This is a genomic window from Pseudomonas sp. CFBP13508 (genome assembly GCF_005233515.1).
Lineage (GTDB): Bacteria > Pseudomonadota > Gammaproteobacteria > Pseudomonadales > Pseudomonadaceae > Aquipseudomonas > Aquipseudomonas mercuritolerans.
Genome location: NZ_QFZZ01000006.1, coordinates 172,515 through 281,266, shown reverse-complemented (window position 1 = coordinate 281,266; position 108,752 = coordinate 172,515). Strand labels below are relative to the sequence as shown.

116 protein-coding genes, 2 tRNA genes and 2 pseudogenes (2 of these 120 cut by a window edge) are annotated in these 108,752 nt (G+C 59.4%); 48 read left to right on the top strand and 72 right to left on the bottom strand.

Features of this window, described 5'->3' with window-relative positions:
- A protein-coding gene (locus PspCFBP13508_RS18610) for a PLP-dependent cysteine synthase family protein (RefSeq protein WP_130912012.1) crosses the window boundary here: on the bottom strand, positions 1–116 show its 5' end (the start). It extends 979 nt beyond the left edge of the window; the window shows 116 of its 1,095 coding nt (coding positions 1–116); its start codon is at positions 114–116; its stop codon lies off the left edge, out of view.
- Between the two features lie 250 nt (positions 117–366).
- On the opposite strand from PspCFBP13508_RS18610, the gene nhaA reads away from it, so the two are divergent.
- The 5 genes and pseudogenes from nhaA (at position 367) to PspCFBP13508_RS18585 (ending at position 2,823) form a co-directional block, all read left to right on the top strand.
- Positions 367–1,551, top strand: coding sequence for a Na+/H+ antiporter NhaA (gene nhaA, locus PspCFBP13508_RS18605; RefSeq protein ID WP_122505756.1), 1,185 nt, complete (start codon positions 367–369; stop codon positions 1,549–1,551).
- 248 nt (positions 1,552–1,799) lie between these two features.
- Positions 1,800–2,045 (top strand): annotated as a pseudogene (locus PspCFBP13508_RS18600) (colicin E3/pyocin S6 family cytotoxin); the annotation flags it as partial.
- A 7-nt stretch (positions 2,046–2,052) separates the two neighbouring features.
- A complete protein-coding gene (locus PspCFBP13508_RS18595; RefSeq protein WP_095180548.1) occupies positions 2,053–2,304 on the top strand; it encodes a colicin E3-like toxin immunity protein in 252 nt (83 codons plus the stop codon).
- Positions 2,305–2,550, top strand: coding sequence for a colicin E3-like toxin immunity protein (locus PspCFBP13508_RS18590; protein ID WP_095180547.1), 246 nt, complete (start codon positions 2,305–2,307; stop codon positions 2,548–2,550).
- 75 nt (positions 2,551–2,625) lie between these two features.
- Complete coding sequence (locus tag PspCFBP13508_RS18585; RefSeq protein WP_343287072.1) at positions 2,626–2,823, top strand: pyocin S6 family toxin immunity protein; 198 nt, start codon at positions 2,626–2,628, stop codon at positions 2,821–2,823.
- A gap of 73 nt (positions 2,824–2,896) precedes the next feature.
- Here the strand turns inward: PspCFBP13508_RS18585 and PspCFBP13508_RS18580 are convergent, their stop codons facing one another.
- The 6 genes from PspCFBP13508_RS18580 to dinG all read right to left on the bottom strand — a co-directional run bounded on the left by PspCFBP13508_RS18580 (position 2,897) and on the right by dinG (position 11,489).
- Positions 2,897–3,361: a glycine zipper 2TM domain-containing protein gene (locus tag PspCFBP13508_RS18580; protein WP_016771369.1), complete on the bottom strand. Its 465-nt coding sequence runs from the start codon at positions 3,359–3,361 to the stop codon at positions 2,897–2,899.
- A gap of 180 nt (positions 3,362–3,541) precedes the next feature.
- Positions 3,542–4,189, bottom strand: coding sequence for a pyridoxamine 5'-phosphate oxidase (gene pdxH / locus PspCFBP13508_RS18575; protein WP_137215362.1), 648 nt, complete (start codon positions 4,187–4,189; stop codon positions 3,542–3,544).
- A 24-nt stretch (positions 4,190–4,213) separates the two neighbouring features.
- Positions 4,214–5,311, bottom strand: coding sequence for an OmpA family protein (locus PspCFBP13508_RS18570; RefSeq protein ID WP_130912008.1), 1,098 nt, complete (start codon positions 5,309–5,311; stop codon positions 4,214–4,216).
- 113 nt (positions 5,312–5,424) lie between these two features.
- Entirely contained in the window at positions 5,425–6,570 is a 1,146-nt protein-coding gene (locus PspCFBP13508_RS18565; RefSeq protein ID WP_137215361.1) for a serine hydrolase domain-containing protein, read from the bottom strand.
- A gap of 210 nt (positions 6,571–6,780) precedes the next feature.
- Positions 6,781–9,249 (bottom strand): beta-galactosidase, encoded by a 2,469-nt coding sequence (locus tag PspCFBP13508_RS18560; protein WP_137215360.1) that lies wholly within the window; start codon positions 9,247–9,249, stop codon positions 6,781–6,783.
- A 95-nt stretch (positions 9,250–9,344) separates the two neighbouring features.
- Positions 9,345–11,489, bottom strand: coding sequence for an ATP-dependent DNA helicase DinG (dinG, locus tag PspCFBP13508_RS18555; protein ID WP_024011911.1), 2,145 nt, complete (start codon positions 11,487–11,489; stop codon positions 9,345–9,347).
- Between the two features lie 99 nt (positions 11,490–11,588).
- Between dinG and PspCFBP13508_RS18550 the strand changes: the two genes are divergently transcribed.
- The gene (locus PspCFBP13508_RS18550) at positions 11,589–12,053 is read left to right on the top strand and encodes a DUF2269 family protein (protein WP_137215359.1); all 465 of its coding nucleotides are present in this window, start codon (positions 11,589–11,591) and stop codon (positions 12,051–12,053) included.
- A 209-nt stretch (positions 12,054–12,262) separates the two neighbouring features.
- Here PspCFBP13508_RS18550 and PspCFBP13508_RS18545 read toward each other — a convergent pair whose 3' ends face one another.
- The 4 genes from PspCFBP13508_RS18545 to PspCFBP13508_RS18530 all read right to left on the bottom strand — a co-directional run bounded on the left by PspCFBP13508_RS18545 (position 12,263) and on the right by PspCFBP13508_RS18530 (position 14,964).
- Positions 12,263–13,021 carry a collagen-like protein gene (locus PspCFBP13508_RS18545; RefSeq protein ID WP_137215358.1) on the bottom strand — a complete coding sequence of 253 codons (759 nt, stop codon included), beginning with the start codon at positions 13,019–13,021 and terminating at the stop codon, positions 12,263–12,265.
- A complete protein-coding gene (locus PspCFBP13508_RS18540) occupies positions 13,014–13,295 on the bottom strand; it encodes a DUF1145 domain-containing protein (protein WP_137215357.1) in 282 nt (93 codons plus the stop codon). The genes PspCFBP13508_RS18545 and PspCFBP13508_RS18540 overlap by 8 nt, the downstream gene beginning before the upstream one ends.
- 160 nt (positions 13,296–13,455) lie before the next feature.
- The gene (locus PspCFBP13508_RS18535; protein WP_137215356.1) at positions 13,456–14,178 is read right to left on the bottom strand and encodes an OmpA family protein; all 723 of its coding nucleotides are present in this window, start codon (positions 14,176–14,178) and stop codon (positions 13,456–13,458) included.
- Positions 14,179–14,268: 90 nt separating this feature from the next.
- Positions 14,269–14,964, bottom strand: coding sequence for an OmpA family protein (locus tag PspCFBP13508_RS18530; RefSeq protein WP_024011908.1), 696 nt, complete (start codon positions 14,962–14,964; stop codon positions 14,269–14,271).
- Between the two features lie 199 nt (positions 14,965–15,163).
- On the opposite strand from PspCFBP13508_RS18530, the gene PspCFBP13508_RS18525 reads away from it, so the two are divergent.
- The 4 genes from PspCFBP13508_RS18525 to PspCFBP13508_RS18510 all read left to right on the top strand — a co-directional run bounded on the left by PspCFBP13508_RS18525 (position 15,164) and on the right by PspCFBP13508_RS18510 (position 16,958).
- Entirely contained in the window at positions 15,164–15,661 is a 498-nt protein-coding gene (locus PspCFBP13508_RS18525) for a DUF6231 family protein (RefSeq protein ID WP_137215355.1), read from the top strand.
- 4 nt (positions 15,662–15,665) lie between these two features.
- Positions 15,666–16,142, top strand: coding sequence for a YchJ family protein (locus PspCFBP13508_RS18520; protein ID WP_130911272.1), 477 nt, complete (start codon positions 15,666–15,668; stop codon positions 16,140–16,142).
- Positions 16,143–16,263: 121 nt separating this feature from the next.
- Complete coding sequence (locus PspCFBP13508_RS18515) at positions 16,264–16,749, top strand: LEA type 2 family protein (RefSeq protein WP_137215354.1); 486 nt, start codon at positions 16,264–16,266, stop codon at positions 16,747–16,749.
- Between the two features lie 5 nt (positions 16,750–16,754).
- Positions 16,755–16,958, top strand: coding sequence for an SEC-C metal-binding domain-containing protein (locus PspCFBP13508_RS18510; RefSeq protein ID WP_003198420.1), 204 nt, complete (start codon positions 16,755–16,757; stop codon positions 16,956–16,958).
- Between the two features lie 255 nt (positions 16,959–17,213).
- On the opposite strand, the gene PspCFBP13508_RS18505 is transcribed toward PspCFBP13508_RS18510, so the two are convergent.
- Positions 17,214–17,771, bottom strand: coding sequence for a cysteine hydrolase family protein (locus tag PspCFBP13508_RS18505; protein WP_137215353.1), 558 nt, complete (start codon positions 17,769–17,771; stop codon positions 17,214–17,216).
- Positions 17,772–17,972: 201 nt separating this feature from the next.
- Between PspCFBP13508_RS18505 and PspCFBP13508_RS18500 the strand changes: the two genes are divergently transcribed.
- From PspCFBP13508_RS18500 to pdeM, 10 genes are all read left to right on the top strand, one after another.
- Positions 17,973–20,423: a penicillin acylase family protein gene (locus PspCFBP13508_RS18500; protein ID WP_137215352.1), complete on the top strand. Its 2,451-nt coding sequence runs from the start codon at positions 17,973–17,975 to the stop codon at positions 20,421–20,423.
- 267 nt (positions 20,424–20,690) lie between these two features.
- The gene (locus tag PspCFBP13508_RS18495) at positions 20,691–21,725 is read left to right on the top strand and encodes a ligase-associated DNA damage response exonuclease (protein WP_137215351.1); all 1,035 of its coding nucleotides are present in this window, start codon (positions 20,691–20,693) and stop codon (positions 21,723–21,725) included.
- A complete protein-coding gene (locus PspCFBP13508_RS18490) occupies positions 21,722–23,410 on the top strand; it encodes an ATP-dependent DNA ligase (protein ID WP_137215350.1) in 1,689 nt (562 codons plus the stop codon). Before PspCFBP13508_RS18495 ends, PspCFBP13508_RS18490 begins: the two co-directional genes overlap by 4 nt.
- Positions 23,411–23,781: 371 nt before the next feature.
- Entirely contained in the window at positions 23,782–24,564 is a 783-nt protein-coding gene (locus PspCFBP13508_RS18485; RefSeq protein ID WP_137215349.1) for a transporter substrate-binding domain-containing protein, read from the top strand.
- Positions 24,565–24,620: 56 nt separating this feature from the next.
- Positions 24,621–25,349, top strand: a complete 729-nt coding sequence (locus PspCFBP13508_RS18480; RefSeq protein ID WP_016771383.1) for an ABC transporter permease — start codon at positions 24,621–24,623, stop codon at positions 25,347–25,349.
- A complete protein-coding gene (locus PspCFBP13508_RS18475) occupies positions 25,346–26,056 on the top strand; it encodes an ABC transporter permease (protein WP_130912856.1) in 711 nt (236 codons plus the stop codon). The genes PspCFBP13508_RS18480 and PspCFBP13508_RS18475 overlap by 4 nt, the downstream gene beginning before the upstream one ends.
- A 27-nt stretch (positions 26,057–26,083) precedes the next feature.
- Positions 26,084–27,202 (top strand): succinylglutamate desuccinylase/aspartoacylase family protein, encoded by a 1,119-nt coding sequence (locus PspCFBP13508_RS18470; protein WP_130912855.1) that lies wholly within the window; start codon positions 26,084–26,086, stop codon positions 27,200–27,202.
- A 12-nt stretch (positions 27,203–27,214) separates the two neighbouring features.
- Positions 27,215–27,979, top strand: a complete 765-nt coding sequence (locus tag PspCFBP13508_RS18465) for an ATP-binding cassette domain-containing protein (protein ID WP_137215348.1) — start codon at positions 27,215–27,217, stop codon at positions 27,977–27,979.
- A 182-nt stretch (positions 27,980–28,161) separates the two neighbouring features.
- The gene (locus PspCFBP13508_RS18460; RefSeq protein WP_137215347.1) at positions 28,162–30,651 is read left to right on the top strand and encodes a ligase-associated DNA damage response DEXH box helicase; all 2,490 of its coding nucleotides are present in this window, start codon (positions 28,162–28,164) and stop codon (positions 30,649–30,651) included.
- Positions 30,642–31,301: a ligase-associated DNA damage response endonuclease PdeM gene (gene pdeM / locus PspCFBP13508_RS18455; protein ID WP_038860576.1), complete on the top strand. Its 660-nt coding sequence runs from the start codon at positions 30,642–30,644 to the stop codon at positions 31,299–31,301. The genes PspCFBP13508_RS18460 and pdeM overlap by 10 nt, the downstream gene beginning before the upstream one ends.
- A gap of 44 nt (positions 31,302–31,345) precedes the next feature.
- Here the strand turns inward: pdeM and PspCFBP13508_RS18450 are convergent, their stop codons facing one another.
- Together PspCFBP13508_RS18450 and dcd are read right to left on the bottom strand one after the other, a co-directional pair.
- Positions 31,346–31,555: a hypothetical protein gene (locus PspCFBP13508_RS18450; protein WP_016771389.1), complete on the bottom strand. Its 210-nt coding sequence runs from the start codon at positions 31,553–31,555 to the stop codon at positions 31,346–31,348.
- A gap of 107 nt (positions 31,556–31,662) precedes the next feature.
- Positions 31,663–32,229 carry a dCTP deaminase gene (gene dcd, locus PspCFBP13508_RS18445; protein WP_007940589.1) on the bottom strand — a complete coding sequence of 189 codons (567 nt, stop codon included), beginning with the start codon at positions 32,227–32,229 and terminating at the stop codon, positions 31,663–31,665.
- A gap of 355 nt (positions 32,230–32,584) precedes the next feature.
- Here dcd and PspCFBP13508_RS18440 point away from each other — a divergent pair, with 355 nt between their 5' ends.
- A complete protein-coding gene (locus PspCFBP13508_RS18440) occupies positions 32,585–32,794 on the top strand; it encodes a cold-shock protein (protein WP_002554837.1) in 210 nt (69 codons plus the stop codon).
- Between the two features lie 118 nt (positions 32,795–32,912).
- Here the strand turns inward: PspCFBP13508_RS18440 and PspCFBP13508_RS18435 are convergent, their stop codons facing one another.
- Positions 32,913–33,920 (bottom strand): DUF481 domain-containing protein, encoded by a 1,008-nt coding sequence (locus PspCFBP13508_RS18435; RefSeq protein ID WP_016771390.1) that lies wholly within the window; start codon positions 33,918–33,920, stop codon positions 32,913–32,915.
- Positions 33,921–34,085: 165 nt separating this feature from the next.
- Here PspCFBP13508_RS18435 and PspCFBP13508_RS18430 point away from each other — a divergent pair, with 165 nt between their 5' ends.
- The 4 genes from PspCFBP13508_RS18430 (at position 34,086) to PspCFBP13508_RS18415 (ending at position 38,858) form a co-directional block, all read left to right on the top strand.
- Positions 34,086–34,439: an MGMT family protein gene (locus PspCFBP13508_RS18430; RefSeq protein WP_071174585.1), complete on the top strand. Its 354-nt coding sequence runs from the start codon at positions 34,086–34,088 to the stop codon at positions 34,437–34,439.
- Positions 34,440–34,482: 43 nt separating this feature from the next.
- Positions 34,483–36,042 (top strand): AmpG family muropeptide MFS transporter, encoded by a 1,560-nt coding sequence (locus PspCFBP13508_RS18425; protein ID WP_137215346.1) that lies wholly within the window; start codon positions 34,483–34,485, stop codon positions 36,040–36,042.
- A gap of 129 nt (positions 36,043–36,171) precedes the next feature.
- Positions 36,172–37,887: a proline--tRNA ligase gene (locus PspCFBP13508_RS18420; protein WP_137215345.1), complete on the top strand. Its 1,716-nt coding sequence runs from the start codon at positions 36,172–36,174 to the stop codon at positions 37,885–37,887.
- A 17-nt stretch (positions 37,888–37,904) separates the two neighbouring features.
- A complete protein-coding gene (locus PspCFBP13508_RS18415) occupies positions 37,905–38,858 on the top strand; it encodes a hypothetical protein (protein WP_137215344.1) in 954 nt (317 codons plus the stop codon).
- Positions 38,859–38,957: 99 nt separating this feature from the next.
- Here PspCFBP13508_RS18415 and dinB read toward each other — a convergent pair whose 3' ends face one another.
- Positions 38,958–40,019, bottom strand: coding sequence for a DNA polymerase IV (gene dinB, locus PspCFBP13508_RS18410; RefSeq protein WP_137215343.1), 1,062 nt, complete (start codon positions 40,017–40,019; stop codon positions 38,958–38,960).
- A 279-nt stretch (positions 40,020–40,298) separates the two neighbouring features.
- Between dinB and PspCFBP13508_RS18405 the strand changes: the two genes are divergently transcribed.
- The 5 genes from PspCFBP13508_RS18405 (at position 40,299) to PspCFBP13508_RS18380 (ending at position 45,932) form a co-directional block, all read left to right on the top strand.
- Positions 40,299–40,375, top strand: a tRNA-Met gene (locus tag PspCFBP13508_RS18405).
- Positions 40,376–40,592: 217 nt separating this feature from the next.
- Positions 40,593–40,669, top strand: a tRNA-Met gene (locus PspCFBP13508_RS18400).
- A gap of 279 nt (positions 40,670–40,948) precedes the next feature.
- The gene (gene mprF, locus PspCFBP13508_RS18395; RefSeq protein WP_137215342.1) at positions 40,949–43,588 is read left to right on the top strand and encodes a bifunctional lysylphosphatidylglycerol flippase/synthetase MprF; all 2,640 of its coding nucleotides are present in this window, start codon (positions 40,949–40,951) and stop codon (positions 43,586–43,588) included.
- A complete protein-coding gene (locus PspCFBP13508_RS18390) occupies positions 43,588–44,883 on the top strand; it encodes an AcvB/VirJ family lysyl-phosphatidylglycerol hydrolase (protein ID WP_137215341.1) in 1,296 nt (431 codons plus the stop codon). Before mprF ends, PspCFBP13508_RS18390 begins: the two co-directional genes overlap by 1 nt.
- Before the next feature lie 722 nt (positions 44,884–45,605).
- Entirely contained in the window at positions 45,606–45,932 is a 327-nt protein-coding gene (locus PspCFBP13508_RS18380) for a DUF3077 domain-containing protein (protein ID WP_137215339.1), read from the top strand.
- A gap of 195 nt (positions 45,933–46,127) precedes the next feature.
- Here PspCFBP13508_RS18380 and PspCFBP13508_RS18370 read toward each other — a convergent pair whose 3' ends face one another.
- The gene (locus tag PspCFBP13508_RS18370; protein ID WP_137215337.1) at positions 46,128–48,029 is read right to left on the bottom strand and encodes a potassium transporter Kup; all 1,902 of its coding nucleotides are present in this window, start codon (positions 48,027–48,029) and stop codon (positions 46,128–46,130) included.
- Positions 48,030–48,318: 289 nt separating this feature from the next.
- On the opposite strand from PspCFBP13508_RS18370, the gene rimO reads away from it, so the two are divergent.
- The 6 genes from rimO to tsaA all read left to right on the top strand — a co-directional run bounded on the left by rimO (position 48,319) and on the right by tsaA (position 53,590).
- Positions 48,319–49,656 carry a 30S ribosomal protein S12 methylthiotransferase RimO gene (gene rimO, locus PspCFBP13508_RS18365; protein ID WP_137215336.1) on the top strand — a complete coding sequence of 446 codons (1,338 nt, stop codon included), beginning with the start codon at positions 48,319–48,321 and terminating at the stop codon, positions 49,654–49,656.
- Positions 49,657–49,874: 218 nt separating this feature from the next.
- Positions 49,875–50,348, top strand: coding sequence for a GNAT family N-acetyltransferase (locus tag PspCFBP13508_RS18355; protein WP_073475936.1), 474 nt, complete (start codon positions 49,875–49,877; stop codon positions 50,346–50,348).
- 191 nt (positions 50,349–50,539) lie between these two features.
- Positions 50,540–51,250 carry an rRNA pseudouridine synthase gene (locus PspCFBP13508_RS18345; RefSeq protein ID WP_056783317.1) on the top strand — a complete coding sequence of 237 codons (711 nt, stop codon included), beginning with the start codon at positions 50,540–50,542 and terminating at the stop codon, positions 51,248–51,250.
- Between the two features lie 70 nt (positions 51,251–51,320).
- Positions 51,321–51,788 (top strand): DUF1456 family protein, encoded by a 468-nt coding sequence (locus tag PspCFBP13508_RS18340; protein WP_137215334.1) that lies wholly within the window; start codon positions 51,321–51,323, stop codon positions 51,786–51,788.
- A 166-nt stretch (positions 51,789–51,954) separates the two neighbouring features.
- The gene (locus PspCFBP13508_RS18335; RefSeq protein WP_076566197.1) at positions 51,955–52,725 is read left to right on the top strand and encodes an SDR family oxidoreductase; all 771 of its coding nucleotides are present in this window, start codon (positions 51,955–51,957) and stop codon (positions 52,723–52,725) included.
- A gap of 166 nt (positions 52,726–52,891) precedes the next feature.
- Positions 52,892–53,590, top strand: coding sequence for a tRNA (N6-threonylcarbamoyladenosine(37)-N6)-methyltransferase TrmO (gene tsaA / locus PspCFBP13508_RS18330; protein ID WP_137215333.1), 699 nt, complete (start codon positions 52,892–52,894; stop codon positions 53,588–53,590).
- Between the two features lie 172 nt (positions 53,591–53,762).
- On the opposite strand, the gene fpr is transcribed toward tsaA, so the two are convergent.
- The gene (gene fpr, locus PspCFBP13508_RS18325) at positions 53,763–54,542 is read right to left on the bottom strand and encodes a ferredoxin-NADP reductase (protein WP_007908723.1); all 780 of its coding nucleotides are present in this window, start codon (positions 54,540–54,542) and stop codon (positions 53,763–53,765) included.
- Between the two features lie 132 nt (positions 54,543–54,674).
- Here fpr and PspCFBP13508_RS18320 point away from each other — a divergent pair, with 132 nt between their 5' ends.
- Positions 54,675–55,601: a LysR family transcriptional regulator gene (locus PspCFBP13508_RS18320; RefSeq protein ID WP_137215332.1), complete on the top strand. Its 927-nt coding sequence runs from the start codon at positions 54,675–54,677 to the stop codon at positions 55,599–55,601.
- Here the strand turns inward: PspCFBP13508_RS18320 and PspCFBP13508_RS18315 are convergent.
- The 3 genes from PspCFBP13508_RS18315 to PspCFBP13508_RS18305 form a co-directional block, all read right to left on the bottom strand.
- Positions 55,598–55,960, bottom strand: coding sequence for a diacylglycerol kinase (locus tag PspCFBP13508_RS18315; protein WP_042607041.1), 363 nt, complete (start codon positions 55,958–55,960; stop codon positions 55,598–55,600). The two genes, PspCFBP13508_RS18320 and PspCFBP13508_RS18315, sit on opposite strands and share 4 nt — an antisense overlap.
- Positions 55,961–56,033: 73 nt before the next feature.
- Entirely contained in the window at positions 56,034–56,684 is a 651-nt protein-coding gene (gene erdR / locus PspCFBP13508_RS18310; RefSeq protein WP_016771412.1) for a response regulator transcription factor ErdR, read from the bottom strand.
- 223 nt (positions 56,685–56,907) lie between these two features.
- The gene (locus PspCFBP13508_RS18305; protein WP_137215331.1) at positions 56,908–57,654 is read right to left on the bottom strand and encodes a tRNA-uridine aminocarboxypropyltransferase; all 747 of its coding nucleotides are present in this window, start codon (positions 57,652–57,654) and stop codon (positions 56,908–56,910) included.
- Between the two features lie 189 nt (positions 57,655–57,843).
- Here PspCFBP13508_RS18305 and PspCFBP13508_RS18300 point away from each other — a divergent pair, with 189 nt between their 5' ends.
- Entirely contained in the window at positions 57,844–58,269 is a 426-nt protein-coding gene (locus PspCFBP13508_RS18300) for a PA3611 family quorum-sensing-regulated virulence factor (protein ID WP_007908738.1), read from the top strand.
- On the opposite strand, the gene PspCFBP13508_RS18295 is transcribed toward PspCFBP13508_RS18300, so the two are convergent.
- A complete protein-coding gene (locus PspCFBP13508_RS18295; protein ID WP_016770569.1) occupies positions 58,270–58,467 on the bottom strand; it encodes a hypothetical protein in 198 nt (65 codons plus the stop codon).
- Positions 58,468–58,808: 341 nt separating this feature from the next.
- Here PspCFBP13508_RS18295 and PspCFBP13508_RS18290 point away from each other — a divergent pair, with 341 nt between their 5' ends.
- Complete coding sequence (locus tag PspCFBP13508_RS18290; protein WP_130911061.1) at positions 58,809–59,924, top strand: TIGR00730 family Rossman fold protein; 1,116 nt, start codon at positions 58,809–58,811, stop codon at positions 59,922–59,924.
- 58 nt (positions 59,925–59,982) lie between these two features.
- Here the strand turns inward: PspCFBP13508_RS18290 and recX are convergent, their stop codons facing one another.
- From recX to PspCFBP13508_RS18185, 21 genes are all read right to left on the bottom strand, one after another.
- Complete coding sequence (gene recX / locus PspCFBP13508_RS18285) at positions 59,983–60,450, bottom strand: recombination regulator RecX (RefSeq protein WP_130911062.1); 468 nt, start codon at positions 60,448–60,450, stop codon at positions 59,983–59,985.
- Between the two features lie 9 nt (positions 60,451–60,459).
- A complete protein-coding gene (gene recA / locus PspCFBP13508_RS18280) occupies positions 60,460–61,518 on the bottom strand; it encodes a recombinase RecA (protein ID WP_137215330.1) in 1,059 nt (352 codons plus the stop codon).
- An 83-nt stretch (positions 61,519–61,601) separates the two neighbouring features.
- Complete coding sequence (locus PspCFBP13508_RS18275) at positions 61,602–62,102, bottom strand: CinA family protein (RefSeq protein ID WP_137215329.1); 501 nt, start codon at positions 62,100–62,102, stop codon at positions 61,602–61,604.
- A gap of 67 nt (positions 62,103–62,169) precedes the next feature.
- Entirely contained in the window at positions 62,170–62,688 is a 519-nt protein-coding gene (locus PspCFBP13508_RS18270) for a lysis system i-spanin subunit Rz (protein ID WP_137215328.1), read from the bottom strand.
- Positions 62,667–63,233, bottom strand: a complete 567-nt coding sequence (locus PspCFBP13508_RS18265; protein WP_137215327.1) for a glycoside hydrolase family 19 protein — start codon at positions 63,231–63,233, stop codon at positions 62,667–62,669. Before PspCFBP13508_RS18265 ends, PspCFBP13508_RS18270 begins: the two co-directional genes overlap by 22 nt.
- 137 nt (positions 63,234–63,370) lie before the next feature.
- Positions 63,371–64,531 carry a tail fiber protein gene (locus tag PspCFBP13508_RS18260; protein WP_137215326.1) on the bottom strand — a complete coding sequence of 387 codons (1,161 nt, stop codon included), beginning with the start codon at positions 64,529–64,531 and terminating at the stop codon, positions 63,371–63,373.
- A gap of 11 nt (positions 64,532–64,542) precedes the next feature.
- Positions 64,543–65,142, bottom strand: a complete 600-nt coding sequence (locus tag PspCFBP13508_RS18255; protein ID WP_137215325.1) for a putative phage tail protein — start codon at positions 65,140–65,142, stop codon at positions 64,543–64,545.
- Entirely contained in the window at positions 65,130–66,173 is a 1,044-nt protein-coding gene (locus PspCFBP13508_RS18250; protein WP_130887808.1) for a baseplate J/gp47 family protein, read from the bottom strand. Before PspCFBP13508_RS18250 ends, PspCFBP13508_RS18255 begins: the two co-directional genes overlap by 13 nt.
- A complete protein-coding gene (locus tag PspCFBP13508_RS18245) occupies positions 66,163–66,561 on the bottom strand; it encodes a phage GP46 family protein (RefSeq protein ID WP_016771422.1) in 399 nt (132 codons plus the stop codon). The genes PspCFBP13508_RS18250 and PspCFBP13508_RS18245 overlap by 11 nt, the downstream gene beginning before the upstream one ends.
- Complete coding sequence (locus tag PspCFBP13508_RS18240; protein WP_137215324.1) at positions 66,561–67,070, bottom strand: phage baseplate assembly protein; 510 nt, start codon at positions 67,068–67,070, stop codon at positions 66,561–66,563. Before PspCFBP13508_RS18240 ends, PspCFBP13508_RS18245 begins: the two co-directional genes overlap by 1 nt.
- Before the next feature lie 142 nt (positions 67,071–67,212).
- Positions 67,213–68,256, bottom strand: a complete 1,044-nt coding sequence (locus tag PspCFBP13508_RS18235) for a phage baseplate assembly protein (RefSeq protein WP_137215323.1) — start codon at positions 68,254–68,256, stop codon at positions 67,213–67,215.
- A gap of 4 nt (positions 68,257–68,260) precedes the next feature.
- A complete protein-coding gene (locus PspCFBP13508_RS18230) occupies positions 68,261–69,496 on the bottom strand; it encodes a DNA circularization N-terminal domain-containing protein (protein ID WP_137215322.1) in 1,236 nt (411 codons plus the stop codon).
- The gene (locus PspCFBP13508_RS18225) at positions 69,493–71,034 is read right to left on the bottom strand and encodes a phage tail protein (RefSeq protein ID WP_137215321.1); all 1,542 of its coding nucleotides are present in this window, start codon (positions 71,032–71,034) and stop codon (positions 69,493–69,495) included. The genes PspCFBP13508_RS18230 and PspCFBP13508_RS18225 overlap by 4 nt, the downstream gene beginning before the upstream one ends.
- Positions 71,035–71,164: 130 nt before the next feature.
- Positions 71,165–71,461, bottom strand: coding sequence for a phage tail assembly protein (locus tag PspCFBP13508_RS18220; protein WP_007908778.1), 297 nt, complete (start codon positions 71,459–71,461; stop codon positions 71,165–71,167).
- Positions 71,458–71,805 (bottom strand): phage tail tube protein, encoded by a 348-nt coding sequence (locus tag PspCFBP13508_RS18215; protein WP_007908779.1) that lies wholly within the window; start codon positions 71,803–71,805, stop codon positions 71,458–71,460. Before PspCFBP13508_RS18215 ends, PspCFBP13508_RS18220 begins: the two co-directional genes overlap by 4 nt.
- Positions 71,806–71,872: 67 nt before the next feature.
- On the bottom strand, positions 71,873–73,369 hold the full coding sequence (locus PspCFBP13508_RS18210; protein WP_130909728.1) for a phage tail sheath subtilisin-like domain-containing protein: 1,497 nt from the start codon (positions 73,367–73,369) through the stop codon (positions 71,873–71,875).
- Positions 73,369–73,551 carry a DUF2635 domain-containing protein gene (locus PspCFBP13508_RS18205; RefSeq protein WP_130909727.1) on the bottom strand — a complete coding sequence of 61 codons (183 nt, stop codon included), beginning with the start codon at positions 73,549–73,551 and terminating at the stop codon, positions 73,369–73,371. The genes PspCFBP13508_RS18210 and PspCFBP13508_RS18205 overlap by 1 nt, the downstream gene beginning before the upstream one ends.
- On the bottom strand, positions 73,548–74,132 hold the full coding sequence (locus PspCFBP13508_RS18200) for a hypothetical protein (protein ID WP_137215320.1): 585 nt from the start codon (positions 74,130–74,132) through the stop codon (positions 73,548–73,550). The genes PspCFBP13508_RS18205 and PspCFBP13508_RS18200 overlap by 4 nt, the downstream gene beginning before the upstream one ends.
- A gap of 152 nt (positions 74,133–74,284) precedes the next feature.
- Positions 74,285–74,623: a phage holin family protein gene (locus PspCFBP13508_RS18195; protein WP_130910393.1), complete on the bottom strand. Its 339-nt coding sequence runs from the start codon at positions 74,621–74,623 to the stop codon at positions 74,285–74,287.
- 137 nt (positions 74,624–74,760) lie between these two features.
- A complete protein-coding gene (locus PspCFBP13508_RS18190) occupies positions 74,761–75,183 on the bottom strand; it encodes a tail fiber assembly protein (RefSeq protein ID WP_161984085.1) in 423 nt (140 codons plus the stop codon).
- A 550-nt stretch (positions 75,184–75,733) separates the two neighbouring features.
- Entirely contained in the window at positions 75,734–76,477 is a 744-nt protein-coding gene (locus tag PspCFBP13508_RS18185; RefSeq protein WP_137215319.1) for an XRE family transcriptional regulator, read from the bottom strand.
- Positions 76,478–77,185: 708 nt separating this feature from the next.
- Between PspCFBP13508_RS18185 and PspCFBP13508_RS18180 the strand changes: the two genes are divergently transcribed.
- The 7 genes and pseudogenes from PspCFBP13508_RS18180 to PspCFBP13508_RS18150 all read left to right on the top strand — a co-directional run.
- Complete coding sequence (locus PspCFBP13508_RS18180; protein ID WP_130910390.1) at positions 77,186–77,509, top strand: hypothetical protein; 324 nt, start codon at positions 77,186–77,188, stop codon at positions 77,507–77,509.
- Between the two features lie 268 nt (positions 77,510–77,777).
- Positions 77,778–79,109 (top strand): hypothetical protein, encoded by a 1,332-nt coding sequence (locus PspCFBP13508_RS18175; RefSeq protein ID WP_137215318.1) that lies wholly within the window; start codon positions 77,778–77,780, stop codon positions 79,107–79,109.
- A 363-nt stretch (positions 79,110–79,472) separates the two neighbouring features.
- A complete protein-coding gene (locus PspCFBP13508_RS18170) occupies positions 79,473–80,171 on the top strand; it encodes a hypothetical protein (RefSeq protein ID WP_130910388.1) in 699 nt (232 codons plus the stop codon).
- Positions 80,172–80,585: 414 nt separating this feature from the next.
- A complete protein-coding gene (locus PspCFBP13508_RS18165) occupies positions 80,586–80,804 on the top strand; it encodes a hypothetical protein (RefSeq protein WP_095180636.1) in 219 nt (72 codons plus the stop codon).
- Positions 80,805–81,405: 601 nt separating this feature from the next.
- A complete protein-coding gene (locus tag PspCFBP13508_RS18160; protein ID WP_137215317.1) occupies positions 81,406–81,732 on the top strand; it encodes a hypothetical protein in 327 nt (108 codons plus the stop codon).
- Positions 81,729–81,977: a hypothetical protein gene (locus PspCFBP13508_RS18155; RefSeq protein WP_137215316.1), complete on the top strand. Its 249-nt coding sequence runs from the start codon at positions 81,729–81,731 to the stop codon at positions 81,975–81,977. Before PspCFBP13508_RS18160 ends, PspCFBP13508_RS18155 begins: the two co-directional genes overlap by 4 nt.
- A pseudogene (locus tag PspCFBP13508_RS18150) lies at positions 81,974–82,178 on the top strand (hypothetical protein); the annotation flags it as partial. The gene PspCFBP13508_RS18155 and the pseudogene PspCFBP13508_RS18150, both read left to right, overlap by 4 nt.
- 81 nt (positions 82,179–82,259) lie before the next feature.
- Here the strand turns inward: PspCFBP13508_RS18150 and PspCFBP13508_RS18145 are convergent.
- The gene (locus tag PspCFBP13508_RS18145) at positions 82,260–83,222 is read right to left on the bottom strand and encodes a helix-turn-helix domain-containing protein (RefSeq protein ID WP_130910384.1); all 963 of its coding nucleotides are present in this window, start codon (positions 83,220–83,222) and stop codon (positions 82,260–82,262) included.
- Positions 83,223–83,535: 313 nt separating this feature from the next.
- On the opposite strand from PspCFBP13508_RS18145, the gene PspCFBP13508_RS18140 reads away from it, so the two are divergent.
- Both PspCFBP13508_RS18140 and PspCFBP13508_RS18135 read left to right on the top strand, forming a co-directional pair.
- The gene (locus PspCFBP13508_RS18140; protein WP_130910383.1) at positions 83,536–83,994 is read left to right on the top strand and encodes a hypothetical protein; all 459 of its coding nucleotides are present in this window, start codon (positions 83,536–83,538) and stop codon (positions 83,992–83,994) included.
- 143 nt (positions 83,995–84,137) lie between these two features.
- Positions 84,138–85,766: a methyl-accepting chemotaxis protein gene (locus tag PspCFBP13508_RS18135; protein WP_137215315.1), complete on the top strand. Its 1,629-nt coding sequence runs from the start codon at positions 84,138–84,140 to the stop codon at positions 85,764–85,766.
- Between the two features lie 136 nt (positions 85,767–85,902).
- On the opposite strand, the gene PspCFBP13508_RS18130 is transcribed toward PspCFBP13508_RS18135, so the two are convergent.
- The 28 genes from PspCFBP13508_RS18130 to PspCFBP13508_RS17995 all read right to left on the bottom strand — a co-directional run.
- Entirely contained in the window at positions 85,903–86,697 is a 795-nt protein-coding gene (locus tag PspCFBP13508_RS18130; protein ID WP_137215314.1) for a DNA adenine methylase, read from the bottom strand.
- A 152-nt stretch (positions 86,698–86,849) separates the two neighbouring features.
- Positions 86,850–87,392 carry a lysis system i-spanin subunit Rz gene (locus PspCFBP13508_RS18125; RefSeq protein ID WP_137215313.1) on the bottom strand — a complete coding sequence of 181 codons (543 nt, stop codon included), beginning with the start codon at positions 87,390–87,392 and terminating at the stop codon, positions 86,850–86,852.
- On the bottom strand, positions 87,374–87,937 hold the full coding sequence (locus PspCFBP13508_RS18120) for a glycoside hydrolase family 19 protein (RefSeq protein WP_137215312.1): 564 nt from the start codon (positions 87,935–87,937) through the stop codon (positions 87,374–87,376). Before PspCFBP13508_RS18120 ends, PspCFBP13508_RS18125 begins: the two co-directional genes overlap by 19 nt.
- Positions 87,938–87,986: 49 nt before the next feature.
- Complete coding sequence (locus PspCFBP13508_RS18115) at positions 87,987–89,036, bottom strand: contractile injection system protein, VgrG/Pvc8 family (RefSeq protein ID WP_137215311.1); 1,050 nt, start codon at positions 89,034–89,036, stop codon at positions 87,987–87,989.
- A 70-nt stretch (positions 89,037–89,106) separates the two neighbouring features.
- Positions 89,107–89,313, bottom strand: coding sequence for a tail protein X (locus PspCFBP13508_RS18110; RefSeq protein WP_064596196.1), 207 nt, complete (start codon positions 89,311–89,313; stop codon positions 89,107–89,109).
- The gene (locus PspCFBP13508_RS18105) at positions 89,288–90,133 is read right to left on the bottom strand and encodes a phage tail protein (protein ID WP_137215310.1); all 846 of its coding nucleotides are present in this window, start codon (positions 90,131–90,133) and stop codon (positions 89,288–89,290) included. Before PspCFBP13508_RS18105 ends, PspCFBP13508_RS18110 begins: the two co-directional genes overlap by 26 nt.
- A gap of 9 nt (positions 90,134–90,142) precedes the next feature.
- Positions 90,143–92,761: a phage tail tape measure protein gene (locus tag PspCFBP13508_RS18100; protein WP_137215309.1), complete on the bottom strand. Its 2,619-nt coding sequence runs from the start codon at positions 92,759–92,761 to the stop codon at positions 90,143–90,145.
- A gap of 150 nt (positions 92,762–92,911) precedes the next feature.
- Complete coding sequence (locus PspCFBP13508_RS27820; protein WP_137215308.1) at positions 92,912–93,511, bottom strand: phage tail assembly protein; 600 nt, start codon at positions 93,509–93,511, stop codon at positions 92,912–92,914.
- A 13-nt stretch (positions 93,512–93,524) separates the two neighbouring features.
- Positions 93,525–94,028, bottom strand: a complete 504-nt coding sequence (locus tag PspCFBP13508_RS18090) for a phage major tail tube protein (RefSeq protein ID WP_064364595.1) — start codon at positions 94,026–94,028, stop codon at positions 93,525–93,527.
- Positions 94,029–94,041: 13 nt separating this feature from the next.
- Positions 94,042–95,208, bottom strand: a complete 1,167-nt coding sequence (locus PspCFBP13508_RS18085) for a phage tail sheath family protein (RefSeq protein ID WP_095189972.1) — start codon at positions 95,206–95,208, stop codon at positions 94,042–94,044.
- A 103-nt stretch (positions 95,209–95,311) separates the two neighbouring features.
- Positions 95,312–95,740 carry a phage tail assembly chaperone gene (locus PspCFBP13508_RS18080; RefSeq protein WP_137215307.1) on the bottom strand — a complete coding sequence of 143 codons (429 nt, stop codon included), beginning with the start codon at positions 95,738–95,740 and terminating at the stop codon, positions 95,312–95,314.
- Between the two features lie 7 nt (positions 95,741–95,747).
- A complete protein-coding gene (locus PspCFBP13508_RS27515; RefSeq protein WP_241669533.1) occupies positions 95,748–97,364 on the bottom strand; it encodes a phage tail protein in 1,617 nt (538 codons plus the stop codon).
- On the bottom strand, positions 97,357–97,965 hold the full coding sequence (locus PspCFBP13508_RS18070) for a phage tail protein I (protein WP_137215306.1): 609 nt from the start codon (positions 97,963–97,965) through the stop codon (positions 97,357–97,359). The genes PspCFBP13508_RS27515 and PspCFBP13508_RS18070 overlap by 8 nt, the downstream gene beginning before the upstream one ends.
- Position 97,966: 1 nt before the next feature.
- Positions 97,967–98,848, bottom strand: coding sequence for a baseplate J/gp47 family protein (locus tag PspCFBP13508_RS18065; protein ID WP_137215305.1), 882 nt, complete (start codon positions 98,846–98,848; stop codon positions 97,967–97,969).
- The gene (locus PspCFBP13508_RS18060; protein ID WP_137215304.1) at positions 98,845–99,171 is read right to left on the bottom strand and encodes a GPW/gp25 family protein; all 327 of its coding nucleotides are present in this window, start codon (positions 99,169–99,171) and stop codon (positions 98,845–98,847) included. Before PspCFBP13508_RS18060 ends, PspCFBP13508_RS18065 begins: the two co-directional genes overlap by 4 nt.
- Before the next feature lie 5 nt (positions 99,172–99,176).
- A complete protein-coding gene (locus tag PspCFBP13508_RS18055) occupies positions 99,177–99,425 on the bottom strand; it encodes a hypothetical protein (RefSeq protein ID WP_241669532.1) in 249 nt (82 codons plus the stop codon).
- Positions 99,426–99,477: 52 nt separating this feature from the next.
- On the bottom strand, positions 99,478–100,044 hold the full coding sequence (locus tag PspCFBP13508_RS18050; RefSeq protein ID WP_137215303.1) for a phage baseplate assembly protein V: 567 nt from the start codon (positions 100,042–100,044) through the stop codon (positions 99,478–99,480).
- Complete coding sequence (locus PspCFBP13508_RS18045) at positions 100,041–100,553, bottom strand: hypothetical protein (protein WP_137215302.1); 513 nt, start codon at positions 100,551–100,553, stop codon at positions 100,041–100,043. Before PspCFBP13508_RS18045 ends, PspCFBP13508_RS18050 begins: the two co-directional genes overlap by 4 nt.
- Positions 100,546–101,211, bottom strand: a complete 666-nt coding sequence (locus PspCFBP13508_RS18040; protein WP_100847403.1) for a hypothetical protein — start codon at positions 101,209–101,211, stop codon at positions 100,546–100,548. The genes PspCFBP13508_RS18045 and PspCFBP13508_RS18040 overlap by 8 nt, the downstream gene beginning before the upstream one ends.
- Positions 101,208–101,528 (bottom strand): hypothetical protein, encoded by a 321-nt coding sequence (locus PspCFBP13508_RS18035; RefSeq protein WP_116254767.1) that lies wholly within the window; start codon positions 101,526–101,528, stop codon positions 101,208–101,210. Before PspCFBP13508_RS18035 ends, PspCFBP13508_RS18040 begins: the two co-directional genes overlap by 4 nt.
- Positions 101,529–101,530: 2 nt before the next feature.
- Complete coding sequence (locus PspCFBP13508_RS18030; protein WP_137215301.1) at positions 101,531–102,526, bottom strand: major capsid protein; 996 nt, start codon at positions 102,524–102,526, stop codon at positions 101,531–101,533.
- 63 nt (positions 102,527–102,589) lie between these two features.
- The gene (locus PspCFBP13508_RS18025; protein ID WP_137215300.1) at positions 102,590–102,934 is read right to left on the bottom strand and encodes a head decoration protein; all 345 of its coding nucleotides are present in this window, start codon (positions 102,932–102,934) and stop codon (positions 102,590–102,592) included.
- 2 nt (positions 102,935–102,936) lie between these two features.
- A complete protein-coding gene (locus PspCFBP13508_RS18020; RefSeq protein ID WP_137215299.1) occupies positions 102,937–104,085 on the bottom strand; it encodes a head maturation protease, ClpP-related in 1,149 nt (382 codons plus the stop codon).
- On the bottom strand, positions 104,082–105,563 hold the full coding sequence (locus PspCFBP13508_RS18015) for a phage portal protein (protein WP_137215298.1): 1,482 nt from the start codon (positions 105,561–105,563) through the stop codon (positions 104,082–104,084). Before PspCFBP13508_RS18015 ends, PspCFBP13508_RS18020 begins: the two co-directional genes overlap by 4 nt.
- Positions 105,563–105,769, bottom strand: coding sequence for a hypothetical protein (locus tag PspCFBP13508_RS18010; protein ID WP_137215297.1), 207 nt, complete (start codon positions 105,767–105,769; stop codon positions 105,563–105,565). Before PspCFBP13508_RS18010 ends, PspCFBP13508_RS18015 begins: the two co-directional genes overlap by 1 nt.
- Before the next feature lies 1 nt (position 105,770).
- Positions 105,771–107,801: a phage terminase large subunit family protein gene (locus PspCFBP13508_RS18005; RefSeq protein WP_241669531.1), complete on the bottom strand. Its 2,031-nt coding sequence runs from the start codon at positions 107,799–107,801 to the stop codon at positions 105,771–105,773.
- A 2-nt stretch (positions 107,802–107,803) separates the two neighbouring features.
- Positions 107,804–108,415 carry a terminase small subunit gene (locus PspCFBP13508_RS18000; RefSeq protein WP_137215295.1) on the bottom strand — a complete coding sequence of 204 codons (612 nt, stop codon included), beginning with the start codon at positions 108,413–108,415 and terminating at the stop codon, positions 107,804–107,806.
- A 156-nt stretch (positions 108,416–108,571) separates the two neighbouring features.
- Positions 108,572–108,752: the 3' portion of a phage holin family protein gene (locus tag PspCFBP13508_RS17995; protein WP_137215294.1), read on the bottom strand. It continues 164 nt past the right edge of the window; 181 of the gene's 345 nt are visible here — the last part of the coding sequence; its start codon lies beyond the right edge, outside the window; it ends in the stop codon at positions 108,572–108,574.

Here is a 108,752-nt window from a genome sequence, read left to right as displayed (position 1 = left end):
TCGATGCCGGCAAAACCGGGCAGCGGCAAAGGGATCAGGTGGGTGTCGGCGCTGCGCTGGAAGTCCGCCTCGATGATGCGGATGGCTTCGCGTGCCCACTGTCGGTTGTCGCTCATGGTTTCGGTTCTCATTGAATCAAGCAGGAGATCGGTCTCCTGAAAAGGTCTGCCGCAAGCTTAGGAAAAATCCCGCAGGCGGCAAAGATACAGCTGAGTCTCAATGTGTCAGGCAACTGCTAGGCTCAGTGCTGCCCGAACCAGACAGCCTGTAACGACATATAACAAAAAAGAATATAACTTTTGTTTTAACAACTAACGGTACGGGTTAGGGTAGCCCATCTTTTTCACGATTCCATGGAGAGCGACCTTGCCTCTGCGTAGCACTTTCACGCGTTTCTTTCAGTTGGAAGCCGCCAGCGGTCTGCTATTGATCGCCGCCGCCGTTCTCGCGCTGATCATCAATAACTCACCGCTGTCGTGGCTGTACACCGGCCTGCTCGACACTCCGGTGGTGGCGCAGATCGGCGCGTTGAAAATCGCCAAACCTCTGCTGCTGTGGATCAACGACGGCCTGATGGCGATGTTCTTCCTGCTGATCGGTCTGGAAGTCAAACGCGAAGTGCTCGACGGCCAGTTGTCCAAGCCCTCGCAGATCGTCTTGCCCGGCGCAGCGGCGATCGGCGGCATGCTGGTGCCGGCGCTGATCTACTGGTTCCTCAACCGCGACAACCCCGCGGCCCTGAGTGGCTGGGCCATTCCGACCGCCACCGACATCGCCTTCGCCCTCGGCGTACTGGCGCTGCTCGGCAAGCGCGTGCCGGTGTCGCTGAAACTGTTCCTGATGACCCTGGCGATCATCGATGACCTCGGCGCCATCGTCATCATCGCAATCTTCTATTCCGGCGAACTCTCGACCCTGTCCCTTGGCCTGGCGGCTGCGTGCATTGCCGCGCTGGTGGCGATGAACCGGCTCGGCGTGGTCAAGCTCGGGCCGTACATGATCATCGGCCTGATCCTCTGGGTCTGCGTGCTCAAGAGCGGTGTCCACGCGACACTGGCCGGCGTGACCCTGGCTTTCTGCATTCCCCTGCGCACGAAAAACGCCGAGTCGTCGCCGCTGCTGACCCTCGAACACGCGCTGCACCCCTGGGTCGCCTACGGCATCCTGCCCCTTTTCGCCTTCGCCAACGCCGGCCTGTCGCTGAGCGGCGTCACCGTCGAAAGCTTCACCCACGACGTACCGATGGGCATCGCCATCGGCCTGCTGCTGGGCAAGACCGTCGGCGTGTTCGGCCTGACCTGGCTGGCGGTCAAGATCGGCATCGCCGCCCTGCCCCAAGGCGCCAACTGGGGCCAGGTCCTCGGCGTGGCGATCCTCTGCGGCATCGGCTTCACCATGAGCCTGTTCGTCGGCTCGCTGGCCTTCGAACCGGGCGTGAGTGATTACGCCGGCATGGATCGCATGGGCATCCTCACCGGCTCGATCCTCGCGGCGGTGATTGGCTATGCGGTGACGGCGGCGGCGAGTCGCAAGAATTCACAACTGCAATAACCCCTGTGGCGAGGGAGCTTCACCCCTCGCCGCAGATTTCTCGCCTCAGAGTTACGCAGCGAACAATCCCCACTTCATTAGCGACGCGTCCTACAGCCACACTTTCCCCGCTTCGATAACGTCGTGCGGCCCCCACTCGAGGGGCTGTCGATGGTGAACGAAGGGACGATCAGTGGCGCGGAACAAGGACATTCCCCGGGTGCAAAACCCACCGCAGGGCGACGGACAATACCTATCACCCCGCCCCCGATACGTCGGATATCACAGCCTTTCCCGATTTAAGAAGAGCAAAAAAGAAAACGCCGTTCAACGGTGGGCTCCGGGATCGCTGGATCAATGCAAAAGGCCGAATAATTTATGAATGGGACTATTTACATGGCGAGCTTGAAGCCTATCGCGCAAGTGATGGCAGCCATTTAGGCTCTTACGACCACAGAACTGGTGAACAGATAGATCCACCCAAAAAAAACCGTAGTATTAAAAAATATTTATGAGGATTACATGGGACTCAAAGCCAGACTCGAATGGTACGACCAACAAACCGAACTGGGTGAGGGGGAGGAACTGTCGAAAGATTTTGGCGAGGACGGCTCATTAATGGAAGCATTAGGCCTACCGTCGAAAAGCTTCAATAACGGCGGATTTGATGTAAAAGCCGATTGGATCAAGACTCTCCAGCCCCACTTCCAGCATTCCATTCAATTTTCTTCTTACGACTATCAGGTATCGTTCGTTTACCGGGATCAATGGTAGATGGGACTGGAACTGAGATTGGAATGGTACGACACAGCAACCTTGGAGTTTCAGGGGGAAGAGTCGTCAAAAGACCTGGGTGGTGACGAGTCAGTGTTAAACGCCTTGGGGATTCCCGCCGCGGACAACATCAACAATGGCAGTTTCAACGTCGCTCAAAATTGGCTCGCCACCATTCAGCCGTATTTTCAACATCAAATCGATTTGAGAGTTCACGACTATCAAATTTCGTTTGACTACGGCTAACAGCCCCGGAAGTATTAGCTCCATGCACTTTCTTTTAATTACCGGTTTTTTCCCTGACGAAGCCAAGACGACTCCTTGCAATTCGAGCTGGATATCACAGGCAGCGAGATGAATGAAAAAGTGGCCCAGCTCATTGAATCCAAGCCCTTGGATGAGGTGGAACCCGGCGAGTTGTTGTTAACTCTGGATCAGGTCACCGCATTGGAAAACCTGCTCGACGTCAGTTTTCCAAAGGGCCTCGAATACTTCATGGGCACCTGCGCCACATACTGAATGAACAATTCACAAGCAAAGAAAAACCCCGACCAGTCACCTGATCGGGGTTTTCTTTTACCCGGTTTCCCGCTTAGTGCGAAACGCGGCTGGTTCCGCCAACGGTGGAAATCCGTACCCGCTCGCCAACGCGGAATACTTCATTTTCCTGAACCTGCTGCACATAGGCGCGCATGCTGCCGTCGTCTTCGCGGACGGTGATTTCCACGCCCTGGGTGCGGGTCAGGCCTTCTTCGGTGGCCGAGCCAAGCAGGCCGCCGGCCACTGCGCCGATGACCGCAGCGACGATGCTGCCCTTGCCGCCGCCGATGGCGCTGCCGCCGACGCCGCCGACCACGGCGCCTGCTGCGCCACCGATCGGGGTCTTGGTGCCTTCGATTTTTACCGGTCGCAGGGATTCGATGGTGCCCATGCGAATCGTCTGCACACGACGCGCTTCGTCACGGGAGTAGGAGTCGCCAGTGAGGCTCGATTGGCAGCCGGTCAGCAACATCGCCATCGTCGAAAAGGAAGCAACCAGCAGAACAGACTTACGCATAGCATCAACTCCAAAAGAACATGTGTTCATTAAACTCCGTGGCCTGGCGCCTGTCACGACACCACCCGGATAAAATTGGCTTCCATTCAGGCTGGGTACAGATGCCCGCGAGCGTCCCACTTAAAGTAGCGTGAAATCATCGATCCTGCGCCATTGCCCTTTATCCGCTCGGTAGACTGCTCAGGGTGCCAGTCGTTCAAGAATCCACTCGGCGCCCTGGAGGCGGTAGTTGAGGCGATCGTGCAGGCGGCTCGGACGGCCCTGCCAGAACTCGATGCGCTCAGGCACCAAGCGGTAACCACCCCAATGTTCCGGGCAATGCGGCTGAGTGTCGCTGAAGCGTTGCTCGGTGGCCTTGAGCAAATCTTCCAGTTCGCCACGACCGTTGATGACCCGGCTCTGCGGCGAGGCCCAAGCGCCGAGGCGGCTGCCCAGCGGACGCACTTGATAATAGGCATCGGACTCTTGCGCCGTGACCTTGACCACCCGCCCCTCGATGCGCACCTGGCGCTCCAGGGTTGGCCAGAAGAAGGTCATGGCGGCAAACGGGTTGGCCGCCAGCTGCTGGCCCTTGGCGCTGTCGTAGTTGGTGAAGAAGGTGAAGCCCTGCTCGTCCAGGCCCTTGAGCAACAGAATGCGGCAATGCGGACGACCGTCGGCGTCGACCGTGGCCAGGGTCATGGCATTGGCTTCCACCGGCGCCTGCTCGGTTTTCACCGCGTCGGCGAACCACTGGTGAAACAGCGCAAACGGCTCGGCCGGGGCTTGCGCCTCGGTCAAACCGTCACGGGTGTAGTCGCGACGCATATCGGCCAGAGCCTGGGTCATGGCGGATTCCTTTTCGTTAGCGGATCACTTCTTGGCAGCGTCGGCTGCCGCGACTTTCTTGTCGGTCGCGGCGGCTTTGGCTGGTGCAGTTTTTTTCGCTGGAGCCTTGGCCGGAGCCTTCTTCGCCGGAGCCTTGGCGGCGGTTTTCTTGGCTGGCGCCTTTTTCGCCGCCGGCACAGCGGCTTTTTTCGCCGCAGGCGCCGGGGTAACCGGTTTGACCACTGGCTTGACATCTTGCGCAGCAACCATCGTCACCGGCTTCGGCGCTGGCATGTTGTATTTGCTCAGCAGCGCAACCATGGTGTTTTGCGGAGTCACCAGCAGTTCGACACGACGGTTCAAGGCACGGCCCTCAACGCTGTCGTTGGCCGCACGCGGCGCTTCGGAACCCATGCCACGCAGCATCAGGCGATCACGCTGCAAGCCGCTGAGGCGGAAAATTGCGGCGATGGATTGCGCACGCTCCTGGCTCAATTTGACGTTGGCTGGCGCGGAACCGCTGGTGTCACTGTGACCGAGCACCAGCACCGCGGTTTTCGGGTCGGCTTCAAGGATTTTCGCCACGCGAGTGAACGGGCCAAGGGTGACCGGCAGCAGCATCGCCGGGCGGTCCGGGTTGAACGAACCTTCCACCGGCGCCGTCACCACCAGTACGTTGTCGCGACGTTCGAGTTGCAGGTTGCTGTCCTTCACCGCTTCACGCAAACGCGGTTCGTAGTCATCGAGCCAAGCCTGGGTCACCTTCGGATCGGGCATCGGCACGGCTTTGACGGTTGGCTGGTCCTTGCCGCCGAACGGCCACCACCATTTGCCATTGGACTGCGCCTCGGCTTTGGCCACCTCGACCGGTTTGGCTTCAGGTTTGACCTCGGCTTTCAGATCAGCCTTGATCGCTTCATCGCTGGAACCGAACGGCCAATACCACGGGTTGCTGCTTTCGGCCTTGGCAACTGGTGCGGTCGCTGCAGGTTTCAAAGGAGCCGGTGCCGGATCTTTGGCCGCGACTTTGTCGGAAGAGCCGAACGGCCACCAACTGCTGCCGTCCGCATCGTTTTTCGGGGTCTGTGCGCAACCGGTGAGCGCTACACACAGGGCCAGGGCGAGGGTCTTTTTAGATGACATTGAAAATCCACAAAATGAAGTAATGAAAAATCAGAGCACTTTCGCCCGGATAAACAGCCGTTTTGAAACGAAAATCCTTTCGAGGTTCCGACCCTGGAACCCCTGTTGAAGCTTTACAGACAAGTGGCAAGCACCCGCGCCAGCTTTTGCGCGCGCGGATCCATCAAAACGTAAGGTCCCAGGGTATTTGTCACGAAACCGAAAGCCACATCGTGCTCAGGATCAGCAAAACCGATCGAGCCGCCCGCTCCCGGATGGCCGAACGCGCGTGGGCCGAGGCCGTAGGTGGCGTTGGGCACGTCCGGTTGATCGAGCATGCAGCCGAGGCCGAAACGGGTGCGCGTGAGCAAAGTCTTGTCATCGCCAAGGCTGTGCTCGCGGGTCAGCTCTTCGAGCATCTCGCTCTCGAGCAGGCTGCCGTCGAGCAGGCCGGCATAGAACCCGGCGAGACTGCGCGCGTTACCGTGGCCGTTGGCCGCCGGTTGCTGCATGCGGCGCCATTCCGGCTTGTTGGTGCTGGTCAGCACGGACGGCGGATTGGTGAAGGCGCGGGTGGTCATCGCCGTCGGTTCGCGCATGGTCACTTGCAGCAGGCGCTGCGCCGCAGCGTCGCCGGCGTTGCCCTTGCCACGGGCGATGTGCGCCACGCGATGAAACTCTTCGTCGGCCAGGCCCACGTGGAAATCCAGGCCCAACGGTTTGGCGACCCGAGCGACGATCGACTCGCCCGGCCCACGACCGTCGGCGCGGCGCAGCAATTCGCCGACCAGCCAGCCGTAGGTGATCGCGGCATAACCGTGACCGGTGCCCGGAGTCCACCATGGCGCTTCGGCCGCGAGGGCGTCGACCATGGTTTGCCATTCGTAAAGGGCTTCAGGCGCGAGCAGTTCGCGCAGCGCCGGCAAGCCGGCCTGATGGCAGAGCAATTGGCGCAGGGTGACGGATTCTTTGCCGGCGGCGGCGAATTCCGGCCAGTAGCGGGCAACCGGGGCGTCGAGTTGCAACTTGCCTTCAGCGACCAGTTGCAGCGCGGTAACGGCGGTGAAGGTCTTGGTGCAGGAGAACAGGTTGGCGATGGTGTCGCTGTGCCAGGCTTCGCTGCCGTCCTTGTCGGCGGTACCGGACCAGAGGTCGAGGACGGTTTCTCCACCGACCTTGATGCACAGGGCTGCGCCGCGTTCCTGGGGATCGTCGAACAGTGCGGCGAAAGCCTCGCGCACCGCTTCGAATTGAAGCTCGTAATGTCCCTGAATCTGCACCCGCAACTCCCCCGCGAAAACGCTCTACAAAGTGGCCCGCATTGTTCCAGCCCTTGAGGGATTTGGGAACAGGCGCGGGCCAGACGGTTGATCGGCAATTTATGGTGATCCCTTCGCGAGCAGGCTCGCTCCCACAGGGGATCTCCTCTGCTGTTGATATCCAGTGTGGGAGCGAGCCTGCTCGCGAAGAACGATAACGCGGTCTGAAACCTAGTGACCATTCCCCGAATGCCCACCCGCCTGCGCAGCCCCCGGCGCATTGCCAGCCTCGGCCTTGCGCCCACCTTCAACCTCGGCAACCGGTGCTTTCTGCGCCTCCTTGCCCAACTGCTCCAGCGCCTGCAGATTGCTTTTGCGCACCGCCTCGACGAAGCCCTGATAAGGCAGATCGGTCACCCCGACCAGACCGAAATGCCCGTTCTCGCCGTCGAGCAAACGCCCGGTCACCGGTTGGTCGAGATACTGGAACCAGTGCACGCCAACAATCGACGGTTCGCTCAGCGCCTGTTTGAGGAAGTTGACATAAGCCGGACCGCGATCTTCTTCCTTGGCCAATTGCGTCACGCCGCCCCAGAACGGCCCCCGGTCAGCCGAGCCGAAGTTGAATTCGGTGATCAGCACCGGTTTGTCCAGCGCTGCCAGTGCGGCGAAGTCGTAACCGTCCTGCGGCTTGAGCGTGTACATGTTGAAGCTCAACACATCGCAATACTGCGCGCACGACGCCACGGCTTCAGGCGTGCTGATGGCGAAGCGACCGCCAAGCAGCATCTGGTTGGGCGCGTGCCATTTCAGCGAATCGGAAATGGTCTTGAAATAGGTGTCGGCAAAGACCTTCTGGAAGTATTTGAAATCCGCTTCGATCTCCGGATGTTCCGGGTTCGGCAATGGCGGCACGAACCCCGGATCTTCCATCAACTCCCATGCCGGCAAATCGATGCCCCAGGCCTTGGACAGTCCGGCCTGATTGCGGTACTTGTCGCGCAATTGCTTGAGAAAGGCGCGTTTGGCCGGTACGTCGGTGGTCATTTTCAACGTGCCGTAGGCCAGCGCGTAGCGAGCCTTCGGATCGTCACCAGGGCCGGCCCAGGCCAGTTCGTTGTCGGCGTAATAACCGATCAGCCACGGATCGTCACGATGATCGCGGGCGGCAATGGCCACGGCGCGCTCGGTGGCCATGGCAAAACGCGGATCGAACGGATCCGGCATGCCGCCCCACCAATCGCTGCCAGTACTGATACTGGCGTAATCGCCGACGATCGACAGCGGCAAGGTGTACGGCACGCGTTCAGCGTCCGCCAGCGACGGCACGCTCCAGTTGCCCACCGTGTTGAAGCCCCAGGCTTGCAGGCGGTCGAGGGTATGGCGGGTCCAGCGTTCTTCATCAATCGCGGCTGTGCACGGAGCGGTTTGCGCGCTGGACGCTTGCACCGCATCGGTCTGCGCCGCTTCGGCAATACCCGATTTCGGCTCGGCAGGCACCGCTGCAGTCTCAGCAGCCTGCACCGAGCCGGCCTCAGCCGCGCCCGCCTTCGCCGCTTCGGCAATCCCGGCCTTGTTGTCGCTGTCCGCCTTGCACGGTTCGCCGTACAGGCGTTGCAGATTGGCACCATAGAAGTCGTACCAGCGGCCGTTGCCGTAGCCACGGCCCTGATCGGCGCCATTGCCGCCACGGTTGTCGCCCTCGCCGAAATGCGCGGCCAGCGGGTCGTCGTTCTTCGGCAACGATTCGAACATGTACTCACGACCAGCCACGTAGGTCTGGTTGACCTGCGGGCTGACGGTGTTGACGCCCAGCGAATAGAACGGGTGGCCTTCAGGGGTCACCAGATACCAGCGGCCATCACGTTTTTCCGTGCGGAAGAAGCCGCTGGCCTTGAACGCCGAGCCTTTGTTCCAGCCGCCGAACTTGTCCAGCGAAGCCTTTTCACGCTCGGTCAGCCACGTATTCAGTTGTTGCTGCTCTTTGCTGGCGGCGCTTTTAAGTTGCTCGTCGCTGCTGACTTTTTCCGGCCACTTGCTGCGGGTTGACTGACCGTATGCGTCGACCAGATTACCGTACACCGCGCGCGTCACCGACTCGCCGTCCTGCACGCCGAAACGCTCAAGCAACAGGCTCTGCGCAACTTTCGGCTGATCCATCGACAGACTCACCGAAACCACCTGGCTGCGATCGATCTCGCCCGTGCTGCTGGCCAGCAGAATGCGTTGGCCATCGACGGTCATCGGCATCGGCGGCCCGGCTTTCATGCCCTGGCTCAGCGGCGTCGAAGCCACCAGCGGCACCAGCAAGGTCTGCGCGGGGCCGGCCGGCAGATCGACGCGGCTGACCAGAGTGCGGCCATCGTTGCTCTGGATCTGCACATAAACCGTCACCGCCCAGTTCATCGCACTCTGCAGACGCAAAGTCATCATGCCGAACTGCGACCAGTCCCAGGCACCGGTCTGCGGAGTCAGGCGCAAGGTCGGCCGCGCGACCGGGTTGAACGTCACCCGGCGCAGCACTTCACCTTCAGCGGTCTGTTCGGCATTGGCCTGCGGCAGGTCGGCGTTTTCCGTGGCGACCTTGACCACGTCGGCCGGGCGCACGAAGTTGAACAGCGTCTGCTGACCGGCGGGCGCGGCCAGCAACGGCGCGGCAAAAATCATGGCGAAAACAGCGGGCAACGAACGGCGGATCATAAGAACGGAGTTCTCCCTAACGACCAGTCAAGGCCAGTGGAAAAGCGGTGGCAGAGAGATAGACAACGCGGTGGGCCAATCGGCCCACCCGTGTCTCAGGATATTTCACGACGGAAAGGAGGCAACGCATTGAGGATCGCCTTGCCGTAGCGCTGGGTGACCAGACGCCGGTCGAGCAAGGTGATGGTGCCGCGGTCTTCTTCGGTGCGCAGCAGACGCCCGCAGGCCTGAACCAGTTTCAGCGAGGCGTCGGGCACGGAGATTTCCATGAATGGATTGCCGCCACGCGCCTCGATCCACTCCGACAACGCAGCCTCGACCGGGTCGTCAGGCACCGAGAACGGAATCTTGGCGATAACCACGTGCTCGCAATAAGCGCCCGGCAAATCGACACCCTCGGCAAAACTGGCCAGCCCGAACAGCACGCTGGAATCACCGCCATCTACCCGCGCCTTGTGCTTGTTCAGGGTTTCCTGTTTCGACAGATTGCCCTGAATGAACACTTGCTTGCGCCAGTCGCGATCGAGGCCGTCGAACACGTCCTGCATCTGCTTGCGCGAAGAGAACAACACCAGCGTGCCGCGCGACCCTTCGACCAGATCCGGCAGTTCGCGAATGATCGCCGCCGTATGGGCAGCGGCATCGCGCGGGTCGGCCTTCAGATCCGGCACGCGCAGCACGCCGGCATCGGCATGATGGAACGGGCTCGGCACCACCGCCGTGACAGCTTTTTTCGGCAGGCCGGCGCGCATGCGGAAACGGTCGAAAGTACCCAGCGCCGTCAGCGTCGCCGAGGTCACCAGGCAGCCGTACGCGACATTCCACAGACTGCGACGCAAGGTTTCGGCGGCGAGGATCGGGCTGGCGTTGACCTCGATGTCGAACAGCGAGCCGCTTTCGGCCAGGGTCAGCCAGCGCGCCATCGGCGGGCTGTCTTCCGGGTCTTCGGCGGTGAACGCGGTCCACAATTCCCAGTTGCCGGAAGCACGGGACAACAGGCTGCCGAACAACGGATACCACTCTTCGGCCTGATTGCTGGCGATGCCGATATTGACCTCGCCATCCATGCCTTCCTTGAGCAGGTCGGTCAGGCGCTGGAACAGATCGTTAAGGCGCGAATAGCCTTTTTTCAGCTCGATGCCCATCTCGCGCATGTCCTCGGGAATCACCCCGCCGACAAAGCGATGTCGCGGACGCTCGCGGCCTTCGACGTCTTCGCCGGGCTTGAAATCGGCGATCTGCTCGCACGCGGTGAACATGAACTGCTGCTGGGTCTTGATCTCCCGTGCCAGCTCCGGCACCTGCTCGATCAGCTTGCCGAGATCGCCCGGCAGCGGATGCTGTGCGAGCAGTTTTGTCAGGTTCTTGGCAGTGGTTTCCAGCCAGTCGGCGGTGGAGCGCAGGCGCGTGTAATGAGCGAAGTGGCCGATGGCCTTGTCCGGCAGGTGATGGCCTTCGTCGAACACGTAAATGGTGTCGCGCGGGTCCGGCAGCACGGCGCCGCCGCCCAGTGCCAGATCCGCCAGGACCATGTCGTGGTTGGTGACGATCACGTCAACCTTGCCCATGCCTTCGCGGGCCTTGTAGAAGGCGCACTGGCCGAAGTTCGGGCAATGACGGTTGGTGCACTGGCTGTGATCGGTGGTCAGGCGCGCCCAGTCGGCGTCTTCCAGCGCGTTAGGCCAACTGTCGCGGTCGCCGTCCCATTTATTGCCGGCGAGCTTTTCGATCATGCTGGTGAACAGCTTCTGACTGGCCTCGTCGACTTCGATCTTGAAGCCTTCTTCTTCGAACAGCTGCGCGGTGGCGGTTTGTGCGTGGCCTTCCTGCAGGAGCATGTCGAGCTTGGACAGGCACATGTAGCGGCCACGGCCCTTGGCCAGGGCAAAACTGAAATTCAGCCCGCTGTTGCGCATCAGGTCAGGCAAATCCTTGTAGACGATCTGCTCTTGCAGGGCGACGGTCGCGGTGGCAATCACCAGACGCTTGCCGGCCAGTTTCGCCGTGGGAATCGCCGCCAGGCTGTAGGCCACCGTCTTGCCGGTACCGGTGCCGGCTTCCACCGCGACAATCGCGGGGTCGCCACTGCGCCGGCCTTCGTCATCGGTGTCGATATCCCCGAGGACCTTGGCGATTTCGGCGATCATCAGGCGCTGGCCGTAACGCGGCTTGAGGCTCTTGGCCTCTAGAAAACGCGAATAGGCGCCCTGGATCGTGGTTTTGAGTTCAGTGCTGATCATTGAGTGTCGGGCGCTGGAAACGCTGGATAAATTTTCAGTAGTTTGGTTCGGCGGCTATCATACCTGCCTAATCGATCCTGCGCAGAACGGAGTGCCCGAATGACACCTTTTAGCCTCGTTTACCCCCTGCATGTCCTCGCCGCTCTGGTGTGGGTTGGCGGCATGTTTTTCGCCTGGATGGTCTTGCGCCCTGCGGCTGTGAAGGCTCTGGACGGCCCCGCTCGCCTGACCCTGTGGGTGGAAGTGTTTCAAGGTTTTTTCCGTTGGGTCTGGGTCGCCGTGATCCTGTTGCCGATCAGCGGCGTGGGCATGTTGCATCTACAGCAGGTCGGCTTCGAGACCGCGCCGAAGTATGTGCAGGTGATGATCGGTTTGTATGTGGTGATGACGGCGCTGTTCATCCGCATTCAGGGGCTGATGCTGCCGGAATTGCGCAAGGCGGTTGAGGCGAAGGATTGGCCGGCGGGTGCGGCAGTGCTGGGGCGGATTCGCCGGGTGGTGGGGCTTAATCTGCTGGTCGGGTTGGTGCTGGTGGCTGTGGCTGCGGCTCGGCCGATATTCTGAAGATTGGGGACTGAAATCAAAAGCCCCTCACCCTAGCCCTCTCCCGAAGGGAGAGGGGACTGATTGGGGGATATTTGGAGAGTTACACCGACCTGAAACTGCCCTACCGAATCCATAATCGACCGGTTTTTTTCAGGTCGACGTTCAACTCACGACACCTCGGTCGGCTCCCTCTCCCTCTGGGAGAGGGCTGGGGTGAGGGCTTGCCTTTAGAGGCGCTGCACAGTAACCGAACCCGCCGCTCCCTCCGGCCCAGGCTGGCCATCCGCGCCGGCCTTGCCGTTCTTGCCGCCGTCAGCGCGGTACACCAGGCAGCCCTTGGATTTGCCGCCCTTGCCTGCTTTACCACCGAGACCCGCCGGGCCGCCGGCACCGCCAGCCACGTTGACCTTGATCAGCTCGACCGGGAAATCCCGTGGTACGGCGAGGCGCACCAGCGCACCCGGCGCGCCCGGCTGGCCATCGCTGCCGTCACTGCCATCGGCACCGTGGCCGGCCGAGCCATAGGTGCAGCCCGGATCTTCACCGTTGCCGCCGTCGAGGCCGACGAAACCTGGCGCGCCCCTGCCGCCACGGGCATCGACCGTCAGTTGCGGCGCGCTCAGGGCCTGGAATTGCAGATTCAGATTGCGCCCGGCCCGGGCCGCTTTTTCATAAGTGCCGGGGGCGCCGCGCGCGGTGATCTGGCTGCCCTCGCTCAACTCAGCGCGCTTGACCTTCACTTCCAGCGCCTGTTCAGCCGGAACGATGGCGATGCGCGCTTCGTGGCCCAAGCGCAATTCATCGATGTTCAATTCGGTCACATTGGACGGGATCAGCAAGGTGCCGTAATCGGCGACTTCCAGTTTCTCCAGTTGCAGCGTGCTGGTGGTGTTGGGCAAGCGCATCAAAGAATTGCTTTGCACGTTGACGACCTGGGCGCAGGCCAGTGGACTGATGAATGCAGCGAGCAGGCAGAGTTTACGCATGGGAAGAAGCCTCCGGAGCGGCCGGGGCCGGGATGGTTTGCAGGTGGAAAACGCCGAACAACAGGATGCGGCCACGATCACGCCAAGGGTGCGGACGGCCCTTTAGGCTGCGGTTGCACAGCAGCACTTCGAGTATATGAATCAGCAACAACAGAGCGCCGGCCAGATTGACCAGCAGATGCAGCGGATGAACAAACGGCAACAGTTGATTGGCCAGCACCACGCAGCAGAACAGCAGGGTCAGCAAACGCCCCAGCCCCCAGAACACCTTCATACGCTCCCCCGTGTTGCGAATTATTCTTTGCACGCACAGTACCGGCTTCTGCGGGGGATAAGCCAGAGGGAAAAATGAAATTTCTACAAACGCCGGTTAAATGGCTCCCGGGCCGATGATTTCGACCCGGCAGCTCTAGCCGGCGGACTACAGACCTTTCCTAACGATTGATATGCAGCTCGACCCGGCGATTTTCCGCGCGACCTTCATCGGTGGCGTTATCGGCGACCGGCTCACTTTCGCCTCGGCCCTCGCTGGTGAGCTTGTTCGGCGCCAGGCCCTGACTCAGCAGGTACGCCGCGACACTGCTCGCGCGCCGCTCGGACAATGCCTGGTTATAGGCGTCAGAGCCCTTGCTGTCGGTATGGCCGATGACCTTGATGCTGACCACATCGGCATTACGCAGCTTGTCCATCAGGGTGTCGAGCTGCGCTTTGGCCGCCGGGGTCAGATCGGATTTGTCGAAATCGAACAGCACGTTGCCGGCATCGCTCAACGTGATCACTTCACTCTGCGGCGCCGGTTCGACCGGTTTTACTGCCACTGGATACTGCGGCAACGGGCAACCACGGTGATCGACTTCGGTATTTTCCGGCGTGTCCGGGCAGCGGTCGCGACGGTCAAACACACCGTCGCTGTCCTCGTCGCCATCCTGGGCGTAACAGATCAGCCCACCGGTAAGAATGCCCAATGCCGCGCCACCACCGGCCCAGCCGGCGCTTTCAATGGCGCCAAGACCGCCGCCGACCAGGCCGCCAAGCAGGCTGCAGATCGGCCACGTACGTTGATTGAGGGGGGCGGTGCCATCGCTGTGAGTGGCACAACCGGTGAGCAAGCTGCCTAGCAGCAGCACCGGCAAGACGGACCTTGAGAAAACACGCATTTGTGAACGCTCCTGTGTACCGGCCCATACCGGTTACACAGGAGTAAAGACCCGCATCCGCGACTGCACAAGCCGCGGATGCGAGAGGGGCTAGCGGACGATTTTGATTTCGGTGCGACGGTTCTGCGCGCGACCATCGGCCGACTTGTTGTCGGCAACAGGCTGGCTTTCACCAAGGCCCGACACCGAAACGAAGCTGGCACGCGGTACACCCTGCTGAATCAGGTATTCCACCACCGAGTGCGCACGACGATCCGACAGTTTCTTGTTGTAGGCATCGCTGCCGACACTGTCGGTGTGACCGGTCACGGTCAGTTGCGCGGTAGAGGATTCCTGCTTCAGGCGATCGGCGACCTTGTCCAGCACTTGCTTGTCAGGGCCGGTCAGCGTGGCTTTGTCGAACTCGAAATGCACATCACGAATGACGATGGTTTCTTCCTTGACCACAACCGCTTCTTCGACCACTGGCGCAGGCGTCGGTGGCGGGCAACCGTCAGCATCGACCTGCACGCCTTTAGGTGTGCCCGGGCACTTGTCGCGACTGTCCGGCACGCCATCGCCGTCTTCATCGCCGTCACCATGCACCCAGCAATAGGCCGCTGCCGTACCACCGACAAGCAGTGCACCGTAACCGGCCCACGAAGCGCTTTCCGTCGCGCCGAGACCGGCACCGACCACACCACCGACCGCCGCACAGGTCGGCCAGTCGGTCTTCTGCAAACCTGCACAACCAGTCAACACACTGGTTAGCAGAACCAAGGGTAATGCTGTCCGAACTATGCTCATCTAGTTTTCTCCTGAGGGATCGGCTTAAAACCGATTCAGGGAGTAAAGACCGGAGTTTTAATCTCCGCCAGCAATAGGCCACCGCTGTTTGCGACCGTGTTCACAGGGGTTCGCCTCTTTCGGCGAAAACCGCCGCCACCGGGCGCTTTGCCGACGCGGTCTGGCAGGCTAGTCTTGGCGGTCTGACTGAGGAGCTTCGATGAACGTCGCCATTTCTTCGCGCACGCCGCAACAGGCGCTGGCCGCTTTGCTGGATCGCTACGCCCCGGCTCGATTGCTGTTGATCGGCGCCAGCGAGTTTCCCGCCTTGAGCGCTTTCAAGGACGCGCATCCAGATACCGTGGTCGCCCATGCCGCACCCGGCGGTCTGCCGGCTGAGCTGGCCGCGCAACGCTTCGATCTGGCGCTGGTGGTCGATTGCCTGGAACATTTGCCCAAGCGCGATGGCCTGAATCTGTTGGGCGGCATCCGCAATCTCAACGCCAGTCGCATCGCGGTGCTGGCGGATCTGGCGGCCAGTGGCTGGCAGGAAACCGACTTCTACTCATTGGCCCTGCAGGCCAGCGAGCGTTTCCAGCGCGACGAGCAGGTGCTGACCCTGTTCACCTACGATCTGCTTGACTACAAACAAGTCCCCGACTGGCTCAATTCACGCTTCTGGGCCAATCCGGAAAACTTCGGGAAATACTGGTGGTAATGCAATGAGTACAGCCATTTGCCCTTGCGGCAGCGGCAATCTGCTGGATGCCTGCTGCGGCCCTTATCACGACGGCCACCCGGCGCCGTGTGCCGAAGCCTTGATGCGCTCGCGCTACAGCGCTTACGTGCTGGGGCTGGTCGATTATCTGGTGGCGACCACCCTGCCCGCGCAGCAGGCGGGCTTGAACCGACAATCGATCAGCGACTGGAGTGCACAAAGCACCTGGCTCGGCCTCGAGGTTGAAAGCTCGGAAGTCTTTGGCGGCCAGCCGGAACACGCCTTCGTCACCTTTACCGCACGCTGGCACGACAGCCAGGGCGAGCACAGCCATCGCGAGCGCTCCTCATTTGTCCAGAACGGCGGGTGCTGGTACTTCATCGATCCGACGGTGCAGATGAAGCTGGGGCGCAATGACGGCTGCCCTTGCGGCAGCGGGCAGAAGTTCAAGAAGTGTTGTTCGGGTTATTTCGGCGCTTGAGCTGAAGATCAAAAGATCGCAGCCTTCGGCCGCTCCTACAAAGAATTTGCGTTCATTCTGTAGGAGCTGCCGAAGGCTGCGATCTTTTTAGGTCTAGACTGGCACCAAAGGGAGTAACACCATGCTCGGTCATCGACGCACATTACATTTTCTGCTGTTGATGCTGACCCTCAACCTCGGCGGCTGCGCCTCTTGGTTCAGCGATGACAGCGTCGAGCCCGCCGTGCATCTGGTGAAAGTCGAGGTGGTGCGGGCCAAGTTGCTCGAACAGAAATTCATCCTGCACTTTCGCGTCGACAATCCCAACGACAGCGACCTGACCGTGCGCGGCCTCGAATACCGGATTCATCTGGCCGACATGCTGCTCACCGAGGGCGAGCACGAGCACTGGTTTACCGTCGGCCCCAAGCGCAGCGCTTACTTCAAAGTGCCGATCCGAACCAACCTGTGGCCGAAGGTCAAACAGGTGGTGAAACTGCTGAAAAATCCGAACCAGCAGATTCCCTATCGATTGCAGGGGGAAATGGAAACCGGTTTATTCATCGCCCACTACGTGCACCTTGAGCGCAATGGCGTGATAATCCCCGCCGATCTAACTCCGGAGTGACCTCGATGACCCAGCAACCCCATGTCCATGGCCCTGACTGCAACCACGATCATGACCACCATCACGATCACGACCATGGCCATGTCCACGGCCCGAACTGCGGCCACGCCCACCAGGAACCGGTGCGCAACGCCCTGAAAGACGTCGGCCGCAACGATCCTTGCCCATGCGGCAACGGCAAGAAATTCAAGAAGTGCCACGGCGCTTGATGTCACTGGCGAAGGTCTTCTTCGCCTGACCTGCCGCCTTCGCGAGCAAGCTCGCTCCCACAGTGACCGCGTACCGATCTCCTGTAGGAGTGAGCCTGCTCGCGATGGGGCCGGCACCTCCAACATTGTTGGCGCCTGACACACCGCTTTCGCGAGCAGGCTCGCTCCCACAGGGATCGCGTTTCATCTGAAGAAATATGGTCACTGTGGGAGCGAGCCTGCTCGCGAAGGCGGCGGCGCCTCCACTACAAAACTTCAGCCTGCCGCCAAAACCTGCACACTACTGACCACCGTCGCATACTCCCCATGCAGATTGCCCAGCGACATCCCGTGCACCTCTTCAGCGGTACGCGGTGTGCCGAAATAATCGGCCTTGTCGAAGGTGAAGCACGCATCCTCAGCCACAAACGTATCGAACGCCAAATTGCCTGCGGTGCGCGCCGTCGACTCAACTGAGTTGTTGGTCGCCACACCGACGATGATCAGTTGCCTGATCCCTGCCTCACGCAACCGCCCTTCCAGCCCGGTCGCGCAAAACGCATCCGGAACGTCTTTCTGGATCAGCCATTCACCGTCCTGAGGGACAAATCGCTCTTGAAACTCCACCCCGGACTGCTCCGGCCAGAACACCGAATCAGGCGAGCGCGACAAATGTTGCACGTGGATCACCGGCCGCCTGCTCCGCCGCCACAGCGCCAGCAGCTCAAGCATTCTTTCCTCGGCCTGAGGATTATTCCGCCGCCCCAGACGCGGGTGCAAAATGCCTTTCTGCTGGTCGATGATGATCAGCGCAGCGTTGCTCTGAAGCTCCATAGCGATCTTTCTCCTGACAGGGCTCGGGACTCGTTCCGTAGTTCAACATCAGCGCTTTCCCACAAGCAACTGTCACGCCTCTGACCGATCAGCCGACAACTGCATAAATAACCGCTCGCCCCGCTTGCGCGGCCCTCGCGCCGTCACTAACGTAGCGGCTTTATTGCGCCCCCAGCCTTATACCCCCGCAGGAGCTTCGCCATGGCCTCGCCAGCCCTTACACATTTTCTTCCCCGGTTCGGCGTTGCCGCAGCAGTGGCCGGTGTTCTCGGCCTGTCCGGTTGCCAGACCTGGAACGCCCAGGACAGCCTGCCGCCGACCTCCGGCGTGCAACCGCTCAAGGGCCTGGCGCAGAACGTTTCGGTGCGGCGCAATGCGATGGGCATGCCGCTGATCGAAAGCAACAGCTTTCATGACGCGCTGTTCAGTCTCGGTTACGTCCACGCCAGCGACCGCATCAACCAGATGGTCACCCTGCGCCTGTTGGCTCAGGGCCGGTTGGCGGAAATGTCCGGCGCGTCGATGCTCGATGCCGACCGCTACATGCGCGCGGTCAATCTGAAAAAGAGCGCCGGCGAGCTGTACAAGGCCTCGTCGCCACGGCTCAAGCGTTTCTTCGAAGTCTACGCACGGGGCGTCAACGCCTACCTGTTCCGCTACGCCGACAAGTTGCCGGGCGACCTCGCCGCCAGCGGTTACAAACCGGAATACTGGAAACCGGAAGATTCGGCGCTGATTTTTGCCCTGCTGAATTTCAGCCAGTCGGCCAACCTGCCGGAGGAAATCCAGTCGCTGGTGCTCGCGCAAACCGTCACCACTGACAAACTCGCCTGGCTGAGCCCGTCGGCGCCTGATGAAAACCTGCCAGTGGCTGAAGCCGACAAACTGCAAGGCCTCAAGCTCAACGGGCAGATTCCGGGGCTGACGGAATTGAGCACCGCCAGCCAGCAACTGTCGGCGCTGAACCTGCTCGCCACGCCGACTGCGAACAACTGGGCGATTGCCCCGCAACGCAGCCGCAGCGGCAAGAGCCTGCTGGCCAGCGATGCCCACGGGCCGCTGGCCGCGCCGTCGCTGTGGAGTTTCGTGCAGATCCGTGCGCCGAAATATCAGGCCGCCGGCGTCACGGTTGCCGGTCTGCCGATGGTGCTCGGTGGGTTCAACGGCAAAGTGGCGTGGAGCATGACCAGCGTGCTCGGCGATAACCAGGATCTTTTCCTCGAGAAAATCCGCCGTCAGGGCAGCAGCCTGACCTATGAGGTCAACGGCAAATGGCAGCCGCTGGGCGTGCGCAACGAAACCTACTTCGTCAAAGGCCAGCGGCCGATTCGCGAAGCCGTTTACGAAACCCGCCACGGCGCGCTGCTCAACAGTTCCCAGGCAGCGGCGCAGGGCAGCGGTTTCGGCCTCGCGTTGCAGACACCGAATTTCACTGACGACAAAACCCTGGATGCCTTCTTCGATCTGACCCGCGCGCAAAACGTCGAGCGCGCCTCGGACGCCAGCCGCGAAATCCGCGCCATCACCCTCAATCTGGTATTCGCCGACGCAAGCAATATCGGCTGGCAAGTCACCGGGCGCTTCCCCAACCGTCGCGAAGGCGAAGGCCTGCTGCCCTCGCCGGGTTGGGACGGTCGCTACGACTGGGACGGTTACGCCGACCCGATGCTGCACCCCTACGATCAGGACCCGGCACAAGGCTGGCTCGGCACCGCCAACCAGCGCGTCATCCCCGACGGCTACGGCATGCAGTTGTCGAAATCCTGGGCGGCACCGGAGCGCGGCGAACGCTTGGCGGAAATGGCTGGCAGCGGCAAGCACGACAGCCGCAGCGTGATCACCATGCAGTACGACCAGACCACCACCTTCGCCGCCAAGCTGAAAAAAGTCTTTGAAGCACCGGGCATGAAGCAACCGCTGAAACAGGCGATCGACGCCCTGCCGGAAGCCGAACGCAGCAAGGCGCGCGAAGCCTTCACCCGTTTGATGGCGTTCGACGGCAAGCTCAGCCCGACCTCGGCGGATGCCGCGATTTATGAACTGTTTCTGCAGGAAAGCATGAAGCAGATCTTCCTCGATGAACTGGGTCCTGAGTCGAGCCCGGCGTGGAAGGCTTTTGTCGCCAATGGCGATCTGTCCTACGCGGCGCAGGCCGATCATCTCTTGGGGCGTGAGGACAGTCCGTTCTGGGATGACCTGCGCACGCCGCAGAAGGAAGACAAATCCGTGATTCTCGCCCGCAGTCTCGCTGCAGCGATTACAGCGGGAGACAGCCAGTTGGGCGGCGATCATCGCGCCTGGCAGTGGGGCAAATTGCACAGCTATGCGTGGAAAAACAGCAATGGTCAGACTGTACGCGGGCCGCTGGCGGCTGGAGGCGATCACACCACGCTGAACAGCTCGGCATTTGCCTGGGGTCAGGACTTCGCCACGATGCGTGCGCCGTCGATGCGTTTCATCGTCGACTTCGGCCAGAGCGAACCGCTGATGGCGCAGAACGGCACGGGGCAGTCGGGCAATCCACTGAGTCCGAACTACCTGAACGGGATCGATGCATGGCTGAAAGGTCAGTACATCGGCCTGCCGATGCAGCCGCAGAACTTTGATCGGGTGTATGGCAAGGCCCGCTTGACCCTGACGCCCGGTAAATAGAGCGAAGATCAACAGCCCCTCACCCTAGCCCTCTCCCGAAGGGAGAGGGGACTGATTGGGGGATGCTTGGGTATTGCGCCGACCTGAAAGAGAGAGAGTGAATCCAACATTGGATCAGGCTCAAGGCTGTGCCGGGTCCATATTCAACTCGGTCGGCCCCCTCTCCCTCTGGGAGAGGGCTGGGGTGAGGGTAGCGCTTTAAAGCCGATCGAACTTCCAGCCTCACGCCCGCCTCATAGCTAACAAGCCCCCCATTCCGGTCACGACATGGATCTTGTTATTGCCCGACCTGAAGGTCTCTACTGCCCCGCCGGGGATTTCTATATCGATCCGTGGCGGCCGGTCGAGCGTTCAGTGATCACCCATGCCCATGGCGATCACGCGCGCACCGGTAATCAGCACTACCTGTCGAGCAGCGCCAGCGCCGGGATTCTGCGCGCGCGCCTGGGTCAGGACATCCAGTTGCAAACCCTCGACTACGGCCAACGCCTGACACACCACGGCGTGACCTTGAGTTTTCACCCGGCTGGGCATGTCCTCGGTTCAGCGCAAGTGCGCCTGGAATATGGCGGCGAAGTCTGGGTTGCGTCAGGAGATTACAAGGTCGAGCCGGATGGCACTTGCGCCCCATTCGAACCGGTGCGCTGCCACACGTTCATCACCGAATCGACCTTCGGCCTGCCGATCTATCGCTGGCAGCCGCAGGCGCAGATCTTCGCCGAGATCAATCAGTGGTGGGCGGCCAATATTGCCGCCGGTAAGGCCAGCGTGTTGTTCTGCTATTCCTTCGGCAAGGCGCAGCGGATTCTCCATGGCATTGACGAAACCCTCGGGCCGATCCTCAGCCATGGCGCGGTCGAACCGCTGAACCGCGTCTACCGCGATGCCGGCGTGTACCTGCCGCCGACGATCTACGCGGGCGACGTGAAAAAAAGCGATCCGATCATGCGCCAAGCGCTGGTCATTGCGCCGCCGTCAGCGGGCGGCAGTACCTGGATGCGGCGTTTCGGCGAGTTCAGCGATGCCTTCGCCAGCGGCTGGATGCGCCTGCGCGGAACCCGACGGCGGCGCGGTGTCGATCGCGGTTTCGTCCTCTCCGATCACGCCGATTGGCCCGGCCTGCTCTGGGCGATCAACCAGACCGGCGCGGAACGGGTGATGGTCACCCACGGCTCGATCGGCGTGCTCGTGCGCCATCTGCGCGAACAGGGCCTCGATGCACAAGGCTTCACCACCGAATACGGCGATGACGAAGACGACAACATCGCCAGCGAACCCACCGTTGCCGAGACATCCCCATGAAAGCCTTCGCCGAGTTATATGCCGAACTCGACGCCACCACGTCGAGCAACGCCAAGCTGGCGGCAATGCAGGCGTATTTCGCGCAGGCCGCGCCAGAAGACGCCGCATGGGCGGTGTATTTCCTCTCTGGTGGTCGACCTCGGCAACTGGTACCGGTGCGCATCCTCCGAGAGCTGGCGGTGGAAGTTTCAGGGTTGGAGCCGTGGCTGTTCGAAGAAAGCTATCAGGCCGTCGGCGATCTGGCCGAGACCATTTCTCTGGTGCTGCCGGAAAATCCCCACAGCTCCGAGGCCGGTCTCGCCGAATGGATCGAAGACAGGCTGCTGCCACTGCGCGGCGAAACGCCGGAGTATCTGGCGCGGCAGCTGCCAATGTTGTGGGCACAACTGGACCGGCCGAGCCTGATGCTGTGCATCAAGCTGATCACCGGCAGTTTCCGCGTTGGCGTGTCGAAGTTGCTGGTCACCCGCGCCCTGGCGTCGATGGCCGGGCTCGACAGCAAACGCGTGGCTCAGCGTCTGGTCGGTTACACCGATCTGTCGAACCGACCGAACGCCGCCAGTTATCTGAAACTGATCGCCCCGGAATCAGCCGACGAACATGCCCAGCGCGGCGGCCAGCCCTACCCGTTCTTTCTTGCCCACGCCTTGTCGCAACCGGTCGAGGAATTCGACGCCCTGCTCGGCCCGGCCAGCGACTGGCAGGTGGAATGGAAGTGGGACGGTATCCGCGCGCAAGTGGTCAAGCGCGACGGCAAGCTGTGGGTGTGGTCGCGCGGCGAGGAACTGGTGACCGAGCGCTTCCCCGAGTTCGATGTGCTGGTCCACGGCTTGCCCGACGGCACGGTGATCGACGGCGAAATCGTCGTTTGGAAGAGTACCCATCCGACGACTGAAGATGCCTTCGATCCGCAATCCGATGAGCCGCCGGCCGTGCAACCGTTCGCCCTGCTGCAACAACGCATCGGTCGCAAGACGCTCGACAAGAAGATTCTCGAAGAAGTGCCGGTGGTGCTGCTGGCCTACGACCTGCTGGAATGGCAGGGCGAAGACTGGCGCAACCAGCCGCAGGTCAAGCGCCGTGCGCAACTCGAAGAGGTGATCGCGCGCTGCAACAGCCCCGTACTGCTACCCTCCCCTGTATTGACCGGCGAAGACTGGCTCGACCTCGGCCGCCAGCGCGAAGCGTCACGCAAACTCGGCGTCGAGGGCATGATGCTCAAGGCCCGCGATTCGCTGTATGGCGTCGGCCGGACCAAAGACATGGGCGTGTGGTGGAAGTGGAAGGTCGACCCGTTCAGCGTCGACGCGGTACTGATTTATGCCCAGCGTGGACACGGCCGCCGTGCCAGTCTGTACAGCGATTACACCTTCGCCGTGTGGGACGGCCCGCCGGAATCCAGCCAGCGCTCGCTGGTGCCGTTTGCCAAGGCGTATTCGGGGCTGACCGATGAAGAGATGCGTCAGGTCGACAGCATCGTGCGCAAGACCACCGTGGAGAAATTCGGCCCGGTCAGCAGCGTGAAACCGAGCCTGGTGTTCGAACTCGGCTTCGAGGGCATCGCCCTGTCGCGCCGACACAAGAGCGGCATCGCCGTGCGCTTCCCGCGCATGCTGCGCTGGCGCAAGGACAAGAACGTCGAAGAAGCCGACAGCCTCGCGACTCTGCAAGACTTGTTGGCCTGATTCATTCTCGACACATCGCAGAATCCTGTGGCGAGGGGATTTATCCCCGCTGGGCTGCGCAGCGGCCCCCAGCAATTTCCCCCTGAAAATCGTGAACTCAGGTTTTTGCGCCTGCTGCGCAGCCGATCGGGGATAAAGCCCCTCGCCACAGTTTCAACTGCTCTGAGCCACGCGCTTGAACCGAAACAGTGCATGCAAACAGCAATGCCCGTTTCCGGGCATTCAACTACCCTTGCCTCTCTCCACTCGACCTTTTAAAACACCTGTTCGGCACTCTGGTTCGGAAATTGCTACTTTCTATAGGTCGTAAGCGTTGCAGTAACAATAATTCTGCGCCACAAGCGCTCATATTGGTTCTTAGGGATTGAATAATGAAAAAAGCATTGCTGACCCTTTCTGCACTGGCGTTGTGCATGGCCGCCGGCTCCGCGCTGGCCAAGGAATACAAAGAGCTGCGCTTTGGCGTTGACCCTTCGTACGCACCGTTCGAGTCGAAAGCGGCCGATGGCAGCCTGGTCGGGTTCGATATCGATCTGGGCAACGCGATCTGCGCCGAACTGAAGGTCAAGTGCAAATGGGTCGAAAGCGATTTCGACGGCATGATTCCGGGCCTCAAGGCCAACAAGTTCGACGGTGTGATCTCCTCGATGACCGTGACCCCGGCGCGCGAGAAGGTCATCGACTTCTCCAGCGAACTGTTTTCCGGCCCGACCGCTTATGTGTTCAAGAAAGGCTCCGGCATCACCGCCGATGTCGCTTCGCTCAAGGGCAAAACCGTTGGCTATGAGCAAGGCACCATTCAGGAAGCCTATGCCAAAGCCGTGCTGGACAAGGCCGGTGTGAAAACCCACGCCTATCAGAACCAGGATCAGGTGTACTCCGACCTGACCTCCGGCCGTCTCGACGCCGGTATCCAGGACATGCTGCAAGCCGAACTGGGCTTTTTGAAGTCGCCAAAAGGCGCCGATTATGAAATCAGCCAGCCGGTCGACAGCGAATTGCTGCCGTCGAAAACCGCTATCGGTATCAAGAAAGGTAACACTGAGCTGAAAGCACTTTTGGATAAAGGTATCAAAGCGTTACACGACGACGGCAAATACGCCGAGATCCAAAAGAAACACTTTGGCGACCTGAATCTGTACAGCGGCAAATAATGCCCCGGCGCCCATCCTCGATGGGCGCCTTTTCCATCCGCTCAGGTTGCTGATTTATGTTTGAAACCCTCCTGCAAAATCTGGGGCTGGCCTCGTTCAGTCTGCAGGGCTTCGGCCCGTTGCTGCTGCAAGGCACCTGGATGACCATCAAATTATCGGCGATGTCGCTGCTGGTGGCCGTGTTGCTCGGCCTGCTCGGCGCCAGTGCCAAACTGTCGAAAGTAAAACTGGTGCGCCTGCCCGCGCAGCTCTACACCACGCTGATTCGCGGCGTGCCGGATCTGGTGCTGATGCTGTTGATCTTCTACAGCCTGCAAACCTGGCTGACGTCACTGACCGACTACATGGAATGGGAATACATCGAAATCGACCCGTTCAGCGCCGGCGTGCTGACGCTGGGCTTCATTTATGGCGCGTATTTCACCGAGACCTTCCGTGGCGCGATCCTCGCGGTGCCGCGTGGTCAGGTCGAAGCCGCCACCGCGTATGGCCTCAAACGTGGCCAGCGTTTTCGCTTCGTGGTGTTTCCGCAAATGATGCGTTTTGCCCTCCCAGGCATCGGCAACAACTGGATGGTCATGCTCAAGGCCACCGCACTGGTGTCGATCATCGGTCTGGCCGATCTGGTCAAGGCTGCCCAGGACGCCGGTAAAAGCACCTATCAACTGTTCTACTTTCTGGTCCTTGCCGCTTTGATCTATCTGCTGATCACCAGTGCTTCGAACTTCATCCTGCGCTGGCTCGAACGCCGCTACGCCGCCGGTGCCCGGGAGGCCGTACGATGATCGAACTTCTCCAGGAATATTGGCGCGCCTTCCTTTATACCGACGGCCAGAACATCACCGGGCTGGCGATGACGATGTGGCTGCTGACCGCCTCGATCTGCATCGGCTTCGTCGTCTCGATCCCATTGTCGATTGCCCGCGTCTCGCCGCACTTCTACGTTCGCTGGCCGGTGCAGTTCTACACCTACCTGTTCCGTGGCACGCCGCTGTATATCCAGTTGCTGATCTGCTACACCGGCATCTACAGCCTCGCCGCCGTGCGCGAACAGCCGATCCTCGACAGTTTCTTTCGCGACGCGATGAACTGCACGATCCTCGCTTTCGCGCTCAATACCTGCGCGTACACCACGGAGATTTTCGCCGGGGCGATTCGCAGCATGAACCACGGTGAAGTCGAAGCGGCCAAGGCTTATGGCCTGACCGGCTGGAAGCTGTACGCCTACGTGATCATGCCGTCGGCCTTACGCCGTTCGTTGCCTTACTACAGCAACGAAGTGATCCTGATGCTGCACTCGACGACCGTGGCGTTCACCGCGACCATTCCCGATATTCTGAAAGTCGCGCGGGATGCCAACTCGGCGACCTTCCTGACCTTCCAGTCATTCGGCATCGCCGCGCTGATCTACCTGACCATTACATTTGCGCTGGTCGGTCTGTTCCGCCTTGCCGAACGCCGCTGGCTGGCCTTCCTCGGGCCGACTCACTAGCACCGGTTTGAAAATAAAGAGATAACAATGCGCCACCAGATTCATGACTTGCTGGCCCCGCTGCCGGGGACCGCACGGCAGATTCACAGTTTCCACTTCGGCCCACAGCAGGCCAAGGGCAAGGTGTACATTCAGGCCTCGCTGCATGCCGACGAACTGCCGGGCATGCTGGTCGCCTGGCACCTCAAGCAGCGTCTGGCCGAGCTGGAAGCTGCCGGCCGCCTGCGCAGCGAAATCGTCCTCGTGCCGGTGGCCAACCCGGTCGGCCTCGAACAAGTGCTGATGGACGTGCCGCTGGGCCGTTACGACCTGGAGAGCGGGCAGAACTTCAATCGCTGGTTCGTCGACCTCAGCGAAGAAATCGGCAACGCCATCGAAGGCCAGTTGGACGACGATGCGCAGCACAACCTCGAACTGATCCGCGCCAGCCTGCGCAACGCCCTCGACCGTCAGAAGCCGACCACACAACTGCAATCCCAGCGTCTGACCCTGCAACGCCTGGCCTGCGATGCCGACATGGTGCTGGACTTGCACTGCGACTTCGAATCGGTGGTGCACCTGTACACCACGCCCGAAGCCTGGCCACAGGTCGAGCCCTTGGCGCGCTATATCGAAGCGCAGGCCAGCCTGCTTGCTACCGATTCCGGCGGGCAATCGTTCGACGAGTGCTTCACCCTGCTCTGGTGGCAACTGCGCGAGCGCTTCGGTGAGCAGTTCGAGATTCCGCTGGGCAGCTTCTCGGTGACCGTCGAATTGCGCGGCCAGGGTGACGTCAATCACCCACTGGCCAGCCGCGATTGTCAGGCGCTGATCGATTATCTGATCCAGTTCGACGCCATCGTCGGCGAGACCAAGCCGCAACCGCCACTGCCGTACCCGGCCACGCCGCTGGCCGGGGTCGAACCGGTGACCACGCCAGTCGGCGGCCTGCTGGTGTACTGCGCGACACCCGGCCAATACCTGGAAGCTGGCCAGCAGATCGCCGAAATCATCGACCCGGTCCACGACAAGGTCACCCCCATTCATTGCACCGCCGCCGGCCTGCTGTATGCGCGCTCGCTGCGGCGCATGGCCACTGCCGGCATGGTCATCGCCCACGTCGCGGGCGCCCAGGCCTATCGCAGCGGCTACCTACTTTCGCCTTGAGGATGCTCGTCCATGTACAAACTGACCGTTGAAGGCCTGCACAAAAGCTATGGCGATCATCAGGTGCTCAAAGGCGTTTCGCTCAAGGCCAAAACCGGCGACGTGATCAGCCTGATCGGCGCCAGCGGCTCGGGCAAAAGCACCTTTTTGCGCTGCATCAATTTCCTTGAACAACCCAATGACGGCGCCATGAGCCTTGATGGCCAATCGATCCGCATGGTCACCGACCGCCACGGCATGCACGTCGCCGACGCCGATGAACTGCAACGCCTGCGCACGCGGTTGGCGATGGTGTTCCAGCATTTCAACCTGTGGAGCCACATGACCGTGCTGGAAAACATCACCATGGCCCCGCGCCGGGTGCTCGGTTGCAGCAAACAGGAAGCCGAGGATCGCGCCCGACGTTATCTGGACAAAGTCGGCTTGCCGGCGCGGGTCGCCGATCAATACCCGGCGTTTCTGTCCGGCGGTCAGCAACAGCGCGTGGCGATCGCCCGGGCACTGGCGATGGAACCGGAAGTGATGCTGTTCGACGAACCGACCTCGGCACTCGACCCGGAACTGGTCGGCGAAGTGCTGAAAGTGATTCAGGGTCTGGCCGAGGAAGGTCGGACGATGATCATGGTTACCCATGAAATGAGTTTTGCGCGCAAGGTGTCGAATCAGGTGCTGTTTCTGCATCAGGGCTTGGTGGAAGAAGAAGGCGCGCCGGAAGAGGTGCTGGGCAATCCCAAGAGTGAACGGCTGAAGCAGTTCCTCAGCGGCAATCTCAAATAACGCCGTACACAATTCCCCTGTAGGAGCTGCCGAAGGCTGCGATCTTTTGACTCTGCCTCAAAGATCAAAAGATCGCAGCCTCGTTTCACTCGTCAGCTCCTACAAGGGAATCGCGTTGTTTTAAACCTTTGGTCTGTTGCTGTGGTCTCTGAAACAACACCTCCAGAGCGCACGCAGCCGGCATGGCGAAATCCCCCGACTTTGCAAAAACCTGGTTCAGCGCCCGCGACTGGAAGCCGTTCGCCTTTCAGAAACAGGTGTGGGCGGCGGTGAAAAACGGTGAGTCCGGATTGCTCCACGCCAGCACCGGCGCCGGCAAAACCTATGCGGTGTGGTTTGCTGCGCTCAACCGCTTCGCCCGTCTGCAACCGCCCGTGGCCATACCGCGCAAACGCAAACCGCCGGCCGAGCCGTTGACGGTGCTGTGGATCACGCCGATGCGCGCCCTCGCCGCCGATACCGCCCGCGCGCTGCAAAGCCCGGTAGATGATTTACAGATTCCGTGGAGCATCGGCCTACGCACCGGCGACACCAGCAGCAGCGAACGCGCCCGCCAGGGCCGACGCCTGCCGACGACGCTGATCACCACCCCGGAAAGCCTGACTCTGCTACTCGCCCGCGCCGATGCGCGCACGGCGTTGTCGAGCCTGCGCATGATCGTCGTCGATGAATGGCACGAGTTGCTCGGCAACAAGCGTGGCGTGCAATTGCAACTGGCCCTCGCCCGCCTGCGTCATTGGCAGCCGGAACTGATCGTTTGGGGCGTGTCCGCCACCCTCGGTAATCAATCCCACGCCGAGCAAGTGCTGATCCCACAGGGCGGCGGCGTCAGTGTTCAGGGCAAAAGCGAAAAAACCCTGCAAGTCGACACCCTGCTGCCACCGGCCATCGAGCGTTTCCCCTGGGCCGGCCACATCGGTCTGAAGATGCTGCCGCAAGTGGTGGCCGAACTCGACGCCTGCGCCAGCAGCCTGGTGTTCACCAACACCCGCGCACAATCGGAGATCTGGTATCAGGCGCTGCTGGAAGCGCGGCCGGACTGGGCCGGGTTGATCGCGCTGCACCACAGCTCACTGTCCCGCGATACCCGCGATTGGGTCGAGCAGGCGTTGAAGAATGGCCAGTTGAAAGCAGTGGTGTGCACCTCGAGCCTGGACTTGGGTGTGGATTTCCTCCCGGTTGAGCGCGTATTGCAAATCGGCTCGGCGAAAGGCGTCGCGCGACTGATGCAACGTGCCGGGCGTTCCGGCCACGCGCCGGGGCGCACCTCGCGGGTCACTTTGGTCCCGACTCACAGCCTGGAGCTGATCGAAGCGGTTGCCGCACGCGACGCCGTCGAACAGCGGCGCATCGAGCCGCGTCTGTCACCGCACAAGCCGCTGGATGTGCTGGTCCAGCATTTGGTCAGCATGGCCCTTGGTGGTGGCTTTATTCCTGAAGACTTGTACGAAGAAGTCCGTGGTGCCTGGGCTTATCGTGACCTGACAGCGGCAGACTGGGCCTGGGCGCTGGCGTTCGTACGCCACGGCGGGATGTCTCTTACAGCGTATCCGGATTACCGCCGGGTGGAGCCGGACGAACACGGCGTCTGGCGTGTGCCGGATGCGCGTCTGGCACGGCGCCATCGCATGAGCATCGGCACCATCGTCAGCGACGCGAGCATCAACCTGAAATTCTGGAGCAAGGGCGGCGGCGGCAAACAACTGGGCAGCGTCGAGGAAGGCTTTATCGCCCGGCTGAAACCCGGCGATGGTTTCCTCTTCGCCGGCCGCCTGCTGGAGTTGGTACGGGTAGAAAACATGACCGCCTACGTCAAACGCAGCACCGCGAAAAAAGCCGCCGTGCCGCGCTGGAATGGCGGGCGCATGCCGTTATCCAACGAACTGGCCGAAGCGGTGGTGGCGCGCTTCAGTGCTGCTGCTGAAGGTGAGTTCAACGGTCCGGAGATGCAGGCGCTGCGACCGCTGCTGGAAACACAGATACGCTGGTCTGGCCTGCCCACCACGAAAAATCTGCTGGCCGAGGTGCTGAAATCCCGCGAAGGCTGGCATCTTTTCCTCTATCCGTTCGCCGGGCGTCAGGTGCATCTGGGACTGGCGAGCCTGCTGGCGTGGCGCGTCAGTCAGCGGCAACCGGTGACCTTCTCGATTGCCGTGAATGATTACGGCCTGGAACTGCTCAGCGCCACGCCGGTGGATTGGGCCGCGCATCTCGACGCTCACCTGTTCAACGCCGATGGCCTGTTGCTGGATGTGCTGGCCAGTCTCAATGCCGGTGAACTGGCGTTGCGCCGCTTCCGCGAAATCGCGCGCATCGCCGGGCTGGTCTTCGCCGGGTATCCGGGCGCACCGAAAAGCACCCGCCAGGTGCAGGCGTCGAGCGGCTTGTTTTTCCAGGTGTTCAAACAATATGACGCCGACAACCTGCTGCTGGCCCAGGCTGGGGAAGAAGTCCTACGCGAGGAACTGGATATTCGTCGTTTGGAGCAGACATTGGAGCGGATCAATCGGATGAAACTCGACGTGCATCAGGTTAAACGCCCTACACCGCTGGGCTTTCCGCTGCTGGTGGAGCGGATGCGCGAGAGCATGAGTTCGGAAAAACTGGCTGACAGGATCAGAAGAATGGTCGGTGACCTGGAAAAAACCGCTGATAACGGAAAATCGTCGTGAGTGCGTACCCGGTGCGTTTGGCCGGTGAGGAGTTGTGGTTGCTGCCGGAGAAAGCGCTGTACTGGCCAGCGCAGGAGGCGCTGCTGATCGCCGACGTGCATTTCGGTAAGGCGGCGGCCTATCGCAGCCTCGGCCAGCCGGTGCCCCATGGCACAACGGCGAGCAACATCGAGGTAATCGACGCGTTGCTGGCGCGGTTGCCGTGTCGCCAGTTGATCTTCCTCGGGGATTTTCTGCATGGGCCTGGTTCCCATGTCCCGACCACACTGAATGCGCTGGCAGAGTGGCGAGCGCGCCACGCTGACCTGCCGATGACGCTGATTCGCGGCAACCACGACAAACGCGCGGGCGACCCGCCGGCCTCGCTGAATATCCGCGTAGTGCCAGAGCCGCTGTTACTCGGGCCGTTTGCCTTGCAGCATGAGCCCGATGCGCATCCGGAACGGCACGTGCTCGCCGGCCATGTGCACCCGGTCTATCGGCTGCATGGCAAAGGTCGGCAGAGTCTGCGCCTGGCTTGTTTCAGACTCGGTGAGCGCATCAGCCTGATGCCGGCATTCGGTGCGTTTACTGGCGGCTATCAGGTCGAGCGCGACGACAGTTGCAAGGTCTTCGTGATCGGCGACAACGAAATATGGCCCGTCAGCTAGATCGCAAATCGATCAGACTGACGGGCCATATTCATGACAGTGGATCAGGCAACAGGCGCCGGAGGCGGCTCGTCCGGCAGCGTCGGTTCGCCTGGTTCGGTCGGTTGTTCGTTGGGAGTATCGGGATCGGGCTGGCCGGGTACGCCGCCGGACAGGCTCAAAGACGGATTCGCCAGTAACGACCAGGCCAGAACGCCTATCTGATTGGGCTCAAGCCTTGCCAGTTCAGCGCTGATTCGCGGGTCGATCTTCATAGGGCACTCCTCAGTGAAGGCCCGAATTTGTGTGTAACAAAAACGGGCAGTACACCCCATAGAGTGTCTGCCCGCCAAAGAATTCCCGACATCCGTCGGATGGTCGATCAGGTACGCGGCAAGGTTACGCCACGCTGGCCCTGATATTTGCCGCCACGATCCTTGTAGGAAACTTCACATTCTTCATCGGATTCGAGGAAGAGCATCTGCGCCACGCCTTCGTTGGCGTAGATTTTCGCCGGCAGATTGGTGGTGTTCGAGAACTCCAGCGTCACATGACCTTCCCACTCAGGCTCGAGCGGAGTGACGTTGACGATGATGCCGCAGCGCGCGTAGGTGCTTTTACCCAGGCAGATGGTCAGCACGTTGCGCGGAATGCGGAAGTACTCGACGGTGCTGGCCAGGGCGAAGGAGTTCGGCGGAATGATGCAGACGTCGCTGTGGATGTCGACGAAGCTGCCGGCGTCGAAGTTCTTCGGGTCGACAATGGCCGAGTTGATGTTGGTGAACACCTTGAAGTGGTTGGTGCAACGCACGTCGTAGCCGTAGCTCGACACGCCGTAGGAAATCACCCGGCTGTCGTCGCTGCCGCGCATCTGGCGCTCGACGAACGGTTCGATCATGCCGTGTTCCTGCGCCATGCGGCGAATCCACTTGTCCGATTTGATGCTCATGGCGGGTTTGTCCTGAATAGCGAGGTGGAAAAATTCTGTCCGGCATCTTACCGGGCGCGTCGCCGCGATCAAAGTGCGCAACGCAATTCTCGGCGAACACCCCGTATTTACGCGCTGTGGCGACGAACCGTCGCACCGCCGATCCCTAAAACACAGAATCCTTTGCAAGAAACATTGGCACGTTCCGGAAAAAGGGTTAAGGTGGCGTCACTGTGTTGCTTGTGTCACTGAGAATCTCTACACGATATGTTGAATTTCGATCCAACCATCTACAAGAATTTTTCCTGCTCTTTGCACTCAGTCTCGGCCAGGGTTCTTCCTGAGTCGCAGTTATCTTTGTTCAAGGAGTTACACCATGTCTAATCGCCAAACCGGTACCGTTAAGTGGTTCAACGATGAAAAAGGCTTCGGCTTCATCACTCCACAATCCGGTGACGACCTGTTCGTTCACTTCAAAGCTATCCAATCCGACGGCTTCAAAAGCCTGAAAGAAGGCCAACAGGTTTCTTTCATCGCTACCCGCGGTCAGAAAGGCATGCAAGCTGAAGAAGTACAAGTTATCTAACTTGTAGCTTCTTTAGAAAAGAGCCCCGCCCTTAAAAGCGGGGCTTTTTTGTGGGCGCCTGTTTTGTTCAGGCAAAAAAAATCGCAGCCCGAAAGGCTGCGATTTTTTGTTTGTGCTTTTACCAGGCCACGCCAAACCCTGCGGTATAACGGGTCTTGTTCAGATCCGCATCGTTGGTGCCGCTGATGATGTCGCGCTCGGCCTTTAGGTTGAGCGACGCCCAGTCGGTGACCTTGTAGCGCAGGCCCAGCTCGGCATCCAGCGCGTAATCGGCAACGCCCGACAGCGGCTTGCCGACTTCGCCATTGGTGAAGAACTCGACCTTCTTGCCGATCAGGTAGCGGTTGTAGTCCCACTTCATCGCGACGGAATAGAAGTTGTCCTTGCTGCCATCGCGGTATTCATAGTCGGTGCGGTTGAGCAACGAGCCCAGCGAGAACGCGCCGAGTTCGTCGTCCCAGAACTGGTAGCCGGGACCGGTACCGACCACGCGCTGACGCGCCAGCTCTTCGATGTGATCACGCTTGTAGTTGATGCGTCCCTGCCAGAACCACTGATCGGTGAGGAAGCGGTCGAGGGAGTATTCGGCGCGCCAGTTGTTGGTGGTGGTTTCCGCATCCTGGACTTCGCGGTTGTACTCGCCCTCGCCGGTATGCCGCCAGCGGCCATGGCGAGCAGAAGTCTTGAAGGCAACGTCGTAATCGTCGGTGTCCTTTTCGGCGCGCTGATAGTCCAGCGCCAGATCGACGTTGCCCTTCCACACCAGGTCGGTGACGATCGGCTTGGGCTTGAGTATCTGCTGAATGCTCGCCAATTCGACAGTCTTCGGCTCCTCGCCGTTAGCCAGGGTGACCTTGCCATCGTCGGCCGCGGTGAGCGACTTCGACACTTCGCCGGCATAGGCGTCCTGCTTGACCAGCAGATGCTGATCGCTGTCGAGGGTCTTGACCTCTTTCCAGTCAATCGCCACTGCGCCAGCGTATTTGGTCTGGATCAACAGCTTGCCGCCGTCGAATACCGTGATAGTGCCACTCAGCTTGTCGCCGTTTTTCAACCAGACGGTGTCGGCAAGCAGGGGCGTGGACGCGCTGAAAACAGCAAGGCACAACAGGGTTCTGGGGAACATAAGCAGATCGGGGGCTCGGAGTTGGCGAAAAGGGTCGGCATTATCCGGAGGATTTTGCCCATGACAAGGACTGACCGGACTATTTCAATTGAGTTCATTTCTCAATTGCGCCACGAGCGATTACCCTTGTCGCCATCATCACGCCAATGCTCAGGAGCCGCGTACGTGAAAGACCCGCTCGACAGCGTCGAAAATGATGCGCAAATCCGACGCACGGCACTCTACTCGACGCTCGCGCAAGTGCCTGAAGGCAAAGTCGTCAGTTATGGCCAGTTGGCCGAACTTGCCGGGCTGGGCCGCGCCGCGCGCTGGGTCGGGCGGACTTTGAGCCAGTTGCCTGGCGACACCAGGCTGCCCTGGCACCGCGTACTCGGCGCCGGCGGGCGCATCAGCCTGCCGGTCGGCAGCCCCTCCGGTGATGAACAACGCGCGCGATTGCGCATGGAAGGCATTACCGTCCAGAACAATCGTGTGGATATTCGGCGCCATGGCTGGCGTCCGGTAGAGCACAGCGGTTAGAGTGCGCGCTTTGTTTTCGCAATTTTGAGGCAGACTTCAGCCCATGCCCCGTAAAACCTGGCGCGCCGCGCTCGCCGCCTATGCCAGTCCTTCGACGCTCGTGCTGTTGTTGCTCGGTTTTGCCGCCGGCCTGCCGTACATGCTGGTGTTCTCGACGCTCTCCGTGTGGCTGCGTGAAGCGGGCGTGGCCCGTGAAACCATCGGCTATGCCAGCCTCATCGGCCTGGCGTATGCGTTCAAATGGGTCTGGTCACCGCTGCTCGACCAATGGCGCCTGCCTTTGCTGGGCAAGCTCGGCCGCCGCCGTTCGTGGCTGGTGCTTTCCCAGGCGCTGGTAATTCTCGGGCTGATCGGCATGGGTTTCTGTGATCCGCAGAAACATTTGTCCTGGCTGATCGCCATTGCCGTCGTCGTCGCCTTCGCCTCGGCCACGCAAGATATCGCAGTCGACGCTTACCGTTTGGAAATCGCCGATGACAGCCGCCAGGCCGCGCTCGCCGCCAGCTATATGTCCGGCTACCGCGTTGCCGCCCTGCTCGCCACCGCCGGCGCGCTGTTCTTCGCCGAAGGTTTCGGCTCAACTGGCTTCAACTATAAGCACGCGGCATGGACCGGCACTTATGTGCTGTTCGGCGCATTGATGGTGCCCGCGCTGCTGACCACGCTGTTCATGCGCGAACCACCGGTGCCGTTGCGCACGCAGTTGCAGGCCGGGCGCTACACGTTCATGCATCAACTGATGTCGGTATTCGTGCTGATCGTTTTGCTGGTTTCCGTGCCGGCGATGTTCACCCAGCTGTACAACACCGATTTCGCTGGCGTGCTGTTCGGTGACATGAGCCCGCTCGATTTGCTGCTCGAAGACCGCGCCTTTCTGCGCGCCATCCTCTACATATTGCTCACCGGCATGTGTCTGTCGGCCATGGGCCGGCGCGGACTGGCGCCGGTACTGACGCCGGTGAATGACTTCATCCTGCGTTATCGCTGGCAGGCGCTGTTGCTGCTGGGCCTGATCGCCACCTATCGCATGTCCGACACGGTAATGGGCGTGATGGCCAACGTGTTCTACATCGACCAGGGCTTCACCAAGGATCAGATCGCCAGTGTCAGCAAGATTTTCGGCCTGATCATGACCCTCGTCGGCGCCGGCATGGGTGGCCTGTTGATCGTGCGTTTCGGCATTCTGCCGATCCTGTTTATCGGTGGTGTGGCTTCGGCAGGAACCAACCTGCTGTTCGTCATGCTCGCCGACATGGGGCCGAACCTGCAGATGCTGGTGGTGACCATTTCCCTCGACAACTTCAGCTCGGGCCTGGCGACATCGGCGTTCGTCGCCTACTTGTCGAGCCTGACCAACCTCAAGTTCTCCGCTACGCAATACGCCCTGCTCAGCTCGATCATGTTGCTGCTGCCGCGCCTGATGGGCGGCTATTCCGGCGTGCTGGTCGAGAAGTTCGGCTATCACAGCTTCTTCCTCATCACCGCCCTGCTCGGCGTGCCGACGCTGCTACTGATCGCGCTGCACTGGTTTCAGGAGCGCCGCCGCGAAGGACAAACACCGGCGCCCGAGCCTGCACCGACGCCCGTCACCGAAGAATCGTAGGACGCTTCGCCAGTGGTGGGAGGAATCCCGCCACTCGACCTCTGTGCCGGCCACACTTCTGTACGTCAGCAAAACTCGCCGGTACACTGCTCCGTCATTTCCAGTCATAGCAACCGACAACGGCCAACCATGCGCACCAGTCAATTTTTGCTCGCCACACAGAAAGAAACGCCTTCCGACGCGGTCGTGATCAGCCACCAGCTGATGCTGCGCGCCGGCATGATCCGCAAGCTTGCCTCGGGCCTGTATACCTGGCTGCCGATGGGCCTGCGAGTCATGCGCAAGGTCGAAGCCATCGTTCGCGAAGAGATGAACGCTGCCGGTTCTCTGGAAGTGTTGATGCCGAGCACCCAACCGGCCGAGCTGTGGCAGGAATCGGGGCGCTGGGAAGAATACGGCCCTGAGCTGCTGCGCATCAAAGACCGCCACGGTCGTGATTTCTGCGCGGGCCCGACCCACGAAGAAGTGATCACAGATCTGATGCGCAACGAGTTGAGCAGCTACAAACAGCTGCCAATCAACCTGTACCAGATCCAGACCAAATTCCGTGACGAAATCCGCCCACGCTTCGGTTTGATGCGCGGCCGCGAATTCATCATGAAGGACGCTTACTCGTTCCACGCAGATCAGGCGTCGCTGCAGATCACTTATGACCGCATGCATGAAGCCTACTGCAACATCTTCACGCGCCTGGGCCTGAAATTCCGTCCGGTTGAAGCCGACAACGGTTCGATCGGTGGTGCCGGTTCCCACGAGTTCCATGTGCTGGCCGAATCCGGCGAAGACGATATCGTTTTCAGCAACGGTTCCGACTACGCGGCGAACATCGAAAAAGCCGAAGCGGTGCCACGGGAAACCTCGCGCCCTGCGCCAACCGAAGAACTGCGTCTGGTCGACACGCCGGACACCAAAACCATCGCGGCGCTGGTGGAAAAATTCAATCTGCCGATTGAAAAGACCATCAAGACCCTGATCGTCCATGCCGAAGAAGAAGGCAAGCTGATCGCGCTGGTGATTCGTGGCGACCACGAACTGAACGAAATCAAGGCTGCCAACCAGCCTGGCGTGGCCAGCCCGCTGGTCATGGCCTCTGATGCCGAACTGCGTGACGCGATTGGCGCCGGCGCCGGTTCGCTCGGCCCGCTGAACCTGCCGCTGCCGATCATCATCGACCGCTCGGTCGCGATGATGAGCGACTTCGGCATTGGTGCGAACATCGACGACAAGCACTATTTTGGCGTGAACTGGGACCGCGATCTGCCGGTTCCGACCGTTGCCGACCTGCGCAACGTCGTCGCTGGCGACCCAAGCCCGGACGGCAAAGGCACGCTGGAAATCAAGCGCGGCATCGAAGTCGGTCACATTTTCCAGCTGGGCAACAAGTACAGCAAGGCGATGAAATGTGAAGTGCTGGGTGAGAACGGCAAGCCGGTGACCCTGGAAATGGGTTGCTACGGCATCGGCGTATCGCGCGTGGTGGCTGCTGCCATCGAGCAGAACAACGACGCCAACGGCATTATCTGGAGCGACACCCTGGCGCCATTCCAGATCGCGCTGGTACCGCTGCGCTATGAAACCGAACAGGTGCGCGAAGCCACCGACAAGCTGTACGCCGACCTCACGGCTGCCGGTTTTGAAGTGCTGCTGGACGATCGCGACAAGAAAACCAGCCCGGGCATCAAGTTCGCAGACATGGAGCTGATCGGCATTCCACACCGGATCGTGGTCAGCGACCGCGGCCTTGCCGAAGGCAACCTGGAATACAAGAGTCGCACCGAAGGCGAGGCGCAAGCCTTGCCGGTGGCCGATGTTGTGTCCTTCCTTCAGGCCCGTATCCGCCGCTGAAACCAGATAGAGACGTCATGTTCAAGCGAAACACCTTAGGCCTCGGTGGCGCCGCCCTGTGCGGCGCCCTGCTGGTCAGCGGCTGCGCCAATCACATGTCGCAACGCAGCGAGCACGAAGAGCGGGTCGAGCGAAAGTTGCTCGATCACAGCCTGCAGATCGATGTCGGCGAGCCCAAGGTGCTCGAGCTGCCGCAGCGACGCGTGAAGATCAACGAGCAGAAGACTTTCGAGGTCACCGAGTTCGAGGTCACCCGTCGTTACGACCGCTACACGCCTTACCAACCCTGGCGCGAAGTCTACGAGATTCCGCTGGGCGCGGTAGCCGTGGTCGGTGGTGTCGGTGCGAACGTGGTCAACGTGTTTGCCCTCGGTAACCTGCCGGATAGCGTCACCAAGGATTGGCTGAGCTACGGTTTCGCCGGGCTCAACCCGTTCATGAACGTGCAGTCCAACGGTCGCGCGCAGCAGAACCTCGCGGGCATCGACGAAGTCCAGCGCGACAAGCGCACGGAGTATTCGAGCCTGCCGTGGAGCGAACGACCGGTGCAGGTCAGGGCCGGCAAGCAGACGTTCGACATGACCACTGATCGCAACGGCGTGCTGCGCTTGAATCTGCTCGACAGTCCGTTCGCCGAACATGACCTCAACCATGTTGGCCGCTTGCAGATCAGTGTCGAGGACGCCAAGGACGATGTGCATACCGACTCGACCCTGATGCTCAGTGGCCACCTGCGCGGCAAGCTGATCGAGGCGCACGGGCTGATTTATGACGATCTGGAAGATGATGAGGTGAGCCAGTGGGTACACCGGGTCAAACGCCTGTCGGAGCTGGGCCTGGAAGAAGAAGCCAGCGAATTGGAACAAAGCCTGATCGAACTGACCCGCAATGATCCTGAGTTGCAGACTGAGTTTCTCAAGTCTCTGGCCAAGGATGCCGGGCGCTTAGTGGCTGATCCGGGACCGAATTAAAGCTTAAAAGCTTCGCGAGCAGGCTCGCTCCCCAGAGGAATGCATTCGAACTGTGGGAGCGAGCCTGCTCGCGAAGAGGCCCTGCCAGGCGCCGCAAATTTACCGCTCAAACAACTCCATCTGCTCAAACCCGCCGCGCAAATCCTCCAGCCTCACCCCCACCCCCAACAACCGCACCGGTTTGCCACCGCGGTTGAACGCCTGGGTCAGCATCAACTGATAGCTGCCCAAGTCACGCCCTGCCCCGGCCTGTTCCAGGGTGGTCTGGGTGAAATCATGAAATTTGACTTTGACGAACGGCTTGCCCGGTCGATAACTGCTGTCGATCCGCGCCATGCGGGTTTTCAGGGTCTCGAGCAGCTCGGGCAGTTTGTCGAGGCAACTGCGCAAGTCCGGCAGATCAACGTCGTAGGTGTTTTCCACACTGATCGACTGACGCCGGCTGTCGTTGTGCACCAAACGGTCATCGATCCCACGGGCGAGATTCCACAAGCGCTCGCCGAAACTGCCGAATTCGCGCACCAGCGCCAGCCTGCCCCACTCGCGCAGGTGCTGGCAGTCGACGATGCCGAGCTTGCCGAGCTTGTCGGCGGTGACCTTGCCGACGCCGTGCAGCTTGCTCACCGGAAGACTGCTGACGAAATCCTCGACCTGATCCGGGGTGATCACGAACAAACCGTTGGGTTTTTTCCAGTCGCTGGCGATCTTCGCCAGAAACTTGTTCGGCGCAACGCCAGCTGAGACGGTGATGTGCAACTGGTTGGAGACCCGGCGGCGAATGTCCTGGGCGATGCGCGTGGCGCTGCCGCCGAAATGCGCGCTGTCCGACACATCGAGGTAGGCCTCGTCCAGCGAAAGCGGCTCGATGAGATCGGTGTAGTCGGCAAAGATCGTATGAATCTCCTTCGACGCTTCGCGATAAGCCTCCATGCGCGGCTTGACGATGGTCAGGTCCGGGCACAGCTTCAATGCATGCCCGGAGGCCATGGCCGAGCGCACACCATAGGCGCGCGCTTCATAGTTGCAGGTGGCAATCACCCCGCGCCGATCCGCCGAACCACCCACCGCCAAAGGCTTGCCGGCCAGACGCGGATCATCGCGCATCTCGATGGCGGCGTAGAAACAGTCACAGTCGATGTGGATGATTTTTCGCTGGGTCATGTCGGAAAAAGACAACGTAGCAAGCCGGAGCCGCAGTATCTCATTGGCACCTGTATATAGCACCAGTGGTTGAATGTTCTTTTCCGACCGTAGGAGATTTCCGATGAATTTATTTTTTCAATCACAGATCAACGGGCAATAGAGCTGAAAGCCTTGCGCCACCTGCCCTGCGCGCCGGCCAACCGCCGCAAAAAGACGCTAAGCGCTTGAACCTCAACAGATTTATCCCGATTGACGGTTGACACACTCGCGAACCTCTGTAGAATGCCGCCACACAGACGCGGGATGGAGCAGTCTGGTAGCTCGTCGGGCTCATAACCCGAAGGTCGTCGGTTCAAATCCGGCTCCCGCAACCAAACATCAGAAAAGGCTACTCGAAAGAGTGGCCTTTTTTGTGCGCGTCTGTTTTGCAAACTGGCGCGCCGCGCAGTCGCTAGCGAAACGGCAATCCGTTACATTTCCGAAACTTACGGATTACCTGCGACCGTTTGCCGCGATTTTGCAGTTATTTGGCCCATTCCGGGATTAGCGGTTGACACCTCGTCGTTCGCCTGTAGAATGCCGCCACACAGACGCGGGATGGAGCAGTCTGGTAGCTCGTCGGGCTCATAACCCGAAGGTCGTCGGTTCAAATCCGGCTCCCGCAACCAAACATCAAAAAAGGCTACTCGAAAGAGTGGCCTTTTTTGTATCCGTTGAAAAAGTCCTTTCGCAGCAATGATCTGTCACTGTGCAGTGAACCGCTGGGGATCATCAGAACCACTGACTTGCGACTATGCTTGAGTCGCAGACAGGGTTTGTGCAATCCAGGAACTGCCCTCGCCGATGCCCGACGAGAGGCGTAGTATTTTGTGATTATTTTTTTCTACAGGGATTGGTAACTTGGCTGGATACCTCCATCCTGTCGCGCACAATCCAAGAGGTGATTGATGCGCGCCAACTCGTCTGATCCACAAGACACCGTTACAGCAGAACAACCGATCAAGCCCCAGCGATTGCGCTGGCTGGAACGGTTAAGCAAATACCGTCAGCCGATCGGTCTGGCCGTCACGTTGCTGCTGTTTGCCATTGCCCTGATTGCCTGCCGCCATCTGCTCGCCGAGCTCGATCTCTATGCGCTGCACGACTCGATTCTCGACGTGCCGAAACCGGCCCTGCTCGGTGCCATCGGCGCGACCGTGGTCGGCTTCATCATTCTGCTCGGCTATGAATGGTCGGCCAGCCGCTACGCTGGTGTGAAACTGCCGCCGCGCACCCTCGCGCTCGGCGGCTTCACTGCGTTTGCGATCGGCAACGCGATCGGCCTTTCGCTGCTTTCCGGCGGCTCGGTTCGTTATCGTTTATATGCGCGATTGGGCGTCGGTGCGTCGGAAGTTGCGCACATGACGCTATTTGCCAGCCTCTCGCTGGGCTGCGCATTGCCGCCACTGGCAGCGCTGGCCACGCTGAGCAACCTGCCCGCCGCCTCGCAAGCCCTGGGATTGTCCGAAGTCTTGCTCGGCTCCGTCGCCGCAGCCGTATTGATCCTCGGTGCAGTGCTGGCGATCGGCATCTATCGCCGTCGTCTGCCGGAACAACCCTACCCCGACAATCTGCTGGTCCGTGCCGGGCGGCGCACGTTGCGCCTGCCGGGTCGACGCCTGACCTTGCTGCAACTGGTGATCACCGCCCTCGATGTCGCGGCTGCCGCCACCGTTCTGTATTTGTTGCTGCCGGAAGCGCCGCCGTTTGCACCGTTCCTGCTGGTGTATCTGCTGGCACTGGCCGCCGGTGTACTCAGTCATGTGCCGGGCGGCGTCGGCGTATTCGAGGCGATTCTGCTCGCCGCGTTTGCCGACAAGCTCGGCGCCGCACCGCTGGCCGCTGCCCTGCTGCTGTATCGTCTGATCTACGTGGTGCTGCCGCTGCTGGTCGCTTGCGTACTGCTGCTGATCAACGAAGGCCAGCGCCTGTTTCAATCCCAGACCATGCGCGCGGCGTCCGGTCTGGCTGCGCCGGTTCTGGCGGTGCTGGTGTTTCTGTCTGGTGTGGTGTTGCTGTTTTCCGGCGCCACCCCGGAGATCGACACGCGCCTGGAGCACATCGGTTTTCTGATCCCGCATCGTCTGGTCGACGCCTCGCACTTCGGCGCCAGCCTGATCGGCGTGCTCTGCCTCTTGCTTGCCCAAGGCCTGCGCCGGCGCCTGTCGGCAGCGTGGATGCTGACCACCATTCTGCTGCTGGTCGGCGCCCTGCTTTCGCTGCTCAAAGGCTTCGACTGGGAAGAAGCCACGCTGATGACGTTGACGGCCGCGCTGCTCGGCGTGTTCCGCCGCTCCTTTTATCGCCCGAGCCGTTTGACCGAACTGCCGTTTTCGCCGCTGTATCTGGTCGCCAGCCTGTGTGTGCTGGGCGCTTCGGCCTGGTTGCTGCTGTTCGCCTATCAGGACGTGCCCTACAGCCATCAGCTCTGGTGGCAGTTCACCCTTGATGCCGACGCGCCTCGCGGGCTGCGCTCGCTGCTTGGCGCTGCTGTGTTGCTGGTGGTGGTTTCGCTGACATGGCTGCTGCGCACCGCGCGGCCTGTGATTCATTTGCCAACTCCAGACGAACTGGATCGCGCGGCAAAGATTCTCATGGCCTCGTCGCAACCCGACGGCGGCCTCGCGCTGACCGGTGACAAGGCGTTGCTGTTTCATCCCAACGACGAGGCGTTCCTGATGTACGCCCGCCGTGGCCGCAGTCTGGTGGCGCTGTACGACCCGATCGGGCCGAGCCAGCAACGTGCGGAAATGATCTGGCAGTTCCGCGACCTCTGCGACATCCATCACACCCGCCCGGTGTTCTATCAAGTGCGCGCGGAGAACCTGCCGTATTACATGGACATCGGCCTGACCGCGATCAAGCTCGGCGAAGAAGCCCGGGTCGATCTGCTGCGCTTCGATCTGGAAGCCAAGGGCAAGGAGATGAAAGACCTGCGCTACACCTGGAACCGTGGCACCCGCGATGGTCTGTCGCTGGAAATCCACGAGCCGGGTCAGGCGCCGATGGATGAGCTGAAGGTGATTTCCGATGCCTGGCTGACCGGCAAGAACGTGCGCGAGAAAGGCTTCTCCCTCGGCCGCTTCAGCGACGATTACCTCAAGCATTTCCGCATTGCGGTGATTCGCTTCGAAGGCCGCCCGGTAGCGTTCGCCAATCTGCTCGAGACCTACAGCCACGATCTGGCCAGTCTCGACCTGATGCGCGCGCACCCGGAAGCGCCGAAGCTGACCATGGAATTCATGATGGTCGGCCTGATTCAACACTATAAGAGTCACGGATACGCGCGCTTCAGCCTGGGCATGGTGCCGTTGTCGGGGCTGCAACCCCGGCGCGGCGCACCGCTGACCCAGCGCCTGGGCTCGATGGTTTTTCGCCGTGGTGAGCAGCTGTACAACTTCCAAGGCTTGCGCCGCTTCAAAGACAAGTTCCAGCCTGACTGGGAACCCCGTTATATGGCCGTGCCCGCCGGACTCGATCCGCTCGTGGCACTGGCCGACACTGCTGCCCTGATCGCGGGCGGCTTGACTGGATTGGTGAAACGCTGATGATTCAACGCTCCCTGAAGTACATCCTGGCCGGCCTGCTGGTGCTGGCCGTGATTGCCGGCGGCGGTTACTGGTACCTCAAACGCCCGGCACCGGAACCGACCGTCGAACAGCTCAAACCCGCCGATGGCGCAGCCATGACCCGGGTCATCCCCGGCAGCAAGCCGAAGGCTCAGGTGCTGGTCGCCGTCACCGACGAACAGAAGCTCTCCGAGAAACAACTGACCACCCTCAGCCGCAGCGCTTCGGCGCAGATCGTTCAGGTGATCCTGCCCAAGGACTGCCTGCTGCAAAGCCGCGCCCTGCAATCGGGCCTGCGCGAACTGAACGGCCCGGCCACCCTGGTCAGCGGCATCGGCCCAGGCGCTGTGCTGGCGTGGCGCTGGCTGGCCGAACAGAAAGACGACAAGGCCCAGGCCATCTCTGTCGATCTGGCCCTGGAAAAACCCGGCTGCACCCACCTGCTGCCGAAATCCGCCGCCCACGGCCACTGGCTGGTGGCGTGGAACGACAACCCGGACGATGCCAGCGCAGGCTTCGTGCGCGATCAGCCGAACGCCGAAACCAGCATCAGTGACTACGACATCAACCTGCCGCAAGTGCTGAACAACGAACTGCGCAAAATCCTCGTCGGCGGCGACAAGGCCAACGGCGGTCTGGCGATCCCGGTCGTGGAAGTGCCGGCCGGGCAGGCCAACGACACCGTGACCCTGTTCCTCTCCGGCGACGGCGGCTGGCGCGACCTCGACCGCGACGTGGCCGGGGAAATGGCCAAGATCGGCTACCCAGTGGTCGGCATCGACACCCTGCGCTACTACTGGCAACACAAGAGCCCGGAGCAGAGTGCACTGGACCTCACCGAACTGATGCAGCACTACCGGCAGAAATGGGGCACCAAGCGCTTCATCCTCACCGGTTATTCGTTCGGCGCTGACGTACTCCCGGCGATCTACAACCGCCTGCCAGAGAACGAACAGCAACGCGTCGACGCGATCATCCTGCTCGCCTTCGCCCGCACCGGCAGCTTCGAAATCGAAGTCGAAGGCTGGTTGGGTAACGCCGGTAAAGAAGCCGCCACCGGCCCGGAAATGGCCAAGCTGCCAGCGGCCAAGGTTGTGTGCATCTATGGTAAAGAAGAGACCGATGAAAGCGGCTGCACCGACAAGACTGCTGTGGGTGAAGCGGTGAAACTGCCCGGCGGGCACCACTTCGACGAGAACTACCCGGCGCTGGCCAAGCGTTTGGTGGAGCTGATTCAGAAGCGCCAGAGCAAGGACTCGGTGGCTGAAGAGTGATCTGAAGCGCATCCACAAAAAGCCCCCGCAACTTCACGGTTGCGGGGGCTTTTTACATCCCAGCAGCCACCAAATTCCCCTGTGGGAGCGAGCCTGCTCGCGAAAGCGGTGGGTCAGTTTACAGATTCGTCGACTGACACTACGCCTTCGCGAGCAGGCTCGCTCCCACAGGGGAATTGCGCTGGATTCAGCGGTTTTGTGGCAAGGCTCGTAAATTTCTTGACTCTTCAGGAAGCTAAAATCACCAAATGTCCACACTCCATAAAACGTGGACACCTGCTTAATTGGCATTATCGAATCGTCAACTCCACACCCATTCATCTACCGAACAAATACCCACAAAATCGCCAGCAACGTTTAGTTTCGTTTACGTCTGGTCTCGCAATATCAGATGACGCCCACAGACCTTGTAGGCAAACTCCGAAACTCGTGTTCGGGCGCTCTGCCGCTCTATTGCGCTGTTTTTTGACGGGATACTCTCCGGATGTCGCTGACCCATTCAGCGATCGGGTGTGGTAACCCGGTTAAGCAAAGTGCAACAGTGCCTCCATCACGACATCAGGCGTTCTTTTACGCCTGTAATTTACTGTCATGGCAGCTGTACGTGGGAGACCTTCGGGTCTGCCGGTTTCTTTGCTCTCCCGGTTTACCACCCTGCGTACAGCTGCCACCCATTCGTGTGGTAACGAATGCGGCAGCTCCTCGTTTTAGGGAGCAAAACAATGAGCGAAGAAATTCCGTCAACGCCTTCAGACCTTACAACAATCGGCTTCACCCCTTTCCTCTACAACTCGGATCAAGCGTTCTTCAACGTCCGCTCCGGCATCCCGATCATCAATGCCTTGTCCCAATCCTCCGACCTGCTGTCCCTCGCCAAATCCTTCGCCGAGGATGCTGCTTTCATCAAAGACACCGACCGCCACGCCTGGGCTGCGCATTACCTGACGGTGATGGGCAAAGCCTTGATTGATGATGTGATTCAGGCGCTGATCCCACGACCTGCGCGGACGAAGACTGAATCTGAAGAAGAATTACCTGATAGCCACTAACACTGCAGACCGTTGTGGGAGCGAGCCTGCTCGCGAATGCGGTGGTTCAGCCACCACATGCTTCGACTGACACTAAGCCTTCGCGAGCAGGCTCGCTCCCACAGGGAATCAGCGGTGGTTTGAGGATTGGGCACAGGCACAAAAAAGCCCCCGCCAGCCGCAAGGCTGACGGGGGCTTTTCAGTTGAGGCGCAGGCTACATCTCCACCTGCGTCCCCAACTCGATCACTCGGTTCAACGGCAGATTGAAGAACCGCAAATTGCCATTGGCATTCTTCAACATGAACGCAAACAACGCCTCACGCCAACGCGCCATCCCCTCGAGTTTCGAGGCAATCACCGTCTCGCGACTAAGGAAATAGGTCGTGCGCATCGGGCTGAAGTCCAGATCATCCAGATGACACAGCTTCAACGCCTGCGGCACGTCGGGCTCGTCGGTGAAGCCGAAGTGCAGGATCACCCGGAAGAAGCCCTCCCCGTGCGCTTCGACTTCGAAACGCCGCGATGGCGGGACGCGCGGGATGTCTTCGTAAACCACCGTCAGCAGCACCACTTGCTCGTGCAAAACCTGGTTATGCAGCAGATTGTGCAACAGCGCATGCGGCACCGCGTCGGAGCGGGCGGTGAGGAACACGGCGGTGCCCTGTACGCGATGCGGCGGTTGCACGCGGATGCTGCTGATGAAGATCGGCAGCGGCAGCGCGCCTTCGTCGAGGCGTTCGACCAGCAGTTGTTTGCCGCGCTTCCAGGTGGTCATCAGCACGAACAGGGCGATACCGGCGATCACCGGGAACGCGCCGCCCTGAACGATTTTCGGCACGTTGGCGGCGAAGTACAGACCGTCCACCAACAGGAAGCCGAGCAGCACCGGCACCGCGAGGATCGGTGGCCATTTCCACAGCAGCAGCATGACCGCCGACACCAGAATGGTGGTCATCAGCATGGTGCCGGTCACTGCCACGCCGTAGGCCGAGGCCAGTGCGCCGGAGGATTCGAAGCCGATCACCAGCAGCACCACGCCGACCATCAGCGCCCAGTTCACCGCGCCGATGTAGATCTGGCCTTGTTCGTCGCTAGAGGTGTGCTGGATGTACATGCGCGGGATGTAACCGAGCTGGATCGCCTGGCGGGTCAGGGAGAATGCACCGGAAATCACCGCTTGCGAGGCGATCACCGTGGCCAGGGTCGACAGGCCGACCAGCGGAATCAGCGCCCAGCTCGGTGCCAGCAGGTAGAACGGATTGCGCGCGGCGTCAGGGTTTTCCAGCAGCAATGCGCCCTGGCCGAAGTAGTTGAGCACCAACGCCGGCAGCACCAGCAGGAACCAGGCGCGGGCGATCGGCTTGCGGCCGAAGTGGCCCATGTCGGCGTACAGCGCTTCCGCGCCGGTCAGCGCCAGCACCACGGCGCCGAGAATTGCGACGCCCATGCCTGGGTGCACAACGAAAAAATTCACCGCCCACATCGGGTTCAGTGCGTGCAGCACTTCCGGCGTGTGACTGATGCCGTACACCCCGAGGGCGCCGAGGACTAGGAACCAGGTGACCATGATCGGCCCGAACAGAATGCCGATCCGCGCGGTACCGTGGCGCTGGATCAGAAACAGCGCGACCAGCACCACCAGCGACAGCGGCACCACCCAGTGATCGATGCCTTCAAACGCCAGGCCCAGGCCTTCGATCGCCGACAGCACCGAAATGGCCGGGGTGATCATGCTGTCGCCGTAAAACAGCGCCGCACCGATCAGCCCGCACACCACCAACAGCGTGCGCAGGCGCTTGCGACCCGCCGCTGCCCGCCGTGCCAGTGCCGTCAGGGCCATGATGCCGCCCTCGCCCTGGTTGTCGGCGCGCAGGACGAACATCATGTACTTGATCGAGACCACCCAGATCAGCGACCAGAAGATCAACGACAGAATGCCGAGCACGCCGTCGTGATTGACCGGCACACCGTAGCCGCCGGAAAACACTTCCTTGAGGGTGTACAACGGACTGGTGCCGATGTCGCCATAAACCACCCCGACCGCCGCGACCAGCATGCTCAGCGGTCTGCTCGCCGAACCCTCGGCGCCCGCCGCATGACTACTTGCCTGACCCATCCAACACTCCTGATCTCGATACTGGCTTCTTTGAAGGAAGCACTATGCTTTGTAGTGCAGCATGCGCTGTTTTACCTGTTGTTACAGACCAATGATTGACTGCACGAAATCGGTAAAGCTCAACGGCGCGAAGCATAGCGCAGCACTCGTCGTATTTCCCCGTATAAAGCTGGTCAAGTGCGTTGCCCGCCGCTAGAATTGCGCACTTTTTGATCAGAGGCGCATCTCAAGCGCCCATCCGTCAGCTGCCGCGTGTGGCCAGCGACGTCACAAAACACCGAGGTTAGACATGTCCACCACTCCTGCGCCGGCCAATCCAAAGGTTGGCTTTGTATCTCTGGGTTGCCCGAAAGCACTGGTCGACTCCGAGCGCATCCTGACCCAGCTGCGCATGGAAGGTTATGACGTGGTGTCCACCTATCAGGACGCTGACGTCGTGGTGGTCAACACCTGCGGCTTCATCGATTCGGCCAAGGCTGAATCTTTGGAAGTGATCGGCGAAGCGATCAAGGAAAACGGCAAGGTGATCGTTACCGGTTGCATGGGCGTCGAAGAAGGCAACATCCGCAACGTCCACCCGAGCGTGCTCGCTGTGACCGGTCCGCAGCAGTACGAACAAGTGGTCAACGCCGTGCACGAAGTGGTGCCGCCGCGTCAGGATCACAACCCGCTGATCGACCTGGTGCCGCCGCAAGGCATCAAGCTGACCCCACGCCACTACGCCTACCTGAAGATTTCCGAAGGCTGCAACCACAGCTGCTCGTTCTGCATCATCCCGTCGATGCGCGGCAAACTGGTCAGCCGCCCGGTGGGTGATGTGCTCGACGAGGCGCAGCGCCTGGTCAAATCCGGCGTCAAAGAGCTGCTGGTGATCTCGCAAGACACCAGCGCCTACGGCGTCGACGTGAAATACCGCACCGGCTTCTGGAACGGCGCGCCGGTGAAAACCCGCATGACCGAGCTTTGCGAAGCACTGAGCACGCTGGGCGTCTGGGTCCGCCTGCACTACGTTTATCCGTACCCGCACGTCGACGAGCTGATTCCACTGATGGCCGCCGGCAAGATCCTGCCGTACCTGGACATCCCGTTCCAGCACGCCAGCCCGAAAGTCCTGAAGTCGATGAAACGCCCGGCGTTCGAAGACAAGACCCTGGCACGCATCAAGAACTGGCGCGAAATCTGCCCGGACCTGATCATTCGTTCGACCTTCATCGTCGGCTTCCCGGGCGAAACCGAAGAAGACTTCCAGTACCTGCTCAACTGGCTGACCGAAGCCCAGCTCGACCGCGTCGGCTGCTTCCAGTACTCGCCGGTCGATGGCGCGCCAGCGAATGATCTGGATCTGGACGTGGTACCGGACGACGTCAAGCAGGATCGTTGGGAGCGCTTCATGGCGCACCAGCAGGCAATCAGCTCGGCACGCCTGCAAATGCGCATCGGTCGTGAGATCGAAGTGCTGGTGGACGAGGTTGACGAACAAGGCGCGGTTGGCCGCTGCTTCTTCGACGCCCCGGAAATCGATGGCAACGTGTTTATCGACAATGGCAGCAACCTGAAGCCGGGCGACAAGGTCTGGTGCAAGGTGACTGACGCAGACGAATATGATTTGTGGGCTGAGCAGATCTAAGCACCGCAAAATACCTGTGGGAGCGAGCCTGCTCGCGAATGCGCTGGGTCAGTCGCCGTAAATATTGCCTGACACAATGCCTTCGCGAGCAGGCTCGCTCCCACAAGTGAATAGCGCTGTATCCAGAAGCCCCGCTCTTTTCCGAGATACGGGGCTTTTTTGCGGCTATCGTTTAGCGGGGGACGGACTCCCTTGAACCGCACAAGAGGCACACGCACATGCGTCAGCATTCGGTCATCCACACACCGAAAATCAGCGATTACGAAGAACTGACCCGGGTCTGGGAGGCCTCGGTCCGTGCGACTCACCAGTTCCTGCCGGACAGCTACATCGAGCTGCTGCGCAATCTGGTGCTCACCCGCTATCTCGATGCGGTCATGCTGATCTGCACCAAGGACCGCCAGCAGCGCATCACCGGGTTTGCCGGTGTGGCGGCGGGCAAGATTGAAATGTTGTTCATCGATCCTGATCATCGTGGTCAAGGCTTGGGCAAGCAGTTGCTCCGATATGCAATCGAACGGCTCAACGCCGATGAACTCGACGTCAACGAACAAAATCCGCAAGCCTTGGGCTTTTATGAAAAGCAGGGCTTCGAGGTGATCGGCCGCTCCGAAGTCGATGGCATGGGCCAGCCGTATCCGTTGCTGCACATGCGCTTGCGGCAGTCCCAACAGCGCTCAAGCAACGGCTGACACACCATGGAACCCCTGTGGGAGCGAGCCTGCTCGCGAATGCGGTGTACCAGTCACTGCACACATAGACTGGCAGGACGCCTTCGCGAGCAGGCTCGCTCCCACATTGAATACAGCGCCTGCAAATGGAACCGGGCTTAACCGCTTCCACACAGGTACAATGCCCACCCCTTTTTTGTTACGGCCCTGTCATGACTGACCCGATTCGCCTCTCCAAACGCCTCATCGAACTGGTCGGTTGCTCCCGTCGGGAGGCCGAGCTGTTCATCGAGGGCGGCTGGGTCACCGTGGACGGCGAAGTCATCGATGAGCCGCAATTCAAGGTCGGCGAGCAAAAGGTCGAGCTCGACAAGGACGCCAAGGCCACCGCGCCGGAGCCGGTGACCATCCTGCTCAACGCCCCCGCCGGCATGGATGTCGACAGCGCCATGCAATCGCTCAGCGCCGAAACCCTCAGCGAAGAGCATCGCTACGGCAAGCGTCCGTTGCGCGGGCATTTCCTGCGCCTGACCGCCAGCGCCGACCTGCAGCCCAAGGCCAGCGGCCTGCTGGTATTCACCCAGGACTGGAAAATCCTGCGCAAGCTCACCGCCGACGCGGCGAAGATCGAGCAGGAATACATCGTCGAAGTCGAAGGTGAGATGGCTGCCCACGGCCTCAATCGTTTGCAGCACGGCCTGACGCACAAGGGCAAGGAGCTGCCGCCGGTCAAGGCCAGTTGGCAGAACGAAAACCGTCTGCGCTTCGCCATGAAAAACCCGCAGCCGGGAATCATCGCGCAGTTCTGCGAAGCGGTCGGCCTGAAGGTCATCGGCATCCGTCGCATCCGCATCGGCGGCGTGTCGATCGGCAAAGTCCCGGTCGGCCAATGGCGCTACCTGTCCGGCAAAGAGAAGTTCTAAGACTTCCACTGCCGCCCCACATTCCGGCAGCGCCCGCGAGCGCTGCCCACAACGCATCAGGAATACCGACATGGTTCATAACGACGTACTGCGCAGCGTGCGCTACATGCTCGACATCAGCGACAAGAAAGTTGTCGAAATCATCAAACTGGGCGGCATGGACGTCACGCTCGCCGATGTCATCACCTGGCTCGACAAGAAAGAAGAAGACGAAGAAGGCTTCGTGCGCTGCCCGGACGAAGTCATCGCGCACTTCCTCGACGGTCTGGTGATCTTCAAGCGCGGCAAGGACGAAAGCCGTCCGCCGCAGCCGATCGAAGTGCCGGTGACCAACAACATCATCCTGAAAAAACTGCGCGTGGCCTTCGAACTGAAAGAAGACGACATGCACGCGATCCTCAAAGCCGCCGAGTTTCCGGTATCCAAGCCTGAACTGAGCGCACTGTTCCGCAAGGTCGGCCATACCAACTATCGGCCGTGTGGCGACCAGTTGCTGCGTAACTTCCTCAAAGGGCTCACGCTTCGCATGAGAGCGTAAAGCAGCTACAAGCTGCAAGCTGCAAGTTAGCCCCTGCTTTAACTTGCCGCTTGTGGCTTGCAACTCGAAGCTGGCCGCATGGCCCCTCATTCCCTGCAAAAATAGTGGCTCCGCTTTTCGCGGCTGACGACTAGGGTGTACTGATCCCTAATCTTCAGGACTCGCCATGCATCCCTACTTCTCCCTGCAAGGCCGCACCGCTCTGGTGACTGGCGGTACTCGTGGTATCGGCAAAATGATCGCCAAGGCATTCGTCGAGGCCGGCGCCCATGTCTACGTGTGCTCGCGCGACGTCGAAGCCTGCCATCAAACCGCCGAAGAACTTGGCGCCATGGGCATTTGCCACGGCGTGGCGGCAAATCTGGCGACCGAGGAAGGCGTGCGGGAACTGGCCGCGCGCCTGGGTGAGCAGATCACTCATCTGGACATTCTGGTGAACAACGCCGGCACCACGTGGGGCGCGCCGCTGGAGAGTTATCCGGTCAAGGGCTGGGAAAAGGTCATGCAGCTCAACGTGACCTCGGTGTTCAGTTGCATCCAGCAGTTTCTGCCGTTGCTGCGCAAGGCTGGCTCGGCGGCGAATCCGGCACGGATCATCAATATCGGTTCGGTGGCGGGGATTTCTTCGTTTGGCGAGCAGGCATATGCCTACGGGCCGAGCAAGGCCGCTCTGCATCAGTTGTCGCGCATTCTGGCGCGGGAACTGGTGAGCCAGCACATCAACGTCAACGTGATTGCGCCGGGGCGGTTCCCGAGCAAGATGACCCAGCATATTGGTAATGATGAACAGGCGTTGGCTGAGGATACTGCGCTGATTCCGATGAAGCGCTGGGGGCGTGAGGAAGAGATGGCGGCGCTGGCGATCAGCCTGGCGAGTACGGCGGGGGCTTATATGACCGGGAATATCATTCCTCTTGATGGTGGATTCAGTCTGTAGATCGGCGGTGCGGCATTCGCGAGCAGGCTCGCTCCCACAGGGATTTCGTACACAACGCAGCTACATTGTGGGAGCGAGCCTGCTCGCGAAGAGGCCAGCCCTGTCACCACCAGACTTGAAGCGAGCCGGGTTATCATGCCCGCCCTACCCGCTTCGATCCCAGACCATGACTTACAGCGTCTCCCCCATCGGCTTCGTGCGCTCCTGCTTCAAGGAGAAGTTCGCCATCCCCCGCCAGCCGCAACTGGCACCGGCCGCCCGTGGCGTGCTGGAACTGGTCGCGCCGTTCGATCAGGGTGACGCCGTGCAGGGGCTGGAGCAGGTCAGTCATGTTTGGCTGTTGTTTCTGTTCCACCAAGCCCTGGAAGACAAACCGCGCCTGAAAGTGCGCCCGCCACGCCTGGGCGGTAACAAGTCGATGGGCGTGTTTGCCACCCGTGCTACACACCGACCGAATGGCATCGGCCAATCGGTGGTGAAGCTGGACAAAGTCGAAGGCAATCGCCTGTTTATTTCCGGGATCGATCTGCTCGACGGCACGCCGGTGCTGGATATCAAACCGTACGTGCCGTACGCCGACATCATCCCCGGGGCGACCAATGACATCGCCAGCGCCGCGCCGCAGCTGATCGAGGTGCGGTGGGCCGAGTCAGCCTTGAAACAGGCGTACACACACGCTCAGCGGCTCGATGAGCCATTGGTTGAGCTGATCGAGCAGTGTCTGGCGCAGGATCCGCGTCCGGCGTATCAGACACCGGCACCGGAACGTGAATATGGTGCGCAGTTCTGGGATCTCGACGTGCGCTGGCATTACCCGACGCCCGACCAGATCCGCGTGCTGGAAGTCATCCCGGCCGAGGCATAAAGCCCGCAAACGAAAAAGCCCGCGCTGCCTCCTCAGGCAACGCGGGCTTTACTGTCACACCCAATAACCAACTGTGGGAGCGAGCCTGCTCGCGAAGGCGTCGTGTCAGGCAACATCAACGTTGAAGACAGACCGCATTCGCGAGCAGGCTCGCTCCCACAGGTATCGCAGGTTATTTTTCTACGAACGCACGCTCGATCAGGTAATCACCCGGCTCGCGCATCCGCGCCGAGATCTTCAGGCCGAAGCTGTCGAGCACTTCGCTGGTCTCGTCGAGCATGCTCGGGCTGCCGCAGATCATTGCGCGGTCGTCCTGCGGGTTGATCGGTGGCAGGCCGATATCGCTGAACAGCTTGCCGCTGCGCATCAGGTCAGTGAGACGGCCCTGATTCTCGAACGGCTCGCGGGTCACGGTCGGGTAGTAGATCAACTTGTCACGCAGCGCTTCGCCGAAGAACTCGTTCTGCGGCAGGTGCTCGGTGATGAATTCGCGGTAGGCAACTTCGTTGACGTAGCGCACGCCGTGAACCAGGATCACTTTTTCGAAGCGCTCGTAGGTTTCAGGGTCCTGAATGACGCTCATGAACGGCGCCAGACCGGTACCGGTGCTCAGCAGGTACAGGTGCTTGCCCGGGTTCAGGTCATCGAGAACCAGCGTGCCGGTAGGCTTCTTCGAGATGATGATCTCGTCGCCTTCCTTCAAGTGCTGCAGCTGGGAGGTCAGCGGACCGTCCTGCACTTTGATGCTGAAGAACTCGAGATGCTCTTCCCAGTTCGGGCTGGCGATCGAGTAAGCGCGCATAAGCGGGCGGCCGTTGGGCTGTTGCAGGCCGATCATCACGAACTGACCGTTCTCGAAGCGCAGGCCCGGATCGCGGGTGCACTTGAAGCTGAACAGAGTGTCGTTCCAGTGATGAACACTGAGGACACGCTCGTGGTTCATGTTGCTCATGTACGTTTGACTCCTGGAGATTGGTCTGCGCGGCTCAATGAGGCTTAACGTGCGCAATTGCATCGCATTCTAATAGCGACGACAATATCTGTTAACTGGATTATTAAGATAAGGGTTATCGGTTATATCGATATGCGATTTACTCTCCGTCAACTGCAAGTCTTCGTCGCCGTCGCCCAGCAGGAAAGCGTATCCCGTGCTGCGGGTCTGCTCAACCTCTCGCAATCGGCGGCCAGCACTTCGATCACCGAGCTTGAGCGCCAGTCCAGCTGCCAGCTGTTCGACCGCGCCGGCAAACGCCTGAGCCTCAACGCCCTTGGCAAACAACTGTTGCCGCAAGCGGTGGCCCTGCTCGACCAGGCCAAGGAAATCGAAGACCTGCTCAATGGCAAATCCGGTTTCGGCTCTTTATCAGTGGGGGCGACGCTGACCATTGGCAACTATCTGGCCACCCTGCTGATCGGCAGCTTCATGCAGCGGCACCCCGAAAGCCAGGTCAAGCTGCACGTGCAGAACACTGCCAATATCGTGCAACAAGTCGCCCACTACGAAATTGATCTGGGTCTGATTGAAGGCGATTGCAGCCACCCGGACATCGAAGTGCAGAGTTGGGTCGAGGATGAGCTGGTGGTGTTTTGCGCGCCGCAGCATCCGTTGGCCAAACGCGGCAGTGCGACGATGGAAGAGCTGACCCATGAGGCATGGATTCTGCGCGAACAGGGTTCCGGCACGCGGCTGACCTTCGACCAGGCCATGCGTCACCATCGCAGCGCGCTGAATATTCGCCTGGAGCTGGAACACACCGAAGCGATCAAACGTGCAGTGGAATCAGGCCTGGGGATTGGCTGCATTTCGCGGCTGGCCCTGCGCGATGCGTTCCGGCGCGGCAGTCTGGTGCCGGTGGAGACGCCGGGTCTGGATCTGGCGCGGCAGTTCTACTTCATCTGGCACAAACAGAAATACCAGACCTCGGCCATGCGCGAGTTTCTCGAGCTATGCCGCGCGTTCACCGCCGGGGTGCAGCGCAGCGACGAAATCGTGTTGCCGACCATCGCTTAAAGCAGAATCACCGCCCACACCAGCGCGATCATGCTCAGCGCCACGAACTGCGCGGCGCTGCCCATGTCCTTGGCATTCTTGGACAAAGGGTGCAGCTCCAGCGAGATGCGATCAATGGCCGCTTCCACCGCCGAATTCAGCAACTCGACAATCAGCGCCAGCAAACACACGGCAATCAACACCGCCTGCTCGACACGGCTGACATTGAGGAAAAATGTCAGCGGAATCAGCACCACGTTGAGCAGCACCAATTGGCGGAACGCCGCTTCGCCGGTGAAGGCGGCGCGCAGGCCGTCGAGCGAATAGCCGGACGCGTTGAGGATGCGTTTCAGGCCGGTCTGGCCCTTGAAAGGTGACATAAGGAGAAACCAGCCAAAAAGGAGTGGGGAAGCTAGATCAACGAAAGTCAAAAAAGCGTGAAACCGCCAGCCATCACTGGCTGGGAATTGACTCAAGTTGTTGCAGCAGTAAAGCCGCCTGCGTGCGAGTGCGCACATTCAATTTGCGAAAGATCGCCGTGACGTGGGCCTTGATGGTCGCTTCCGACACGCTCAACTCATAAGCGATCTGCTTGTTCAGCAATCCCTCGCAGACCATGGTCAGCACGCGGAACTGTTGTGGCGTCAGGCTGGCCAGGCCATCGCTGGCGGCTTTCGCCTCATCCGACACACTCACTGCTTCGAACGCTTGCGGCGGCCAGAACACGTCGCCATCGAGCACCTTGCGCACCGCTTCCTGAATCACGCTCAGATCGCTGGATTTTGGAATGAAGCCACTGGCGCCGAACTCGCGGGACTTGACCATCACCGAGGCTTCTTCCTGAGCCGAGACCATCACCACCGGAATCTGCGGATACTGTCCGCGCAGCAGCACCAGCCCGGAAAAACCGTAGGCGCCGGGCATGTTCAGATCCAGCAGGACCAGATCCCAGTCAGCCTTTTCGGTCAGGCGCGCTTCCAGTTCGGCGATGCTCGCCACTTCCACCAGTCGCACGTCCGGGCCAAGGCCCAGCGTCACCGCTTGGTGCAGGGCGCTGCGAAACAGGGGGTGATCATCGGCAATCAGGATGTCGTATGTGGCCATTTTTCAAATGATCCTGTTTTTGATGGCAGACGCGGTAGATTCCGGTCTGGCCAAAGCAACTCGAGACAACGCTTGTAAGCGCTATCCACAGGGGCACGTTCAACGCCAATCAACAGCAAACACGGCGTCTCAAACCTTGGCCGCACCCTAATCGGCGCCAAGCATGCCCAGCGAAGCCTAGGTGGTCAAGCAAGATGGCCAGCGCTGTGAACAGTATGGGCCACTATCGGGCCAACTCCGGCTGCGGCTTTCGTATATAGGGCAACAGCTCGGCGTGAGCGGGCGTTGATTCATTCATGTCCATTTGCTGCTTGGCCCCGAGGTAATGCTGGCTGAACACATCGAAATAGGCGTCCAGCGCCGAGGCGGCAGCGCTGTCACCGGCCAGTTCCAGGCACAACGCCGCGACTTCGGCGGTGCACAGGTGCTCGCTGCGGGTCGAACGGCGCAAGCGATAGCGCGAGAGTTTGTCGGGCAGCAGGCTGAGAATCGGCAAACGATCGAAATACGGACTCTTGCGAAAGATCTTGCGCGCCTCGGTCCAGGTCGCATCGAGCAGAATGAACAACGGGCGCTTGCTGCTTCCGATGCTCACTGTGTTGGTCACCCGCGACGGTTCGACGTATTCACCCGGAAACACCAGATACGGCTGCCACTGCGGATCGTTGAGCAGTGCGAGCATCTGCGGGTCGGGCTCGGTGCGTGACCAGATAAACGCGTGGTTGTCGCGCACCACATCGGCAATCAGCCAACCGGTGTTGCTTGGCTTGAACACTTCCTTGCCGGTCATGATCAGGCACACGCCAGAACGGGTGTCGACGCTTGGCCGCCACGCGCACAGGCAATGACTGATGATGACCCGGCATTCGCGGCAACGCTCGGAGCGAAAGCCGCGCGCCTGAATCGGCTTGATGCCTTCGTCTTCGCGCTGATCGCGCAGGCGGGCCACGGCGTTGGGGGCATGGATCATCGCAGGCAATACCGGCAGACAGGGAAACTCGACACGAAAGACACTCGGCAGGGCAATAAAGGCCGGCAGTTTACCAGAGCGACGGCCACAAGCCTGTACCGTCCAGACCGGCTCCCCTATAATTCGCCGCCACTGAACGCACCGCCCCGTGACGGGTCGAACCACCAGTCACCGAATCAGGAGAGTTTCATGCTGCGCCTTATCGTTCCCACCGCTGCCATTCTGCTGGCGTCGTCCTTTACCGCTCAGGCTGCGTCCCTGAGTGAGCAGAATCTGAACCGAGAGCTGCGCAACGTCGCCGCCCAAAGCAGCGTCGGCACGCCACGGGCGATCAATGAAGACATTCTTGATCAAGGCTACACCGTCGAGGGCACGCAGCTGATCAACCATCTGAGCGTGCAAAAGAGCCACGCCGACAAGATGCGCGCCGATCCCAAGGCGGTGTATTTCCAGTTGGGCGCGTCGGTGTGCAACAACCCGTCGTACCGCAAGCTGATGGCCAAGGGCGCGATCATGCGTTACGACTTCACCGAAGTGAAAACCAACAAAGCGATCGGCTCGGCCAGCTACCAGGAATCCGATTGCCCGAAAGCCGCGCCAGCGAAGAAGAAGTAATCAGCGCGAAGCCTTGGCGCGCCGCTGTTCATCCTCGGCGCGCAATTCCGCTACCAACGCCTGCAGATAGCGCGAGCGACGTTCGCCGCCAGCCAATCGTCGGCAGCACTCTTCTTCGAGACTCAATTGATGCGTCTCGGCCGACTCCTGCAACATTCGATACAGCTGCGTATCGATCTCCAGAACCACTCTGACCATGCATCCTGCCTCCTTGCCACCCACGAATCCTTGAATTGCCTCGCCTTGCGCAAACGCAAGGTCGTCTTGCGACGTCTGTCTTTGAGTAAATCAGAGTGATGGCCCTTCGCGACACGTTCAGACGAGCGGCGGGGCTTTGGCGCAAATCAGCAAGCGGTTGCCAGGCAAAACGTTACAGCGCACTGTTCAAGTCAGCGCGAATGCGTGCGAGGGTCTAGATTGAGAGTATTCCCGATCATTCGTTAACGGCAGAAATGGAACTGCCGGCCCTGTGTGTTTTTGCAGTGCGACCCGGACGCTGGTTGTCCGGGCTACCCGCTCTGTACAGAAGGAGACGTTGAATGCCTTATCAGCCGAATGACCTCTTGAGCCGTCATTTTCAGGAAAGCGGCGACCTCATCAGCCAGGTCGAAGCACAACTCAACCATGTTTCCGCCAACAGCCCGAACATCCCCATCTACCGCGACATGATCCTGACCGTGCTGCGCATGGCTCAGGAAGACCACAACCGCTGGAATGCCAAGATCACCCTGCAAGCCCTGCGTGAACTGGAGCAGGCGTTCCGCGTGCTCGAACAATTCAAAGGCCGGCGCAAAGTCACCGTGTTCGGCTCGGCACGTACGCCAGTGGAACATCCGCTATACGCGATGGCCCGCGAACTCGGCGCAGCGCTGACGCGTGCGGAAATGATGGTGATCACCGGCGCCGGCGGCGGCATCATGGCCGCCGCCCACGAAGGCGCCGGCCGTGATCACAGCCTGGGCTTCAATATCACCCTGCCCTTCGAACAGCACGCCAACCCGACCGTGGATGGCACCGACAAGCTGTTGCCGTTCCACTTTTTCTTCACCCGCAAACTGTTCTTCGTCAAAGAGGCTGATGCGCTGGTGCTGTGCCCGGGCGGTTTTGGCACCCTTGATGAAGCGCTGGAAGTGCTGACGCTGATTCAGACTGGCAAAAGCCCGTTGGTGCCGGTGGTGTTGCTGGATGTTCCGGGCGGTACCTTCTGGCAGGGAGCGCTGGACTTCATCCGCAATCAGCTGGAAGAAAACCGCTATATCCTGCCGACGGATATGAAGTTGATGCGCCTGGTCTACAGCGTTGAAGAAGCGGTGGAGGAGATCAATCAGTTCTATAGCAACTTCCACTCCAGCCGCTGGCTCAAGCGGCAGTTTGTGATCCGCATGAACCACAAGCTCAGCGATCAGGCTCTGGCGCAGATGCAGGAAGAGTTCGCCGATCTGTGCCTCAGCGACCAGTTTCATCAACATGCCTACAACGGTGAAGAACACGACGATGCACAGTTCAGCCACTTGGCGCGATTGGCGTTTGCCTTCAATGGCCGTACCCATGGTCGCCTGAGAGAGTTGGTCGACTTTATCAACCTGCCGGAAAACTGGGCCGATTCAAAACCGCCCACTGCACAACGCTCACGCGAGCCTTCCAACGTAATTTGAAGGCAAAAAAAGGCCCGCTATTTACTAAAAAATAGCGGGCCTTTTTTGTTGAATCGGTTTAATCGTCCATCCCTCGACCGCTGAACAAGCGGTTGATCATCTCCATCGAGAACCCCCGATACGCCAGAAACCGGCCTTGCTTGGCCCGCTCTTTCGCATCAATCGGTAAATGTCCGGAGAACTTGCGTTGCCACGTATCCTGAAGCTGCGCCTGCCAGTTGATACCGCTTTCGCGCAGGGCGATTTCGATATCGGTACGTTGCAAACCTCGCTGGCTGAGCTCCTCGCGAATTCGCAGAGGGCCATAGCCGGAACGGGCGCGGTAGGAAACAAAACTTTCAAGGTAACGGGCTTCGGAAAGCAGCCCCTCTTCCGTTAAACGGTCGAGGGCTGTTTCAATCAGCTCCGCCTCGGCGCCGCGCTGACGCAGCTTGCGCGTCAACTCGACTCGACCATGCTCGCGACGTGCGAGCAGGTCCATGGCGGTTCGCCGCACCGCGACGAGGGTATCAAGTACAAGAGTCATTCAATGACTTCAAACGTCGACATCGGCCTCAGCCATGTTATCGACCTTGTCCCGGGAGGCCAAAGCCTTGACGTCTGCCACTGGTGCCAGCAGCTTGTCACGCAGTTGCTTCTCAAGCTTCGCGGCGATTTCCGGGTTGTCCGCCAGGAACTTGGCCGAGTTCGCCTTGCCCTGACCGATCTTGGTGCCTTCGTAGGCATACCAGGCGCCGGACTTCTCGACAAAACCGTGCAGCACACCCAGGTCGATCATCTCGCCGTTAAGGTAGATGCCTTTGCCGTAAAGAATCTGGAACTCGGCCTGGCGGAACGGCGAAGCCACCTTGTTCTTCACAACCTTGACGCGGGTTTCGCTGCCGACCACTTCGTCGCCTTCTTTCACCGCACCGGTACGGCGGATGTCGAGACGAACCGAGGCGTAGAACTTCAGCGCGTTACCACCGGTGGTGGTTTCCGGGCTGCCGAACATCACGCCGATTTTCATGCGGATCTGGTTGATGAAGATGACCAGGCAGTTGGCGTTCTTGATGTTACCGGTGATTTTACGCAGCGCCTGAGACATAAGACGTGCTTGCAGGCCGACGTGCATGTCGCCCATTTCACCTTCGATTTCAGCCTTCGGCACCAATGCCGCCACGGAGTCGACGATGATCACGTCAACGGCGTTGGAGCGCACCAGCATGTCGGTGATTTCCAGGGCCTGTTCGCCGGTGTCCGGCTGGGAAACCAGCAGGTCGTCAACGTTGACGCCCAGCTTGCCGGCGTACTCTGGATCAAGCGCGTGTTCGGCGTCGACGAATGCGCAGGTCGCGCCGGCTTTTTGCGCCTGGGCGATGACCGACAGTGTCAGTGTGGTTTTACCGGAAGATTCAGGACCGTAGATTTCAACAATACGGCCTTTTGGCAAGCCGCCAATGCCGAGTGCAATGTCCAGACCCAGAGAGCCAGTAGAGATGGATGGGATCGCCTGACGGTCCTGATCGCCCATACGCATTACGGCACCCTTGCCGAATTGACGTTCGATCTGACCCAGGGCCGCAGCCAAGGCTTTCTTCTTGTTGTCGTCCATTAAAGTCCTCACGTAATCAATAAGGCCTGACGGCCAACACCTGTATAAGTAGCCAGTATTATTCCACAGCGTTCGAAGATCGCCTACCCCTGATTTTCGATTTCTCGTGCCGCTAGTCGCACAAGTCCCTCTAGCGCGGCCTTCACCGTTTGTCGGCGGACTTCATCACGGTTGCCGGCGAAGTGCTGAACCTCGCTGGAAACCGCGTCGCCAACGCCCCAGGCCAGCCACACCGTGCCCACCGGTTTGTTCGGCGTGCCACCGTCGGGGCCGGCGACACCGCTGACCGCCACGGCAAAATGCGCCAGGCTGTGCTGCTGCGCACCGCGCACCATGGCCTCGACCACTTCGCGACTGACCGCCCCTACCGTCTCGAACAAATCGCCCGGCACATCCAGCTGCCGGGTTTTCTGCCGGTTGGAATACGTCACGTACCCCGCTTCAAACCAGGCCGAACTGCCCGGAATCCGCGTGATCGCTTCGGCAATCCCGCCGCCGGTGCAAGACTCGGCAGTGGTGACGTGGGCATTGAGCACTTGCAGACGTCGGCCCAGTTCTGCGGCCAGTTGGGTGATCTCTTTCACGGCAAGCTCCGGATCGTGTGGAATGCCTTCACCGTACACGAGCCGGACGCGCTTTCAATACACAGAATCATTCAAGATGTTCGGGCGCCAGCGCTCTGACATAGGCCTGACAGGCCTGCAAGGCAATCAGTGCGCGGTCGCCGGTGTCGGTGATGGCGATAATTCGTTGAGCATGCGCCGGGTCAAGTCGGGCGCGTACGGCTGCAGAATCCACGCCGCCGGTGCCGGCGGTGGCTGGCAGCGCACAGCCGTGGGCAACGTCGCCGGCGTCGACAAGGACTGACAGGCGCACATCGGCAGTAGCAAGGCGATCGCGCAGGCGATCCTGATCACGTTGGGCATCGCTCAGCGCTCGATAATGGGTTTGTTCACTGGCCGCGAGCCGTTGCTCCAGCGCCAGGCGTTTATCCTGCTCGGCCTGTTGCGCGGTGGCGGCGGTCTGCGTCAGTTGATTGAGGGTTTCGGCGTTTAACCGCCCCTGCTCGGCCAATTGCCACCCGTAGCGCCAGTCCTGCAATTGCCATGCAGCTGCAAACGCCCCGGCCACAAGCGCCATCAGACCAATCACGCGCCAGGAGCCGGACATAGCACCGCCCTCGCCCGCGCCCAGATCTCGAGGCGATCCTGCAAGCCGTTCAACCCGCCGTTGATGCGGCGGGTGATGGTGTTGAACTGGTCCGCATCCGCCAGTTCATTCAGGCCCTTCTGCGCCCAGAACCACGCCGCCGATTCCGCCGCCCATTGCGGTTGCTCAAGCAATTCGGGTAACGACAAAAGACGCTCATCGCCAAACAAACCGAGGCTGCATTGGCGATAGTTGGCGCGACCGGTGATTTGTATGAGCCCACGCCCCCGATATTTTTGCCCGTCGCCATCCGCCTCGGGCGTATTACCCAGACGCAGCGCCAGGGTGCCGGTGTCGTATTTGCTCAGGTATTGGTTGTTGCCCAGTTCACGCACGTAACGCAATTGGCCCGACTCGTGACCAACCTGGGCGAGGAACGCCGCAACACGTTTTGGCGTGTCGATGCGATGCCTGGCCATGGCGGCGTTGAGTGCTAAAACAAAAACGCCCGCTTGGGAGCGGGCGTTGGGCATGATGTCGATAAGGTGTTTTTCAGTTAATTGCATGATGCTTGATCCTCCCTGGATATGGCCCCGATTGAATCACGGCTGGCGACTGATGCCTGCCAGCCATTTTTTTCCGGAGTTTTCAGGGTTCTATCGCAACGCTTGGCCCACCTGATGAGGGTCCCGGACAGCGGTTATCAAAACTTGATGACGTACAACAGCGCGGTGTTCATCGGCCGAGCCTCGTTGCCGCCCGCGGCCGCCATCGAGATCGTATGCGTATGTTGCCCGGCGGCATCCACACCGACGTTGTGCGCATGGTTGCCGTCCGCCACGATGCCGTGGGTGTGAGCGGGGGCGTTGGTTGTAAAGTTGCGATTGATGAAAGGCGCCGAGCTCGATCCCATGATGGAACCTGCGGTATTGCCGCCGTTGATTGTCCCCTGCCCGCCCATGACCGTGTCGATGTTGAATGCGCCTCCGCCGGTAACAGCGCCGCCATGCGCGTGTACTCCGGCAGCATCAGTGCGCGCCGTGTGAGCATGGTTACCTGCAGCAGCGGCTGACACATCGTGAACGTGGGAAGCATTTTGCCCGGCCTGCTTGCTACCCAGAACTCGCCCCGGATCGACACCACGGCCCTCGTCCAGCCCCCGAACAAATTCACCACGCAAATCCGGCAGGTTGAAGGTATTTGCACCGTCACCGGCACCGAACCGGGTGCCGATTGCTGCGAAAAGATTGGCATATTGGGTACGCAACACAGGCTGTCCGTTGCACTTGAGCCAGCCACTGGGTGCGTCTACGGTAGCGACGGCTTTCATATCGCCTACGTCGGCACCCAACTGTCTGGCCACGCCGGTACTGGCGATCAGAATCCAGGCGCCGCTGCCCAGCGAGCTGTTCCATTGCACCCAGACATCTCCCGTCGCAACGATTTCACCCGAGCGAAGCGGAGTATGGTCAAGACCAACCAGCGGTTTGGCGACCGAACCGGCTACGGAAAATGTACTGGCGCCGGTATTGGTATTCAAAGCCTTGAAGCGCAACACCATGCCGTCTACCAGCGTCGCAGGTGCCGGCGAATAGTTGGCTGCATAAGCATTGGCCGTACCGGTATCGAGTGCGAAATCGATGAGCCCGGCCTGACTGATCTTGCGCACGGCTGTCAGCAATTGTCCGACATCGGCTTCATCGGGCTTGAGCGCACCGCCCTTGATCACACCGAGTATTTCTTCGGTTACCGCATTGCCCCATGATGCCGGAATCAACGATCCCGGCGTGCCTGCCACCGGGTTCTCATCAACAAACTTGCCATCGACCAGCCCGACGCTGGGTACGCTTTTTGGATAATCCATTTATTCAGTCCTTAGTCATAATTGATGTACACCCGGGTATGCGCCGGTGCACTGCGGTGAATGAGGCATTCCAGAGCCGAGCCTGGGTACATGCCGAAACGTTCGCCCCAATAACTGGCGCCGAAACGCCGCCCGATAGCCAAGCGGCCACCGGTGTTGAGGATCCACATGAACTGCCCTTTCCAGGTGCCGAAATGCGCGCCGCCGAACCGCGAACGCCCCATTCGCGGCACCCGTAGTTCGGTCACCGTGGCCTCTGGATAGCCTTGGGTGCGTGCGACCTCAATGAAATACGCGGCGGACTGGTTGCCCACCGCCAGCAACCGCCGACGGACAGCCAGGCGGCGATCGTCATAGAGCGGAGTCGCACCAAGACATGGGTCGGGCAGGTTCATCACTGCCTCCCAGTCGGGTACCAGTTCGCTGACGCCAGCCGGATCCATCTCGTTGAGCAGATCCGCTGCCCGGGCATCGAGGCGAGCCAGTTCCTGAGCGACGCCTTCAAGAACCTGCTCGAGTTCCGGCACTCGTTCCGGGTCCCAGGCCGGACCGCTGGGCAGCAGGCTGCGCAACTGCTGCCGGTATTGTCTGGGACTTCTCAGGACAGCCATTCGCACCCCCCGAATGTCAGCAATTGATTGCTTTGGGCGCTAACGTTGGCCGAGGGGCTGATGAGACTGTGATCGCTTTCACCGGTGGCGCTGCTGATGGCTTCGGTGATGTGGCTGAGCAACAACGTATCGCCCAGCCCCGCCTCGCGGTTGTGCAGATCCCGCAACTGGGTTTCAACCGCCGCGCGCACTGCACTGGTGTTCGGAGTAACGCGCAACTTGTACTTGACCAGCACTTGTACCGGCGCCATCACCCTCACGTCCGCGGTCACCGGTCGCAGCGGTTCGATGTAGGCTTCGACTTCCGCCAACTGCTCTTCGTTGGGAATCGGTTGCGGATCATCGTCACGCATGACGAACACGCCGACGGTGCCAGGGCCGAGGAAGTTGCCACGACACCATGCACGGGTAATACCGGGGCACTCCAGCGCCCAGGTTTCGTAGTCTTGCGCCGAGCCGCCGTGAGGAATCAATCGATAAGAGCGAATGACTCTGGCGCGCAGCGATTCAAGGCTTTCGGTGCCGACGCCGCCTGTGAGGCCAGGTGGCTGAACGATGAAGCTGTTACCGATCACACCGGCAATCGGTTGCACCGGATTCAACGTCAGACCGGCGTCGGCATTACCCACGCTACCGGCATCGAGCGCAGCGATCGTGGTGCTGTTAGTGCCGCTGACGGCGATGCGCGCGGCCGTGACTTTGTAGGTGCGTCCATCATCGGACTGCAGCAAGGTGTCGACATCCAGCACAGCGCCGGTGCTGGCGCTGAAACTGACGCTGCCGGTAGCCACTTGCGCAGCTTTGCGCGGCTGATTCAGGCGCAGCGCGGCGATGCGTTCCAGCGTCGATTCATCGGCCTTGTCGGGCAGGATCTGTTGGGCAATCCAGTCTAGATAACCGTACAGGCCATAAGCGGCGCCGCCGAGGGTGCGGGCGAGCACTTGCGCATCGGACTGGCGCAGCGAATCGCCGGCCAGGTCGCTTTGGGTGCGCTTGATCAGCACCGGCAGCGAAGGGGTTTCAAACGGCATAGATCACCTGCCAACTGTTATCGGGGTTGATGTCCAGACGTTCACCGTCGGCCAGGGTCAGGACCGTGCGCAGGTTCAGGCGCTGGGCGTCGAGGCGTTCGCTGATGATGTCGATGGCGCTGCAGTGGCCGTCGTCGAGCAGCCATTGCAGGGCTTCGCGGGCATAGAACTCGGCGTCCATCTGCGTTTGCCGGGTCAGCTTGACCCGGCGCAACAGCCACAGCCGCGAGCCGATGCGATCGTCGGCAACCGTGGGGAAACTGTCGCCCCACCAGCCGAAGCGTTCTTCGTCATCGAGGGCATCGTCATCGGCGGCGCGACGCCAGGTGAACAGGCTGATCAGTACGGCGCGGGTCAGTGCGGCATGGAGGTTCTGGCTGATGAACATCACTGGCCTCCTGCCGGCGCGCCGGTCTGACCGTTGCCGGCCTGCACGCCAACATGCACGTGTTTGATCTGGCTGATGCCGCCGGCCAGTTGATCACCGGTGGAAACGATCTTGCCGGTCTGGTTGATCACCGGCGTGTCGAAGTTCACTGCGCTACTGGCGCGGATGTTCAGCGTGACGGTTTCGATGTCGATGATCCGCCCGCGCTTGAAGTGAATTTTGTCGCCCTCGTCGGTGTAGATCGCCACTTCACCGGCAGCGAGTGCTTGCAGGCGATAGCGGCGGTCGGCGATGACCAGGGCGATGGCGTGGGAACGGTCGCCGCCGATGAAGGTGACAACCCCCTCGGCGCCGGCCAGCGGATGGCTGGTGAAGCCGTAGGGTTCGAAGTGTTCGAGGTCGTCGTTGATTTCACCGGCGGTGAGGCGCATTTGCAGCGATTGCAGTTTCGAAGCCGAATTGGCGAGCACGACAGTGCCGCGCGCCAGCAGGCGTGTCAGTAGGCTCATGGGATGTCCTTGAAAAGAGTCGCCCGAATGGGATCAGTGTGGGAGCGAGCCTGCTCGCGAACGCGGCGGGTCAGGCGCTGTGATGTTGAGGCTGGCGACGCTCTCGCGAGCAGGCTCGCTCCCACAGGGTTCGGGGTCAGGCTCAGGTTTTTTTCGGGGGCGTCGGATCAGGATCAAAGGTATGCGGCGGGGCCACTTGCAACGTGGTCACCGAACCCTGCGCCGACAACGAATAGGTGACCTTGGAAATCAGCATGTCACCATCGAAATCGAGCACCGGATCCTTGACCTTGACCAGCGTGTTGTGGCGCCACAGATCACCATTGCTCTGCCGCCAGCCCTGCACCTGATAGGTGGTGGTCTGTGCGCGGCCCATGCGGGTCGCGCTTTCCCATTGGGCACGCTGCTGCGCCAACTCAAAGGTTAGTTGCGTGCCTTCGTTGATCACCGTGGTGCGCCGCCGTTTGAAACTCAGATCGGCCGCGGTCGACTCGACTTCACTCACCGCCGCGCCGCTTTTCGCATCCGAGCCTTTTTGCTGGCCGATCACCCGGTACTCGGAGAACACCTGGCTGAAATCCATTGGCGCACTGGCCGACAGGATGTTCTTGCCCAGCTCCAGCGCATCGCTGGCGCGCCCACCGCTACCGGGTTTGGCCAGCACCAACTGGCCCAGCTCGTTGTCGGTGGAAAACACCCGCAGCAGCGAGAGCAATCGGTCGATCGACTGGAATGCCGTTTCACCCGGCACGATGGTGTGTTTGGTCAGGCGTGTGGTTTCGCTGATCTCGTTGACCACTGACAGCCCATATTCGCTCGCCAGATCGCGGACGATAGTCAGCAAGGGTTGTTGCTGCCATTGGCTGGGCAGGTTGCGAGCGGCGCAATCGACCAAATCCTGGGTCTTGGAACTGCCTTCGATGGTCAGGCTGATCTGCCGCCCGTCATAGCGGATCGGTGCTTTGAACACGTAACCGGTGAGCACCAGGTCCTTGCCGATTTTCACTTCGCAGGGGTCGCCGGGTTTGATCCTTTCGTCCACGGCCTGCCCTGGCCATTGCCAGGTGATGTCGAGTTTGAAGGTGCGGAACTGACGCTCCAGATCGGCGGTGATCTCGACGCTTTTCCAGCCGCCGTATTCCATGTCGTTGACCGTCAGCGTGACGTGATTGTCCATCTCGTTCATGGCATCACTCCCGCGAGACTTTCACGTCGTTGGGCGAGAAACCGGGATGGGTAATCCCGTTGCGCTGAGTCACTTCATCGACCCGCGTAGCGTCGCCAAATTGTTTGTAGGCCACGACTACCGCCGGAAAGCTTTCCTGAAACGACTTGCTGACTTGCCGCACGCCGGAGGACGCCACCGCTTTGAGATGAGCCACCAGCGCTTCCTTTACATCGTTGATTGCCTGGTAGTGCGCAGGCCCGGCTTTCGCCAGCATCGGGTCGATGGCGGCAGTCACCGCCGTGCGCAGCGCTTGCATGTCATCGCTGACAGGGACTTCCTGGCGGCTGACCGGCGAGGTCGACTGTTGCGCCACCGACGGTGTCGACGCCAGCTTCACCGGCGTGGTCGCCACCGGCATCGACGCGACCCACTGTGCGACTTTGACCAGCACCGTGTCTTGCACCAGATCAGCCATCGCTTGGGCTGCGGCATTGGTGTCCTTGCCCGTGGTGATCTTCGGCACATCGGCCTTGCGAATCGCTTCGAGTTGCTGCGACACGTCGGCGATCACGCCCCGGTAGCCTTCCTTGGCGAACGCTTTCAGCTCCTTGATATCGCCGAGCAAACCCTTGAATTCCGCCGCCACTTCCTTGGGCAGCTCCTTCACGGCTTTGACCAGTTCAGTGATCTGCCGGTACTGCTCGATCAAAGGTTTCAGTTGCTCTTTGATCACCTCGTAAACCCCGGTAAGGCTGTTGCGCAGGTTGGTGATGCCGATCCGCGCAGCCTTGATCAAAGTCATCGCCTGTTCGAATCGCGCCACCGCCGAACCCAGCAGAGTGTCGGCTTTGGCCAGCAGCACTTTCTGCGTGCTGACCGTGGCGGTCGGAAACGGCAGGGGTTGGTCGGGATAGAACTTCAACGCGAATGTCACCAACCCACCGTCCTGGCGGGTGTGAGTCATGTCGCATTCGCCGACCTTGACCTGCAGGCGTCCGAGCCACGGATGCACCAGTTCGCCACGGCCCTGCTCCAGCGCCTTGAGCAGCTTGTCGCGCTGCTCCAGGCAATCGGGGCCGATGATGAACGCGGTCAGATCGTGGGTCTTGGCCTGCTGGCCGAGGTCCTCGAAAAACGGCAGGTCGCGTTGCGGGTATTCATGCAACTGCCCCTTGCGTCCGACCGGGGTTTTCGCCTGGTCGATCCAGAAACCGACACCGCGAAAGGATGCCGGCAATAAACGGTCACGCCAGTTCATTGGGAACCTCCCATCGACAGCGAGCGATAGCCGATGCGCGAAGACACGGCCAGGCCGGGTTGATTGGTTTGCGGTTGTTCGGTGCGCAGGCCTGCCGGTGCATTTTCGAAGCGCACGGTCAGGCCGCCTTCAAGTTGCGTACGGTTGTTTGCGGCGCTTTGCTGGATCAAGCTGTTGGAAGTTTGCGTCAGTGAATTCGAGGACTGTGTCAGCGCCCCCATCGACGCTGGACGTGTGGCAGCGGAATCAGCACTGGAGCCGAAAAACTCTGGCGCCCATTCCCCCTTGCCTTGGGCATTGGTCCGTTCCTGGGCATGGGTAAAGACATCGACCTTGGCCGACGCTTCGGCAGCGAGCTCACCCAAACCTCCATTGAAAAACGCCCTGACCGGTGCAAGCGCCTGGTAAAACTTCTCGCTCCATTTCTCGATCCATATCGTCACCGAGCCCCAGGCTTGAATGATCAACTCCAGAGGCGACCAGCCCAACTGCTCGCGGATCACCGCATACAGGGCGAGCACGGGCAGTTTGATTGACTCGACAAGGTCCTGGAAAAAAGCCCCGACCGGTACTGACACCGCTCTGAGCAGATCCCAGATCGACGCAAAAAGTCCGACCAGAGGCGCCCAGTTCTTCAAAATCAGCGCCTGCGGGGAATACGCAAACAACGTTGCATAAAAGTCGATGACCGGCGCAGCCAGCGCCTTGAGCACATTCCAAAGTGCCGCGAAGAACGTGCTCACCGGTCCCCAGTTGCTGATCAGCATGCCCATCGGAGTGAACCCGAACAGGGTCCGAAAAAAACTGGCCATCGGCATTACGACGGGGGCGATTTCTTGCCACAGTCGAGCAAAAAAAGCCGAGACGGGTTTCCAGTTGGCGACGATCAGCCCGGCCGCCAGGGCAACCCCGGCGGCGAATATCCCGACGGGTGAAGCAAGCAGCGTCAGCACCGCGCTGAAACCGGCAGCCGCTGTTGTCACCAGCGTAAACGCCAGCGCTGCCGCCGCCAGCCCCTCCACGAGTTGGGGATGATCGGCGACAAACTTACCGACCGAAGTCACCACCGGCACCAGCGCCGTTACAAGGCCGTTGACGGCTGGTAACAACGCCTGACCGATCTTCAATGAAATGTTGTCGAGCGAGACGTTGAACTTCGCCAGATTGGCCGAGGTTTCCCCCTTCACTACCGCCGGTACCTGCGCCGTAACGGACTTGTTCAACGGTGCAGGAATCAGCGCGTCTTTGCCCAGCGTCGGCGTATTGAGTTTTTTGTTCTTGGTCGCCAGTTCGTCTTCGGCCTTGATCGCCTTCTTCAGTCCCTCCTGAAAAGGTTTGAGCAAGCCGCCACCGGAAATGAAACCGGACAAATCAAAGGGCTTGATCGAACTGCTTTCCAGGCTTTTCCTGAACGCCGCCACCTTGCCCCGGACGCCCTTCATCTCAGCGTCCATCTTCTGCAGACCCTGCATCACGACGAGCATGTTCACGGTAGTCTGCATGTTTTGCTGGAGTGCATTTATCTGAGTATTGGCCATCACTGCACCTGCTGCATCGCATTGATCCGTTGCGCGTGCTCCAGCGATTCGCGGAGCACATCCAGTGGCCTGGCCATCATCTGTTCGGGGTCAACCTTCCAGAACCAGGCCAGGTCATAGGCGACGGCGATCAGGTCGGTGATGGCGCCGACGCCGCACTCATGAAAAAACTCGCAACGGCCCAGCTCAGCGCATTGAGGTCAGCCAGATCCAACTGGTTGACCGACGACGGCGGGATGCCGGCGCACACGGCGATGTATTTGGCCGCCACGTCCATGTCGAGGCTGACTTCTTCGCTCTTGTCGATCTTGTATGGCAGCGCCTTGATCGCTCGCACTTCCTGCACCGTCGGGCGGCGCAGGACGAGTTCGGTCAGAGGCTCGCCGTGGGCTTCGATCGCAACCTGAAGCTTCACGGCGCCGCTCATTGCCAGGTCCCCTTGATGCCTTCGAATTTCAGTTCGATGGTGGCGTCGTCGCCCTTGGAGACTGGCTCCTCGACCAGATAGGCGCCGGCCAGCACGTAGACTTTGCCGTTGCTGAATTCGCAGGTGACGGTGATGTCGGTGCCTTCGATCAGCTTCTTCAGCGGGAAGTCGGCGGTGTGCAGCGCGGTCACTTTGAACGACGGCGCGATATCGGTTTCCTTGTAGAAACCGGGCACGACGGTTTCACGTTTGACCGCCATCAGCGGCGCTTCGCAGCCGCCATTGATGGTCAGTTGTGCGCCGTCGACCTTGACGTAGCAGGTGCCTGCAATCAGTTGACCCATGGTATTTCTCCCTTCAAATAAAAAGCCCACGCGAGGTGGGCTGAATGCTTAATGCCGACCGCGCGGATCAGGCCGCGTCGTCGTACTGCAGACGGAACTGGTTGAGCAGTGCGAACACGCGCAAGCCATTGATGTAATCCGGCGGGAACAGCACGTTCACGCGGCTCGGGTCCTGCACGTCGCGCTCGACAATCAGGTGCTCGGCGAACAGCTCGGCGTTCTCCACATGACCTTCCAGCTCAAGCTTGGCGTACTGCGCGATCAGCTCGCCGCGAATGGTCGCTGGCGTGACGATCGGCTGGCCGGCGCCGAAACGGGTGCCGTCGGAGGCCAGTTTGTGGCGGCCGTATTTGCTGGTGATCACACTTTGCAGACGACGCACGATGAACGCCGACTGGTGCATGGTTTCGCTGTCCAGATAGGAGTTGTCGGCCTGGCCGTAAGCGTTCTTCTGGTAGGTGGTGATCGAGCGCTGGATGCGCACGTAACCTCCTTCGTAGTAGGCGGTGGCAATGCCGTAGTTGAGCAGCGACTGACGCTCGGTCAGGGTGAAACGTTCGCTTGCCGGCGCCGGGTCAACACCCGGCAGGCTGCCGCTTTGCGTCGGACGGCTGGCATCGGCGGAGATGAACACCGCCGTGCGTGCAGCCAGCGCGGCGGCCTGTACCCAAAACGGTTGCGGTACGCCCGGCTCCAGCGCCTGGATGGTCATGTGCTGATCGTTGCGGGCCTGGCCTGCGGCGACCAGAGTGCCGACCGTGCCGCGCTTGGCGCTGTAGACGTGACCGAACAGTTGCTTGGCCCACGACCAGCGCCCGGTGCTGTCATCCATGACCGCTTGCCAGGTGTTGAGAGTGGCCAGATCGGACCACGGGAGCGCGATGAATTCGAAAGGCTCATCGCCCAATGCTGCGACGGCAGCGATCTGATCCGGTACACCGGCGCCGCCGGTCATGGCGGTGATTGCGCTGGTCAGACCGGCCGGAGTTTCTTCGCCGTTGCTCTTGCCCAGGCGATTGAATTGCAGGCTGATGTCGTTGCCGCTGTCGCCGGTCCATTTGGCGTTCAGGGTGACAATACCTTCAGCAGCGGCAGCGCTGACCGGCAGGTCCGCAGTGGCGTTGATTTTCTGCGCCAGTGCGGTGGCCGCTTGAGCGGCGGTGGCGCCGTTGACCACGGTGGCCTGCACGCGCACGCCGCCGACATACAGGTTGAGCATGCCCGCCTGAGTCGCGGTGCCGGTCAGGGTCAACACGCCTTTGGCGATAGCGCCTTCAGTGTTGTGCAGAGGCAGGCACCAGATCTCGCCGATCGGGTCGGCCTTGCGGAAGGTTTCGTACATCGAAGCGAGCATCGAGCCTTGGCCGCCGATGCTTTTCGCCAGCGCCACGCTGGAAACCAGCACCAGTTTGCCGACTTCAGTCGGGGCAATATTGTCGTTGACCTGAGCAACGATCAAACGGCGCATGGCCGAGGTCGCGCTGTTGGCGGCCGAGTTGTCCATTTCGGCATAGAACAGCGGCACACGAATGTCCGCCGGGATGTTGCTGAATCCGATTGCCATTATTTGGCTCCCTGTGGTTTAGCCGCTTTTGCGGTTTTGAATGTGATGTCGCCGTCGGCCAGACGCCGGCGCCACCAGGCGCTGTCCAGCACGTCACGGCCTGCAGCCGGCAACAGGTCGCCGGCCTCCGGGTCAGGCACGACACGGCCAGCGGCCGGCACTACGGTGATGCGGTTGCTCATGGGGTTACATCTCCAGAGAAAGTCATTTCCACCCGGCCATCCGGGCCCGGGCGTTGCAGATTGGGGTCGGCAGGATCGATCGCGTCGACCCGCACCGTCATCCCGGTAAAGGACGACAAAGCGTCCAGTTCGCGCTCGTGCCAACTCTCCGCAGGCTGACTTGGCAGATTGCGGCCGAGCTGGAACTCGGCATAAAAGCGCAACCGATAAAACAGGCGGCTGCTGTTGATCGAGACCAGCTCACCGCCGTCATAAACGATGGCGCTGTAAGTGGAATCAGGTTTGAAACCGACCAGTGCGCGCCACAGTTCGGCGCGCAGGTCGTGCAACAGATCCAGCGCTTTTGTAGCGTCGGTAGCGTCAAGCACCAGAACGATTTCGAAACGCTCGCGGATCGGTTGGGTGGCGAGGTTTTGTGCTCTGCCAGAACTGGCCAGATCGGCCAGCGGCAGAACGTGGGCTGAGGGTGTCGGTAGATCGGAGTCGCCTTGCAGCAACGCCAGATCGACACCCACCGAAACATGATTGGCAAGCCCAGGGCATTGCCCACGCAGTTGCGTGAGGATCGGGGTGATCTTCATGGGGGTGTTCCGAAGTAAGAGAAATTACAGTGGACGCCGCAGTCCCTGTGGGAGCGAGCCTGCTCGCGAAAGCGGTCGATCAGTCACATCGATGCTGAAGCTGACGTCCCTTTCGCGAGCAGACTCGCTCGCATAGGGCTATGCGTGGAGATTTAAGGCTGGTCGCGCGGCGGCAGTTCACATACGCCGATACGCTTGGCCGCCCAGCGTTCGTAAAGGCCTATGGCTACATCAGCGCCGGCCATCGCCGTCAGGCAGCCAAACGCGCCAGCGGCCCAGATCGACATGCCGGCGGCATACAGCAGCATGATTGCCGACACGCCGCAGATCATGCAGGCGCCGGAACGCAGAGCCAGACGCCGCACCAGCGACCAGCCGCGAGCGCCCTCCTTGTCGGCGCGCCACATCTCGCCGGACACCCCGCCAACGACGGCAAGGAGGATGACCAGCCAGATCGGCATGTCCGCCAACGCTTGTTGCTCGTTTGTCATGTCACGCCTCCGTGGGTGATTGATGAGTGATGGGTTGGGTTCGAACGGTTTCTCTTGAGACAGGCATTCCAAAAAGCCCGGCGGGCCAGGCTTTTCAGCAATGCTCTTTCGCGATCAAGCGTTGCAAAGCGCAGCGGTCAGAATGGTGCGATCGGCCAGATGACTTCGGGAAAGGTGTTCTGCTCTGTCGTGGCGCAGACGTCGAGGTAATACTGTTTGATGGCACGCAATTGCGACCACTCTTCCGGAGTGGCGACTGCCAGGTCCACTTTGTACTGCAGTGGGTTGAACTTCAGGAACTGCTCGACTTTGTCAAAGCGTTGTTGCAGGCGGCCGCGGATGACACCCTCTAGTTCATCAGGTGTGAGAGGCAAAAAAGACTCGCCGTAAGGGCCTAGTTGCAATTTGTATCCCGGCTGCGCGGTGGTATCACCGGTGACATTGCGCCACGCAGAGATTGGTTCATTGGCAGGGATCGCAGGTGGCTCTCCCTCAGTGTCCAGCACTTGAAGAACGACAATGATGTTATTAGGTGAAATAGTCAGGACGTAACGGTTCATGCCAGTTTCCTTTTTGACAGGTTTCAGCCAGTGCTGCTGATATAGCTTCACACTTGGCCAGACAATGCTTGCCGCAATTGAGGCAGGCATTCCAAAAAGCCCGGCGCTTGTGCACCGGGCTTTTCAGTAATGCGCTCCTTCGCCTTCCTTCCAATCCTGTGTTCGAGAAGGAAGCTGACTTTTCGGCGCTACTGGCGCGGTACGAGTCCATTCAGATTGTTTTTCCGACCGCGGTCCCTGCCCGCCGGATAACTGCTTCTGGTGCTTTACGCTGCACACCCGGGTCAGTTGCCAACCCTCTGAACCGTTGAGGCCGGTTCATCGCTGCCTGTTCATGTGGAACTAAAGAGCTTGTCTTGCCAGCCGCTTTGTCGAGCGGCTTGGTGGCAAGAATATGCATGGATGCATATACAGTCAATGCGTAAATGCATTTATTTATGCATTAAATTTGCGCATATGCATGAAACCCAAGCGGGCCAAGGGGTGGGGAGATTTCTGCAGGCGAAAAAAAACCTGCCGGGAGGGCAGGTTTCAGTTGAATCGAAAGGGGCTAGCGGGCGTACATGCCCCACCAGAAGACGTGACCGAGTATGACGATCTGCTCTTCCTGGATTTCCTGGAAGCTGTAGTCCTCATCCGGATGCTCGTCGCGATTGAAGCTGCGCAGACGGATGCCGGTGGGCAGCCGATAGAGTTGTTTAACGCGCAGCTGGCCGTTGTGATTGATCGCATACAGATCGCCATCAATGATGTCGCCGATGCCGCACTTGCCGGCGTTGACGCCGACGGTGGCGCCATCACGCAGGACCGGCAACATGCTGTTGCCGCGCACCGTCACGCACTTGGCCTGGTCGAACTGCACACCGTTGTGGCGCAGGCTGCGCTTGCCGAAGCGCAGGCTAGAGCGCTCGCTCTCTTCGATGACGAATCTTCCTGATCCAGCAGCCAATTCAACCTCGCGTAGAAAGGGCACCGACACCTCGTCGTCATCGACGGGGGTGTCGTCGTCCCACAGGCTTATGTCCTTGAGTTCCGCATGCACGTCAGCACGCGTGCCGGCTGCCGCTGGCGCGACATCCGCGCGCCCGCGCAACTGATCGGTGCTGACGTTGAAATAATCAGCGATCTTCGAGATGTGTTTATCCGAAGGATCGACAATCTTCCCGCTGAGAATCCGCGAGAGCGTGGATTGAGGCACGCCGGTGCGACGGTGGAGCTCCGTGGGGGAGATCCCGTGCTGGTCGAGCAGTGCTCTTAAGACGGAGGAAACGTTGCGTTTTTGCATAACGCGCATAGTGCTTGAAGTTTTTCCCGATGACAAATGCTGATTTGCATAAATCGTGCATAGATCAACTTTTCACTGCAAGTAAACGCTCACCCGACCGCAGTGCCTGCGTCGGGCTTAGTGCCCATGGTAACCTTGCGCCCATCGCGGAAAAGCCCGGCCACCGCCCGCGCTTTGCCCTACATCTTTTAACGAGTTTCCCGACAATCCGATGAATAAAGCCGTCTCCGACCTGTCCTCCCACACTCCGATTGTGCTGGAGTAACTCGGTGCGTGAGCCTACAACCCCCGTGGTTGCTGAGCCTTGGCCTATTAACGCGCTCTAAGCACTGAGGTACGATTAGCATTGAATGGCATGGATTGGCGTCTGGTTTGCCCCATTTTTGCCCCATTACCATTCGACGCCATCGCTCAACTGTTAGCCCGGACATCCCAGTCAGCTCTGAGCTATACGCGTTATCACATCTACTTACGAATGAACCAGGTCAGACAATGCAGCAATGCTGTGCGTGCAGAGAAGAGATAAAAACAAACGCAACCAGGTGCCCTCACTGCTCCTCAACCCAAGGGTGGAGACGAATCTTTACGACGCCTGTTCTTATCTGTAGCTCTATAGTCACCATACTCTCTGTAGGCGGATTGGAACCCATCAAGCACGTGTTAACACCACCTCGGGCTGATCTACGACCCGCAATTATCGGTGGCGACTTCCACCAAATGAACTTCACGTTGACCAACCTCGGCGCGAGAGCGGCCACCCTCGTCAACGTTGAGATTGCAGGTAAAACGAAGCGAGATTTTACTGGAGTTTGGTTTGTGAAAACCGCGGCTGATGGAAAAGTTCTGGAACCGGGAAAGTCCTATGAAATAAAAGCATCAAATGGGAGCTTAATTCCAGGTGTAGTGGATTCCCACCGAGCAGCCTTTCTTAAAAGAATCCATGGTTTCTCTAATAACTGTCAGCTTCTTGTGACCTACGCAGAGGTTGATGGTCAGCAAGCCAGACTATCTTACCCCTACATGTGCGATCCAGTTGATTGATAGGGATTCGAACCCCCTCTGGACTCTCTATAGGCCGCTGCTGCCCACCAAAAACGGCGCTTTCGTTCTTTACCGCAGGCGTGGGGCGGGCCGAAGCGGCCTCCCATATGCCCTAATTTTGCCTTAAACAGGTATGACGACTTTCGGCCAGAATCGGACGTTCGCATAAGCGATTGAGAATTTTCCGCCACACCACTACCATCAGAGTGCCATTATGCGGGTAGAAAACAATTAAAACCCAAACTGAAAGTTGAAACGGAGTTCTATAATGCAGGATCTCGGAAAATACCTATTAAAACACGTATCAACTGACACTAGGCATGCAACAAATAGGTTTGAAATTGTAGATAAAATGTTTGACAGTTGGATGTCGGAAAAAGGGGTGAGTGACCTATCAAGTGAAAAAGGAAAATTTACAAGCATCAAACAGGGTGCAAATGGAACTTTTTCTCGCAAGCTCATACAGAACGAGCTTGGAAGCCTGCGTGAAATATTATTAATTGAGATTTTTGAAAATGAGCATGCATTTGTAACTGAGCTTCGAATCGGACTTGTTGATAACTCGGTTTTTATATACTGTTCACTATCTGCAAAAAGACTTTCACAGATTATCGCTCCAGTCAGAATCCATCCCCGATGCCCTAGAATTATCAGAGAAATCATCGAGAAGTTCGATGACTGGGAGCTTGATGGAGACAAGATACCTTCCTCATCGATAATAGACAGCAATGGAGAAGACGGAGGTCTTGCACTGTGCACCAGGCTACTTGATAAAGGAAGGAAGTTTCCAGTCGTGGTCATTTCTGACGATCTCGATGAGCGACCTTGGCCTAACTTAGCTGAAAAACTTGCAAGGGATCTCGTTGGAGTCGCTCATGTAGCTGTCGTAGATGACGAGGGGTCTTGGGCAATGACAGATGAGTTAGGTAAGCGAGACTCCTGTTATCTCGGTGCAGTCCGACTGTATTGGCCACTGGGTGAGAAGGACTACCTTAGTTCTTCAATTTGGACGGCAAGCAAGCTTTGGGACGAATATTCGGGGGATATACCTGGACTAGGTAGATTCCAGTCAACTATCAGAGGAATTGTTCTCGAAACGTCCTCACTATCGCTTTCAGCGCCTAAAAGCCTCCGTGAAATCCCTAAGCGTGAGATGCGCGATCGTCTAAATGCTGCAAATGCTGAAGAAAAGGAAAAAGACCTAAATTCTATTATCGATGAAAACAGCGAATTAAATGACAAATTAGAAGCCGCAAATACTGAAATTTTAAAGCTCAAAAGTCGAATTGCGTTTTTAAGTTCAAAGTTAGACGATGGCGATCCGGAAAAAGACACAAATTCGCCCGAAGACTGCGAGACCGAAATTGCTCACTCTCCGGTAGGTGAAGGGCAAATAAGATACTATAAAAAAATCGGAAAAAAAGGTGATACCGACACATTGGTTTGTGTCAAACAATGCAACCACAATTCTTGGCGACCTGCCTTCAAAGCTATCCAGGCGGAAAAAGGAATAACAAAGCTGGAAGGTAGATCGGATTGGCGAAGTATCCAGCACTGCAACGGCTGCAAAGGTGGTGGACGGTGGAAGGTTCAGTGGTGATTTTCAAAGATAATATTGTTTCGAAGCCCACCTAAAGGTGCTCTTGGAATCGTCGGCCCAGACTATCTAGCCGATGATTTCCAAGACAAACTTGATATGGTTCGTCTAGAAGCAGTCAAACGGACGGCAACGAAAGATCTTATAATAGATATTGTAAGTTAGCGCGATCTCCTGACGAGTATTTTTCCATTACTGCCGGGGCGACTTGCAATATGCGATAAGAAGCGGCAAATACGATGCGAAAGGGGGATCTGGCGCTCGCCACGAGAGGCTTAGTTAGTTTTTGCCGGGCATCTACATCGTAAGGCATTGACCTGAAATATTGTAATTATTTAGATTCTATTTGATTTAAGGAAGATACTTATGGATTCTGGTTTTGATGAGGGTGATTTCAAGAAGGCTCGGGGTATGCTCCTATCCTTTTCATCCATACTCATATCTTTATGGTTTTTTGGTGCCGACTTAAAGTCGGTGTCATTACTTGGAACTACAATTGCCTTTACGCAAAATACGCAACACGTCTGGATGGTGGCGCTAGCAATCAATAGTTATTTTTTGCTTAGATTCTATCAGCACTCACCAAATACGTCCTATTCAGAAAATAAGATTTATCAAAGTGCTTTTGAAGATTTTTTGATTAAAAACATGCAGCGATTGAAAAAGGAAAAAATAAAGGAAGATTTGTTCCAGAATCTGAAACATCTTGGAGCTCAGGAAAGCGGTAAGCATGAAATTGTCAGGACTAGCTTCAGCACTGTAACCAACCCCCAGGACAAAAGAAAATTTTCTCGAGGGTTCGCTCGTATAGCAAAGTTTCAAGTTCGTGGAGAATACAAAAATCTCGACGCAACTGAGCTTAAAACCTCACCAGCATTCGAATATGGATATCCGTGTCCTTACTGGCTCGTAGTGCTAGCAACTTACCGAGCCAAGATAGCTGCAAACGTTAAAACATCATACGGAACTGAATACCTGCTGCCATATTTGTGGAGCAGCTGGGCAGCAGTGATTTGTATGCATCAGTGGTTTGTTATAAACCAATTAAGTTTAATGAAGGCCTAGCTTCATCTATGCAAATCAATCTCCATTAAAAAAGATAGGTACCGCCGGAAACGGTCGACCATCAACTTCGCCTCTGGTCGTGCGTGCTCGCTTGCAAACGTCCGCTTCTGGCCGAAAGCGGCCATTGGCGTGAGGCATTTGGGGTTGTTAGAAGGGTTGGTTTAGGCTCATAGTGTTGTGAGTTCGAATCTCTCCTTCACCGCCACATTCAGTAAACGCAAGCCCCTGATTTTCCTAGAGAAAGTCGGGGGTTTGTGGTTTTTGACGTCCCAAAAATGGCCATATGGGACAGATCTGGGACAGATGCGCCATTGTGGTGCGAAAAAGTCATCGAAAAAGAGATACGTGAGCTAATCTGGTCTGGCACGCCTGAACTAGCCCTTTTGGTAGCTTTCGCTCAAGGACGATCCAAAAATGCCAAATAACTCAGATTCAAATGTAACCACGGCCGACGCGCTGACTTTGTTGCTACACAACCAGCATGCGCTGGGTGCGGCGATAGAAGAGATCACTCATTGGATCTCGGGGGCTGGCGCAGATGTTGTTGCCGATAATGCTGTAGTCGCCTTAGAAACACTGGACAGGAATGCGGCAGCGATTACGGACGCGATCACGCGATTACGGCAGGTGTAGTCACTGGTAATGGTTGGAGGAGCGAGCCAACGCGCGTTCGGAGTCCATCGGATTCCACTCAACACTTTCTGGACGTTACGAAACGAGCTGTTCCGTTGCCAATGGTTGGTGATACTCCAGCAGACATAGCGTCGGAGATCAGGTATCTCATAGCTTCTACATCAAGCGTCTTGCCTTTGTTCTCGCGCATGAACTCGCGGCTAATGAAATAGCGGCCACAGGCATCACATTTAATATTTACCCAGTCGCCTGCCAGAGTTCGACGCTCCGCGTTTTCCCAACAAATCCAGCACATACATTTCATAAAGGCGCTCCTCGATGACCAATGGATTGTGCCAGAGAAAAACGAGTTCAACGCTGAGTGCCGACCGGAACCACCGTCTATCGGTTTGTATTCAGATGTGCGGACGCCGCGTACGGCCGATAGCGGCTTTTGCCGACCAATGAACAGAACGCCGTTTATGTTCAACAGGCCCCCACACCTCGGCCCGGTGCGGGGGCCTTTTTTTGCCCAAGCGGCAACCACTGGCCCCGGTGCTGGTCTACCATTGCCTAACCTCCTGGTCGATGCGTCGGCCGCCTCCAAGAGGAACGCTGCTGCATGTCATACGCCTATGAAGGCCTGGCCACCGTCACCGTGCTGGCACTGTACTTGGGCCAGCCACCGACGGATCTCACCACGCTGGAATTGAACGTCCGTGTGCATAACGCCGGATCGGGGCGGTTTCGCATTGAGTTTGACCGTCACCTGCACGGTCCAAAGGAGGCGAACGCCCTGCGGGTGATCTTGCCGGGGGGCTTGTTGCTGCAAGGCCCGATCGCCGACGGGCGCAATGAGCCGGCCGGTGGCTGGCTGTTGATCGAGGCAGAACAATACGACCTTGCGCTTGAGCAGCCTGCGAGCCTCAATGGCTGGAGGTGGGAATGAGCAGCGTGACCGACGCCTTCACAGCGCTGAACCTGCCGCAAGCGGTGCAGGCCCAGGTCCTGAAACTCCTCGCCCAGATCGGCCGTGCGCAGACAGCCGATGATCTGTTTCGCGCCAGTGATCGTGCCGAAGGTTTTGTCTTGGGGCTGGAAACCGCCAAGGCGCTGAACGCCGGCAGTATCGAGGTCTTGTATAAGGCCTTCGACGACGCTGCGACGGCTCGGCGCCTGGAGCATGCACAGTGATCGGCAAAGGCATTCACGAAGAGGTGTTGCGCGCCCTGGTTGAACAACACGCCGTGCGCGAATGCCTGGTGGCCAAGATCGATGGCGGCCCCGATTGGGGCCTGACGATCCGCCTAGCGGGGCAGCGGCGCACGCTGGCTGCCTGTACGCTCGCGGCGTGAGCGACTGCGCACCTGGGCAGCCTTGACGACTGAGGGACGCTTAATTAAACACGCTCGTTCCAAGGTTCTGCGCAGCGCTATCAATGATTTGCGCTCGCGCTCATGTCTCAGCGACGTAGCCTCAAATACTGGACCTAAATCGCTGACGATACTCATTTGGAGTTACGCCATTTAACTTCGAAAAATTTCTTATTAGGCCAGTTTCGTGTCCAAACCCCGTCAAAAAAGCAATCTCTTTGAGAGGGCGTTCCGTACTTACAAGCAAGTGACGCACCGCATCGATTCTGAACTGTTCCACTGTCTTGCTTGGCGTTTGTCCCGTGCTTGCCTTGTACCGTCGAATGAACGTACGCTCGCTCATCTTCATTCGCGCAGCGAGTGTAGGGATTGACAAATCCTCCATTAAATTTTCACTAATCCACGCGTGAAGATCCGAGAAAGTACCGCTTTTAGATTGCATGTTTAGGCTAGAGCTAAACTGATTTTGGTCGCCCGGGCGCTTTAGAAATACAACCAGATGCTTCGCAACTTTCAATGCCATGGCATGCCCCAAATCGCTTTCGACAAGCGCTAAAGCAAGGTCAATACCAGAAGTGACACCAGCAGATGTCCATATAGGCCCGTCATTTATGAATATTGGCCCTCGCTTAAGTATAAGGTCGGGATTACTTCGCTCAAGCTCATCATATGCAGACCAATGCGTTGTCACCTTGCGGCCCTTTAATTCTCTCAACGCCGCCAAGGCGAACACTCCCGTACAGATAGAGACCAAACGCTGAGCTCGTCCAGCGTGCGCTGTGAATATCGAATTAAACCGTGGGTGTTTACAAAAATCATAAATCCCCGGACCACCCGGGACAATTAAAGTATGGGGAATGGGTGAGTCTTGGGCTAATGGCGGTGTATTGAAACAGGCATGGGGGATAACTGTAGCGGTACCGTCAAGCGTTACTATCGATAGCTTGTAAGGCTGAGCGTTAGGGTCAGAGTAGTAATTAGCGGTTAAGAACACCTCAAATGGGCCAGCGAAATCGATAAGGTTCGCCTGCGAATAGGAAACGAATTGGATCGTTTTTGTTAGCATCTGACAGTCGTCCGCGCACCCTTGTGGTGCACATATACATATTTTTGGCGTAAATCGTCAACCTATTGTCATTTATTTCAGACGAAATGATAGCGTAATATCATCACGCCGATCAGAACTGCGGGCAACGCAACAATGGCATTTGACCAAGTTCGATATACCGATATTGCAACCCATAAGCCATTCTGATCACCAACAGAGAACTTTAGGTATAAAGGCGAAATGAATTCCGGCTTAGTCTTGATAAGCTAATTGTCATGGAATACAACAACAATTAATTCCACAGTGCTTAACGACTGCTGCAGGCTTACCCATGACCAAATTATATAACTACGTAGAAGCAACAAAGAAATGCGAAGAACTCACTGCACAAATGGTAGAAGATGTTGGAGCAATTGTCTTTTCTGTAAGAGCGCTGGAGCACACATTCATACTCGCCAACTTAGAAGTCGAAAAAGCATCAAAGTGCGGACCCAACAACTTTGACAAAGCCTGCTCACTACCTTCGCACATGCTGGCGAAAGAGTTGAAAAAGTTAAACTTTTCACTCGAAGCACTCAAAACAACAATCAAACGCAATATTAGTGAAAGCCTAGGGTATCTTAACTCTGTTACCATGAATCTTGTAATGGAGACATCCGAACATCCTGGTGACCCTCTCCCAGATGCATTTCGCAAATACAAAGAAGTTCTGATCAGAAGCATCCACACATTGAAAAAACTCGACGACGAGCTCTTCAATGCTGAAATAAATTTAGCCAACGACAAGTAAAAAATCAGGACTTGTAAATCATGCAGCATTAAACGATATCGCCCGAGGCGTGATCACACTTCAACGCTGAGCAGTACCATTATAAAAAACTTCATTCACTTCCTCCAAACTTCACGGATGAAAAAAAGCCTATCGAGGCAACTATGAATTTCAGAAATTTAAGCATTTCCAAAAAGGCCACGTTATGTTTCGGAATAATTACCGCAACCCTTATATCGCTTGGCATTTTCGCATCCTTTCAACTGACTTATCTAAAGTCTGCGGGCGAGCACCTAGCACAGAATACTCTACCTAGCACGCAAACTATCGATGATATACAAATCGCGCTGCTTAACGCCCGTTTGGAAAGTATCAGGGTGCTGGCGAACTCGACTAACGTAACGGGTAAAGCCGCCGGAGAAGCCAAACTTCAACATGCAGTTCAAACGCTGGAAGCGCGCAGCGAGCACTATAGTAAGAACTTAATCGCTGGAGACCAAGATCGGCGGCAGTTTGAAGCTGCAGATCACGCCATGAGAGATTACATCAATGGTCTAGACCAGCTTAAAAACCTGGAAGCTTCCGATCATAGTCAGGCGTTAGCCTTTGCCAACTCCGCCCAAGCTGATAACGCTAACTCCTTCCAGGAAAAGTTAAACATAATGAGGGAATTTAACGCCGATCAGGCGAGGTCTTTGGTGGCCGAGGCTGCCGAGATTTACGAAAAAAGTACCCGTGTACTCACGACCGTAATTGTCATTTCTCTATTACTGACGATCTTCTTGGCGATAGCTCTAACGCGCAGCATCGTAAAGCCCATAGGAGATTCGCTAAAACTCGCCGAAGAGATTGCATCTGGCGATTTAACGCGACAACTTGAAATCACAGGAACGGATGAAGTATCCAGACTAATGAGCGCATTAAATTTAATGTCAAAGAATCTCCACGGTACGATTCAAGAAATATCAGAAGCGTCCATACAGCTAAGTTCCGCCGCTGTGGAAATGACGTCGATAACAGAGGCCGCGGATCAATTGCTTCAGCAACAAAACAGCGAAATTGAACAAGCTGCTACAGCTGTTACCGAGATGACTTCCGCCGTGGAAGAGGTGGCCCGCAATGCCACATCGACTTCCCAAGCAGCCCAAAACTCGAATGAATCGGCAAAGCTGGGTAATCTACGCGTATCCGAAACGTTGAGCGCTGTCGAGACATTGACGGAACTTGTGGAAAGCTCTTCTACCCAAGTGGTGAAGCTGGCTGAACAGGCTGAAGACATAAGCCAAGTCGTGGGCGTAATCAGAAGTATAGCAGAGCAAACAAACTTGTTAGCTTTAAACGCCGCAATCGAGGCCGCGCGCGCGGGTGAACAAGGGAGAGGTTTTGCAGTCGTCGCGGATGAAGTTAGGGCGCTGGCGCATCGGACGCAAGTCTCCACCTTGGAAATTGAGAAGATGATAACCGCTATACAAAATGGGTCCGCAACCACCGTTGAATCTATCCGCAGGAGTACCGAAGAGGTGTATAACACCAAAAGAACCGCGGAAGGTGCGGGCCAATCTTTAAGAAAGATTACCGATACCGTGCTCGAAATAAATGAACGCAATCTCCAGATCGCAGTTGCCTCAGAGGAGCAGGCGCATGTTGCTAGAGATGTGGACAGGAGTTTAATCAGTATTAGATCGCTTGCCATTCAAAGCAGTGAAGGGGCAAACCAGACGATTGCAGCGAGCAATGAATTGAGTCGACTGGCGGTCAATTTAAATCATCTTGTACGAAAATTCAAAGTATGAAGAACTAGGAGTTCATTTACCTAGTTCTTCAATGATTGCGCTTCAGAACAATACGCGGCAACTTGAGTTCCACCAATATATCTGAACCGCAGTTGATAAAGGCGTCGTTCATTTGAGAGACGATGCCTGAGCCGTGTCAGAACAAGCCGCCCAACGAATCTGGTGTCCAGTTCATAATCGCCAGCTCGCCGCTCACCTCGGCTTTGCCTTGCCGCTGGTTGGTATTGGAGTAACGAATGTCGAGTGTCTCGAAGTGAAAGCCTTCGAATACGCGGCGGATGTTGGGATGGTCGTTAATGCTGACCATCACCTTACCTTTGCAACGGCGCATGAAGTCGGCCATCCGTTCATAGTTCTCGAACGGAAAGTCGACGCCATACCCAGCGGTCTGCCAGTAAGGCGGATCCATGTAGTGGAAGGTGTGGGCACGGTCGTAGCGCTCTGCGCATTCAAGCCAGGGGAGGTTTTCGACGTAGGTGCCGGACAGGCGCTGCCAAGCGGCCGAGAGGTTTTCCTCGATCCGCAGCAGGTTGATGGCCGGGGCAGTCGTCGCCGTCCCGAAAGTCTGGCCCGAGACCTTGCCGGCGAAGGCGTGGTGCTGCAGGTAGAAGAATCGGGCGGCGCGCTGGATGTCGGTGAGGGTTTCGGGGCGGGTCATTTTCTGCCATTCAAACACTTGCCGCGAGCTGAGCGCCCATTTGAACTGGCGCACGAACTCTTCGAGGTGGTTCTGCACAACGCGGTAAAGCGTGACCAGGTCGCCGTTGATGTCGTTGAGGACTTCGACGGGCGATGGCTGAGGCTTCATGAAGTACAGCGCGGCACCGCCGGCAAAGGCTTCGACGTAGCATTCGTGTGGCGGAAAAAGCGGAATGAGGCGGTCGGCCAGGCGGCGTTTGCCGCCCATCCAAGGGATTATGGGTGTAGACATTGATAGCAAGACCTTTACTGTATGGATAAACAGGTGCTAGGCTCGCCGCGCTTTGTGCACGGAGCAAGAGCCTTGGCTGGACTTGCAGGGATCATCTGCAGGGACGGCGGCCGGTCCGGATGTTGACGCATCCGGACCGGCCGCTCTTTTTTTCACTTCAGTGTTGAGACTTCTTTGGCGTAGGCCTGACAGGCCGCGAGGGCAATGAGCCCCCGGTCGCCGTGATCGGTGACGCCGATAATTCGTTGAGCATGCGCTGGGTCAAGTTCGGCTCTTGTGGGGCCATGAACCACGCCGCCGGTGGCGGTGGTGGCTGACAGCGATCCGTTGCCGGCGCCGGTGGTGGCGTTGAGTAGGACTGACAGGCGCAGATCAGCAGTGGCAAGGCGGTCGCGCAGGCGACCTTGATCACGTTGGACATCGCTCAAGACTCGATAATGGGTCTGTTCACTGGTTGCCAGGCGCTGCTCGAGCGCCAGGCGTTTGTCCTCTTCGGCACGCTGCTGCGCCACCGTGGCCAGGGCCAACTTGTTAAGGGTTTCGGTGTGGAGTCGGGCCTGCTCTGCGAGCTGTTTGCCGTAGCGCCAATCCTGTACTTGCCAGGTAATGGACGCAGAACCACCGACCAAGACGATCAGCAGCACTCCTTTTGCCAGCAGCCGAGACGGCGCCGGGATCAGTTCGCCGAGACGCATAGCACCGCCCTCGCCCGCCCCCACAACTCCAGCCGATCCTGCAGGCCATTGAGGCCGCCATTGATCCTGCGGGTGATCGTGTTGAATTCGTTTTGATCGGCCAGCGCGTTCAGCCCACGCACTGACCAGAACCATGCGGCCGACTCGGCGGCCCACTGCGGCAGCTCCAGCAGTTCAGGTGTGCGCAGCAATCGCTCGTCACCGAACAGCGCCAAGCTGCAGCGCAGGTAGTTGTCGTGGCCAGTGACCTGGATCAGGCCGCGACCGCGATAGCGCTGGCCATCACCATCCGCTGCCGGCGTGTTGCCCAGTTTTGCAGCCAGGTTGCCGGTATCGTATTTGCTCAGGTACTGGTCGCCGCCCAGTTCCCGGACGTACTGCAGCTGACCCGACTCGTGACCGACTTGCGCGAGAAACGCGGCTTGGCGTTTCGGCGTGTTGATCTGCCGGTGGGCCATGGCTGCGTTGAGGGCGGATACAAAAACGCCCGCTTGGCGGCGGGCGTTGGGCATGATGCTTTGCAGCTGTTGCTCAGTGATGGACATACAAACTCCAGACGTAAAAAAACCGCACTCAGGCGGCGATGGGATGCGGCTATTGCTTCTCGATGTTCACCACCTTGAGGGGTGGTTTTGGCCCTTTCTTTTTCTTGCCCTTGGATTTACCGGCTTTGCCGGCGTTGCACTCGACCGTGGTCGACCACCCAGACTGGGTGAACACCTGCTCGACCGAATCCGCCAGGTATTCACCATCAAGCCCGACCTTGAAACCCTGAGCGATGATGGTACGCTCAGCGAAGATGTCCGTCCGGCCGGGCATCTCAAGACGCACATCGGCGGTCGAGCGGTTGAACGCCGAAAGACGAGCCTTGGCCGCCGCCTCAGCGGCGCCTTTATCAGGGTAGATATGTCGGTCGGTATGCACTGCCGGCAGGCCGTCCGGTGCGTCATCGTTGTCGATGGTGACGACCGCGAGCTTGCCGTTCTTTTTGTCCTGATGCTTGGTGGCCACCGCCTTGTGCGAGTTGCGATCACCGAGACTGAATTGCCAGCGGCTAAGGTCACTGCGAGTCAGCGTGATAGCGCCAAATGCTTTGCCGCTGGCCGTCTGGCCACCCTGGCGCGGCATCACCAACAGCTTGCCGTCGGCCACCTTGGCCGTGCAGTCGTATTGCTTGGCCAGACGGGTGATGAAATTAAAATCGGACTCGTTGAGCTGGTCGACCCGAGCGACCTTGGTCGACACCGGACACACCGGCGTCCAGCCATTGCGCGCGGCCACGTCAGCCACGATCTTCGACAACGGCACGCCTTCCCAGCTTCCGCTACGGATGGTTTTGCCACTGCCACGCACGTCGCTGGCCTTGCCCTTGATCACGATCGAGTCCGGCGGGCCTGACACCTCGACCGTGTCGACGGTGTAACTGCCCATACGCGTCAAGGTGGTTTCGGCATAGCCCAGGTAGATCTCGATTGAGCTGCCACGCCGTGGCAACTGCACTTGCCCATCACGATCGTCGATACGCAACTCAAACTCGTCGGACTCCATGCCCGGCTTGTCAGAGGTGCGCAGCTGCAACAATCGATCATTGATCTTGGCCGTGACATCGGCCCCATCAGCGACGATTCGAAACATCGGTGTCATGGATTTTTCCCAATGAAAAACCCGCACAGGGCGGGGCAGAAAAACAGCGCGTCGCCGGGCATTGCCAGAATCAATCCCACAAGCTGACGCCCTCACTGGTCGGACTCGGCAGATCCGGCAGGACGATAATCACGCCCGACCGGAACGGCTGAGGCTCATCGGCCAGCCCCTGATTGGCATCCAGCACGGCCTCGACGCTGCCATTCAGATGGCCGTAAACGTTGTTGCAAATGACATCGAGCATGTCGCCATCAGACGTCCTGCATGTCGTCGCCATAGCGCTCAAACTCCAAAGTGAACCCCTGTTTTCGAGCAATCCCGCCATGCAGCAGCGCGGACTGTTCCTCGTTGATGTTTTTCAGGCACCACGTCCCGATCACCTCGCCATAGCCCGTGGTCAACGTCAGCGGCTGCAGCCTGGCCCCGATGGAACGCAGGGTGTCGAGCTGCTTCAATCCACCCTTGAAGCCCGGGTAGATCGTGCCCTTGAGGGTCAACTTTTCATCGCCCATGCCGATGGACTGCTTCGCCGGCCGGCGCGTCAACCGCTCCTGAGAAGCCCAGCGGAATTCGGTCGAACGACTCAGCTCATCGAAGGCCGCCGTGTCCAGGTTGAAGTAATACGGCTCAATTTTCGGATCGCGTGGCTGAATGATCATCAGGTGCGGGAACGGCTTTACCGCCTCCGGCGCCGGCGTAGCCTCACCGGCAAAGGAACCGGTGGGCACGATGTTGGCCAGCGCCGGACTGACCTTGCCGGCGACGTTGTTGATCGCCGTGGCCGCCTTGCCCGCCTGTTCCTTCAACGTACCCAGCCGATCCTGCACTTCAGCCGCCGCGCGGGTGGCGCGGCCGTACACCGCTACCACCTGACCGACCTTGGCCTGAGCCGCGTCGACGCCGCGCATCACCCGCTGAAGTTTGGCGCCGATGGCCGGACCAACGAACGGGATGTTTTCCAGCTCGGACGCGGCGCCGGTAAGTTCGCGGATCGCGCCGTTGACCGGGGTCAGCATGCCGTCAGCACTGCGCCGCCCGGTTTCCGCTGCCTCGACCAGGTACTTCAGGCTCGATTGCATCTGCTCCATGTAAGCCATGAAATCTCCTTAGACATGGGGTTCGTCGTACAGCTTGGCGGCGTTACTCTTCGCCGCATCCGCCATCATTCGCTGCATGTGCGGCATCAGATCCTGCGCCAAGGTTTTTGGGTCTTTGACATCACCTTGCACCGTGACCGGCATGCTCAGCGAGTACTGAAACTGCTGGTCCACTTTGGCCGGCACCGGTTTTTCTGGCTCCTTGGGCTGGATAGCCAGCGCCGCCGACTTGAGCGGCGCCGTCACCGCCATCGAGCGCGCGACATCCCCCAACACCGGGCCTTGCTGCGCCGCTGACGCCATCATGAGCGGCGTGACTGGCACCGACGCCTTTGCCGTTTGTTCGGGCTTTTCATCCTCACCACCGAACAACGACTTACCCAACGACCCGCCCAGCGCCGCACCGCCCTGACTGCCCAGGTAAGCACCGATCATGCCGCCGATCGCGGTGCCGATGATCGGCACAACCGAACCGATGGCGGCGCCTGCTGCTGCACCGGCCATGGTGCCGGCCAGGTTGCCAGCGGCCGAACCGTAACCTTCGGCTTTTTCGTCCCTGGTCTTGGCGTTTTGAAAGGTTTCAAAAGCCATCGCGCCGGACTCCAGCAGCGTGCCGCCAGGAATGACCTTAGCCGCCTTGCCGACCTTACCGACGGTTCCTGCGACGACGCCGAGTTTGGACAATGCCCCACTTGGAACGGACGGGACTGATGGCGATGGGATCGAAACAGGGGAACGAGGCACAGACGGGCGAGGACCTCTCGAATTCGGCAACGTCCGGCGCCGAGCGCTACGGTTTGATCCACGTCCGCGTCGGCGCGATTCGCCCGACGCATCCACACCGCCACCCATAGCGCCGGCATTAACGACGAAAACCTTTTGGACGCCGTCGTTACCTGCATCATTTGCAGCACCAAGGCCACCGCCTGTGGCCGCTTCCTTCACCCGCGAAACAACATCCAGGCCAGTCGCTACCAGATCAAGTTCTCCGGGGTTTTTATTTGGGGCTTCGCTCCCACTCCTGCCACCGCGCGACCCACGCGCAAGGTTTAGCAACCCCTTGCTGACCTTGATCGTGCTGAAGATACCCTTTAAGGCGATCAGCCCCGCCCCGACCGTGGCGATACCGGCAACTACCCCGGGCGCGCTATCAGTCAGCGACGTAATGCCTTTAGTAACCTTGGTCAACGACTCGGCCACCGTGTCCGTCACCGGGCGCAGCGCATCGCCGATGCTGCGCATGGCGTCATCCATCGACTGGGCCATTTCCGCCCATTTCTGCGATGACGACTCGCGCCGCTCGGCGAGGTTCTTGTCGAGTATTCCGGTCGCGTCACGCGAATCGTTTTTGAGCTGGCTGTACAGCGCCTTGTTCTGCATGTAGGCCGACAGTGCGGCCTTGACCTGCATGTCGGCGAACAGATCGCCGGTGCGCAAGGATTCTTCCAGCGAGGCCATCATGGCCTTGGCCTTTTCGGGATTGGCTTCCTTGCTGATTTTTGACGTGGCTTCGGCCATGGCCGCCGCGCGCTTTGGATCGGTCGCCTGAATGTACTTCTGAGCCAGCGCCATACTGGTCTCAAGCGTCGACATACCGTTTTGCAAACCGGTCTGCATCGATCCCTTGTAATCGATCCCGGCTTTTTCGTAAGCCTTGACCGTATCGGTCGAACCGATTTTGCCCATCCAGTTTTTCAGGTTGTTGGCCGCTTCGTCCGAACTGCCGGCCTGCTTCATCTGCACCTGCAACATGGCGCCCAATTGCGTCACTGCATCCAAGCCAGTGATGCCGTTGCTGGCCATGTTGGCCAACAGCTCGGGAAACCACTTGGCCATGTCGGCCGCTTCAAAGCTGCCCGCCTGTCCTTGGTACGCAATCGCCTCCAGCGCCTGCTGCATCTGCTTGGGGTCGGTGATCTTGGCGTTCTGCCCCAGTGCGTTGATCATCTTCGCCGTGTCGACACCGCTGGATCCCTGCCCCACGACAAACTTGGCCGCGACAGGCGCGTACTCCAGCGCCTTGCTCAGGTCCATACCGGCACCGACCAACTGATTGACCACGTCGGCCACATCGTTGCGCGCCATGCCGGTGTCGCGTGAAGTGTCAATAATCTTGCGCGACATCTCCTGCTCTTGCGGCTTGTTGGCAATGCCGGCCTTGATCGCGATGTCACGCACAATCGCGCCAAAATCTGCGCTGACCTTGGTCGGTAACGCCATGGCACCAACACCGACCACCGCCGCACCGACAGCGCCCTTCATGCCCTTTACGCCAGAATCGATCTGCTGATGCCCCTTGGCTTTCAGCTCGGCTTTGTTGGCCGTCTGCCCCATCGAGCGATAGGCTTTTTCCAGCCGGCCGACCTCAATCCCCTGCTTTTTCAAGCTGTCGAGGTTCGAGTTCAAGCGGTTGAGTAATTTGGAGGCGCCGGCAGCGCCAGTGTCGTGAGCCTTTTTCCATTCTTCGCGCAGGCGGATGGTGTCGCCAATCGTGCGCTGCAGCACGCGCGCTTTATTGCCTTCTGCCTCGAGGCGCTTGATGCGCCCGGTCACGTCCTTGAACGCAGCGCCGACTGTGGAACTGACGGCGCCGCCGATCACCAGCCCGAGGGCGAGTTTGTTTGCCATGTCATGGCCCTCATGTGCCCAGCACTACCGGTGGCGGCTCAATCCGTGAGCCACCACACCATATCCGCGAACGGCATCGACTGGATCTCGGCGGCGGAAAATCCGGTTTCCGCCGCCAGACGTTTCGCCGCCGACTTGATCACGCTGGGGTTAAAGCCCGTCGTCGTTGTCCATGCGAAAATAGCCGGCCTGTAAGCGGTTAAAATCCACCAGCTTCAGCCCCTCCAGATCCGCGACAGGCGCACCGGACAACGCAGCAAACAACACCAGCTCGCGCTGCTCATCATCGCCACCCACCTCACGGTTGGCCGCTCGCACGTCGCCCACGGTCGGTGAACGCAAGACCAGCTTGTCGACGGTCACGCCGTTGATTTCGCTCGGGCACGACAGCGTTACCAGCACCTGATCGGTGGTCAGCGACAGCCATGCCGGCATCGAGTCCGAATAATCGGTTTTTGGTACCAGGTGCGAATACGCCGTTTGCACGCGGCGATAATCGGTCAGCTTGAGGCCTTCCAGATCCTTCAGCCCCACTTCGGCGAGACCTGCGAACAGCATCAGTTCGCGCTGTTCATCGTCGCCGTTGGCAGCGCGGTCGGCCGCGCGCACTTCACGAACGGTCGGGTTGCGCAGGTTCAACGTCTCGACGTCGATGCTGTTGGCTTTGGTTGGGCGGGTCAGCGTCACGACCGCGCCGTGCGCGCTGAGCGACAGCCAGGCCGGCAAGTTTTGAGCGATTGCTTGAGTCATCTGGATCTATTCCTTACAGGCCGAGCGCGTTGCGCACTTCGAGCAGTTGGTCTTTGCCGTCGATCACCTGAATGCCGGCGACCATGTCGATTTCGTACATCAGGCGCCCGTCGATTTCGAGCTTGTAGTACGTGACAGCAACGGCGTGTTTGATCTCAGCCGCATCACCGGCTTTCCAGTCACCCAGATCGACCTCTTTGAGGCGACCGCGCAGGGTGGCAACGACCGCTGTCACCGCGCCCTTCTGGCCCTTGAAGGCACCTCGGAACGTAGCGTTGAAAGCGGTGCCGTCAGCCAGACCGAAGTATTTGAGCGACTCGCGGCGCACGCCCTTGGTGACAAACGAGGCTTCCATTTTTTCCAGCCCCTGATCCATCTCGATGGGACCGGCCATGCCGCCCCCACGATATTCGTCGGTCTTGGTGGTCAGCTTGGGCAGCGTCAGGCTCGGCACGTCGCCGGAGAAGTTCACGCCGTCGACGAACAGGTTGGTGTTGTACAAAGTCTGAGGAATCATTGGTTACGCCCCCTTAGGCTGCTTCAAGCACTTCGGTCATCCACTGATCGGTGACTTCGAAAAGGAAATTCGGGTTTTCTGCAGGCGGCACGTCGGTGAAACGGATACGCCAATACACCTTGCCTTGGGCGATCTGGCTGGCCGTGTTCAGTTCGGTGTCGGGAAACACTTCAAAGTTGATGATCGCGCCCTGAGCTTTCAGGTCGGCCATGAACGCGTTGAGACCGTTGGTGACATCGGTCACGTAGGTCTTGGTGATCGAGCGGTCGACTGCCCACTTGTGCCCGGCCTGCACCGCGTCCATAAGGATGAACAGCGTGCGAACGCGGGTGACGAATGCCCACTTCGGATCGCTCGACAGCGTGCGGTTGCCCCACAGGCGGTAACCGTCGTCGCGAATGATCGTGGTGATATTGGCGTTGTTGAGCAGGTTGGCCCGGCACGTCTCGTCGCCATCCAGGTACTCGACCGCGCGGCCGGTACCGGTGATGCCGGTCAATTCCTTGTTCGATGGCGAAGCCCAGAAACCGTATTCAGCATCCGTCCACGCAAAAAGGCCTGCTGCCCAAGCCGAGCCGGGCGCGTCGACCGTCGAACTGGTGACGGTGTCCCAATACTTGACGCCCGGGTCGACCATGAACAGGTTGCGACTGCCGAAGTTATCGGCGTAGGCCATGGCGGCCTCATCGGTCGTGCCCGGGCCGTCGATGATGCCGATGGCTCGCAGTTTCTGCGCCAAGCTATCGAGCGCCGTGGCCACCGCCTGAGTCGCTGTGTGACCCGGCGCGATCAGCAATCGCGGCTGCGCGTTGAACAGGCTTTTACCGTCGAGCAGAGCCTGCAACCCGGTGCGCTGACCCGAGGCCAGAACGCCGCCGATGATCGCCGAGGTCTGCAGCGCGGCGTCTTCCAGCTTGGCCACGCCGATGGCGACGATCACCGCTTTGGCCTTGACGTAGATGGCCTGACAGGCCTTGGTGATCGCCGAGTTGGGGCCGAAAGCGGCGATGGCTTCGCGCTCGGTGGTGATCAACTTCAGCTCGCCCGCCTTGGCCGTACCACCGCCGAGAACGCCAGGTGTGAAGGTATCGCACAGACCGATAATCGACGACGACGGCAGCGAGATGGTGCGCGCGCCAGTGTCGACCGACGTGGTCGTAACGCCGTGAAAGAAACTCATAAGGGTCAGTCTCCAGAAACGAAAAAGCCCCGCATGAGCGAGGCTGTGAGGGTGTTCGTGTTACGCGTAACGGAAAAGAAAACGCCCCGTCAGTGCGGGGCGTTTATTGGGTTTGGCCGGCGATCCAGTCCGGCGCAATTGGACGATTTTCTACCGCCGGAAAATCTGGCGATTGCGGCCAGTCACGCAGGGCCTGCATGTAAACCAGCAGATCGTTGAATTGCTCCGCCGTCAGCGTGGTTACCTCGGAAATCTCGAGCTGGTCACGGTGGCGCTCGCGCATCCACAGCACCGCAGATAGCTCTCCGTCGCGCCATGCTCGCTCCAGAGACTCCAGATCATCCACAGGAGCCGGAGCGTCGATTAGATAGGGCAAACCCTTCTCGTCGTGCGCTCGGATCTTACCGGACGGAGGATTGCTGATAACCAATTCGCACAAAGCATCAGAAATTTCGACCGCGTCCGCTGGCATCGAAGTATGAAGCCCATGCAGATAAGTGCATCCGGTGGTTTGGCTGTAATAGCGCTTCATGTTGGCCTCAATTTCCGATAGCAAATATTTTACGAGCCACCCAGCCGGTAATGTGGGCATAGGTGCTAGAGCTGACACTGAGCAGTGTGAAGTTATCAATACGGCAGGTTGCGAAGCCATTACCATTATTTGACTTGCCCGTACTGCCGATCACATGCCAGCACGCATTGGGAAATGCTAGCGTCCAAGGCCCGGTTACATCCTCTGCAAACCCTTGGGAAATTTGCCCTGTATTGTTGGTCAACCACTGAATGATTATCCCGCCCAGCCATGACGGGAAGACGATATAGCCATTTTGACCTTTCAGAATCGAGAATCCCCAGCGCAGCTTCTTCGGCGTCACGATCGTAGCATCATCGGTGCCCGCATCGGTCTGCACCTGCGTGGCGATCTTCGCTGTACCCAGCTTTATTTCCGTGGCCTGCGTCGCTAGAGCCGCGAGTGCAGCAACGTCAATATTTCCCTGATTGATTGGTGCGTTCCACGCCTTAATACACCACATTACCGCCAAGTTACGGCCGCGCGTTTCGTTAGCAGTTCGCGCCACCCTGGAAGCGTCAAACGTCATATTGATCACGCCGGAGGAGGCAGTTCCGTTCGGAAGCTGTGTCCCGCCATTCGCCGTCGCAATGAAAGCGCCTAACACCGTTCCTGTAGCCGCGAGCTGTACGCCGTTGTTAGCAGCATATTGGCCGGTAATGTTCTGCAAGGCATCAAGCTGACTGCTACCAATTGCCCGATCAACATCTACACCGCGCCCATGATCCCAGCCGCGCAGAAACTCGCCGCGCGATTCCGGCAGGCGGAAATTACCGGCACCCTCGTCTCCCTTGTTAAACGCCGTGCCGAGGAACGCCGCCAGATCTGGATAGACAGCAATGCTCTTAACGCTGCCATCAAGCTCCAGAAAACCCGGCGCCACCTTGTCCAGCGGAAACGCCACTGTCGCGCCGACCGGCAAAGCCGAGGCTTGCGCAATCATCGCCTCGATTTCGGTTTTGGTGTAGGTGTCCTTAATGCCCATCCCAGCCAGCGTTTCCGGGTTATCACCCGACACGAACACGCCGCGATCGTTGACCTTGACGCGGGTGTATTGGCCTGCCGCCTTGTTCTTCGGCAGCACTTCCAGAATCGCCGCATCGACGTAGGCCCGCGAGGCCAGCACAATCGCCGGGTCAATCTTGAGCTGAATGTTGCCGGTACTGGTGACGATGAAATTCATGCGCACAATTTGCGTGCGGCCCGAGCCTTGCGACAGCAGCGGCTTGAAGCTCGGCGCGCAGTTGGCCACCGCCACCAGATCGCCGTCTGCATCGTAGAGGCCGATTTCGCGAATCCACTTACCGCCCTCATCGGCCGGAATGATTTGCTCGGCGATGATTACCGCCGGGTTGACCGGGTCGATCTTCAGTTGGTTCAGCGGCTTTCGGCGCCACTCGTTGAGCAGCTTGGTCTGACCTGCCGCCGGCACCGGGTTGGGCGGATCGGCCAGCCCGTTCGGGTTGGCATCCCCCACGCCCATTTGCGTGATCAGCCAGGGAATGCCGAGCGCGTCGGCGTTCGCCTGCTTGGCCATTCCCACATTTGTAAGGATCGCGAAAAACTGCGAATTCGCATCAATCATAATAAACGTCCAGGGTATCTATGGTGTGTTCGCGGCCGACCACGCCAAAGCTGCCAGTGACCTCAATGTCACGCATGACGGGCGGGTAAACGTCGATTTCGTCGCCTTCATAGAGGGACACGGCGATATTCAAATCGCCTTGCGTTTCCAGGCTGATTGCCAGCCCGGTCAGTTGCCGGGTAACGGGCTTGGCATCGTCAATCAGGCGCTCAAGCTCCTGATACATTTCTTCGGTGATGCCGGTATCCAGCACCCCGACCTTCAGCGCGAATGTACCCGGCACTCCCTCGGGCACCGTGTTGAACCACTCGACAATCTCGATCAGGTAGCCAAGCGGCTCGACCACCCGGCGCAACGCGCCGATGGTGCCTTTGTGCTTGTGGATGTAGTACGACGCCTTGATGGCCGCGCGCTTGGTTGCTTCCGTCCAGCGGTAGTCCCAGCGATCCACTGACCACGCCCATGCCAGGTGCGGCAACAAATGCACCGGGCAGGTATCAGCGTTGTAGAGGTCGCGCAGAGGGACAATCGTCTTTTCGAAAAACGCGGCCTCCATGGCCCGTTCCAGTTGCGTGCTGTTGAGCGGTAGGAGACTTTTCATATCAGACCGCCAGCCTCACGTTGTAGCTCGTACAGAAAGCCGCTTGAGCCTTGGTCGGGGCCAGATCCTGCCACCCGACCAACTCAACCCGGGCAACTCCGGCAACGTGCAACTGAGCGTCAACAGCCGAGCGGGCGACCTCGACGCCCAGCCGCTTGCGTGGATTGATCCAGGCTGCCAAGCGGCTTTTCGCCTCCGCCAAACTGGCGTCCGCTTCTGGACCCGCGCTGGCCATGTGCAAAATGGCGTCAATCTCGTAGCGGATCACCTCTGCGCTCTGCACAGTCACCCGATCACCGACCGGCCGCACGTCATCGTCATTCAGCGCAGCGGCCACAGTCGCCAGCAGCTCCGGCGGCGCTTCGCCTTCCCCGTCCAACCCCAGCACCGTGACCGTAACGTAACAAGGCTTCGGACTCTCCGCCGTGGCATCTGCCACCAGCCCAGAGGCATTGCGTGCATGCAGGATGTAGCTGTTGCGCGGGCCGGCTGTGGTCAAACCTTCATAGGCCAGTTGGATGCGCTCGCGAAACGGGTCGTCTTCTTCCATGACCTTGGGCACCGGCGGCACCGCCAGCAGATCCTCGGCCTGAATGACCAGGCGCTTCAGATTAACGTTTGCGCCCAAGTGATCGAGGTCGCCGCGAATGGCATGCGCCAGTAAAAGCGCCTTGCCGGCATCATTGACTCGGGCGCGGTTGCCGACCTTGTTGTAAGCCCCGACCTCAAGCACTTTGACCACTGGATCGCTTTCCAGCGCGGCCGTCCAGTTGCCGCCCATGTACCCGCGAAACACGCTCAGCCCGTCCTGATAAACCTCTTCAAAGTCCAGAGGCTCCAGCACGGTCGGCGCTGGCAGCGATGACAGATCTACGGTACTCATGCGGCCACCTCCAACGTGACGCTGTCGCCCAGGTACGTCCCGACGATTTGCAAATTGATTTGCCCGCCAATGACGGAAATGACGCGCACCTGATCCAACTTCAAGCGCGGCTCCCAGCGCCCGAGAGCGCGTGCGACCTCAGCCTGTACGGCGCTTTTCCAGCCTTCGTTGATGGGCAAATCGATAAACCGCCGTAGCTTGCTGCCGTATTCCATACGGTGCCGACGACTGCCCAGCGGCGTGCTCAAGATGTCGGCAATGGATTGGCGCAGGTGCTCGATGCCGGATATGGGTAGGCCGGTCTGGCGATCCATTCCGATCATCGGTGTCACTCCTTGAACGGCTCGTATTCTTCGCTGGCTTTCAGGAATCTGACCGCTTCGATGTCGGAGGCCGGCACCACGACCGTCGCCTTGTCGACCGGATAGGAACGGTCAGTGCCGGGGACGACCAACAGTCGCGACGTGTAGAGCTTGTCACGGAATTTCAAGAGTTCGGGCGATGAGAGCGGTGAGGATGCAATTGCCGGTTCCGAGGACGCTTGCACCTCGGTGACGGTCGTATCGATCTTGGCCATCTGTTTCTCCAGGCATGAAAAAGCCCGCACTGGGCGGGCTGTCGTGAATGAATTAATGCGTGTGGTGATTACTGTTGCCGGTGGCGTCAATGATCGCACCGGCGCTGGTGATGCCCTTGGTAACGTGTAGCGCACCGTCGATCATCACCGCCGCTTTCAGATTGATGTTGCCGGCGGTCACGTTCACCGCGCTATCGGTTACGACCGCTTCCGTGCTGGCCACTTTGATGGTGACCGTACCGCTCGGCAGAGTGATGGTGTAGCTCTTAGCCTGCCAGTCGTAGATCAGCGAGCCGCCATCATCGAAGCGCCAGACCTCAACATGATCGCGGTTGTCTGGCGGCGGTCCGGCATTGCCATACAGGCCAGGAACAAACGTGCCTTGCGCCACGTCGCCGCTGGGACTGATCAAACTGCCCTGTTCGCCCAATGACGGTGCCCGCCAGTGCCTGGCCTTGCCCGCTGCGATGCTGTGCCAGCGCACCCAAGCGCTGACCCATTCACTGCCGTCCGACACGCGACATACCGGCGGCGAAGCTGATAGATCCACCGCAACCACGTAGCAAGCCTTTACCGCTCCCGCGATCATGCGGTCATGCTGGGCGCTTGCGTAGCTCACGGCAGATCCTCGGGTTTGAATGGTCCGTCACCCGGATCAAGATCCAACACCAACGTTCCCGGTGGTTCGTCCCGCCACGGCCATTCCTCAACGCCGAGATAAACCTGCTGAGTCCACTCCACCAGCCACACCGTGTATCCATCCAGGTGCGGCTGGGTCCAGTCCTGCAGCGATTGCACAAACTCGGCAGGCTCAACTGCTAACCCCCACGTCTGCGCGCGCAGCAGCACCGCCAACTGCGTCGCCAATTGCACGGCCTGTTGGTGATGGTGCGGCTTGATCGGGTCAACGATGATCCGAGCCTCGAACTTGCAGACCAGCGAGGTTTCGCCGGTACCGATATCGGTACCCGGCTCGATCTCGGACACCTCCAGAAACACCGCTGGCAGCAACACGCGATCCTTAATGTCTGGCCAGGCTGTTACTGCTTGCACGCCAGGCAAGTGGATACGCACATGCTGTTCTACGGCCCGATAAAGCTGGTCCAGGCTGAACGGTTCCTCAGACATTGCCGATCCTCTTGAGGTATTTTTGCAGCTCAAAGTTGAGTTCCTGCTTAAGGATCTCCAGCAGGCGCTCATCCGCTTTTTTCACCCAGCTGTCGAAGTGCGGCCGGGCTTGCTCAAGCGATACCTTGGCCTTAGCCAGCGGGAAACGACTGCCGTTTTCGGCGACCCAACCCGAACTCGGCCCGCGACCAGGTGACACCGTGCTGTCGGGGTAGTCGTCCGCGTTGAAATGCTTGCTGGCTGTGCGGATCCAGATGTCGGGCTTGTTGCCGTAGACCTTCTTGAGGAAAGCCCCTTGGTAGCGCCGCCCCGCTACTGACACGCCGCTGCCGCTTTGCCGAGCCCGGCCGATCCGGCTGGATTCGATGGCGTTCAAACCGAACCACAGTTTGCCGCTCGCAGCCCCGCCGGAAACCGGATAGCTGCGCAACCGCTGACGCACCGCCGCAACAGCAATGCGCTCCGACCGGCTGACCGCTCGGGCAATGTGCGTGCGCAACCAACCCAACGTCTTGTTGATCGCGCGCCGATGCGCCGCCGCAGCCGCTTTCGGTACCACCTTGGCAAAGTCCTGGAATGCCTGAAAGTCTGCGGCCGAGGACTGGATGGAGATCATCCCGCCCCCCGCCGAGGGTTTGAAATAGCTGCCGACACTCATGGGCGCAACCTCAGAATCAGAGCGACCAGGCCGTCACCGCTCGGTTCGAGCTGAATCAGGTCGTAGTCACCTCCACCATCCAAGGCAGGCAAATCGACGCTGACCAGCATGCCCTGCTCCAGACCTTGCGAATCGCTGACACGGATCTCGAAGCGTGGCTCGCGCAACCCGGTGTTGAGCTTGCCGAACTTGGGTTGCAGCCAGGGTGCGGCGAACATGCCGAACACTGGCTCGTCGCGACCTTCGATCCGTGCAGTGTCGCCCAGCGTTTCGAACACCACCGCGTCGACCTCGGCGATCAGGTCGCGAAAGCCCACGATCAGAGTTCCAGCAGGACCTGCGCACGTGGTCGGGTGCACAGGTGCAGCGGGTTGGACTGTGCTTCACCGGCCATGCCTTTGTTGAAGGGCAGCGGCTCGATCATGCTGTAGTACGGAATGCCCTGGGTGTTGACCGTTTCCATGTAGTCAGCCGGCGCAAACACCGAGATGTACAGATCCGGCACGCCTTCCGGAACCAGAAGCGCCTTGTCGTCATGCACGAACGACACGCCGGCCACCTTGCCACGGTAGCGCTCCCAGATGATGCCGCCGAACTCGAAGCTTTCACGAGCATCACCGCGCAGAGCCGCTGCCTGCTGACTATTGAGGTAGGTCTCTTTGACCGACTTGTGAACGATCAGCTTGTTCCAGAAGTTCTTGCCGCAGAAGGCGCGAGAACCGGTGCTGGTCACGCTGCCGAGCGCGTCTTCCTGCATGTCCAGCGCTTCACCGCACTTGACCCGCAGTTCCGTGCCCGCATCCGCCAGCCCCATGGACAACTTTTGGCGCTCCACACCGAAGCGATCATAGAGATCCAGCAGCACGGTTTTGCCATCGGAGTCGAGGATCTGACCATTCAGTGCGCCCATACGCTGGAATTCGTGCGTGGCATCCAACTGGCGCCGCGCCTTAGCCAGCCGTGCATTGACCACGTCCTGCACTGCCTGAAGTTCAGTGCGAGTGCCGAAGGCACGGATGCCTTGGATCTCGTCGGCCTTGATGGTGAAGCGCTCAGGCAGATGCACGGTGTTGAACGGGATCAGGTTGCGCTTGCTGGCCGCAACCACCAGGCCAGAACCACCACGCTCGCCAGCGGGCACCAGTGCCAGGGTGTCACCGTCCTTTTCAATCTGCACGGTCAGGGTGGTGATGCCTTCCTCGCGGAACAGGCCCAAGGCGCTGATGCGCCCTGGCAGGTACGGTTGATCATTGAGTGCAGCGGTCAACGCGGTAACGGTAAACGCTTCGTCGTCAAAAATGGCGATATCGGCCATGGGTACTCTCCAGAAACGAAAAATCCCGCACGCGGCGGGATGCAAAATAAAGAGGGAAATGCTTTAGCGGACGATCAGCGAATGTGCGGCCAAGGCTTTCTCAGCGGCCAGATCGAGGCCGGTCAAGTGCGCTTCGCTGACCTCGGCCAGCCGCACCACGGCGCGACCGCGACGCACCACGTCGGATTCACCGAGCGGGCCGTACAGAATGGCGACAGCGTTTTCAGTGCCGTCCTCTGCAGTAGGTTCGTACGGTGCGAATTCGCCGGTGGCGGTCACCAGCCCGAGAATTTGTCCCGGCCACAATGCTGGACCCGCCGCGACATTGATCGCTTCGCGCGAGATCGTGCCGGCGCCCTCGGACAGCAGGAATTCACCTGCGTGCATCGGTTCCTGTTTGATAGTCATGCTCATGCTCCTTTCGCGCCGCGCGCGGTTCCTGTTTGGGCCGCTTGCCGAGCAGCCCAAATCGAGTTGGGGTCAGGTTGTTTGGCCAGCACCTTGGGTGCCGGGTCGTCCGCCAGCGGCAGACTGTTGTCGATTTCGAAGCCCTTGCCGCTGGTGACAATTTTGTCGAACAGACGCGCCCGCACCGCCGCCGCATCCAGACCGGCCGCGACATACTCGGCGCTGAATTCCGGCAGACGCGCGGCCACGCAGAGATCGTTCACCGCCTTGGCGCGTGCCAGGCCGGCGAGGACGATTTCCTCGCTTTCGAGCTGGGTAGAATTGAGCAGCGGCTCGACCAGATTGCTGATGCCCGCCGCTGTGCAGCGCTGAGTGATCATCAATGCCAATTTGGCCGAGTCAACTACAGGCGGCACCAGCGGCGGATCCACAGGTTCCAGTTCAGGATCTGGTTCAGGTGGCTCGTCGAGCTGCGCTACCAACTCAGCCGGAGCGTGTTGGAACCGTTGCAACACCGCGCCTTGACCGAGACATGCTTTGACCTTGATGCCGTCGCCGACTTCGTCTGCAAGACCAAGCGCCACTGCTTCGTTGGCAGTCAGCCAGGTTTCGGCATCAACCATTCGTCGCAGCTCGGCCTCATCGATGTCGGGCGCTTTAGCCTTATAGGCCGCAATGATCGCCTCCAAGGTTTGATCCAATACGTCAGCGACCCGGCGGAAGTCCTCAGCGCCACCGCCTGCATAGGTGTATGGGTTGTGAATCATCAACATGGCGTTCGCCGCGATTACAACGCGATGTGCACCGCATACGGCCACGCTGGCGGCGCTCGCTGCAAGCGCATCGATCCGACCGGTACAGCGCTCGCCCAACCGCGACAGCGCGTTGTGCATGGCCAACCCGTCGAACAGGTCACCGCCGATACTGTTGAATGCGGCGATCACCGGAGACACACCGTCATCCATGGCACGCAGATCCTGCACAAACTGATTGGCAGTGATGCCCCATGCGCCGATCTCGCCATAGACGAAAACCTCGATCACTCGCTCGGTGGCTTCTCCGCTGCCCTGCAGGGCGTACCAGGTCTTGTCCTGAACTTCGATACGCTTGCCTGCGCGGTTGTAAATGCGCGGTCGCGCTTTCTTGCTCATGGTTGCTCCTTGTCGTCGGTGTCATCGACGGCATCAAGGGTGTTGTAGTTGAGGCCCAGTTTTGTGGCCCGTGCCAGATCGGCGGCGTTTTCGAGATCGACCGTTTCGGCGTCGTAGCCGGTGCGCAGGACCATCTCGCTGCGGGAAGAAAACCCGGCCTGTACTTCCATCCGGCGTGCCTGCACGTCCTGTACTGGCTGGATATAGGCCCAGCCTTGTGGAACCCAGCGAGTACGCAGGTACTGGCGGCGCTTCTGTGCGTAATCGTCCAGCACCAGGACGCCAGACAACACCGCCATGTCCATCCACGCCGCCCGTACAGGACGGCAAAGTTGGTGCACGTACACGCTGAATTGAAGTTGTTCCAGACGGCGCCGAAACTCGTTGAGCACCACCCGAAGCGCCCTGTCGTTGATGCCGCGCATGTCGCCGGTGAGGATCTCGTAAGGCGTGCCCGACCCCGCTGCGGCAGCCATCAATTGCTGTCGCATGAAGTCCGGGTAGTTGTTGCCGGCGTCCGGTGGTTTGGAGAACTCAACCTCCTCACCTGCCCCCAGCTCCTGCATGGTGCCGGGTTCGAGCGCGACCATCGGGGTGAAGCCATCGCGATCCAGATCGAGCGGCTGACCGGTCACCGGATCTCTGGGAAGAGGCCCCGAGTCCGGCGCTGGACGCTTGATGAAACCGGCAAAGAGGTTGGCCACTTCCTGACGGAACAGCACCGCGTCGTCGTAGTTGTCCAGACTGCGCAGGCGTTTGAGCACCGGCGACAATCGCGGCACACCGCGCAACTGGCCAGGCTCCACCGGTTCGAAGATGTGCAGCACCTGAGTAGCCGGCACGCGGACCAGTGGGTTGTAGCCAGCGTTCAGCGAGGCTGCATCGCGAGGATGCGACAGGTACATCCAGTACGCCACCCGCTTGCCGCCGGGTGTGAACTCGATGCCAGCGCGGATGACGTTGCCGTTTTTGGTGGTCTCGAATTTGTCGTGCGGCACAAATTCCGGTGCGAGGATCTGCAGCTGCAGCGGGACCGCCAAACCTTCATCCAGACTGCGAGGACGCAACCGGACGAAGCACTCGCCCGATGTTTCCACCGTGCGTGCTACCAGCGCCTGCTGGCCGTAGAAGTCGGTGCGATCATCCGCATCCGATTCATCGACCCAATCCCCCCACAGCTCCTGCAGAAGCTTGCGCAACGCATCATCGTCGGTTGTGGGCCGAGGAGTGATGCCCGTACCGATCAGGTTGCTGACGCGCTTGTCGATGACGTTGAAGGCGTAAGGGTCATTGCGAACCGCCGCCCGCGAGCGCGACCGCAGATTGCGCAGGGCGGGAGTGTTGATGCTGTTGATCCCGTTGTCGGGAGCGTCCCAGCCAGTGGAGCGTCGCCCCTCTCCGGCGCCTTCGTAACTGGCCTTGATGTTGGACGGCAGGACAAATCCGTTACGGGTCAACGTCGGAAACTGTCGGGCCATCAGACCCCCTTCCCGGCATGGTACAGCCGGACTACGCGCGAACGTGGCCCAGCTGCACTTGCCAACGACGAGCGTATTTCTTCCCGCGCCTTGAGCAGCTCATCGACCGTGCGGTATTCCACGGTGCGGTCGGTGTAGCGCACAGTTTTCTCACCACGAGCGATGGCCGCCTCAACTGCGTCGAGGTGCTTCTGGGTAAATGACATATCAGCGTCTCTTGAGGTAGCCGCTTGTACTGATGCGGCGTGGAGGAACGGCCCTTGGCTTGTGATGCGCAGTGACTGGTGGCGCAGCAGCGATGACGGGCGAGGCCGAGACTGCTTTCGTGACGGGTAACGCCTCAGGTTCCACGGATGAGGATCTAGGTATGACCGGATCAGCGGGGACTGACTTGTCTTCAAACAGATGATGCTGCATGAGCGACTGCCGTACCCGATCCCAATCACTTTCGTGATAACGCCCCAAGCCCAGGTATTCGGCCATTGCTCGGGCATAAACCATCAGGTCGAGCGCTTCGTTGCGATCCGCTTTCCCCTTGGTCCATTCAACGCGCCACTCACCTTTGACGAAACGAGCAACCTTGCGCTCGGCCACACACTGGGCGAAGAAGTCATCAGGTAGATCCTTCGCGAAATGCAAGGCACCCGGCCCAGACACCAATGCGTACCGGTTATAGATCCAGTCCTTCGCCGTGTCGGTGCCGATCATCCACAGTTCAGCACCGTTCTTTTCGATGTTGCCTCGCCAGTTGACGTCTACACGGGACGGGCGCTGGGCGATGATCGGTTTGCCCCGCCGGCTCTCGCCTTTCACTGCAAAGACGTTTCGCCAACGACGAATGCGGCAGAACTGATAAACCTCATGCGTATGGTTGCCCCCCGAGTCAATCGCGGTGGCAAGGATGCCCAATCCAACTCCGCTAGGGTGGCGGTAGCGAGCCTTGAGTTTGTCGTCCAACGTTTCCCATGTTCTGTCGTCGGATGGGTCGCCCATGATGACCTGATGGTCGATAACCCAACGCTCCAGGCCTAAGCCCCAGCCCATCACCATGAACTCAAGACGATTGCCTTGAACGTCTACTGCAGCAGTCAACATCAGCGCCCCCGTGGGTACGGTGCCGAGCACATAGGTCTCTTGCAGTGCGCGGGCCTGAAGCTCATCAGCCTTAGTCTGTTCTAACGCGCTGTCCCAAGGCAGCCCAAGCCTCGTGTTGTAAAACACCTGCATGAGCGACTGATTGCCTTTTTTCTGCTCGCTCATCGCTGAGTCGAACTCGCGAGCTAGCAGGCCCCAGCTAGTCCATCCAAGGGGCGCATAAAGGGCATTGAGCTGAAAGCCGATAGTTTCGCCGTCACCGTGAGAATGAGCACGCCACTCCCCCTTCGCCAGCATGGTCGCCTTCTCATGTTCATCGATGAGCGCGCCGCAATCAGGCCCATTGCAAAGGTATTGAACCTGGGCATACGCCTCGTCCCACTTTAGATGAGACCAGTCGAGTACCTGCATGTGCTGGCAGTGTGGGCACGGCACATAAAAGTGGCGCTGATCGCTGATGCGGAAAAGATCATCAATGCGCGACGCCCCCTTAAGAGTTGGCGTACTAGAAAAATAGAACTTGGCGTTGCGTCCAAACGTTGAGGCCCGGGCCTCTGCAAGCTTGACCGGATCGCCTTCGCTGTTCAGATCCATCTCCCAACGATCAATCTCATCGCCGTAGACGTAACGCACCGATTTTTCTGCGAGGTTGGAAGACGATCCGGCGGTCGCAATGAACAACCGTCCACCCTCGAACTGTTTGACTCCGGAGGTATTGGTGCCCTCCCTTGAGCGCGGCTTCACAATGCGTTCGCGCAACTCAGGAACAACTTCTGCGGCCTGGTCGAAACGAGCGGCAATGTCATGTGCCAGGCGCTGCGTCGGTTCCAGCAAAAGGATGTTCGCAGGCGCCATATGAATGCAGCCGCCGATCCAGTTCAAAGCAATCTGCGTCTTCATCAACTGCGAGGCGATCATCGTGACCACCCGCTTACATGGATGCGCCGGTGAGAGACATTGCATCGGCTCACGAGCATACGGCGTACGCGCCGTGCGATAGGGACCGGGTTCAGCACCGCCCTGGCTTTGGGGAATCCGCATGTAACGGTCGGCCCATTCGTCAACCCAAAGCTCAGGCTCCGGCCGCAGTCCGCGAAAGTAGCCGCTGCGGTATACCTCAGTGCCATCGGCGTAATTGACCATGATTAATTCCCCGCATTTGAAAGCGCACGCTGCAAATCAGCGGAGGACATCCGTTCGGCGTCTTCCAGTGTTCGACGTAGCGCAGCCAACAAGTGTTTTTCCACCATCCATGGATCGTTTATTGCCGCCAATTCCGGAGCGATCTGAGTCGGCATGGTCATCAGCAAATCCCGCAGCAGTCGGCCTGTATCGAAGGCAGCTCTGTCGACCACAGCCGACTCAACCAGTACACCTTGATCCTTGTAAAAATCAGCCTCTACGCTGAGGGATGCAAAGTGTTCCTTTCGAGCACGCGCCTTATGGAAGTCAGGCAGTGCGTCTGTAGCCGAAAGGCTCGCGGGCTGCGCAGCCTGCAAAAACGGCTGCGAGGGTTCGGGGACCGCAGTGCTGAAACCTTCTTTGAGCTGCCGCTCACGTTCGTGACGAGCGACAACGCCGGCCTTGCTGGGGTCCGATGTTTCTTTGATGAGGGATTCTGTCGCATATACATCGACGCGTTTCCCATCCGGCGCCATCACCAAACGCCCGTTGTCTTTCAGCCAGGTGATGGTGCTGGGCGCCTTTCCAATTCGAGCAGCGAAGGCGCTTTTCGATAGGTAGAGAGGCTCAGTCATAGGTAGTTTTTCAGTCCTTTTTCAATGAGATTTCAATGATTGAAATTTCAGTAAGTTTTCAGTGCTCGCAGATACCGAGTTGCGCGGGTTTCCGACCCCGTGTCCTTCAGATACCCCTAGGGTCCCCGGCGGTTTTCGGCGCCCCAGATCGGTGCATCACCCCTGCGTGCCCCCGGTGGGCGGGACTTCGCTGACGCCCAGACGCTTGGCAGCCCATCGTTCGTACAATCCGATGGCCACATCCGCGCCGGCCATCGCCGTGAGGCATCCCAAGGCGCCCGCCGTCCAGATCGTCATGCCGGCCGCGATCATCAACATCATCGCCGTCACCCCGCAG

Excerpts from the sequence above, each read along its gene's own strand:
- PspCFBP13508_RS18265 (WP_137215327.1), bottom strand. The coding sequence starts at position 63,233 with ATGCAATTAACTGAAAAACACCTTATCGACATCATGCCCAACGCCCGC.
- PspCFBP13508_RS18305 (WP_137215331.1), bottom strand. The coding sequence starts at position 57,654 with ATGATCCATGCCCCCAACGCCGTGGCCCGCCTGCGCGATCAGCGCGAA.
- PspCFBP13508_RS18070 (WP_137215306.1), bottom strand. The coding sequence starts at position 97,965 with ATGAAAAGTCTCCTACCGCTCAACAGCACGCAACTGGAACGGGCCATG.
- PspCFBP13508_RS18130 (WP_137215314.1), bottom strand. The coding sequence starts at position 86,697 with ATGTCTACACCCATAATCCCTTGGATGGGCGGCAAACGCCGCCTGGCC.
- PspCFBP13508_RS18185 (WP_137215319.1), bottom strand. The coding sequence starts at position 76,477 with ATGCGCGTTATGCAAAAACGCAACGTTTCCTCCGTCTTAAGAGCACTG.
- PspCFBP13508_RS18590 (WP_095180547.1), top strand. The coding sequence starts at position 2,305 with ATGGGACTGGAACTGAGATTGGAATGGTACGACACAGCAACCTTGGAG.
- PspCFBP13508_RS18190 (WP_161984085.1), bottom strand. The coding sequence starts at position 75,183 with ATGAACCGTTACGTCCTGACTATTTCACCTAATAACATCATTGTCGTT.
- PspCFBP13508_RS18100 (WP_137215309.1), bottom strand. The coding sequence starts at position 92,761 with ATGGCAAACAAACTCGCCCTCGGGCTGGTGATCGGCGGCGCCGTCAGT.
- mprF (WP_137215342.1), top strand. The coding sequence starts at position 40,949 with ATGCGCGCCAACTCGTCTGATCCACAAGACACCGTTACAGCAGAACAA.
- pdxH (WP_137215362.1), bottom strand. The coding sequence starts at position 4,189 with ATGACCCAGGCTCTGGCCGATATGCGTCGCGACTACACCCGTGACGGT.
- PspCFBP13508_RS18380 (WP_137215339.1), top strand. The coding sequence starts at position 45,606 with ATGAGCGAAGAAATTCCGTCAACGCCTTCAGACCTTACAACAATCGGC.
- dinB (WP_137215343.1), bottom strand. The coding sequence starts at position 40,019 with ATGACCCAGCGAAAAATCATCCACATCGACTGTGACTGTTTCTACGCC.
- PspCFBP13508_RS18515 (WP_137215354.1), top strand. The coding sequence starts at position 16,264 with ATGCTCGGTCATCGACGCACATTACATTTTCTGCTGTTGATGCTGACC.
- PspCFBP13508_RS18000 (WP_137215295.1), bottom strand. The coding sequence starts at position 108,415 with ATGACTGAGCCTCTCTACCTATCGAAAAGCGCCTTCGCTGCTCGAATT.
- PspCFBP13508_RS18545 (WP_137215358.1), bottom strand. The coding sequence starts at position 13,021 with ATGCGTAAACTCTGCCTGCTCGCTGCATTCATCAGTCCACTGGCCTGC.
- rimO (WP_137215336.1), top strand. The coding sequence starts at position 48,319 with ATGTCCACCACTCCTGCGCCGGCCAATCCAAAGGTTGGCTTTGTATCT.
- PspCFBP13508_RS18475 (WP_130912856.1), top strand. The coding sequence starts at position 25,346 with ATGATCGAACTTCTCCAGGAATATTGGCGCGCCTTCCTTTATACCGAC.
- PspCFBP13508_RS18120 (WP_137215312.1), bottom strand. The coding sequence starts at position 87,937 with ATGTCCATCACTGAGCAACAGCTGCAAAGCATCATGCCCAACGCCCGC.
- PspCFBP13508_RS18505 (WP_137215353.1), bottom strand. The coding sequence starts at position 17,771 with ATGGAGCTTCAGAGCAACGCTGCGCTGATCATCATCGACCAGCAGAAA.
- PspCFBP13508_RS18110 (WP_064596196.1), bottom strand. The coding sequence starts at position 89,313 with ATGGCGACGACATGCAGGACGTCTGATGGCGACATGCTCGATGTCATT.
- PspCFBP13508_RS18560 (WP_137215360.1), bottom strand. The coding sequence starts at position 9,249 with ATGATCCGCCGTTCGTTGCCCGCTGTTTTCGCCATGATTTTTGCCGCG.
- PspCFBP13508_RS18495 (WP_137215351.1), top strand. The coding sequence starts at position 20,691 with ATGGATCTTGTTATTGCCCGACCTGAAGGTCTCTACTGCCCCGCCGGG.
- dcd (WP_007940589.1), bottom strand. The coding sequence starts at position 32,229 with ATGAGCATCAAATCGGACAAGTGGATTCGCCGCATGGCGCAGGAACAC.
- PspCFBP13508_RS18340 (WP_137215334.1), top strand. The coding sequence starts at position 51,321 with ATGGTTCATAACGACGTACTGCGCAGCGTGCGCTACATGCTCGACATC.
- PspCFBP13508_RS18020 (WP_137215299.1), bottom strand. The coding sequence starts at position 104,085 with ATGAGCAAGAAAGCGCGACCGCGCATTTACAACCGCGCAGGCAAGCGT.
- tsaA (WP_137215333.1), top strand. The coding sequence starts at position 52,892 with ATGACTTACAGCGTCTCCCCCATCGGCTTCGTGCGCTCCTGCTTCAAG.
- PspCFBP13508_RS18295 (WP_016770569.1), bottom strand. The coding sequence starts at position 58,467 with ATGGTCAGAGTGGTTCTGGAGATCGATACGCAGCTGTATCGAATGTTG.
- PspCFBP13508_RS18450 (WP_016771389.1), bottom strand. The coding sequence starts at position 31,555 with ATGAAGATCGACCCGCGAATCAGCGCTGAACTGGCAAGGCTTGAGCCC.
- PspCFBP13508_RS18030 (WP_137215301.1), bottom strand. The coding sequence starts at position 102,526 with ATGGCCGATATCGCCATTTTTGACGACGAAGCGTTTACCGTTACCGCG.
- PspCFBP13508_RS18355 (WP_073475936.1), top strand. The coding sequence starts at position 49,875 with ATGCGTCAGCATTCGGTCATCCACACACCGAAAATCAGCGATTACGAA.
- PspCFBP13508_RS18230 (WP_137215322.1), bottom strand. The coding sequence starts at position 69,496 with ATGAACTGGCGTGACCGTTTATTGCCGGCATCCTTTCGCGGTGTCGGT.
- PspCFBP13508_RS18255 (WP_137215325.1), bottom strand. The coding sequence starts at position 65,142 with ATGGCTGTCCTGAGAAGTCCCAGACAATACCGGCAGCAGTTGCGCAGC.
- PspCFBP13508_RS18055 (WP_241669532.1), bottom strand. The coding sequence starts at position 99,425 with ATGGCCAAGATCGATACGACCGTCACCGAGGTGCAAGCGTCCTCGGAA.
- PspCFBP13508_RS18415 (WP_137215344.1), top strand. The coding sequence starts at position 37,905 with ATGTTCAAGCGAAACACCTTAGGCCTCGGTGGCGCCGCCCTGTGCGGC.
- PspCFBP13508_RS18570 (WP_130912008.1), bottom strand. The coding sequence starts at position 5,311 with ATGTCATCTAAAAAGACCCTCGCCCTGGCCCTGTGTGTAGCGCTCACC.
- PspCFBP13508_RS27820 (WP_137215308.1), bottom strand. The coding sequence starts at position 93,511 with ATGACTCAAGCAATCGCTCAAAACTTGCCGGCCTGGCTGTCGCTCAGC.
- PspCFBP13508_RS18425 (WP_137215346.1), top strand. The coding sequence starts at position 34,483 with ATGCCCCGTAAAACCTGGCGCGCCGCGCTCGCCGCCTATGCCAGTCCT.
- PspCFBP13508_RS18500 (WP_137215352.1), top strand. The coding sequence starts at position 17,973 with ATGGCCTCGCCAGCCCTTACACATTTTCTTCCCCGGTTCGGCGTTGCC.
- PspCFBP13508_RS18225 (WP_137215321.1), bottom strand. The coding sequence starts at position 71,034 with ATGGCCAATACTCAGATAAATGCACTCCAGCAAAACATGCAGACTACC.
- PspCFBP13508_RS18060 (WP_137215304.1), bottom strand. The coding sequence starts at position 99,171 with ATGATCGGAATGGATCGCCAGACCGGCCTACCCATATCCGGCATCGAG.
- PspCFBP13508_RS18370 (WP_137215337.1), bottom strand. The coding sequence starts at position 48,029 with ATGGGTCAGGCAAGTAGTCATGCGGCGGGCGCCGAGGGTTCGGCGAGC.
- PspCFBP13508_RS18085 (WP_095189972.1), bottom strand. The coding sequence starts at position 95,208 with ATGAGTTTCTTTCACGGCGTTACGACCACGTCGGTCGACACTGGCGCG.
- PspCFBP13508_RS18595 (WP_095180548.1), top strand. The coding sequence starts at position 2,053 with ATGGGACTCAAAGCCAGACTCGAATGGTACGACCAACAAACCGAACTG.
- PspCFBP13508_RS18140 (WP_130910383.1), top strand. The coding sequence starts at position 83,536 with ATGACCAAATTATATAACTACGTAGAAGCAACAAAGAAATGCGAAGAA.
- PspCFBP13508_RS18245 (WP_016771422.1), bottom strand. The coding sequence starts at position 66,561 with ATGTTCATCAGCCAGAACCTCCATGCCGCACTGACCCGCGCCGTACTG.
- recA (WP_137215330.1), bottom strand. The coding sequence starts at position 61,518 with ATGGACGACAACAAGAAGAAAGCCTTGGCTGCGGCCCTGGGTCAGATC.
- PspCFBP13508_RS18105 (WP_137215310.1), bottom strand. The coding sequence starts at position 90,133 with ATGGCTTACATGGAGCAGATGCAATCGAGCCTGAAGTACCTGGTCGAG.
- PspCFBP13508_RS18155 (WP_137215316.1), top strand. The coding sequence starts at position 81,729 with ATGAGCAGCGTGACCGACGCCTTCACAGCGCTGAACCTGCCGCAAGCG.
- dinG (WP_024011911.1), bottom strand. The coding sequence starts at position 11,489 with ATGATCAGCACTGAACTCAAAACCACGATCCAGGGCGCCTATTCGCGT.
- PspCFBP13508_RS18460 (WP_137215347.1), top strand. The coding sequence starts at position 28,162 with ATGGCGAAATCCCCCGACTTTGCAAAAACCTGGTTCAGCGCCCGCGAC.
- PspCFBP13508_RS18210 (WP_130909728.1), bottom strand. The coding sequence starts at position 73,369 with ATGGCAATCGGATTCAGCAACATCCCGGCGGACATTCGTGTGCCGCTG.
- PspCFBP13508_RS18010 (WP_137215297.1), bottom strand. The coding sequence starts at position 105,769 with ATGTCATTTACCCAGAAGCACCTCGACGCAGTTGAGGCGGCCATCGCT.
- PspCFBP13508_RS18580 (WP_016771369.1), bottom strand. The coding sequence starts at position 3,361 with ATGCGTAAGTCTGTTCTGCTGGTTGCTTCCTTTTCGACGATGGCGATG.
- PspCFBP13508_RS18535 (WP_137215356.1), bottom strand. The coding sequence starts at position 14,178 with ATGCGTGTTTTCTCAAGGTCCGTCTTGCCGGTGCTGCTGCTAGGCAGC.
- recX (WP_130911062.1), bottom strand. The coding sequence starts at position 60,450 with ATGACTCTTGTACTTGATACCCTCGTCGCGGTGCGGCGAACCGCCATG.
- PspCFBP13508_RS18045 (WP_137215302.1), bottom strand. The coding sequence starts at position 100,553 with ATGTCTGAGGAACCGTTCAGCCTGGACCAGCTTTATCGGGCCGTAGAA.
- PspCFBP13508_RS18270 (WP_137215328.1), bottom strand. The coding sequence starts at position 62,688 with ATGTCCGGCTCCTGGCGCGTGATTGGTCTGATGGCGCTTGTGGCCGGG.
- PspCFBP13508_RS18315 (WP_042607041.1), bottom strand. The coding sequence starts at position 55,960 with ATGTCACCTTTCAAGGGCCAGACCGGCCTGAAACGCATCCTCAACGCG.
- PspCFBP13508_RS18485 (WP_137215349.1), top strand. The coding sequence starts at position 23,782 with ATGAAAAAAGCATTGCTGACCCTTTCTGCACTGGCGTTGTGCATGGCC.
- PspCFBP13508_RS18170 (WP_130910388.1), top strand. The coding sequence starts at position 79,473 with ATGGATTCTGGTTTTGATGAGGGTGATTTCAAGAAGGCTCGGGGTATG.
- PspCFBP13508_RS18320 (WP_137215332.1), top strand. The coding sequence starts at position 54,675 with ATGCGATTTACTCTCCGTCAACTGCAAGTCTTCGTCGCCGTCGCCCAG.
- PspCFBP13508_RS18420 (WP_137215345.1), top strand. The coding sequence starts at position 36,172 with ATGCGCACCAGTCAATTTTTGCTCGCCACACAGAAAGAAACGCCTTCC.
- PspCFBP13508_RS18220 (WP_007908778.1), bottom strand. The coding sequence starts at position 71,461 with ATGAGCGGCGCCGTGAAGCTTCAGGTTGCGATCGAAGCCCACGGCGAG.
- PspCFBP13508_RS18465 (WP_137215348.1), top strand. The coding sequence starts at position 27,215 with ATGTACAAACTGACCGTTGAAGGCCTGCACAAAAGCTATGGCGATCAT.
- PspCFBP13508_RS18025 (WP_137215300.1), bottom strand. The coding sequence starts at position 102,934 with ATGACTATCAAACAGGAACCGATGCACGCAGGTGAATTCCTGCTGTCC.
- PspCFBP13508_RS18300 (WP_007908738.1), top strand. The coding sequence starts at position 57,844 with ATGCTGCGCCTTATCGTTCCCACCGCTGCCATTCTGCTGGCGTCGTCC.
- PspCFBP13508_RS18080 (WP_137215307.1), bottom strand. The coding sequence starts at position 95,740 with ATGAAGCGCTATTACAGCCAAACCACCGGATGCACTTATCTGCATGGG.
- PspCFBP13508_RS18065 (WP_137215305.1), bottom strand. The coding sequence starts at position 98,848 with ATGAGTACCGTAGATCTGTCATCGCTGCCAGCGCCGACCGTGCTGGAG.
- erdR (WP_016771412.1), bottom strand. The coding sequence starts at position 56,684 with ATGGCCACATACGACATCCTGATTGCCGATGATCACCCCCTGTTTCGC.
- PspCFBP13508_RS18180 (WP_130910390.1), top strand. The coding sequence starts at position 77,186 with ATGAACTTCACGTTGACCAACCTCGGCGCGAGAGCGGCCACCCTCGTC.
- PspCFBP13508_RS18175 (WP_137215318.1), top strand. The coding sequence starts at position 77,778 with ATGCAGGATCTCGGAAAATACCTATTAAAACACGTATCAACTGACACT.
- PspCFBP13508_RS18195 (WP_130910393.1), bottom strand. The coding sequence starts at position 74,623 with ATGACAAACGAGCAACAAGCGTTGGCGGACATGCCGATCTGGCTGGTC.
- PspCFBP13508_RS18200 (WP_137215320.1), bottom strand. The coding sequence starts at position 74,132 with ATGAAGATCACCCCGATCCTCACGCAACTGCGTGGGCAATGCCCTGGG.
- PspCFBP13508_RS18240 (WP_137215324.1), bottom strand. The coding sequence starts at position 67,070 with ATGAGCCTACTGACACGCCTGCTGGCGCGCGGCACTGTCGTGCTCGCC.
- PspCFBP13508_RS18520 (WP_130911272.1), top strand. The coding sequence starts at position 15,666 with ATGAGTACAGCCATTTGCCCTTGCGGCAGCGGCAATCTGCTGGATGCC.
- PspCFBP13508_RS18090 (WP_064364595.1), bottom strand. The coding sequence starts at position 94,028 with ATGATTCCTCAGACTTTGTACAACACCAACCTGTTCGTCGACGGCGTG.
- PspCFBP13508_RS18215 (WP_007908779.1), bottom strand. The coding sequence starts at position 71,805 with ATGGGTCAACTGATTGCAGGCACCTGCTACGTCAAGGTCGACGGCGCA.
- PspCFBP13508_RS18440 (WP_002554837.1), top strand. The coding sequence starts at position 32,585 with ATGTCTAATCGCCAAACCGGTACCGTTAAGTGGTTCAACGATGAAAAA.
- PspCFBP13508_RS18290 (WP_130911061.1), top strand. The coding sequence starts at position 58,809 with ATGCCTTATCAGCCGAATGACCTCTTGAGCCGTCATTTTCAGGAAAGC.
- PspCFBP13508_RS18235 (WP_137215323.1), bottom strand. The coding sequence starts at position 68,256 with ATGAACGAGATGGACAATCACGTCACGCTGACGGTCAACGACATGGAA.
- PspCFBP13508_RS18250 (WP_130887808.1), bottom strand. The coding sequence starts at position 66,173 with ATGCCGTTTGAAACCCCTTCGCTGCCGGTGCTGATCAAGCGCACCCAA.
- PspCFBP13508_RS18530 (WP_024011908.1), bottom strand. The coding sequence starts at position 14,964 with ATGAGCATAGTTCGGACAGCATTACCCTTGGTTCTGCTAACCAGTGTG.
- PspCFBP13508_RS27515 (WP_241669533.1), bottom strand. The coding sequence starts at position 97,364 with ATGATTGATGCGAATTCGCAGTTTTTCGCGATCCTTACAAATGTGGGA.
- PspCFBP13508_RS18525 (WP_137215355.1), top strand. The coding sequence starts at position 15,164 with ATGAACGTCGCCATTTCTTCGCGCACGCCGCAACAGGCGCTGGCCGCT.
- PspCFBP13508_RS18040 (WP_100847403.1), bottom strand. The coding sequence starts at position 101,211 with ATGAGTGTCGGCAGCTATTTCAAACCCTCGGCGGGGGGCGGGATGATC.
- PspCFBP13508_RS18550 (WP_137215359.1), top strand. The coding sequence starts at position 11,589 with ATGACACCTTTTAGCCTCGTTTACCCCCTGCATGTCCTCGCCGCTCTG.
- PspCFBP13508_RS18125 (WP_137215313.1), bottom strand. The coding sequence starts at position 87,392 with ATGCGTCTCGGCGAACTGATCCCGGCGCCGTCTCGGCTGCTGGCAAAA.
- PspCFBP13508_RS18205 (WP_130909727.1), bottom strand. The coding sequence starts at position 73,551 with ATGAGCAACCGCATCACCGTAGTGCCGGCCGCTGGCCGTGTCGTGCCT.
- PspCFBP13508_RS18480 (WP_016771383.1), top strand. The coding sequence starts at position 24,621 with ATGTTTGAAACCCTCCTGCAAAATCTGGGGCTGGCCTCGTTCAGTCTG.
- PspCFBP13508_RS18145 (WP_130910384.1), bottom strand. The coding sequence starts at position 83,222 with ATGCTAACAAAAACGATCCAATTCGTTTCCTATTCGCAGGCGAACCTT.
- PspCFBP13508_RS18390 (WP_137215341.1), top strand. The coding sequence starts at position 43,588 with ATGATTCAACGCTCCCTGAAGTACATCCTGGCCGGCCTGCTGGTGCTG.
- fpr (WP_007908723.1), bottom strand. The coding sequence starts at position 54,542 with ATGAGCAACATGAACCACGAGCGTGTCCTCAGTGTTCATCACTGGAAC.
- PspCFBP13508_RS18435 (WP_016771390.1), bottom strand. The coding sequence starts at position 33,920 with ATGTTCCCCAGAACCCTGTTGTGCCTTGCTGTTTTCAGCGCGTCCACG.
- PspCFBP13508_RS18510 (WP_003198420.1), top strand. The coding sequence starts at position 16,755 with ATGACCCAGCAACCCCATGTCCATGGCCCTGACTGCAACCACGATCAT.
- PspCFBP13508_RS18005 (WP_241669531.1), bottom strand. The coding sequence starts at position 107,801 with ATGGTCAATTACGCCGATGGCACTGAGGTATACCGCAGCGGCTACTTT.
- PspCFBP13508_RS18165 (WP_095180636.1), top strand. The coding sequence starts at position 80,586 with ATGCCAAATAACTCAGATTCAAATGTAACCACGGCCGACGCGCTGACT.
- PspCFBP13508_RS18015 (WP_137215298.1), bottom strand. The coding sequence starts at position 105,563 with ATGGCCCGACAGTTTCCGACGTTGACCCGTAACGGATTTGTCCTGCCG.
- PspCFBP13508_RS18115 (WP_137215311.1), bottom strand. The coding sequence starts at position 89,036 with ATGACACCGATGTTTCGAATCGTCGCTGATGGGGCCGATGTCACGGCC.
- PspCFBP13508_RS18490 (WP_137215350.1), top strand. The coding sequence starts at position 21,722 with ATGAAAGCCTTCGCCGAGTTATATGCCGAACTCGACGCCACCACGTCG.
- PspCFBP13508_RS18345 (WP_056783317.1), top strand. The coding sequence starts at position 50,540 with ATGACTGACCCGATTCGCCTCTCCAAACGCCTCATCGAACTGGTCGGT.
- PspCFBP13508_RS18135 (WP_137215315.1), top strand. The coding sequence starts at position 84,138 with ATGAATTTCAGAAATTTAAGCATTTCCAAAAAGGCCACGTTATGTTTC.
- PspCFBP13508_RS18260 (WP_137215326.1), bottom strand. The coding sequence starts at position 64,531 with ATGGATTATCCAAAAAGCGTACCCAGCGTCGGGCTGGTCGATGGCAAG.
- PspCFBP13508_RS18470 (WP_130912855.1), top strand. The coding sequence starts at position 26,084 with ATGCGCCACCAGATTCATGACTTGCTGGCCCCGCTGCCGGGGACCGCA.
- PspCFBP13508_RS18160 (WP_137215317.1), top strand. The coding sequence starts at position 81,406 with ATGTCATACGCCTATGAAGGCCTGGCCACCGTCACCGTGCTGGCACTG.
- PspCFBP13508_RS18540 (WP_137215357.1), bottom strand. The coding sequence starts at position 13,295 with ATGAAGGTGTTCTGGGGGCTGGGGCGTTTGCTGACCCTGCTGTTCTGC.
- PspCFBP13508_RS18335 (WP_076566197.1), top strand. The coding sequence starts at position 51,955 with ATGCATCCCTACTTCTCCCTGCAAGGCCGCACCGCTCTGGTGACTGGC.